Origin of the sequence: Chryseomicrobium excrementi (assembly GCF_002798305.1) — a bacterium.
Lineage (GTDB): Bacteria > Bacillota > Bacilli > Bacillales_A > Planococcaceae > Chryseomicrobium > Chryseomicrobium excrementi.
Window position 1 is genome coordinate 115,344 of sequence record NZ_PCGR01000001.1, and the last position, 115,343, is coordinate 230,686.

A 115,343-nucleotide genomic window follows, 5' to 3' on the forward strand; every position below is an offset into this window, starting at 1 on the left:
AGAATACAAAGGGGCCTTCCCTACATGGCTCGCTCCTGTACAGCTTCAGATCATCCCGGTTTCTAACGAAGTGCATCATGACTATGCGAAGCAGTTAGAAGAGAAGTTCAAATCGAAAGGCTTCCGCGTTCACATCGATGACCGTGAAGAGAAACTAGGATACAAGATCAGAGAAGCGCAGATGCAGAAGATTCCGTACATGCTTGTTCTTGGAGACAAGGAGAAAGAAGCAGGCGAAGTCAACGTCCGTAAATACGGCGAACAAAAATCAGAAAGTATGGCATTTGAAGACTTCTTGGCGCATATCGTAAAAGAAGTGCAATCATCTGTTGACAACTGATTCGTCAGGTGCTATAGTTAGTAAGGTTATTGAATACATGTTTGTGGTATAAGAAGAGGCTGCCCGCTTCTCACCTGTTCGACACTTTGTTGACTGGTTCGCACAAGAACGACTTTCACATGCATTTTGCATGTCGTATAGCGGCGGGCAGACAGAGATGTCTGCCCGCTTTTTATATGGGTACAAGTTGTGAACAGCAACTGCACTTCATACCCGATATTGTATTCGCGATACTATTTGGAGGTGGATTATTATTAGCAAAGACATGTATGTAAACGAAGGCATCCGTGCAAGAGAATTACGTGTAATTGACCAAAATGGTGATCAGCTTGGACTTAAATCACGTAACGAAGCGCTCGAGATCGCTGCTCGCGTTAACTTAGACCTTGTCCTTGTGGCCCCTCAAGCCAAGCCACCTGTTGCTCGTATTATGGATTATGGTAAATTCAAATTCGAACAACAGAAAAAAGATCGCGAGATTCGTAAAAATCAAAAAGTTGTCGTCATGAAAGAGGTTCGCTTGAGCCCATCGATTGACGAACATGATTTCCAAACGAAACTTCGTAATGCCATTAAGTTCCTTGAAAAAGGGGACAAAGTGAAAGCATCGATCCGTTTTAAAGGCCGTGCCATCACGCATAAAGAAATTGGACAACGTGTCCTTGATCGTTTTGCGGAAGCATGTGCTGAGGTTTCTACTGTAGAGCAGAAGCCAAAGATGGATGGACGCAGCATGTTCTTGGTTTTAGCGCCAAAGAACGAGAAATAAGCATTTAGAAATTGTTTAGGAGGAATTCGACATGCCGAAAATGAAAACTCACCGTGGAGCAGCTAAGCGCTTCAAAAAGACGGGTACTGGGAAACTTAAGCACGACCGTGCATATGGTAGCCACTTATTTGGAAACAAATCTACAAAAGCGAAACGTAAACTTCGCAAGCTTAAAGTAGTTTCTTCTGGCGACTACAAGCGCATCCGCACACTATTAACGTACATGAAGTAATTCGACTATAAATGAAATAGCAGGAGGTTGTTTAATATGCCACGTGTAAAAGGTGGAACAGTAACGCGTCAGCGTCGTAAAAAAGTCATTAAATTAGCTAAAGGATACTTCGGTTCAAAACACACACTTTATAAAGTTGCTAACCAAGCAGTTATGAAGTCTGGTATGTACGCATACCGTGACCGTCGTCAAAAGAAACGTGATTTCCGTAAACTATGGATCACACGTATCAACGCGGCAGCACGTTTGAACGGTCTTTCTTACAGCCGTTTAATGTTCGGTCTTAAATTAGCTGGTATCGAAGTTAACCGTAAAATGTTAGCTGACCTAGCTGTAACGGATGCTGCTGCATTCACTCAGTTAGCTGATGCTGCTAAAAAAGCAATGGACAAATAAGATTGTCTTTTGAGAGTCCTTCTCCCCATTTGGGAGGAGGGCTTTTTTGTGTTGATTTAGATGTGGAAGGCGTTTGGTCAGAAATGCTTTGGAAATTGGGCGTGCCCGTGAAGGCGTATTTTGCCTTTGCGGGTGCGAACGATTTGTGAATGTATTTCTAACGCCTGTAACTCGATTAGATATGATGTGGAAAGCGTTTCTTGTGGGTGAGCGGTGGTTCATCTGCATGGGAGGGGGATTTGTTCTGCATCGTCCGTGGTTTCATCTGCATGGGAGGGGATTTGTTCTTCATAGGGGGAGTTTCATGAGCATCAGGGTTCGTTTCATCGGCATAGAGTGGGGATTTGTTGTGCATCAAAGGTCGTTTCTTCTTCATCGCATAGGGATTGTGCCAACTTTGAGCCGAATCGCGCCAACTCCACCAATCCACACCAACTAGACCTACCAACGACACCTCTCTCTCTGCTACACTAAGAAAGGAAAGAAGGAGGGAAATCATGGACTATCTTTGGATCATTGTAGTCGTCATGTCTGCTATCGCGTTCTTCACGATGCGGTATGACAAGAATCAAGCTAGAAAAGGCGGACAACGCGTCCCCGAAAATACATTGTGGTTGCTAGCGTTACTAGGTGGGGGACCAGGAGCTTACGCGGGCATGCAGGCGTTTCGTCATAAGACGAAGCACACGCAGTTCCGAATTGGGTTTCTTGTGCTTGCACTTTTAGATTTATTTCTGCTCGTCTATTTGTCCAATTAAAAAAAGAGCCCGCTTATACGGACTCTTTGTGGCCCTTCAATAGTTGCTCGATAGGGCTCTTCCAGCTGATTGTGGCGTGAGGGTAGCTGAGTCGGATTTCTTTTTCAAGAAACTCAAAATCGTCACGCGTCATACCTTGAAGCTTGTGGATGTCATGGGCCCAAACAAAGATGGAGACGACATCAAACGCATCTTTCGTAGTGCCTAAATACTTTTCTCCCTCAAAGACAGCGCCTTGGTAGGAGATGAGAAAGTTTTTGCGTGCATTTTTGCTGTCATCGTAGAAATAGTACGCTTCTTTTTCGATGGCTTCGTCTAGCTTCCGCTTAGGATCTAGTAAATAGCGCATCAGTTTATACAAGGCATAGGCCAATAAAATTATTAAAATCATTCGGAAAATCATGACACCACTCCCTTATACAGAACCACTTACTACTTTATACGGAACAAAAATCATTTGGTTTCAAACTAATTGAAAAAAGGTGAGAAAAAAATGGAACTTCAAAAATTAGTCGAGATGCAGCGTCAGTTAGACCGTTATATAGAAGAAAAACGGGGAATCCAAGAAGATGTCTTTGACCGAAAAGTCATTGCTTTACTAGTGGAACTTGGCGAGCTGGCCAACGAGACACGCAGCTTTAAGTTCTGGAGCGACAAAGGACCATCCGATAAAGCGACCATCGTCGAAGAATATGTAGACTCGATCCACTTCTTACTGTCCATTGGAATCGAGAAAGGTCTTGATTCGCAGCTTACCACGTGGCCAGTAGGTGGCCGAACAGAAAATTTAAATAGCGCGTTTCTTCAAACGTACGAACACATTTTGAAATTCCAACATCACTCGGACTACTCGAATTATAAAGCAATTTGGGAATCGTATGCGGAGATCGCGAGACTCCTTGGCTTTACTACAGAGGATGTAGTGAACGCATACCACGCCAAAAACGAAATTAATTATACGCGTCAACAGACAGGTTACTAACTTACTGTTTACATTCTATTCAGTCTTTTCGTATAATGGGAATAGATTGTTTAGGAGGTCGAAATAATGACGAAGCTAGATGAAACATTGACAATGTTAAAAGATCTAACCGATGCACGCGGGATTCCCGGGAATGAACGCGAAGCTCGTGACGTGATGGAGAAGTACATAACTCCGTTTGCAGATGAAATTTCATATGACAACTTGGGCAGCTTGATTGCTAAAAAATCAGGTTCTCAAGACGGACCAAAGATCATGGTTGCCGGACACTTGGACGAAGTTGGATTCATGGTTTCTCGTATCGATGATAAAGGTTTTATCTTCTTCCAACCGGTTGGTGGCTGGTGGAACCAAGTCATGCTTGCTCAGCGCGTGACGATTGTGACTCGTAAAAAAGGAGACATCACAGGTGTCATCGGTTCAAAACCGCCGCACATCCTATCTCCAGAAGCTCGCAAAAAACCAGTCGACATCAAAGACATGTTCGTTGATATCGGTGCCTCTTCGAAAGAAGAAGCGATGGAGTGGGGCGTATTACCGGGAGATATGATCGTTCCTTACTTCGAGTTCCATGTCATGAACAATGAAAAACTTCTACTTGCTAAGGCTTGGGATAACCGTATCGGCTGTGCGATTGCAATCGACGTTCTTAAAGGCCTTCAAGGCGAAGAACATCCAAACACTGTGTATGGTGTCGGAACAGTTCAAGAAGAGGTCGGCCTCCGTGGTGCGAAGACGGCTGCTATGAAAGTACAACCAGATATCGCGTTCGCTGTTGATGTCGGTATCGCAGGCGACACACCGGGAGTGACTCCAAAAGAATCGACTTCGAAGATGGGTGAAGGTCCACAAATCGTGTTGTTCGACGCTTCTATGGTCTCCCACAAAGGTCTTCGTGATCTAGTGGTCGACACTGCAGACGAAACGGGTATTCCGTACCAGTTCGAGACGATCGCTGGTGGTGGGACAGATGCAGGTGCTATCCACTTGACGATGAACGGTGTACCAGCTGTAGCGATTGGTGTTGCGACTCGTTATATTCACTCGCATGCAGGAATCTTGCACCGTGATGATTATGAAAATGCTGTAAAACTTATTGTAGAAGTCATCAAAAAGTTAGATGCAGATACAGTAGCAGAACTTAAATATAACTAATAGTACGGAACCCCTGGGGTTGTTGAGATGATCGAGAAGACTCGATTGAGAGACAACCCCAGGGGTTATTTTATTATTTTGCATTGACATTCATCATTTTGTATATTTATAATAATAATTACATGAATATACATTAAGGGGTCGTGATGAGAATGAAGTTGTTAGAATGGGTCAACATCAAGCCAGTGGAAAGTTTGAAAGGGAAAGATCTGCTGACGTTATTTGATTATTCAACAGAAGAAGTAAAAGAATTGCTGGAGCTTGCGAAAAATCTGAAGTTTTTAACAAAGGAAGGGAAGTGTCCACCACTTCTTGCAGGAAAAACACTGGGGATGATTTTTGAAAAGCATTCGACCCGTACTCGTATCTCATTCGAAGTAGGAATGCAGCAACTTGGAGGTTACGGTATGTTTATGCATTCTCGTGATTTGCAGATTGGTCGCGGGGAGTCAGTTTACGATACAGCGCACGTCTTGTCAGGTTATCTAGACGGAATTATGATTCGCGCGAACTCACACCAGATGGTGGAAGAGCTTGCAGAACATGCTCAGATTCCTGTCATTAACGGTTTAACTGATTTGTTCCATCCATGCCAAGCACTAGCGGATATGCTGACACTTCAAGAGGTTCAGGGAGAACTCGCCGGAAAGAAACTGACGTATATCGGAGACGGCAATAATGTAGCGCACTCGTTGGCTATCGCTGCAGCGCATCTCGGAATGCATATTGCTATTGCGACGCCTGTTGGATATGAGCCGGTCGAGTGGATCGCGGAAAAGATCTCGAAGCTTGCAATTACAAACGGCGGTTCACTCCTCATCACGACAGATCCGGTCGAAGCGGTAGAAGGAGCCGATTGTATTTATACAGATGTATGGACTTCGATGGGACAAGAAGAAGAAGCGCAGGCTCGCTTGGAGGCGTTCCAGTCGTTTCAAGTAAATGATGCACTCGTTGCTCATGCGAAAGCGGATTATATGTTCTTACACTGCCTGCCAGCTCACCGTGAAGAAGAAGTCACGGCTAGTGTAATTGATGGGCCAAACTCGTATGTATTCCAGCAGGCGGAAAATCGCTTGCATGCACAAAAAGCAGTACTTGCTTCTTTGTTATAACTTTCTGCAGCGGCAGGCGTCCGCTACGGAAAGATTTTGTTCAGCACTTGCCAGAGGGCAAGCTGAGCTACATAGTGAAATGGCCCGGGAGACGCTGGGCCATTTTTTCATGCTCTTTTTTATGCTCCCTGGGAGCCGATTTAGCTCCTGAACCTGCATCATCTAGAGTTTCGATAAGAAGTTAACTCCATATAATGAAATTTTCCCTGGGAGCATCATTACTCTCTAATTACGAAAAGTTTTCTCGAGCAGTTTGACGGCATCTTGTTTGAGATGTGGTTCAGCTTGTTGCCACCATTTTTCAAAAAACACACCGAGACCTGGCAAGAAATGCTCGTCGCCTTTTTTGATAGCGTCCTCGACCATAGCGTACAAGTCTTCAGAACTAGAACCGGCTACACTCGAACTGATGGATTGGCGAATTTGAAATGACATGTTGATCCCTCCGTTTCCTCCCTAGTATGTTTTCTGACAATCCAAATTATGCAGCAACCTATGGTACACTAAAAAGAAAAAAAGAGGTATCGTATGAAACGTATTGAATCGACTGGCAATGCTCTCGTGAAGCATTGGAAAAAACTGATTACGACTCGCAAAGATCGTGAAAAATCGAAAGAGTTTGTAGTTGAAGGCTATCATTTAGTGGAGGAAGCTTTGAAAGTTCCGGGGATGGTAAAACATATCCTTTTAGGAGACCATGCATCGCTTGAGCACAAGTGGGACACAGACGATGTTGAAGTGATTGAGATCAGCACTGAAGTGGTGAACGAACTAGCCGACACAGAGCACACACAAGGAATATTCGCACATTGCAGCCAACCGAGCTGGAAAGTTGCGCCGGGTGAATGGAGCCGAATCCTCCTCATTGATTCCGTTCAAGACCCAGGGAATGTCGGGACGATGATTCGCACGGCAGATGCTGCTGGAGTGGATGCTGTGATCTTAGGGAAAGGTAGCGCAGACGCATATAACCCGAAGACACTTCGTTCAGCTCAAGGCTCGACGTTCCATTTGCCGGTGATCAAAGCGGATCTCGAGGAATGGATTCCTTCACTTGCGGACGAGGGCTTCTCGATAATGGGAACGGCCCTTGAAAATGCGAGCAACTATAAAGAAGTCGCTATCACTTCAAAAATGGCCTTCATCATGGGGAACGAGGGAAGTGGTGTGCAGCCGAACCTACTTCAACAAGTTGACCAGCGCGTGTCGATTCCGATTTACGGAAAAGCAGAGTCGCTCAATGTGGCCATCGCTACGGCCATCGTCCTGTATCACTTCGCTGAAAAAGCTTGAATTTCAACTAGGGCACTCGTATAATTGAAATGAAAATACAACAGCAATGACCGGGAAAAGTATAAGAAGAGCTGAATGGTTTCAGGGAGAACGTGGCGAGACTGCAACCACTTCCCATTCACTTCTTAGAAGTTCACCCCAGGTAGCTGCCACTTAGACCAGAAATGTAAAGGTGGCCGGTTCCGAGCCGTTATTCGTTTGAGTGATGATGCTTTGAGCATGATAACTAGGGTGGTACCGCGATGATAACTCGTCCCTTTTTTGGGGCGGGTTTTTTGTTTGTCAAAAAAGGAGGAACAAACTGATGGAAGCACAACTTGCTGCATTGAAACAAGAAGTTATTCAAAAGATCACAGATGCGCAATCAGTCAAAGAATTACAGGACGTACGCGTCGCGTATCTTGGGAAAAAAGGACCGATCACGGACCTGCTAAAAGGCATGGGGAAACTTCCAGCTGAAGAGCGTCCGAAGATGGGAGCACTCGTCAATGAGATGCGCCAAGAAGTTACAGCTGTATTAGACGCGCGTTCTGTGGAACTCGAGCAAGCGGCGATTGATGCACAGCTTGCAAATGAGACGATCGATGTCACGTTGCCAGGACGCACAGTCCAAATCGGAAATCACCATCCGTTAACAAAAGTCATCGAGGAAATCGAAGACTTGTTCATCGGCATGGGCTATGAGATTGCAGAAGGGCCAGAAGTCGAGAAAGACTATTACAACTTTGAAGCGCTCAACCTTCCGAAGGGTCACCCAGCTCGCGATATGCAAGACTCGTTCTATATCTCGGAAGAGCTATTGTTACGTACGCACACGTCACCTGTTCAAGCACGCACGATGGAGCAGAAGCAAGGTGAACCGATTCGCATCATCTGTCCTGGTAAAGTGTTCCGTCGTGACAACGATGACGCGACACATTCGCACCAGTTCATGCAGATTGAAGGACTTGTGATTGGTGAAAACATTCGCATGACCGACTTGAAAGGAACGCTTGACCTACTCGGGAAAAAGATGTTCGGTCAAGACCGTGAAATTCGTCTGCGTCCAAGTTTCTTCCCGTTCACAGAGCCTTCTGTTGAGATGGACATATCGTGCTTTAAATGTGGCGGCAGTGGCTGTTCCGTATGTAAAGGAACTGGCTGGATCGAGATTTTAGGTGCTGGAATGGTGCACCCAGATGTTCTGCGCATGGCAGGATACGACCCAGAAAAAGTATCTGGTTTTGCTTTCGGTATCGGAGCAGAGCGGATTGCGATGCTGAAATATGGGGTAGAGGACATTCGCCATTTCTATACAAACGATATGCGGTTCATCAAGCAATTTGAACGCAGTGAAGGGTAAGGAGGAGACAATATGTTAGTATCACTCAATTGGTTAGCAGACTACGTGGATCTGACGGATCAACAGCCTGCAGAACTCGCAGAAAAAATTACGCGCTCAGGAATCGAAGTAGATGCCATCGAAGTGCGTTCACAAGATATGAAGAATGTTGTGATTGGACACGTTGTTTCTAAAGAGAAGCACCCAGAAGCGGATAAATTAAACATTTGCCAAGTGGATGTGGGAACAGGCGAATTATCTCAAATCGTATGTGGCGCTCCGAACGTCGATGCAGGTCAAAACGTCATCGTTGCAGTTCCTGGCGCTCGCTTACCTGGAGGTTTCAAAATCAAGAAAGCGAAACTTCGCGGTCAAGAATCAAACGGCATGATCTGCTCTCTACAAGAGCTTGGAATCGAAGGGAAAGTCGTTCCAAAAGCGTTCGCAGACGGTATCTTTGTATTGCCAGCAGATGCGCCAGTTGGACAGGATGCACTAGAATATTTATCGCTACATGATACGGTCCTTGAACTAGGCTTGACGCCGAATCGAGCGGACGCGATGAGCATGCTAGGAGTCGCGTATGAAGTGGCTGCTATTTTACAACAGTCAGTGAAACTTCCTGAAATCACTTATGCTTCGGCAACAGAAACGGCACAAGACGCGTTAACACTTCGTGTGGATGCGCTGGATGCAAATCCACTTTATATCGCAAAAGTGATTAAAGATATCAAAGTAGGTCCATCCCCACAATGGTTGCAAAACCGTTTGATGGCTGTAGGTGTACGTCCTCATAATAATGTCGTCGACGTCACGAACTATGTGTTAATGGAATACGGTCAACCGCTTCATGCGTTCGACTATGACCGTCTCGCAACAAAAGAAATCGTTGTTCGTATGGCAACTGAAGGCGAAGTCATCACAACGCTTGATGACCAAGAACGGAAGTTAGAGGCTACTGATCTTGTAATCACTAACGGTCAAGAACCAGTAGCAGTTGCCGGTGTTATGGGTGGCGCTAACAGTGAGGTCCATGATGGTACTACGACTGTTGTACTTGAGTCTGCATATTTCACAGGTAGCTTCATCCGTCAGACGTCGAAGCGTCTAGGGCTTCGCTCGGATGCGTCAGCTCGCTTTGAAAAAGGCGTCGATCCAAATCGTGTGGAAGCTGCTGCCGAACGTGCGGCTCAGCTACTAGCAGAACTTGCAGGAGGCACGGTTTTAGCTGGAAGTGTAGTAGTTGATGAACTCGATAAGACACCTAAGAAGGTAGTCGTATCACCTGACTTTATCAACGAACGTCTCGGGATGAAAATTTCATTTGATGAGATGCAACATATCTTGACGCGATTACAGTTCCCGTTCGAAGTAGCGAATGGTTTGTTCTATATCGATGCACCGACGCGTCGTCAAGACATCGTCATTCCAGAAGACATCGTAGAAGAAATTGCACGTATGTATGGCTATGACCGTATCCCGATGACCTTGCCAGAAGGCGCTCATCAAGCAGGAGGGTTAACTCCGTATCAAGCAAAACGTCGTTTAGTGCGTCAAACTCTTGAAGGAGCAGGACTCTATCAGGCGGTAACGTATTCGTTGACTTCTTCGGAACAAGCACAACGATTTGCACTTCACGAAGCACCGGTAACAAAACTCTTGATGCCGATGTCAGAAGAACGCAGCACACTTCGCCAGAGTTTAATTCCTCACTTAGTAGAAGCTGCAAGCTATAATGTTGCGCGCCGTGTAGAAAGTGTCGCTCTTTACGAAGTGGGTTCTGTGTTCTTGGATCAAGGCATGGACGAACTGCCGGTTGAAATCGAGCATGTGGCTGGTGTCGTTACGGGTCTATGGGTAGACAATGCATGGCAAGGCGAGAAGAAACCGGTCGATTTCTTCGTAGTCAAAGGCATTGTGGAAGCCCTAGCAGCGAAGCTTGGAGCAACACTTTCGTACCGTCAAGCGAAACGGGACGGCTTGCACCCAGGACGCACTGCAGATATTTTGTTTGGCGAGATTGTGGTAGGCTTTATCGGTCAATTGCATCCTACTGAACAGAAGCGTCTTGATTTGAAAGAAACGTATGTGTTTGAACTGAATATGCAAGCACTGATTACAGAAGTGCTTCCAACTATCAGTTACACTGCCGTATCTCGTTTCCCGGCAATCACTCGTGATATCGCACTTGTTGTGGACCGCGAAACGCCAGCAGAAACTTTGGAGTCGGTAATCCGAGCTTCAGGTGGCAAGCTAGTTACAGCGATTCGTCTGTTTGACCTGTATCAAGGAGATAAGATGGCTGCAGATAAAAAATCGGTTGCGTTCTCGATTACGTATCAAGATCCAGAGCGTACACTGACTGACGAAGAAGTCGTGGCAGCACATGAAAAAGTAGTAGCAGCGCTTGCTGAACAAGCAGGGGCGGAACTGCGCGGATAATTGGAAAAGACCTAGAGGATTTGTGTCCTCTAGGTCTTTTTTGCATGGGAGGGCTTTAACTGGTGGATCAAGGTCGTTAAAGAGGGAAGCAAGGGCACTAAAGGTTAGCTTCGGGTCTTTAAGACGCCCGTTTGTGTCGCTAATTCTAGTTTTGTGCCCTTAGCAACTCGCTTTGTGCCCTTTGCAACCCGCTTTGTGCCATTTACCCAGCAATACACCAAATTCCTATTGCCCAGACAACTTCAACGCCTTCTGAGTATTCGCAAAATGGGCTTTCGTGATCGTCCGCAGATACTCTGCTCCTCGTTTTCGGATAATGCGCGCAGCTACTTCATCGACTTTGGCGCCAGCCCCTTTTGGGATAGTCACACCAGCCTGTTCAGATAGCTTATCCATTTCTTCTAGAAACGCATTGCGAGCGAGAATGGAAGCAGCTGCAACCGCCACATGAAGGCCTTCTGCTTTCGTCGCAAAGTAGACATCTTCTTCAACGATCTCAGGCTGTTTCGCAAGGTGACGGTAGTATACGGACTTTTCCGCAAACTGATCAATCAAAATAGCATCGGGCTTTGTATCACCAAGCTTTCGCAACACATGTTTCAGAGCCTGGTTGTGCAGGAGAGCTTTGATTTTCCCTTGGGACCATTTTTTATCGGTAGCGTCGTTGTACTTATTCATCGGGAGTACCAAGATGCTGTGTAGAAATGCAGCTTGAATGTCCGGCGCAACCTTGCGGATGAACGTATCGTTCAATTGTTTAGAGTCCTTACAGCCGAGTTCGATGGCCAAATCGATTTTATCGGCAGGGATGAAGCAGGCGGCTACTGTAATTGGACCGAAAAAGTCTCCAGTTCCGGTTTCATCAGAACCGATGACGGATAGACGGTCGAATCCAGCTGGAAGGGGAGCCGATTTTTTCGGAGCATCCCCACTTGCTGAAGCCTGCCACTTTTCTGCTTCTCGAACGGCACCGCTCCCTTGGAACATGACTTTTCCAGATCGGTAGGCACTGATTCGGGTGTCGGATAGTGCTGCGGCGAACACCATTCCAGGAGCTTTTGCTGGGATTTCATAAGAAGAATATGAGGTTTTTAGTCTAGAAAACGCTTCGTTTTCAAGTTGAATGACAATGTTTGACATAACATGGGTTCCTTTCTTTCCAACTCACTTTACTTCATGGTATCATAGAAACTAGGATTTTCTGAGGAGGTCTTGTCTTTGTCAGATCAAACAATTACACGGGTAGCCGTGGATATTTACGGCAATACATACAAAATGGCAGGATATGAATCGGCTGGACATATGCGCCTCGTCGCAACTATGGTAGATGATAAGATGAGAGAGATTCAACGTACCAATCCAAGCCTTGACACTGCCAAGCTTGCTGTCCTGACTGCCGTAAACACGATGCACGACTACTTAAAAGTAAAAGAACAACTCGAACAACTAGAACAGGAATTGAAACAGATAAAGGGCGGTCTAAATGGTTGATATTTTATTACTGATTATTCTTATCGGAGGCATCATTGTAGGAGCAAAGCGTGGACTGATCGTACAACTGATTCATATGGTTGGATTCATTGTCGCTTTGATTGTTGCCTTTAAGTATTACAAATCTCTTGCAGAAAAATTTGTACTGTGGATTCCATTCCCAGCAATCACGACAAATTCTCAATTGTCGTTTGCAGTGGAAGCACTAGATCTTGATCAAACGTTTTACCGAATCATCGCATTTGCATTGTTGTTCTTCATTGTGAAGTTTGCCTTGCAAATTGTTGCGTCTATGTTCGACTTCTTAAAGTTCTTACCAGTTCTTGGACAAGTGAGCAGTATTTTAGGTGCGGTTCTCGGATTCATTGAAATTTATTTCTTATTATTTGTCTTCCTATACGTACTCGCTCTTTTACCAGTCGACTTTTTACAGACGGCAATCGGTGGCTCGGGCATCGCTCACTTTATTTTAGAGAACACCCCATTCTTATCTGAAGCGGTCAAAAACTGGTGGTATATCTACCAGGACAGCCGTGCCTCATAACGAACGCAAAACTTCTCTCGCTAGCTGGGAGAAGTTTTTGTCGCTTTCATACAAAGGAGTGTACAACCGATGGATAAAAAAACAATCATTCGCACGTTAGAACGAATTGCACTATTGATGGAACTACAAGGCGAGAATCCTTTCAAAGTCAGCGCGTTCCGAAAAGCTGCGCAGACACTAGAACTCGACTCTCGAAGCTTGTCTGAGATGGACGACCCAACGAAGTTAAAAGGCATTGGAGCAGCTACAGGTGGTGTCATCACAGATTTATTACAAGATGGGGAATCCACACTACTTTTAGAACTTGAAAAACAAGTGCCTCAAGGTCTTGTGGAAATGCTTCAAATCCCTGGTATGGGTGGGAAAAAGATTGCAAAGCTCTACGCAGAGCTCGGTATTGAAACATTAGAAGGCTTACGAGAAGCGTGTGAGAAAAATGAAGTCCAGGCACTCGCTGGATTTGGTAAAAAGACCGAAGAGAAGATTTTGAAAGAGCTCGATCAATTAGCGAGTCGACCTGAGCGCTACCCGATCTGGAAGTTAGAGCCGATCGTTGAGCATATTGAATCGTTACTGAAGAACCACCAAGATGTCTCGAATGCATCTGTCGCTGGGTCTTATCGTCGCACGAAAGAGACGAGCAAAGACTTAGATTTCGTAATAGCCACGGATCATGTTGAATCAGTTAAAGAGATGCTGAAGAAGTCATTAGACATTGAAGAAATGATTGCGGACGGAGATACAAAAATGTCTGTCGCACTCGCGAAACCAGAGCGTGTCGATGTGGACTTCCGATTCGTCGTAGAGAGTGAATTTGCATCGACTCTTCATCACTTCACAGGATCAAAAGATCATAATATTCGCATGCGGCAACTTGCTAAAGAAAAAGACTGGAAGATCAGCGAGTATGGCGTCGAGAAAGAAGACGGCACGGTGACGACGTATGCATCTGAATCTGAATTCTTTGCGGATTTTGACCTGCCGTTCATCCCGCCTAGTATCCGCGAGAGTGGTCAAGAATTGGACCGTCTCGACGAACTGAAAGACTTGGTTCAACTAGAAAACATCGTCTCGGACTTGCATATGCACACGACTTGGTCAGACGGTGCCCATTCACTAGAAGAAATGATTGAAGGGTGTATCGCAAAAGACTACAAGCTGATGGTCATCACCGATCACTCTCGCTATCTGAGAGTTGCGAACGGTCTCACACCAGAACGACTGCGTGAACAAAATGAAAAAATCAAAGAACTTCAAAAAATCTATCCTGACATCCATATCCTATCGGGTACAGAGATGGACATCTTGCCAGACGGGACACTCGATTTTGACGATGAGTTGCTTGCTGAGCTTGATTTTGTCATTGCATCGATTCATTCAAGCTTCTCGCAACCACAAGAAAAGATTATGGAGCGTCTGTTTGCAGCCGTATCGAACCCGCATGTTGATATGATCGCGCATCCGACAGGGCGTATCGTCGGGGAACGTGATGGCTACGAACCGGATGTGGAACAGCTGCTGCAGTGGGCAAAAGAGTACGACAAGATTGTCGAGCTCAACGCGAATCCATACCGCTTGGACCTAGCCGTTCCGTGGCTTGAAAGAGCACAAGAACTAGGAGTCAAAGTTGCCATCAATACAGATGCGCATCATTTAGACCATCTCCGGTTCATGGATATTGGAGTACGTCATGCCCAAAAAGCGTGGCTAACAAAAGAAACTATCGTAAATACTTGGGAGCCTAAGAAGCTTTTAGACTACCTCTCCCGAAACTAAAGGAGGCGCACTATGATTGCAAAAAAGGCGCTGCATACACTGGAATATCCAAAAGTTATTGATCATGTAAAATCGTTTGCCACGTCTTCAGTTGGTAAAACACTTATAGAAGAACTCGTGCCTTTAACGGATTTTGAACAGATTCAAACATGGACAGAAGAGACGGATGAAGCGCTCGCGATTCTTCGCGTGCGTGGTAATGTGCCTCTTGGCGGTTTGTTCGACGTTCGTCCTCATGCACGCCGTGCTCAAATCGGCGGGATTTTAAGTGCGATGGAGCTGATGGAAATCGCATCTACCATCCGTTCAAGTAAGATTCTTCGCAGATTTATTGAAGACGTCACGGATGCAGAAGATTTTTCTACAAAACATATGAAACAGTACACGGACGGTCTGCCAGTCCTCACGGAACTAGAGCACGAAATTAATGCGTGTATCGATGACAATGGAATGGTACTTGATTCTGCAAGTCAGACGCTTCGTTCCATTCGTCAGCAACTACGAACAGCCGTTCAGCGAATCCGTGAAAAACTGGATAGCTACACACGAGGTCAGAACGCAACAAAGATGTTGTCAGATGCGATTGTTACGATTCGTAACGACCGCTACGTAATTCCTGTCAAAGCGGAATATAGAAGTCATTACGGCGGGATTGTCCACGACCAATCTTCTTCTGGTCAGACGTTGTTCATCGAACCGAATGCAGTCGTCCAGCTGAACAACGATGCACGGGCTCTTCGTGTGAAAGAACAAGAAGAAATCGAACGGATTTTAAAGGAATTATCAATGCAAGTGGAGCTTGTAGCATCAGACTTGTTCCATTTAGTAAAAACGATGGCGACGTTAGATGCCATATTCGCTAAAGCGAAATACGGGACAGCTGAAAAATGTACACGACCAACGATCAATCGAGAGGGACGCATTCGCCTAGTGAAAGCGCGACATCCTTTGATTAAGAAAGAAGAAGCAGTGGCCAATACAATCGAGTTCGGAAATCCGGATACCGCTGTCGTGATCACAGGACCGAATACCGGAGGGAAGACCGTTACTCTAAAGACGGTAGGATTATCCACGTTAATGGCACAGAGTGGAATCCCGATTCCTGCTTTAGACGGTTCGGAGATTGCGGTGTTTGAATCGGTATTTGCGGATATCGGAGATGAACAATCCATTGAGCAGAGCCTCAGTACGTTTTCTTCTCATATGGTCAACATCGTCGATATTCTGAAGAAGTTTGATGAACATTCTTTAGTGCTATTCGATGAATTGGGTGCCGGTACAGATCCACAAGAAGGAGCAGCACTTGCTATCTCGATTCTGGATGAAGTTCATGGGCGAGGCGCACGTGTCATGGCGACCACTCACTATCCGGAACTAAAAGCCTACGGGTACAACCGTCCGGGTGTCATCAATGCCAGCGTAGAATTTGATGTCGAAACTCTCAGTCCGACTTACAAATTGTTGATGGGTGTTCCAGGTCGAAGCAATGCTTTTGAAATTTCAAAACGGCTTGGCTTGCCACAGCACATCATCACACATGCAGAAGGCTTTACCGGAACAGATCGTGGCGAAGTCGATACGATGATTGCTTCATTAGAAGAAAGCCGCAAGAGAGCAGAACAAGATGCGGAAGAAACAAAACGAGTGCTTGAAGAATCTGAAGCATTGAAACAAGAGCTTGCGGAACGCTTGGCTGATTACGAAGCGAAGAAAGAGCAGCTTGCTGAAAAAGCGCGTGAAAAAGCGAAGAAGATTGTGGACGAAGCGCGTCGTGAGTCTGAAACGGTGATTCAAGAACTTCGCCAGCTTCAGAAACAAGCAGCAGCTGGTGTGAAAGAACACGAGATTATTGATGCAAGAAAACGATTAGAAGGCGCGTTGCCGGAGAATCCCGTGCTGAAAAAAGAAAAACAAAAGAAACAAAGAGCTCAGAATCTCCAGGCAGGAGATGAAGTAAAGGTTTTGTCCTTTGGTCAAAAAGGGACATTGCTTGAGAAAGTCTCGAAAGATGAGTGGGCCGTTCAAATCGGTGTCCTAAAAATGAAGCTACCAGAAAGTGATCTGGAATTTGTAAAACCAGACAAGCCGCAACCAACTGTTTCAGTGCATTCGGTTGGAGGCCGTTCAGGAGCAGGAGTCAAACTGGAACTCGATCTTCGAGGCGAACGCTATGAAGATGCCCTCTTGCGAACTGAAAAATATTTGGATGATGCTGTACTAGCAAATTATCCACGAGTGAGTATCATTCATGGAAAAGGTACAGGCGCTCTTCGCCAAGGCATTCAGACGATGCTGAAGAAAGACCGCCGTGTGAAGAGCTACCGATTTGGAGAAGCGGGCGAAGGTGGATACGGAGTGACCATCGTAGAGTTAAAATAAAAGTGAAACCTCTTAGCAAGTCAAACGTACAACAAGAATGTAGAAGCATAGGAAGAGGGGGAGCACGGTGTCACTTTTAGCATTTTGGTCTCATCCGCTCGTTGAGTCAGCGGGGTATTTCAGTGTCGTGATCTTATGTTTGATCATCGCCATGGTGTTGTTTGAAGTTGTCACGAAGTATAAAAACTGGGTGGAAATCAAAAACGGGAACGTCGCCGTCGCATTAGCCACTGGTGGAAAGATTTTTGGTGTGGCCAACATCTTCCGGTTCTCGATTGAAAAACATTCTTCCTTTTTAGAGATGATCGGTTGGGGAACATTCGGATTTGCGCTGCTCATCATAGCGTATTGGTTATTTGAATTTTTAACCCCATCCTTCAATGTCGACAAAGAGATTGAGCAAGACAATCGGTCCGTCGGTTTCATTTCATTTATCTTATCAGTCGGTTTGTCCTTCGTGATCGGGGCAAGTATTTCAAATTAGGAGTGCGCAATGGAAAAATTAGCGAAAGTCCTATTACTAGTAGCTGTTCTATTTATAGTAGTCGGAGTGTATTATGTTTTTATAAGGTAACGGAACAAGGATTGTGAAGAATGACGCTACATCTTCACAGTCCTTGTTATTTTTTTGATGGAAATCGTCTTTTCATGTAGAAATAGATTGAATAGCCATTCATATTTTCATATACTAAAGTTAGGAATATTCACGCTATTCTAATCAAGGGGGTCTTATAATGGCAGAAAAAGTATGGCTAAAGCATTACCCTGAACAAATTCCACATATGTTATCGTATGAGGAAATTCCGATTCAAGAGTTTTTGACCCGGTCTGCAAAGAACTACCCGGACAACGTGGCCATTCATTTCATGGGGAAAGAAATGAAGTACGCCGAGCTTTACGAATCTGCACTGAAGTTTGCGAACTATTTGCAAACGCTAGGAATTCAAAAAGGGGACCGGGTGGCGATCATGCTACCGAACTGCCCTCAAGGAGTGATTGCGTTTTACGGTATCTTGTATGCCGGGGGGATTGTTGTTCAGACAAATCCGCTTTATACCGAACGAGAAGCGCAGTATCAGTTAAAAGATGCAGGAGCCAAAGCAATCATCACATTGGATATTCTTTATCCACGGATTTCTAAAATCATGAAAGAGACGGATTTGGAGAACTTGATTATCACGGGTATCAAGGATTATCTTCCGTTCCCGAAAAACATGGTGTATCCGTTCATTCAAAAGAAACAATATGGTTTCTCTGTGAAGGTAGAACATCGTGGTTCGAATCACTTATTCACAGAAGTGATGAAAGTGGCAAAGCCAGAAAAGCAAGAACTAGCAATCGACTTTGAACATGATTTAGCGATGCTTCAATATACAGGTGGTACAACTGGATTCCCAAAAGGAGTCATGCTGACTCACAAAAATCTTGTCACGAACGTGACGATGTGTAAGACTTGGCTGTATGAGTGTAAAGATGGTCAAGAACGTGTCCTTGGAATTCTTCCATTTTTCCATGTGTACGGAATGACTACAGTATTAGTCCTTTCCGTCATGCAAGCTAACACCATGATCTTACTTCCTAAATTCGATGTTGAAACCGCTCTCAAAACAATTGATAAATTAAAACCAACAATATTCCCAGGAGCTCCGACAATTTATATCGGCATTTTAAACTCACCAAATCTTGGTAAGTATGATCTTTCATCTGTCAATGCGTGTATCAGTGGATCTGCGGCACTGCCAGTGGAGATCCAAGAAAAGTTTGAGCGAGTAACGGGTGGCCGTCTCGTAGAGGGATATGGTCTAACCGAAACATCGCCAGTAACTCATGCAAATTTGGTTTATACGGATAAACGAGTTAAAGGATCTATCGGTATTCCGTGGCCAGATACAGATTCTGCAATCTTCCAAATGGATTCTACAGAGCCGCTACCAGTGGGAGAGGTAGGGGAAATTGCTGTGCGCGGACCACAAGTCATGAAGGGGTATTGGAACCGACCAGAAGAAACAGAAATGGTGATTCGTGATGGTTGGTTCTTAACAGGCGACTTAGGGTATATGGACGAAGACGGGTACTTCTACATTGTGGATCGTAAGAAAGATATGATTATCGCTGGTGGATTCAATATTTATCCGCGTGAAATTGAAGAGGTACTTTATGAACATGAAGCGATTCAAGAATGCGTGGTTGCTGGGATTCCAGATCCATACCGTGGTGAGACGGTAAAAGCGTACATTGTACTCAAAGAGGGCCATAGCGTGACGGAAGAGGAGCTAAATGACTACTGCCGTACCAAACTTGCAGCATTCAAAGTACCTCGCTTCTATGAATTCCGCGAAGAGCTTCCGAAAACAGCGGTAGGTAAAATCTTACGCCGCACGTTGATCGAGGAAGAAAAAGAAAAATTGAAGCAATCACAAACAAGTTGACAGAATAAAAATTAAATACTACTATAAAAATATGAATGAATAGTCATTCATATTTTTATTTTGGGGTTGAGACGATGAAAAAAGAAAAACCTAAATACCGACAAATCATTGATGCGGCCATAATTGTGATTGCCGAGAACGGGTATCATCAATCCCAAGTCTCCAAGATTGCAAAGCAAGCCGGAGTAGCCGATGGCACCATCTATCTGTATTTCAAAAACAAAGAAGACATTTTGATCTCAGTTTTTGATGAAAAGATGGAAATGTTTGCAGATCGATTAAAAGAAATTATCGAAGAGCCGATCACGGCATCTGAAAAACTTTTCAAAATGGTAGAGAATCACTTTACGGTTCTGTCAGCAGATCGCCACTTGGCAACTGTCACGCAGCTCGAGCTACGTCAGTCCAATCTGGCACTGCGTTTACGCATCAACGCAGTTTTGAAAAATTATCTCGTGCTACTCGATACCATTTTAAAAGACGGCATTGCTAATGGAGAATTTGATAAAGATATGGATATTCGCTTAGCGAGACAGATGGTTTTTGGTACAATTGACGAGACGACTACGACTTGGGTGATGAATGAATACAAATATGATTTGGTAGCGCTCTCACCAAAAGTCCATCAGTTGTTGTTTAACGCAATCAAAGCTGAATAGGGGATGTGAACAAATGGAATTTCTTTCATGGGAAACAAAGGATCATGTGGCAACCGTCACATTGAACCGTCCACCGGCCAATGCGCTGTCACGCCAACTGATCTTAGATATCAACTCTTTCTTAGATGAAGTAGAGCATGACGATTCCGTACGCGTCATTGTTTTCAAAGGAGAAGGTCGTTTCTTCTCTGCTGGGGCAGATATCAAAGAATTTACATCAATCACAAGCGGCGAAGAGTTTTCTAAGCTTGCTAAAAATGGACAAGACATTTTTGAACGCGTTGAGACTTTCTCGAAACCAATTATTGCAGCCATTCATGGTGCAGCTTTAGGTGGCGGTCTAGAATTTGCTATGAGTTGTCATATTCGTGTGGTAACTGAGTCAGCAAAACTTGGTCTTCCTGAACTGCAACTTGGTCTAATTCCAGGGTTTGCTGGTACACAACGTCTACCACGTTATGTGGGGGTAGCGAAAGCGGCTGAGATGTTGCTGACAAGCGATCCGATTTCAGGATCAGAGGCTGCACGTCTTGGATTAGCAAATCACGCGGTTGCTGAAGAAGAATTGGAAACTACTGTTCAGCAAATGGCAACTAAGATCGCTAAAAAGAGTCCTGTGGCTATGAAATACGCTTTAGAGGCACTGCAATATACTAAAGATGACTCCTATTACAAAGGCGTAGACGCTGAAGCGCATTCTTTTGGAACCGTTTTCGTGACAGAAGATGCCAAAGAAGGAATTTCTGCCTTCTTAGAAAAACGTCAACCAAATTTTAAAGGAAACTAATTTATTTTGGAGGGAACCCAATGAATATTTATGTTTTAGTTAAACGTACATTCGACACGGAAGAAAAAATCGTCGTTTCTGGCGGACACATTCAGGAAGATGGCGCTGAGTTCATCATCAACCCATACGACGAGTATGCGATTGAAGAAGCGATTCAAGTTCGCGACGCTCACGGCGGAGAAGTAACTGTCATCACTATGGGTGACGAAGAAGCTGAAAAACAATTACGTACAGCGTTAGCTATGGGTGCTGACAAAGCGGTTCTGATCAACACAGAAGATGTGGAAGATTTAGACCAGTTCAGTGCAGCTCATATTCTAGCTGAATACTTAAAAGATAAAGAAGCAGACTTGATCCTAGCTGGTAACGTCGCAATCGACGGCGGTTCAGGTCAAGTGGGTCCACGTGTTGCGGAACTACTAGGCATCAACTATGTAACGACAATCACGAACCTTGAAATCAACGGAGATACAGTAGCTATCAAACGTGACGTAGAAGGGGATACAGAAGAACTTGAAACGAAACTTCCACTTCTAGTTACAGCGCAACAAGGATTGAACGAACCACGCTACCCATCTTTACCAGGAATCATGAAGGCAAAGAAAAAGCCTCTTGAAGAGTTGGAATTAGACGATCTGGATATCGACGAAGACGATGTCGAAGCAAAAACAGAAACGGTTGAAATCTATCTTCCTCCGAAAAAAGAAGCAGGAAAAGTTCTTCAAGGCGATCTTCAAGATCAAGTGAAAGAACTAGTCGGCTTACTTCGCACGGAAGCAAAAGTAATCTAAATCGAACGGAACAACATCGAAGGAGGAACTTAGCATGTCGAAAGTACTTGTATTAGCAGAATCTCGTGAAGGTTCATTACGTAACGTATCATTTGAAGCGATTGCAGCTGGAAAGAAAATTTCTGGTGGGGGCGAAGTAGTTGCTGTCCTATTAGGTGACGCAGCTGGCGAGCAAGCAGCAGAGCTTGGCGCATTCGGTGCAGACCGCGTGGTAACAGTAGAACACCCACACTTAAAACAATACACTTCAGACGGGTATGGCCAAGCATTGATGGCTGTTATCGAGCAAGAAAATCCCGAAGCAATCGTATTCGGACACACAGCACTAGGTAAAGACTTGTCTCCTAAAATCGCTGCTAAACTTCAAGTAGGCTTAGTGTCTGACGTGACGGATATCGAAGGAGAAGGCGACGAAGCCATCTTCATTCGTCCAATCTACTCTGGTAAAGCATTTGAAAAAGTGAAATTAAAAGACGATGTGAAATTCATCACAGTTCGTCCGAACAATATCGCACCACTTGCTAAAGAAGAAGGACGAGCTGCAGAGGTATCTTCACTTTCTGTAGACATTACAAACCTTCGTACGATCATCAAAGAAGTCGTACGTAAATCAACTGACGGCGTCGACCTTTCAGAAGCGAAAGTAGTAGTAGCTGGTGGTCGTGGCGTGAAGAGTGCAGACGGTTTTGCTCCATTAAAAGAACTTGCTGATCTTCTTGGAGGTGCTGTTGGTGCATCACGTGGTGCATGTGACGCTGATTATGTAGATTATTCTTTACAAATTGGCCAAACAGGTAAAGTCGTGACTCCAGACCTTTACATCGCTGCAGGTATCTCAGGAGCTATCCAGCATTTGGCGGGTATGTCCAACTCGAAAGTTATCGTTGCGATCAATAAAGATCCAGAAGCAAACATCTTTAAAGTAGCAGACTACGGTATCGTAGGAGATCTATTCGAAGTCATCCCTATGTTGACTGAAGAATTCCGCGCAGTATTATCTAAGTAATTTCTACTCTCGGCTCCTCTAAAGGAGTCGAGTTTTATTATTAGGTGGTTCGGGTATCATTTGATATAATCGCATATAGATACACAAGAAGGAGGAATTATCGTGGCAGTAACTCACACAACAGACGCAACATTTGCACAAGATATCGGAGAAGGTTTAGTATTAGTAGACTTTTGGGCACCTTGGTGTGGACCATGTAAAATGATCGCTCCAGTACTAGAAGAACTAGATGGCGAACTTTCTGACAAAGTAAAAATCACAAAATTAGATGTGGACGAGAACCAAGCAACGGCTAGCCAGTTCGGTGTTATGTCCATCCCAACTTTGATTCTTTTCAAAGACGGTCAACCGGTTGATAAAGTAATCGGCTACCAACCAAAGGAAAACTTAGCTAACTTAGTGAACAAACACGCATAATTTTTAAAACACCGGAGTCCTTACTGGATTCCGGTTTTTTCTAAAGTAGATCCGAACATTCGTGCGGATTTCGCGTGCGAAAGGAAGGTGAGACGATGAACGAACTAGTTCGACAAAAAAGTGAAATCCTACCTGAACAGCCCGGCTGTTATTTGATGAAAGACGGCAACGGTACCATCATCTATGTAGGAAAGGCAAAGGTATTAAAAAATCGAGTCCGTTCGTACTTCACGGGTACGCATAATGGAAAGACACAGCGTCTCGTCCAGGACATCGAAGACTTTGAATATATCGTCACGTCATCAGACCTTGAAGCTTTAATTCTCGAGCTTCATCTGATCAAAAAACATGACCCCAAATACAATGTCATGTTGAAAGATGACAAGACGTATCCATATATCAAGATTACAGGGGATGCTTATCCTCGAATCATCACAACCAGAACGGTTCGCAAAGACAACGGGAAATACTTTGGTCCGTATCCGAACGTCTACGCAGCGAACGAGACTCGGAAACTTCTCGACCGAATCTATCCTTTCCGGAAATGTGTAAAGATGCCGGACAGGCTCTGTCTCTATTATCATATCGGGCAGTGTCTAGGTCCCTGTGTCAAAGACATCCCACGTTCTGAGTTTCAGTACATGATCGATGAAGTGTCGAAATTTTTAAATGGTGGTCACATCGCTGTTCGGACAGAGCTTGAAAAGAAGATGATGGCGGCTGCTGAGGCGATGGAATACGAGCGCGCCAAAGAATACAGAGATCAGATTGCACATATCGATACTGTTATGGAAAAACAGAAGATGCAGATGAACGATTTCACGAACCGCGATGTCTTCGGATATGCTGTCGATAAAGGCTGGATGTGTGTCCAAGTCTTCTTTATTCGACAAGGAAAATTGATTGAACGTGACGCTTCTATGTTTCCTGTTTACGGGGAACCAGAGGAAGAATTCCTGACGTTTATTGGTCGTTTTTATGAACAGAGCCAACACATTAAACCGAAAGAAGTCATGGTCCCTGGCACTGTTGATGCCGACATTATTCAACAACTTCTAGATATTCGCGTCTTCGTCCCTCAAAAAGGAAAGAAAAAAGAGCTCGTCAATCTAGCAATCAACAATGCCGAAGTGGCTTTGAAAGAAAAGTTCCATTTGGTTGAAAGACAAGATGAACGGACGATCGGCGCAGTGGAACAGTTGGGCGCTCATTTGGGCATCCCTGCACCTCGAAGAATCGAAGCCTTTGACAACTCACATATATATGGTGCCGATCCAGTATCTGCTATGGTCGTATTTGAAGACGGGAAACCTCTCAAAAAAGAGTACCGCAAGTATAAAACGAAAACCGCCGCCAAGCATGATGACTACGGGGCGATGCGAGAAGTCATACGGCGCCGCTATACCCGTGTGCTGCGAGAGCGATTGCCACTTCCTGATTTGATTTTGATTGATGGAGGGAAAGGGCAGATGTCCTCAGCACGGGAAGTGCTCGAAGACGAACTCGGACTCGACATTCCCATTGCAGGACTTGCCAAAGATTTGAAACACCAAACGGCAGAACTTCTTTATGGGGAGCCACCCCTACCGGTACCAATGAAGCGTACTTCACAAGAATTTTATTTACTCCAACGGATTCAAGATGAAGTCCATAGATTTGCTATCACGTTCCACAGACAACAGCGTCAAAAGAACAGCATTCAGTCTGTTCTCGATACCATTCCAGGAGTCGGGCCGAAGCGGAGACAACAGTTGATGAAGCATTTTGGTTCAGTCAAAAATATGCGAGCCGGATCTCTTGTAGACTTTGTAGCAGCTGGTCTACCCGAAGCATTGGCACTTGAAGTGCAAAAAAAACTGAATGAAGATGCCTTGCCAACGTCAGATTAGTGTGCTAAAGTAATCCTAATTTCATATTCACTTTACGTGAAGATAGAGGTGCGAGCGTCAACAGTACGGTTTCGGAGGATGACAGATCCTGTGAAGAAATCGGAAAGGGGCAATCGCCGAAATGAAGGTCTGCTGATCCAGTCCTTCGTTGGTCTTGTGTTGAACAAACCCAAGATTGTCAGAATACACATTCTGGAGGGCTATCTTACATGGACATCACTAGTTGACCGTGTTAGACAAAATGCTTTCCATTCGTGGAAAGCATTTTTTTGTCCCTTCTCAATAGTCGGAGGAGAGAAGAAAATGGCAATTGTTGTAATGAAGTTTGGAGGAACATCTGTTGGATCGGTGGAGCGCATTCGAAATGCTGCTTCCCGCGTAATTCAAGAAGTAGACAATGGACATCAAGTGGTCGTCGTCGTATCTGCAATGGGAAAAACGACGGATCATTTAGTAGAACTAGCAGAAGAGGTCTCTTCATCTCCTTCAAAACGAGAAATGGATATGCTGTTGTCGACTGGAGAGCAAGTGTCTATGTCGTTACTCGCAATGGCTTTAGAAACTAGAGGCTACCCAGCAGTGTCGATGACAGGCTGGCAAGCAGAATTGCAAACCGAGAAAGTGCACCGCAACGCTCGCATCGTTTCGCTTAAAGGCGACAAGATCCGTGCGAAACTTGAAGCTGGTAACATTGTCGTCGCTGCAGGATTCCAAGGAATCACGGAAGACGGAGAAATTACAACACTTGGTCGTGGGGGATCAGACACCACAGCAGTAGCAATCGCAGCAGCAATCGGAGCGATGCGCTGTGATATTTATACGGATGTGGACGGTGTCTACACATCAGACCCACGCTATGTAGAGGGTGCACGTAAACTCCAATCGATTGAATATGATGAGATGTTAGAATTAGCTAACTTAGGAGCAGGGGTTTTACATCCTCGTGCTGTAGAATATGCGAAGAATTACAAAATCCCGTTGACAGTTCGCTCGAGCCTGTCGCAGGAACAAGGAACTGTGATTGAGGAGGAACCAACTATGGAATCGAATTTAATTGTACGCGGTGTCGCATTTGAATCAGATGTCGTAAGACTCACGATCAGCTACGAAAAACCGTTCAACGGGTCACTAGCTAAAATCTTTACCACTCTTGCTGCACACAATATCGATGTCGACATTATCGTCCAGTCCATTGTGGACGGAACAACGCCGACTGTCTCATTCACAATTAAAAAAGAGGCGTTATCAGAAGCGATTCAAGTGTTAGAAGAGCGCAAGCAGGATTTAGGCTTCCAGGTCGCAGATTTTGAGGTGGGCCTTGCGAAAGTGTCTATCGTAGGGTCAGGAATGGTATCGAATCCTGGAGTGGCGGCGCAAATGTTTGATCGTCTTCGACAAGAAGATGTCCCCGTTAAAATGGTCAGTACATCAGAGATCAAGGTATCCGTTGTTGTCCCGCAACAGATGATGATTGCTACAGCGAACGCTCTCCACGACGAGTTCCGACTCTAGGAGCTTGAGGTAGAAGTGTAACTATCGGACAAAAAAGGAAGCAGTTTCTCATGGGAAATGAGAGACTGCTTTTTTTATGGAAACATCAGTTGAGTTGAGAGCCTTGGCGAAGAAGTTCTATATCGTGTCATGCAGATGAAGCAGCTTCTAATGAAGAACAAACATCATCTGATGAAGAAGAAACCAGCCGTCTTGCAGAACAAGTTGCATCCATGCACAACAAATCGATGTTCTTGCACAAGAAATTCTTTCTGATGCACAAGAAACCAGCCGTTATGCAGAAGAACGCTCGCTCACCCACCCACTAGATAACTTCTTAGAGTCCTTAAAACCTTACTAGTAAGAGCGAACGCCTTCCGCATCTAGGTGGAATCGAGTTGCACCTCCTGAAATCCCCGTAAAATGCCAACGCGTCTCATGAAGCCAAGAGCGCTTCACAAGCCACGTCGGCATTTCACAAGATTTCTGGACAGTCGGTTCCACATCTAGGTTAGACAAAATAGTTACAATAGTGTGAACAAATCACACAAAAAATTCACACTTTTGAGCAGATAAATGGGAGCGTTTCCACCTTAGGAGTAAACTTAAGATAGTTGCTATTCTGATTTCGCTGTAAAAACCACCAGCTTGGATGTTACTTCTTCTGCACATTCTGTCAACCGCCCATGCAGCATTTCAAACTGTTCTGCTAGAAAGCCGGCTTCTAGTTTGAAGCAGCGATCGGAACGAGTGTCAGAGCGATGGGCACCTTGAAGGTGGAGGATTAGTTCGCGTTTCGCTTCCTTATGTAACTGGAGTTCACCCCAGCCAGCTTGTTCAAAAAAGGCTTGCAGTTCTTCGACTGACTGACAAGGGAATTTTCGTGCCAAATCTTTACCGGCCCAATAAAGAACTTCTTGTTCATGCTTACCTAATAAGGAAGCAATTAAATGATCACGAATCAATTCGTAACCAAACTGTGGAATTACTTTCTCTTGTGTCTTTTCCATAATGACCACTCGCTTTCCAAAATCAACGATATCAGTATAGCATGTAGATTTCATTTTTGTGCATGTGAAAAAAGACACAATCGCGTTAGAACCCTTGAGGTATCTGATGTTTGAGAAGTATTCTCACTCCTGAAGTGCCTTGACCTACCTATTTTAGGGGAGTACAATAGTTATGTTAAACTACAAGGCCGTTACGAACGTCGATATTTCGTGCATCGTAACAATTATTGAAGGGTCACTTCGCCGTGATCACTCAATCGCAAAATTTGAGGGGGGTAACCACTTTGGCGAAAAACAACGAATTTCTTTGGCGACGACTGCATTCCTTACTAGGAATTATCCCAGTGGGATTGTTCTTAACGCAGCATTTGATCGTCAACCACTTTGCAACAAAGGGAGTAGATGCTTTTAACGAAGCTGCACACTTCATGGAAAGCTTGCCATTCCGTTATGCACTTGAAATCTTTGTAATTTTCTTACCATTAATGTTCCATGCATTTTACGGAATCTACATTGCTTTCACTGCTAAAAACAACACGCAACGCTTCAGCACATTCCGTAACTGGATGTTCGTAGCACAGCGTATCACAGGAATTTTCCTAGTAATCTTCATCGCATGGCACGTCTATGAGACTCGCTGGCAGGTTGCAATCGGAGCTGATAAAGCTGATTTCAACATGATGGCAGATATCTTAGGTAATCCTTGGATGTTCGGTTTCTATGTAGCTGGTGTACTTGCTGCAACGTTCCACTTAGCAAACGGTATCTGGTCATTCCTAGTTAGCTGGGGGATTACACAATCCGCTGCTTCACAACGTGTGGCTACATACGTAACGCTTGGTATTTTCGTAGCATTGTCAGTAGTGGGCATCCGTGCATTACTTGCATTCGTAGTATAAGCCACTACTAAAAATTCGAGGAGTGAGAAAAGCATGGCAAAAAGTAAACTGATCGTTGTCGGTGGAGGCCTTGCAGGTCTTATGGCAACAATGAAAGCTGCCGAAAACGGTACGCCTGTTGATCTATTCTCATTAGTTCCAGTAAAGCGCTCTCATTCAGTGTGTGCGCAAGGCGGAATTAATGGTGCAGTAAATACAAAAGGTGAAGGAGACTCAACTTACAAACACTTTGACGATACAGTGTATGGCGGTGACTTCTTAGCGAACCAAGGTCCTGTAAAAGCTATGGCTGATGCAGCGCCTGGTATCATTCACTTATTTGACCGTATGGGTGTTATGTTCAACCGTACTCCAGAAGGTCTTCTAGATTTCCGCCGTTTCGGTGGGACACTTTATCACCGTACAGCTTTTGCTGGTGCTACAACTGGTCAACAGTTGCTTTATGCACTGGATGAGCAAGTGCGCCGCTACGAAGTAGACGGTCTTGTAACGAAGTACGAAGGCTGGGAATTCCTAGGCATAATCAAAGATGATGAAGGCGTCTGCCGCGGTATCAAAGCACAGAACTTGAACACTGGTGAAATCCAAGCGTTCCGTTCAGATGCTGTAATTATGGCAACAGGTGGTCCTGGTATCATCTTCGGTAAAACAACAAACTCTATCATCAACACAGGATCTGCTGCATCTATCGTTTACCAACAAGGTGCAAAATATGCAAACGGAGAATTCATTCAAATTCACCCAACTGCAATCCCTGGTGATGACAAACTACGTCTGATGTCAGAGTCAGCTCGTGGTGAAGGTGGCCGTGTTTGGACTTACAAAGACGGAAAACCTTGGTACTTCTTAGAAGAGAAATATCCAGATTACGGGAACCTAGTTCCTCGTGACATCGCTACACGTGAAATCTTCGACGTGTGTGTGAACCAGAAGCTTGGAATCAATGGAGAAAACATGGTATACCTTGACCTTTCTCACAAAGATCCACACGAGCTTGACGTAAAACTTGGTGGTATCATCGAGATCTACGAAAAGTTCACTGGAGACGACCCACGTAAAGTACCAATGAAGATCTTCCCAGCAGTTCACTATTCAATGGGCGGACTTTGGGTAGATGACGACCAGATGACAAACATTCCTGGATTGTTTGCAGCTGGTGAATGTGATTACTCTCAGCACGGTGCGAACCGTCTTGGAGCCAACTCACTTCTTTCTGCAGTATACGGAGGAAGCGTTGCTGGACCGAATGCAGTGAAATACATGAAGGGTCTGAAGAAGTCTGCTGCAGATCTTCCAGATGACATCTTTACTCGTGAAGTTCAAAAAGAACAAGAAGAGTGGAACAAAGTATTGAACATGCAAGGTACAGAAAATGCTTATTTGATCCATAAAGAGCTTGGAGAGTGGATGACAGACAACGTAACAGTTGTACGTTACAACGACAAGCTTGAACAAACAGATAAAAAGATTCTTGAATTGATGGATCGTTGGGAGCGCATCAACATGGACGATACACAACAGTGGTCGAACCAAGGAGCTTCTTTCACGCGTCAGTTAAAGAACATGCTATACCTAGCACGCGTTATTACAATCGGAGCGCTTAAGCGTAATGAGAGCCGTGGTGCTCACTACAAACCTGAATTCCCTGAGCGTAATGACGAGGAATTCATGAAAACTACAATCGCAGAGTTCGATGCTGCCACTGGCGCACCGATTATCTCGTACGAGGAAATTGACGTATCGTTGATTCCACCACGTAAACGCGATTATTCTTCTAAAGGAGGGAACTAATCCATGGTGACAGCAACAGAAGCAAAAAAAATTACTGTTGAGATCCAGCGTCAAGACACTCCTGACTCGGAACCCTACTGGGAAGCCTTTGAGGTTAACTACCGTCCAAACATGAACGTAATTTCTGCTCTTATGGAAATTCGTCAAAACCCAGTAAATAAAGATGGAAAAGCAACAAAGCCTGTAACTTGGGATATGAACTGTCTTGAGGAAGTTTGTGGAGCTTGTTCTATGGTCATCAATGGTCGTCCGATGCAATCGTGTTCGGCACTAGTTGACAAATTAGAACAACCAATCAAACTAGCTCCAATGCGTACATTCCCAGTAGTACGTGACTTACAAGTTGATCGTACTCGCATGTTTGACTCATTGAAACGCGTAAAAGCATGGGTTCCAATCGATGGATCATACGATCTTGGTGAAGGACCACGGATGCCAGAGCGTAAGCGTCAATGGGCTTACGAGCTTTCAAAATGTATGACTTGTGGGGTTTGTCTAGAAGCGTGTCCAAACGTTAATGACAAATCAAACTTCATGGGTCCTGCTCCACTTTCACAAGTTCGCCTATTCAACGCTCACCCAACTGGTGCGATGAACAAAGATGAGCGCTTAAACGCAATCATGGGCGAGGGTGGTATCGCAAACTGCGGTAACTCTCAAAACTGTGTTGTGGCATGTCCGAAAGGAATTCCATTAACAACTTCTATTGCGGCTCTTAACCGTGATACGACTGTTCAAATGTTCCGTAACTTCTTCGGTTCTGACTACATGGTTGATAACTAATTAGATGTGAGCCTCGCTACTTTTGGGTAGCGAGGCTTTTTCTGCTAAGTTTAGCTAGTTTCACATGAGAAGCCCTTTTCCTGGGGGAGAACCTCGAAGCCTCCTCGTCGCAGGCTCCTGCGGGGTCTCCGAGAACCTCATGATACCCTAGGAAAAAGGCATCTCAGGTTCAAAAAAAGTGCCTAACAGATTTTAAATTTCAAGAAGCGCAAAAGTGTGCTGTAGATCTTGGGGCTGTTTCCTGAAGAATCAGGTTGATGCCGGATATCACCCGTGTCGCTTCACCCGTGAAGCGATTGGGAAGATTTGGCGCGGCCCTTTTGGAAACAGCCCCAAGTCAGGCATGATTTAAGCGTCAAAAGCATAGGCTTCACGTCGTACCAAAATAATTTAGCTATACCAGTTTGTAAAGATATACGGATAATGATTTGTCTGACAAATTATGCTATACTTCTGAATGAATAGTCATTCACAAAACTAGCTGCAAGGGGTGCGGTATGATGAGAGCAAGCTACATCGGGGACGTAGAAAAGTGGAAGTCGGAATTTCAGTTTTATTCAGAAGTCAGTGTGCGCTTTAGTGAGACGGATATGTACGGCCATCTCAACAATACAGTAAACTTCGCTTACTTCGAATATGCACGGATCGAATTCTTTAAACACATTCAGCTGATGAACGACTGGTTGGATCCAAAGGGCTCAACGATTCCAGTGGTCGCGGATCTACAATGTGATTTCGTCAAACAAGTGTATTTTGATGAACAACTCAAAGTCTATGTAAAGGCCAATTCTGTAGGAACGTCTTCAATGGACGTTCACTATATGATGGTCAATGCGAAAGACGAGATTACCGCAACAGGCAGAGGGACTATCGTTCAGATCCACCGTGTGACAGGGAAACCGGTCGCTTGGTCAGAAGAGACAAAAAAACAGTTACAACACGCGTAAGCAAGCACGCCTTCCCCAAGTCATTCATACAGTATGAATAGACCATGAGGAGGGATTTTTTTGTTTCCATCCAATTATTTCATCTTAACGCAACGTGAGCGTGACGTATTTCTATTGCTAACCAGCGGAATGACAACGAAAGAAGTGGTTGCTGCACTAGAGATTCGAGAGAAGACCGTTCGCAATCATATCACGAATTCGATTCAAAAATTAGGCGAATCGGGTCGAAAAGCTGCGATTGAAGAACTGATTCGGTTGAGGGAAATTCACTAAAGACACAGATACGCTTGTAATTTTCGCAAGAAGACGTCACAATAAGTAGTACAAGGATATGCAAAAGTGAGGGATTTGATGACGAACGAAATCAATGAGCCGGTAACCCATGACGCAGACCGCGTGGCCGTGCTTGAAAAAGAACTACGTTATATCTCAGGCGTAATCAAACAAAAAGGAAGACAAATTCTTAATTCTTATACAATTACTCCACCTCAATTCATTGCGCTTCAGTGGCTGCATGAATCTGGGGACATGACAATCGGAGATCTATCTACTAAAATGTACTTGGCCTTCAGTACAACGACAGACCTTGTCGACCGCATGGAAGCGAATCAACTCGTACAGCGCGTCCGCGATGAATCGGATCGTCGTGTCGTTCGCATCCACTTGCTGGCTGAAGGGGAGCGCATCATTGAAGAAGTAATCAATAAGCGTCGTGAGTATTTGACTGCTGAGCTTGAGAGCTTCACGCAACAAGAAGTCGAACAACTGACAGAACTGCTCCATAAACTCCATAAAGAAATGAAAAAGAACTGAGGAATTACTGTGGATCGTCCGATTGGTATTTTAGATTCAGGTGTCGGGGGCCTTACGGTCGTCAAAGAAATCATGCACCTGTTACCAAATGAACAATTGATATATGTCGGGGATACGGCACGCTGCCCTTATGGACCGCGAAGCCCGCAGGAAGTCCGCAAATTTACGTGGCAGATTTCACTTGCCCTTCAAAAGATGAACGTCAAGATGCTGATCATCGCGTGCAACACGGCAACAGCGGTGGCATTGAATTCATTGAGTCGTCAAATGCCGTTTCCGGTACTAGGCGTCATCTTCCCAGGGGCACGTGCTGCTTCTAAAGCGACTCGCAATCACAAGGTCGTAGTGCTTGGTACATCAGGCACTGTGAAGAGTGGCGCCTATGAATACGCCATCTCTGCTCTGAGCTCATCGAGTCAAGTAGAGGCGCTGGCTTGCCCAACATTTGTTCCTCTTGTTGAGAGTAATGAATACGAAGGGGAGTTTGCGCACAAGATGGTGCAAGAAGCCCTCGCCCCTTTAAAAGGAAAAGACTTTGATACGGTCATCTTAGGGTGCACCCATTACCCGCTACTTCAAGGACATATCGAAGAAGTCGTTGGGGAGCACGTACACGTGGTTTCATCCGCGCAAGAAACTGCAAATGATGTCAAAGACTATTTAGATTTCCACCAACAACACAATACAAAGCCAGGCAGAAAAGAGCCGATCTTCTATGCAACGGGTTCCATCCCGATGTTCAAAGAGATTGCAGAGCGCTGGCTCGCGCTTGAACACGCAGATGTTCGACGCATCCAATTTTGACCCTCCTCAGGATGTCCTGCAGAGGGTCTTTCTACGACAGAAAGGAAGATTTTATGAGACATGATCAACGTACCGCGCAGGCACTGCGTCCTGTAGACATCACTAAAGATTTTATTACACACCCGGAAGGTTCGGTCCTCATCACAATGGGAGGCACTCGTGTCATCTGTAATGCGACTATCGAAGAAAAAGTACCTCCATTCCTGCGTGGGCAAGGAAAGGGATGGATCACGGCAGAATATTCGATGCTTCCTCGTGCAACACATTCTCGTTCTCCTCGTGAAGCAGCAAAAGGCAAGATTTCAGGTCGTACGATGGAAATCCAGCGATTGATCGGCCGTGCATTACGTTCAGTAGTGGATCTAGAAGCCCTTGGGGAGCGTACGATCTGGGTTGACTGTGATGTCATCCAAGCGGACGGAGGCACTCGTACAGCCTCTATAACCGGTGCATTCGTTGCGATGACTCTTGCTATTAGTCGTTTAGTCGAAGAGAAACAGTTGCCTGTATTTCCTGTCCGAGACTTTTTAGCGGCGGTCAGTGTCGGTGTTCTGGAGTCTGGAGCAGTTGCAGACCTTAACTATGAGGAAGATTTTGCAGCTCACGTCGATATGAACCTTGTCATGACAGGCAAAGGGGAATTTGTCGAAATTCAAGGTACAGGTGAAGAAGCGACGTTTTCACGCAAACAACTAAATGAACTACTTGAGCTAGGCGAACATGCCATCAATGAATTGATCTCGATTCAAAAGCAAGTATTAGGTGCGATTGCAGATGAAATCGGGACAGACAATGGAGGACTAGTATAATGAAAGATATTTTGATTGCAACAAAAAATAAGGGGAAAGCCAAAGATTTCGAGTCCATCTTTGGGCCTCTTGGCTATACTGTAAAAACATTAGATGACGTAGCGTCTCATCTAGATGTGGAAGAGACCGGTTCGACTTTTGAAGCAAATGCAATTTTGAAAGCAGAAGCTCTTGCGAATGAGCTGAACACGATTGTGATTGCGGATGACAGTGGTCTGGAAGTGGATGCACTGAACGGGGAGCCTGGTATTTACTCAGCTCGTTATGCAGGAGAAGCGAAAAGTGACGATGCCAACATGGACAAGTTGCTTGCAAACCTAGATGGAGTTCCTGCTGAAGAGCGTACAGCACGCTTCGTTTGTGCGATTGCGTTAGCACAGCCGGGTAAAGAAACTGTCACGTATCGCGGGACGTGTGAAGGTGTGATTGCGAACGAACGTCGTGGAGAGTTTGGCTTCGGTTACGATCCGATTTTCTTTGTACCTGCACAGAACAAGATGATGGCAGAACTGACACCAGAACAGAAGTCGGCTATTTCACACCGCGGTGCAGCGATTCAGAAACTCCGTGCGGACTGGGACGGCTTAAATTAATTTTTGTGAAATACCATTGACTTTGCAAAGTGGTGTATCTATAATGAGAAATGTCTTTCCTGTCTATGGATAGGGGAGTACTTTGACTCTGTAGCTCAGTAGGATAGAGCAACGGCCTTTAATGATAGGAGCCTCTATAGGGAAACAACAACTTATAGAGTGGACGACACTGTATCGGTGAACCCTTCCAGGTCATGCTGATGGCAATACCGAGGAAACTTACGATCACGAAAGTGATCTAAGAAAATCAAAGGATCATAACCTATGATGGTAGATTTTCTGAAGCATAATCTTAGATTATCGTGAGGTTCCGTAGAGACTATACGTGTCGCACCTGAAACGGTGAAGATATAGTCCAGACCACAAACAGTCACTTGGTGGCGAAAGCCATAGTGGTAAGCTAAGCCGTCGGTCGGGGGTTCGAATCCCTCCAGGGTCGTACTAACACTTGTGAGCCTTCTTCTTTCTAGATTACAATAGAGAGAAGAAGGCTCTTTTACTTTGAACCGAATTCCCAACAGGAAGCAGGTGGCCCTATGAAAAAACATCGACCAGAAAAGCGCGGGAACATGATCATCTTTCCTGGCGCCTTGAACACCCAAATCGACAAAGCACTTCGAGCTGCTGACCGGCACGATTTCATGGAAGCAGTCCGGCACTTCGATACTGCCAAAGAGCTCGGAGCTCTTGAACCGGAAGCGGAGCTGATTTATGCCTATTCGCTTTATGAAGTACGTCAGTTCGAGAAAGCACTCGCCATATGCGATACGCTCTTACATGAAGGCTTTGATGAATACGAAGAGCTCATGGACCTGTATGTCACGTTACTTGTCGAGTTGCGTCGATTTGAGGAAGCAGATGCCTTGATCAGTACGCTGATTGAAGAACGTGTCCTATCTCCTGAACGCAAAGAGAAATGGTTGCATCTTCGGGAGCTCAGTGGACGACTCGCAGCGAATTCAGAAACAAAAGAAGTGCCCGAGCCATTAGAAGAGTTGAATCCAGAACTGTATAGCATTCCAGAGTTTTTCGAAAAGCCGCTCGTCATGCAGTATCAACTGTTGTTAGCTGCTTTCGAAGGGGACTGTCAAAAGCTCGAAAGAGAATGGCAAGAAATCGTAGAACACGCATCTGTCCACCCGGTCATACAGACGCTCGCGCTATTGCTACTCATCGCAACAGATAGCCAAGACATCGTCCGTGTTAGAAAGTTCAACTGGGATCAACCGTGGGTGCCGGCTGCACTGGATGAGCCATTTGAAAACGAACGGTTCCAACAGCTCATCACGAAAATCGAGGAACGTCTAGAAAACGAACCGACTGCGTATCTACTCATTCGCGATACGTTCCAGCACCACAGCTACTTACAATATCCGTATGTGTGGAATGGATTTTCAGATGAAGACGTCGTCGAAGGATACACGTTGTATTTCGAGGAGTTGTTGCTTGGTGAAAACAAGCGCTCAGATCATAGGGTGCTGCGCATGATACACAAGATCGATCAGCTCTATGCGCTACTAGAAATACAATAGGTTGAAAGTACCCGTAACTATGGTATAATGTACAAGTTGTCAATACATTAAATAATGTTTAGTCAAAAATGAAACCAATTGTTGGAGGTAGAATATATGTCAACGAAGTGGGAAAAACAAGAAGGAAACGAAGGCGTTTTAACGTTTGAAGTTTCTGCAGAAGAGTTCAAAAAAGCAATCGATGAGGCTTTCAAAAAAGTCGTAAAAAACATTAACGAGCCAGGTTTCCGTAAAGGAAAAATGCCACGCCAAATGTTCAACAAAAAATACGGTGAAGAAGCTCTTTATCAAGATGCAATCGACATCGTACTTCCTGAAGCTTACACCAAAGCACTTGATGAGTCTGGAATCGACCCAGTAGATCGTCCAGAAATCGACATCGAGTCAATCGAAAAAGGCCAACCAGTTGTGTTCACTGCGAAAGTAACAGTGAAGCCTGAAGTAAAACTTGGTGACTACAAAGGTCTTGAAGTGACTCCACTTGAAGAAACAGTTACTGAAGAAGAAATCAACGAACAACTTTCAAACCACCAAGCTCGTCTTGCTGAAATGTCAGTGAAAGAAGACGCTATCGTAGAAGGCGACACTGCAACAATCGATTTCGAAGGATTCGTTGGAGAAGAAGCATTCGAAGGCGGTAAAGGTGAAGATTACGACCTAGAAATCGGTTCTAACACATTCATCCCTGGCTTTGAAGAGCAATTAGTTGGTGCAAAAGCGGGCGACTCTAAAGACGTAGTTGTTACATTCCCAGAAGAGTATCATGCAGCTGAACTTGCTGGTAAAGAAGCTACGTTCAAAGTAACAGTAAAAGAAGTTAAAGGAAAAGTTCTTCCAGAACTAAACGATGACTTCGCTAAAGAAGTAGACGAGTCAGTTGAAAGTCTTGATGCACTTCGCACAAAATTAACTGAGCAAACTACTGAAGAGAAAAAACAAACTGCTGCACAAGCACTTCGTGATGACCTTGTAGAAAAAGCTGCTGCTAACGCAGAAGTAGACATTCCACAAGCAATGATCGATTCTGAAGTAGACCGTATGCTTCAAGAGTTTGGTCAACGTCTATCACAACAAGGTATGAACCTTGACTTGTACTACCAGTTCTCTGGTCAAGACGAAGAAGCACTTCGTGCACAAATGAAAGAAGATGCAGAAAGCCGCGTGCGTGTATCTCTTACATTAGAAGCAATTGCTGCTGCTGAAGGTATTGAAGTAACTGAAGAAGACGTGAACGCAGAGCTAGAAAAAATGACAGCTCAGTTCGGTATGACAGTGGATCAAATCAAAACAGCACTAGGCGGAACAGCTATCCTAGAAAACGATATCCGTTTCCAAAAGACAGTTGAGTTCTTAGTAGACAACGCGAAAGTAACTAAATAAGATCTCTAATACGGAACAAGGTGCAGAGGATTCTGTACCTTGTTCTTTACATAATCATTTCATTTGCTATACATACCATAATCTTGTAAACTAAATCTCTGAATAGGGGTGAGTACAGTGTTCAAATTTAACGACGAAAAAGGGAACCTAAAGTGTTCGTTCTGCGGTAAGCCTCAAGAACAGGTTCGCAAACTTGTAGCTGGCCCTGGAGTATATATTTGTGATGAATGTATCGATCTTTGCTCTGAAATTGTAGAGGAAGAACTAGGAACAGAAGAAGAAGTTGAATACCGTGAAGTTCCAAAGCCTCGAGAAATCCAAGGGATTCTTGATGAATACGTCATCGGTCAAGAGCGTGCTAAAAAAGCATTAGCTGTAGCCGTTTATAATCATTACAAACGCATTAACTCAAACAGCGTCATCGACGAAGTGGAGTTATCAAAATCTAATATCGTCCTTATTGGACCAACAGGAAGCGGGAAAACGCTTCTTGCTCAAACACTAGCTCGCATTCTGAACGTACCGTTTGCCATCGCAGACGCGACGTCTTTAACAGAAGCAGGTTATGTAGGAGAAGACGTAGAAAACATCTTGCTCAAATTGATCCAATCTGCGGATTACGATATTGAACGTGCTGAAAAAGGCATCATCTACATCGATGAGATCGATAAAGTAGCACGTAAATCAGAAAATCCATCTATCACACGTGATGTATCGGGTGAAGGTGTCCAACAAGCCTTACTAAAAATTCTTGAAGGAACTACTGCAAGCGTGCCGCCACAAGGTGGACGTAAGCATCCACATCAAGAATTCTTACAGATCGACACAACGAACATCTTGTTCATCGTCGGTGGTGCGTTTGACGGCATCGAGTCCATCATCAAACGCCGTATGGGTGAGAAAGTCATCGGATTTGGTTCAGATCCAAACAAAAAAGACCCAGAAGCTGCTAGCTTAATGGCGAACCTGATTCCTGAGGACTTATTGAAATTTGGTCTGATTCCGGAATTTATCGGCCGTTTGCCAGTTTTAGCAAGCTTAGAGACGTTAAATGTGGAAGCACTTGTGCAGATTTTAACGGAACCTAAAAATGCTTTGGTGAAACAGTACGAGAAAATGATGGAACTGGACGGCGTCAAGCTAACCTTCGAAAAAGACGCACTTTCTGAGATCGCAAAACTTGCAATCGAACGTAAAACAGGTGCGCGTGGACTTCGCTCCATCATCGAAAACATCATGCTAGACGTCATGTTTGATCTTCCTTCTCGTGAAGACATCGTAGAATGTGTCATCACAAAAGAGACAGTAACAGACAGCCAACCGCCGAAATTACTGAAAGAAGACGGCACGGAGTTCATCAACGACACGAAGACGTCTGCGTAACAGCGACCATCCAGCTGGCTTTCCGTTAGCTCAACTTTGAGCTTACTGGAAGCTGGCTTTTTTATTGTTAGATGTGGAAGGCGTTCGCAAACAAAATCCATAAAACAAAATGCATGTCTCTAGGGATATTTGCCTGCTTTCGAGTATACTAAATGAACAAGCTGGTCAACATAGACCATGAAAGGTGGAAATGTGATGACCTCACAAGAAACTTCACGTTACCCAGTGCTGCCACTGCGCGGGTTACTGGTTTTTCCGACGCTGACGCTACATATCGATGTCGGCCGTAAAAAATCCATGGCCGCTTTACAAGCTGCTATGAAAAAGAATGAACAAATTGTGTTGATCGCACAGCGCGACATGGAAATGGACAACCCGTCACAAGAAGACTTATACGATGTAGGTGTCTTGGTCCATATCCGTCAGCTGATGAAACTTCCGAATGGCACAATGCGCGTTCAAGTCGAAGGTCTCGAGCGAGCTGTCCTCGAATCCTATGAAGTAGGGAAGACCTTTGATGAAGTCGAAGTCTCTACGATTACGGAAGCGAAAACACCAAGTTCCGAACAAGAAGCGTTGATGCGCACGTTAAATGAGAGCTTTTTAAAGTTCAGCAAGCTGTCAAAACAAGTATCGGAAGACTCCGCTCGTGCAGCAGCTGAGATTGCAGAAGCAGGTCGTCTCGCGGATACAGTTGCGACTCACTTGCCACTTCGTATTGCTGCGAAGCAAGAAGTGCTCGAAACGTTTGATGTCACAGAGCGCTTGGTGTATCTAATTCAGAAGCTCGAGAATGAAAAAGAAATTCTGGATCTAGAGAAAAAGATTCAAGTCCGCGTAAAAAAAGCGATGGAACAAACTCAAAAAGAATTCTATCTTCGTGAACAAATGAAAGCTATCCAAACCGAACTTGGGGACAAGGATGGCAAGACTGGAGAAGTGTCCGATCTTCGCAAAAAAATTGAAGAGACCGGCTTCCCAGAAGCTACAAAAAAGAACCTTCTAAAAGAACTTGACCGTTTTGAGCGCATTCCAGCGCAGTCTCCAGAGAGCGGCGTCATCCGCAACTATTTGGACTGGATGACATCGATTCCTTGGACTGCCAAGACAGAAGACCAACTGGACATTCATCGTTCTCAAGAAATTTTAGACCGTGATCATGATGGTCTTGAAAAAGTAAAAGAGCGGATTCTAGAGTACTTGGCTGTTCGCCAGTTGACACAGTCACTTCGCGGGCCAATCCTTTGTTTAGTGGGACCTCCCGGAGTTGGGAAGACGTCTCTTGCAAAATCGATTGCCGAGTCACTCGACCGCAAGTTCGTCCGAGTAGCATTAGGTGGCGTTCGAGATGAATCTGAAATTCGTGGTCACCGTCGCACATACATCGGTGCGATGCCTGGCCGCATCATCCAAGGTATGAAAAAAGCGGGTACTATCAATCCAGTGTTCTTACTAGATGAAATTGATAAGATGTCGAATGATTTCCGCGGAGATCCGTCGTCTGCGATGCTTGAAGTGTTGGATCCTGAACAGAACCATTCATTCAGTGACCACTATATTGAAGAGTCGTATAACTTATCGAATGTATTGTTCATCGCAACGGCAAATGATTTGTCGTCAATTCCAGGTCCACTACGCGACCGGATGGAAGTCATTTCCCTTGCTGGGTACACGGAGATGGAAAAAGTCGATATCGCCGAGCATCATTTACTCCCAAAACAAATGAAGGAGCACGGACTAACGAAATCCAAGCTCGCAATGAAACGAGACGTGTTACTTGATGTTGTCCGTTATTATACGCGTGAAGCAGGAGTGCGTTCACTTGAGCGCACGATTGCTGGGATTTGTCGAAAAGCAGCTCTTCAAATCGTCAAAGGTGAGAAGAAGAAAGTTACGGTCACACCACGCAATCTGGAAGACTACCTAGGCAAACGCAAGTTCCGCCACGGGCAAGCCGAGCAATCCAACCAAGTTGGAACAGCGACTGGCCTTGCCTATACATCCGTTGGAGGCGACACGCTGCAAATCGAAGTCTCGCTTTCTGCTGGTAAAGGCAAACTGCAATTGACAGGAAAACTCGGAGACGTCATGAAAGAGTCGGCCCAGACCGCGCTCTCTTATGTGCGTTCGAATGCAGAAACACTCGGCATCGCATCCGATTTCCATGAAAAATACGATATCCACATCCACGTTCCAGAAGGAGCCGTTCCAAAAGACGGACCGTCCGCTGGAATTACAATCACGACCGCATTAGTGTCGGCGCTCACAGGTCGCCCTGTTAAACGAGAAGTAGGAATGACAGGCGAAGTGACGCTGCGTGGTCGCGTATTGCCGATTGGTGGATTAAAAGAAAAAACATTAAGTGCACATCGTGCCGGCATCGATACGATTATCTTGCCAAAAGACAATGTTCCGGACATGGACGACATTCCGGACAGCATTCGTGAAGAATTGACTTTCCATCCAGTTTCACAGGTGGAGGAAGTATTGGCCATCGCACTGGAGGAGGCAAACTATGCAAATTAATAACGTAGAATTATTGATTAGCGCCGTGCGTCCTGAGCAGTACCCGGAAACGGGACTATCAGAAATCGCACTCGCAGGTCGTTCAAATGTAGGGAAATCCTCTTTCATCAATCGCATGATTGGTCGAAAGAGCATGGCCCGCATCTCATCAAAACCAGGGAAGACGCAAACACTGAACTTCTATAAAATCGAAGAAAAACTTGTGTTCGTCGACGTTCCAGGATACGGCTACGCAAAAGTTTCAAAGACGGAGCGTGCTGCTTGGGGTAAGATGATCGAGACGTACTTCACTTCTCGTGAATCGTTGAAGTCGGTCGTATTGATTGTAGACCTGCGTCACCCACCAACAAACGATGACATTATGATGTACGATTTCTTGAAGCACTATTCCATCCCCTGTATCATCGTCGCGACGAAGTCCGACAAGATTCCAAAAGGGAAATGGGAGAAACACAAGAAAGTCGTGAAAGAGACGCTTGATATGGACCCGGCAGATCCACTCGTTCTGTTTTCATCGGAAACAGGCAAGGGGCATGACGAAGCTTGGGCTGAGATTTACAAAGCAATTGAAAACTAAAATGCTTTAGACCTGCTGAGCAATCAGCAGGTCTTTTTTGTTCGAAAGAGAAAGGGTGCGTTGTTGAATAAACACGGCTTGATGCAGAAGAAATCCAACTTGTTGCAGAAGAATCCTCGCTCGATGTAGAAGAAATCATTGGCATGGAGAAGAAACCTTCGCCGATGAAGAACAAATCCCCTCGCTTGCACAACAAATCCCCCGCCATGTCGAAGAACGCTCGCTCAGCCCCACGCAAAAACTCTCGTTTCGCCTAAGTAATTTAGGGAATAATCTGAATAAACCCCTATCGTTGTAAGCGTGAACGCAATTTGGTACACTATATTTAGAATCATTCTAAACTAGAACGTGAACGGCACGTTTCTTTCATATACTGTTCACAAATGTCGAAGTGCGCTGTCCTAGAGTTATGCTATACTAGGACTAGTGAAATGGAACGTATAAAGGAGATATGACGCAATGAACACACTCGTGGTCGGTGTCAATTACCGAACAGCTCCAGTTGAGATTCGTGAGAAGCTGTCTTTTATTGAGGCGGAACTTCCGAATGCAATGGAAGCGTTGCAACAACAAAAAAGCATATTGGAGAACGTCATTGTCTCGACGTGCAACCGGACGGAAGTGTATGCGACCGTTGATCAGTTGCACACAGGCAAATACTATATCAAACAATTCTTGGCTGCTTGGTTTGACCTCAGCATTGACGAGTTGGGTCGCTACGTCTTTATTAAAGAAGAAGACGATGCGAAGAAGCACTTGTTCAAAGTGTCTGCTGGGATCGACTCGATGGTCCTTGGTGAGACGCAAATCCTTGGTCAAGTGAAGAAGAGTTTCTTATCCGGCCAACAGCACGGGACAACAGGAACCGTATTCAACCAACTGTTCAAACAAGCCGTGACATTTGCGAAGCGTGCGCATGCAGAGACAGCAATCGGTGAAAATGCTGTATCGGTCTCGTACGCAGCTGTAGAACTTGGAAAGAAAATCTTTGGTTCCCTGAAAAACAAGCACATCGTCATCCTTGGAGCAGGGAAGATGGGCGAACTTGCGATTCAGAACCTTCACGGATCTGGTGCTGGCAAAGTGACGGTCATCAATCGTACGTTTGAAAAAGCGGAACTGTTAGCAGCGAAGTTCGATGGCAAAGCAAAGCCACTTGATGAGCTGCAATGTACGCTTCTTGAAGCAGACATCTTGATCAGCTCGACAGGATCTTCGACGTATGTCATCGACTTCGAATTGATGGAGTTTGTGGACAAGTTACGTAAAGGGAAGCCGCTGTTCATGGTCGATATCGCAGTACCTCGTGATTTGGATCCGAAGATTGGCGATCTACCGAACGTGTTCTTGTATGACATCGATGACCTTCAAGGCATCGTGGAAGCGAACTTAGCAGAGCGCAAACGCGCTGCAGCGAAGATTGAAGACATGATTGAAACCGAAGTTGCTACATTTAATGACTGGATTGCAACACTTGGTGTGGTTCCAGTGATTTCAGCACTTCGCAAAAAAGCGAGCTCGATTCAGCAAGAGACGATGGCATCGATTGAAAACAAGATGCCGGAACTTACGGATCGCGAGCGCAAAATCTTAAACAAGCATACAAAATCCATTATCAATCAATTGTTGAAGGAGCCTATCCTTCAGGCAAAAGAACTTTCTACAAGTCCAGAGGCTGCCAAGCAACTTGCCTTGTTCCAACAAATCTTCGGCATTGAAGACGAGGTCCAAGGTGAGGTCCAACTGGCTCAGCAGAAAGCGAAACTGGCAAAGTCCACGGCTTCTGAAGAAGCTCCGGCACTCCGTGGCGAATACTCGTTTTAAGGACTGAAAAAGACGTTTCTCCAATCTATTTGTGGCATAATAGATGATAGAGAAATGTCTTTTTTGTTTGATTTTGAGTAGAGGATGATTTCAATGAATGAGTTATGGATGCTCCGGCTACAGGAAATCATCGTAATCTTGATTGCTGTTAGTCTGGTCTTTTATGTGATCGACTTCTTGAAAAAAAATAGACGAATGAATCGTATCGGTACTGGGTTATTACTTACAGGATGGGGTGTGCAGACGTTACTGCTCCTGTACTTGTTGATAGGTGACAACCGTTTCCCGATTTTATCATTAGAAGAAGGCTTTTATTTTTATGCCTGGTTGTTACTCGCTGTCACTATAGGCTTACAAGTCATCTGGAAGCTGGACATCCCGGCCCTCCTTGTGATGTCCATCGGATTTGTCTTCTTGGTCATCCACACATTTGGAGCGGGACGAGACACTGGGGGAGCGGTATCGGACTCGCTGATCAGTGAGCTGTTGATCATCCACATCACATTCGCGATACTCGCCTATGTTGCGTTTTCTGTATCGTTTGTGTTCTCTGTACTTTACTTGGTACTGCACCGCATGTTGAAGCAGAAGAAGTGGAACTCGCAGTTTGCTCGCTTGCCTTCGTTATCCCAGGCAGAGTCGATGATGACGTACTCGATCATCGCAGGTATTCCTTTATTATTTGTCAGCTTATTGTTAGGCTTGGAATGGGGTTATATCGCCATTGACGGCTTTAACTGGCTCGACTCAAAAATCGTCACGTCGTTCTTACTATTGGTCGTTTATCTGTTTGTCTTTATCATCCGAGAACGACCTCGCGTTGTAGGAACGAATTACGCATGGATTCACGTCTATGCATTTTTAGTAGTACTGATCAATTTCTTCCTCGGAAGCTCGTTTTCCGAATTTCATTTATGGTAAACAGAAAGGTTGAGAGATATGCGCAAAATTATCGTCGGCTCACGCCGCAGCAAACTGGCCCTATGGCAAACGAACTGGTTCATTGACCAGATGAAACAAAGTGGGGCACCGTTCGAATTTGAAATTAAAGAAATCGTCACGAAAGGGGACCGAATCCTAGATGTGACACTTTCTAAAGTCGGCGGAAAAGGGCTATTCGTTAAAGAAATCGAGCAAGCTCTTTACGATAAAGAAATCGACTTCGCCGTTCACAGTATGAAAGACATGCCGTCAGCGATGCCACCAGGGCTTGTCATCGGCTGCATTCCACCGCGTGTGGATGAGCGCGATGCGTTTATCTCAAACGACCATGTGAAACTTGCAGACCTTCCAAAAGGAGCTGTTGTTGGAACGAGTAGCCTTCGCCGCAGTGCGCAGCTGTTGCTTCAACGTCCGGATCTTGAAATCAAATGGATTCGCGGGAACGTGGATACACGTCTTGAGAAGCTTCATGCTGGAGAGTACGATGCCATCATCCTAGCAGCAGCTGGATTGAAACGTCTTGGCTGGAGCGATAACACGGTAACTGAATATCTAGAAGCAGATGTCTGCATTCCGGCAGTAGGACAAGGGGCTCTTGCTATCGAATGCCGTGAAGACGATCAGGAACTGTTAGACGCTCTTGGCAAGTTGACAGACGATACGACATGGAAAGCTGTAGAAGCGGAGCGCGCATTCTTACATGCGATGGACGGAGGATGCCAAGTGCCGATTGCGGGTCACGCAACGGTAGACGGGGACACAATCACTATGACTGGACTCGTTGCAGCACCCGACGCTTCAGTAGTTTACAAAGAGACACAGTCAGGAACGGATGCGGATGCTTTAGGTAAAGCCATCGCAGAGAAGCTGACAAAAGAAGGCGCGTACGACTTGATCCAACGTGTCAAAGAACAGAGCGATGTCTAAGAGAGAACCCTTCATTTTAACATCTCAGCTCCATGACCGGAGCTTTTTACAACGTGTAGAGCAGGCTGGGTTCGAACCCGTTCATGCCCCGCTGATTGGCACGAATGCTCGTAAACTAAGTGTGGCGGACATAGAAAAAATCGAATCGTGCGACTGGCTCGTCTTTACGAGTCAGACGGCTGTACATGCTTATTTCTCGCAAGTTTCGAAACCAACTACTCAGAAAATCGCAGTAGTAGGGTCGAAAACAGAAAAAGCAATTCACAGCTACGGCTACGAGGCATCGTTCATGCCTTCGACGTTTAGTGCGGACGTGTTCGTAAAGGAATGGAATGCGGCACCTCATGCGAACGAGACCGTAGCTTTTCTAAAAGGAAACTTGGCGAAGCCGACAATCGAAGAAGGTCTAGACAGTGATGTGCCGGCCGTATGTATTTACGATACCGTCACGTTTCCTGAACATGTAGAGACGATTACCGATTTGATCCATCGCTATCCGCAAGTAACACTGGTGTTTGCGAGCCCTTCGGCAGTAAATGCTTATGTAGCAGCAGATGGGACCGTACAAACCAATGTGATCTACTGTGCGATTGGACATATTACAAAACGAGCGATGACCGGTCACGGGTTTCCCGTACACGTCATGCCAAGCGTCTATACACTTGACGCGTTGCTCGAACAACGAATTCATTTAGAGGAGTGACTCGGATGCAACCGACTTTCAAACGCCACCGCCGCCTTCGCACATCTGCTGCAATGCGCGCGCTAGTTAAAGAAACGTATCTTCATAAAGAAGACTTGATCTACCCGCTATTTGTAGCGGAAGGAGAGAACCGCAAGACAGAAGTCAGCTCGATGCCAGGTGTGTTCCAATTTTCACTGGACCGCTTAGCAGAAGAACTAGATGAAATCGTAGAACTTGGGATTCAATCCATCATCTTATTTGGTTTACCTGCTGAAAAAGACGAAATGGGTACTGGTGCTTATCACAACCACGGCATCATCCAAGAAGCGACTCGCTTTGTGAAAGAGCTTCATCCACAGCTACTAGTGATTGCAGATACATGTTTATGTGAATACACAAGTCATGGCCACTGTGGTGTTGTCGACGAGTCTGAACGAATCGTCAATGACGAATCGCTGAACTTGCTTGCGAAGACAGCTGTGAGTCAAGCAGAAGCAGGAGCAGATATCATCGCACCTTCAAACATGATGGACGGGTTCGTCGCAGTGATCCGTAAAGCGCTAGACGACGCAGGTTACACAGATATTCCAATCATGTCTTACGCTGTGAAGTACGCTTCTGGCTATTACGGACCGTTCCGTGAAGCAGCAGACGGCGCTCCAAAATTCGGAGACCGCAAGACGTATCAGATGGACTATTCGAACCGATTGGAAGCTCTTCGCGAAGCGCAATCTGACGTCGAAGAAGGCGCAGATTTCTTGATTGTGAAACCAGCTCTAAGTTATCTCGACATCATTCGTGACGTTCGCAATGCGCATGATCTTCCAATCGTTGCCTACAACGTAAGTGGCGAATACGCGATGGTCAAAGCGGCAGCAATCAACGGCTGGGTGGACGAGAAATCAGTCGTAATGGAGACGATGACAAGCATGAAACGCGCGGGTGCCGACTTAATCTTGACGTACCACGCAAAAGACGTAGCAAAATGGCTGGAGGAGAAGTAAATGGCAAAAACCTATACAAAATCTCAGCACGCATTTGAAGAAGCAAAAGACTTGATGCCAGGCGGCGTCAACAGTCCTGTTCGTGCTTTTAAATCGGTCAACATGGATCCGATCTTTATGGAAAAAGGGCACGGCGCGATTGTCACAGACATCGACGGTAACGATTATATCGACTATGTCCTCTCTTGGGGCCCACTGATCTTAGGTCATACAAACGAGAAGGTCGTTTCTGAAATCCAACGTGTGGCAACACTTGGTTCAAGCTTTGGGGCTTCCACTCTTGTCGAGAACGAAATGGCGAAGCTTGTTATCGAGCGTGTTCCATCAATCGAGATGATTCGTATGGTATCGTCTGGTACAGAGGCAACGATGTCTGCACTTCGTCTTGCTCGTGGCTTCACTGGCCGCAACAAGATCTTGAAGTTCGAAGGAAGTTACCACGGTCACGGAGACAGCTTGCTGATCAAAGCTGGTTCTGGTGTGGCGACACTTGGACTTCCAGACTCACCTGGCGTTCCAGAATCTGTTGCGAAAAATACGCTGACGGTTCCATTCAACGACTTAGAGGCAGTGAAAGAAGCATTCCGTCACTTTGGTGACGATATCGCAGCAATTATCACAGAGCCCGTTGCAGGGAACATGGGCGTTGTCCCACCACAGCCTGGTTTCTTAGAAGGTTTACGTGAGATCACAGAACAACACGGAGCGCTCCTGATCTTTGATGAGGTCATGACTGGTTTCCGTGTCGATTATGGCTGTGCACAAGGTTATTACAACGTGAAGCCTGATTTAACTTGTCTTGGTAAAGTGATCGGAGGCGGTCTTCCTGTAGGTGCGTTCGGTGGACGCCGTGACATCATGGAGCAAATTGCACCAGCCGGATCAGTTTACCAAGCGGGCACACTTTCAGGTAACCCACTTGCGATGGCAGCTGGGTATGCAACACTATCCCAACTGACGGAAGACAGCTACAAGTACTTCCAAAAACTTGGCGACCGTCTAGAAGAAGGCTTCCGCAAAGTTGCAACGGAATTTGACATTCCCCACACGGTGAACCGTGCGGGATCAATGATTGGTTTCTTCTTCACAAACGAAGAAGTCACAAACTACGACCAAGCAAAAACATCCGATCTTCAACTGTTTGCAGACGTCTACCGTCTGATGGCTGAGCAAGGCGTCTACTTGCCACCATCTCAGTTTGAAGGACTGTTCTTATCTACAGCGCACACAGAAGAGCATATCGATCAAACGATTGCAGCCTTCCGTGAAGCATTCCGCCAACTGCGCGGATAACTACCAAAGCCTGTTTCCTTCAGAGGAGACAGGCTTTTTCTATAGTTCCCTTTACAAGGACTTCGTATGGAGTTCCCCGGACTTCAAAGAGCTTTCCTCGGACCACAGCAAGATCTTCGCTGAAAACACGTAATAGGGATACAGATAGCTTTGCAGTAAAACCTCGGTTTTCGTAACCATTCAGGCAAAAAATAAGGGTTGTAGCGTTTCTTCATGGAAATCACCTCCTCTCATAGCGGCTTGACGACAGAGGAACGATTGCTTACAATAAGAACACATACAAGAAATGCAAAGAACGGGAAGAGTAGACACTCCTCTGATCTATAGAGAGAAGGCCATCTGGTGAAAGGTCTTCGGTCACGAGAGTTGAAGGTAGCCCGGGAGCAGCTGTTATGAAGGAAGAGTAGTAGCAGCCGGTGAAGAGCCGTTAGTGAATGAAGTGCATGCTTATTTTGGCATGAATTAAAGGTGGTACCGCGATCATACCCTCGTCCTTTTTTCTAAGGACGGGGGTTTTTGTATGCACCGCCGCTTCCATTCACAAAATCAAAAGGAGTGACGACCATGACAAAAGAAATCGAAATGCCAACGAAGTATGATCCGCAATCGATCGAAAAAGGCCGCTACGAGTGGTGGTTAGAAGGAAAGTATTTTGAAGCGCATCCAGAAAGCGACAAAGAGCCCTACACAATCGTTATCCCCCCACCGAACGTAACAGGAAAACTACACCTCGGTCACGCGTGGGACACGACTTTGCAAGACATCATCATTCGCATGAAGCGTATGCAAGGATACGACGCGCTATGGTTACCAGGAATGGACCATGCAGGGATTGCAACACAAGCAAAAGTTGAAGAAAAGCTTCGTTCGGAAGGCAAGACACGCTACGACCTAGGCCGTGAAGCATTTCTAGAAGAAACATGGAAATGGAAAGACGAGTATGCGGGGCATATCCGTTCGCAGTGGGCGAAGCTTGGATTAGGTCTAGACTACTCACGTGAACGTTTCACACTAGATGAAGGTCTTTCTCAAGCAGTACGCGAAGTATTCGTGAAGCTTTATGAGAAAGACTTGATCTACCGAGGCGAGTACATCATCAACTGGGATCCAGCGACGAAAACTGCTCTATCAGATATCGAAGTTATCCATAAAGAAATCGAAGGCGCTTTCTACCACATGCATTACCCATTGACAGACGGTACCGGCTCCATCGACGTAGCAACAACTCGTCCTGAAACAATGCTTGGAGATACGGCTGTAGCGGTTCACCCAGAAGACGAGCGCTACAAGCACTTGATTGGTAAGACCGTAACACTACCTATCGTAGGTCGCGAGATTCCAATCGTTGCAGACGATTACGTAGATATGGAGTTTGGTAGTGGTGCCGTGAAAATCACACCAGCACACGATCCGAACGACTTCGAAATCGGCAATCGCCACAACCTGGAGCGCGTCCTAGTAATGAACGAAGACGGTTCGATGAATGGCAATGCTGGCAAGTACGAAGGGATGGACCGTTTCGAGTGTCGCAAGCAGATTGTAAAAGACCTCCAAGAGATGGATGTTCTGTTCAACATCGAGACGCATGTTCACTCTGTGGGTCACTCAGAGCGCAGCGGTGCAGTAGTAGAACCGTATCTATCGACTCAATGGTTCGTTCGCATGAAGCCACTAGCGGAACAAGCGATGGCGATTCAAGACACGGAAAATAAAGTGAACTTTGTTCCGGACCGTTTCGAGAACACGTATATGCGCTGGATGGAAAACTTGCATGACTGGTGTATTTCTCGTCAGTTATGGTGGGGACATCGCATTCCGGCTTGGTACCATAAAGAGACGGGCGAAGTGTTCGTAGGACACGATGCTCCAGAAGATATCGACAACTGGCGTCAAGAAGAAGACGTGCTCGATACATGGTTCTCTTCTGCACTGTGGCCGTTCTCGACGATGGGGTGGCCAGACGCTGACAACGAAGAGTACAAAAAATACTATCCGACGAACACGCTTGTTACAGGGTATGACATCATTGCGTTCTGGGTGTCTCGCATGATCTTCCAAGGTGTTGAGTTCACAGGACAGCGTCCATTCGAAGACGTATTGATTCACGGTCTCGTTCGAGATGCAGAAGGCCGCAAGATGTCGAAATCTCTTGGTAATGGTGTGGACCCAATGGATGTCATCTCTGAATACGGAGCCGACTCGTTGCGTTACTTCCTATCGACGGGTTCTTCACCAGGACAAGACCTTCGCTATTCGACTGAAAAAGTAGAAGCGGTGTGGAACTTCGCCAACAAGATTTGGAATGCCTCTCGTTTTGCGCTCATGAACATGGACGGCATGAAGTACGAAGAGATTGATTTGACTGGAGAAAAATCTGTAGCAGACGCGTGGATCCTGACTCGCTTGAACGAAACGATTGAAACGGTAACTCGTCTTTCAGATCGTTACGAGTTCGGGGAAGTTGGCCGTGCCCTTTACAACTTCATTTGGGATGACCTGTGTGACTGGTACATCGAGATGGCGAAGCTTCCATTGTACGGGGAAGATGAAGCAGCGAAGCACATGACGCGTTCGGTTCTTGCGTATGTTCTGGATAACACGATGCGCTTGTTGCATCCGTTCATGCCGTTTATCACAGAAGAGATCTGGCAGAACCTGCCGCACCAAGGCGAGTCTATCGTGACAGCAGCTTGGCCGACAGTTCGTGAAGACTTGCACTTCCCGGAGCAAGCAGAAGAAATGAAGCTGTTATCGGAGATCATCCGATCTGTTCGTACTATTCGTGCGGAAGTACAAACGCCTATGAGCAAGAAAGTGCCGCTCATCTTATCTGCCAAAGACGACAAAGCACTGAAGACATTAGAATCGAACGCCGCTTACATCGAGAAGTTCTGTAACCCAGAAACACTAGAAATCGGTCTTCGTATCGATGCTCCTGAAAAAGCGATGTCTGCAGTTGTGACGGGAGCGGAATTGTTCTTACCACTTCAAGGCTTGATCGACATCGACGCTGAGCTTGCGCGACTAGAGAAAGAGCTTGCGAAATGGGAGAAAGAAGTGAAGCTCGTTCAAGGCAAGTTGTCTAATGAGCGCTTCGTTTCTAAAGCTCCAGAAGCAGTAGTTGCAGAAGAACGTGCAAAAGAAGCTGATTACTTAGAAAAACGCGATACAGTCATCAAACGTTTAGACGAATTAAAGAATTTGTAACATTCAAAAGAGAGGGCATTTGCCTTCTCTTTTTGATATACTGAATCTGTAGTTTCGCAAGTCGAAGAATTCATTCCATTTAGAGGAGAATACCCATGTACACTAACCTACAAGAATGCTTAGATTTCGTATTTTCAATTCGCACAAGTGTTTACAAACGCACACCATTAGAAATGATTGAAGACATTTTAGCAGATCTAGGCAATCCTCATCATAATTTTAAATCGATTCACTTTGCTGGCTCGAACGGTAAAGGTTCTACATTAAATGCAGTCGATTCTATCTTGAAAGATGCGAACCTGTCAGTCGGTGTGTTCACTTCCCCTCATATTCACCGCGTCAATGAGCGCATTCGAATCAACGATATCCAGATTCCAGATGACGAGTTACTCGAATACTTGAACAAAGTGCTTGAGATCGTAGAGACGAAATACGACGGCAAATACCCGACGTTCTTTGGTATCATCACAATCGTTGCGTACATATACTTCGCAAAACAACAAGTGGACGTTGCTTTGATTGAGACGGGAATCGGAGGACTCCGTGATTCGACGAACGTCATCACACCACTTGTTTCCGTCATCACGACAGTCTCGTATGACCACATGGACGTTTTAGGCGAGACGATCCAAGAAATCGCTTCTGAAAAAGCTGGTATTATCAAAACAGGTGTTCCTGTTGTTTCAAGCGTCAAAAACTCAGAGGCGCAGCAAGTCATCCGGGACACAGCAAAAGAAAAGAACGCACCACTTCAACAGTTAGAAGACGATGTGAAAGTCTCAAATGTGCGTTTAGAGAACGGTTACCAAGTATTTGACTTGGAGATTGGAGAAGAACGCTTAGAAGGTATCGAGCTGTCTATGTTTGGCATTCACCAAGCGGAAAACGCGGGTCTTGCAGTCACAGCAGTTCGCACGTTAAAATCAACGTTCGACATTTCAGACGAAGCGATTTACTCAGGCCTCAAGAAAGCGAAATGGGCTGGGCGATTCGAGAAGTTCGGTGAACACATCGTGATCGACGGCGCACATAACCCAGAAGGCATGACGATGCTCCTTCAGACATTGACTGCTGTGTACCCGGAATACAACTATCATTTCTTATACGCAGCTCTTGAAGAAAAAGACAACGCATCGAGCGTTTCCATGGTCGATCAGGTCGCTTCGACGATCACGTTCACAAGTTTCCATCACGCAGGAGCGACACCAAAAGATAAGCTGCTCGACTATTCGTCACATGTAGAGAAATCTGCAGTGGATGACTGGAAAGCAGTTATCGAGACGTTTAAGACGACTCATCAAGCAAATGATGTCCTCGTCATCACGGGTTCTCTCTACTTTATGAGTGAAGTCCGCGAATTTTTACTACAGACTACAAAGTAAGGAGACATGGCTATGCAGATTCCAGGTTTTGCTTCTTATAAAGAGCGTCACGGGATCACCAGCCGCTCGGTCATTGAACCGGGTCTCGAACGCATGGAAAGGGTGCTCGATAAACTCGGGCACCCTGAGCGTTTTTCTAAGGTGGTTCATGTTGCAGGTACAAATGGTAAAGGCTCGACTATTGCTTTTATGAAAGCATTGTGCGAAGCCCATTCGATTTCATACGGAGCGTTCCAATCGCCAGCGATAGTCGATGTCCATGACCAGATTGTCGTCGACGGACAAGCCATTACTTCTGAAGAATTAGATGCGGTCATGACGAAAATTGCACAGGTGCCAGAAGCGAAAGAACTCACAGATTTTGAACTGCTGACAATCTGTGCTTTTGTACATTTTCAGCATAAAGCTCCGGAAGTGTGGATCATCGAGACGGGGATGGGGGGACGTTTTGATAGCACAAACGTCATCCCAAAAAGTGTTGCGGTCATCACCAGTCTGTCACTCGATCACACGAACTTTTTAGGGACGACTCTCGATTCAATTGGCTATCACAAAGCAGGTATCATTAAATCTCATTCTAATGTATTCGTTCCAAGCACCATTTATTTGCCTCCTATTGAGCAGCAAGTAAACGAAGTCCAGGCAACGCTGCATAGTTTAGAACCATTTGGTTCACAGGTGAAGTTGTCCTTGCTAGGTGAGCATCAACGAATGAACGCAACCTTAGCAGTGCACGCTCTTGAATCTCTGTTCGATTTGGATCCAAAGAAAGTAGAGCTTGGACTAAAACAAGCCTATATTCCGTTTCGAATGGAGAAGATTGCAGACAATGTCTATATGGATGGAGCTCATAATGGAGCCAGTGCAAGAAGTCTTGTTGAGACGATTCGAACAGAATTCCCTGGACAACCAATTCATATCGTACTCGGGATTTTAAAAGATAAAGATTTTGAGGGCGTATTGCGGCTATTTGAGGAGATTGCGGACTGCATGACATTTGTCGAATTTTCACACGAACGTGCTCTTGAGCCGATTAGACTAGTCGAACTTTGCCATATAAATGAGTTTTCTGTTACTGATGTTCAGAATCTAGATATAAATACACTGAAAAATGAAAAATTCAAGACTTTTGTAACGGGTTCTCTTTATTTCTTAAGTGAATGGCGATTCAAAAACAGGATTTAATACCTTATCGTTTTTGCTTTAAGGAGTGCTATAATTTGATTTGTCAGACAACTGTAAATTCAAGACGGGAGGGCCAAAGTGGATTTCAGCAAGCGTACCAAACAAACTATTGTACTGCTTTATATCTTTACCGGACTTCCACTGATGGCAGTCCTGTTCTTTTTGTTTCCAAGTCAACCAATTGATCTTAGCATTGTCGCCTTGATGCTGATCTTGGCCGTAGCTACCACAGCCATCCCATTCCATATTGGGAACACAACGATTTTCCTCTCGCAATGGGTGACCGTTGCAGCCTTTTTAGAATACGGAGCTGGTATTGAGATGCTTCTCGTTCAAATCTCTATCTTGCCCATGGTTTTCCGTGTTCGCTTCTTATCAGATTTAAAGTACAGAATCCTATACAGCTCTTGGATGTTTGTACTCGTCTCGCTCCTATCCGCCGCAGCGGCTCACGCTGTAGGATACACACTTGGCAGCGAAGATATCACGATGATTATTTTAGGCGCCAGTGTATTTATAGTTGTCAGTTTAGTCTCTAACCATATTATTCTGTATGCCCGTGACGCCATCTTAGGTATAAATGAACGCTTTTTCTCACGAGACGCGGCTTGGGATTATACAGGCGGACTTATAACATTACCTTTTGCGATCTCTCTTTATATTCTTCAAAATGAAATTGGGTGGATCGCTTTTTGTTTACTGGGTATTCCGTTTTTACTGATCACGTATGTGATGCGTATGTACAACACGGCTGAGCGAGCGAACATCGCACTCGCAAAAGCCAGCGCATTTGGTCACGAGATGGCGGACCGTCTAAGCTCAAATCAAATTATCAATATGTTCATGCGACGCGTATCCGAACTATTTCCGTTAGATGCCATTTATATTATCGATAATATTAAAGGTAAGTACGTCGTCCTTCGAGCCATTGAAGACAAAGAGGAAGTGACGATTAAAGTAGATTCTGATTCCATACAGGAGTCCTTCATTCATAGTTACTTCGTCCGATCAGAAAAGCAGTGCTTCGGTAAAGCATCCGAATGGATGAATGAAGCGCCAGACTTCTTAGGGAAAGATATGAACAGTCTCTTGATTGTCCCCATCTCTCGAAACAAAAAGACAGAAGGGATGGTCGTCCTTTCTGCCCGAAAAAAATATGCGTTTGAAAAATTCCAGATGGATATCGTACACTTGCTTTCTACATATTTTGCTGTGTCACTAGAAAAAGCACGATACGTACATGCAGCAGTAGAAAAGAGTGAAACTTGTGCATTGACTGGACTTTACAATTATCGATACTTGGATAAGAAATTGGAGATGGAACAGCAGAGACTGGATTCTAATCCACATTTGATGCTTTCACTACTGATGCTAGACATTGACCATTTCAAAAAAATCAATGATCGCTATGGTCACCATGCAGGAAATATCGTCTTAAAAGATTTCGCGCAGCTTGTGAAGAAACACGTCCCAGAAGACGGAACTCTTGCTCGCTATGGGGGAGAAGAGTTTGTGATGTTACTGCCCCAGCTCTCAAAACAAGAAGCAGCTGAGCTAGGGGAGAAGATTCGTGAAGAAGTCCAGTTGACGCCATTCTTGATTGATTCAGACTTAACGAAAAATCGCCAAGACGAAATCATCTACATTACCGTTTCCATCGGAGTCTCAACGGCTCCAGAAGATACAGACGAAACCATCACGATGTTACGTAACGCGGACCGAGCTCTATACATTGGTGCGAAGCAGGCGGGGCGAAATAAAGTGGCGGAATATATGAAATAGAAAAAACGCGACCCTGGTTTGGTCGCGTTTTTTTAATATTTTACTTCTACTAGTGGATCTACTGTATTCTCAGTAATTGGGGTTGTCAACTTGCATTCTTTAATAAAATTTGCTTCATTCAAATATTTATATCTCCCGCTAGTTGATTCATTTGTTGCTTTTATAATAACAAAGCTAGTACTATCAATTTCTAAATTGTTTTTAGTGATTGAAAGGTTGTTTGGGTTTGGTGAGGAAATACATAACTTTGATTTGTTCACTAACGGCATACTTTTTTTATTCTGTTTGTCATTATTACCAATTTCAATTAAGGCATCAGAGACAATAATTGTTGAACCTGATATTTCAGCTTTCGATTCAGAATTTGATGTTATTGTAAGTTTTGCGGCTTCAAAATATATGTTAGTAAAAACGATGTGTTTATCAAAAATTACAGATCCCTCAGAAAAATAGTAAGTGTTGTTTAAACCATCTCCTTTAAATTGTTGGCCAACTGTAGTTGTTGGGGATTTAAAGTAAGTAATTTTATCCGTAAAGCTTAAATTGGCATGATTTCCTGTATTGGGCTCATTAACTGTATAAAATTTAGTGGGATATTTCTCGAGCAACTCTTTAAAGCTAGAAGTTACTAAACTTTGGCTTACAGCATTACTATTTGTAATTTTATCAACTTCAAATTTTGCGGTGATTCGTTTTGATTTTCCTTTATCATAACCATCGATTAAAAAAGTAAATGTATAGAGATCGTTAGTTTCAGATTTTGAAATATCAGTAAGTGTGTATTTAGAAATAATTGTTTGTCCATCTTTTTTCAATGGAAGTGTTTGACCCTCGAGAGATTCAATTTTTGTTACAAGAGTAGAATTAATGGTTTGAAGTTCTTGAGCGGTTAAAGTTTTATTAGATTTCCCATTTTTTTTGTTGATTGCTTGTTCTTTTTGAATTAAATATTCATTTGAAATAGAGCTCTCAGCAAATTCAACACCCATCTCAGCAAGGGAAGTTGCCACTATTGTGGTATCTGTCGAACTGATTTGTTTTGTTTGATTCATAGAGGCAACTGTAAACGTGGCTGTGACAAGAAACAACAATACGACAATAACTAACGTTAGTAGCAACGTATAGCCTTCTTGTCTAAAATATCTTTTCATAAAAGTGCCTCCGTTCATGGAATAATATACCTTTATTATAACAAGTGATTAGGTATAAAGGTATAATCAATGTATAGTACTTTAAGATTAAATGTTGTATATGAAATCTTTAGTAAAAAGACCTAAAAAAGCTAAACACAAGTTTCAGCTAATCAGTAGTTAATCTAGATAAAGTTGTAGAAAGTAGAAAGCTATTAGATTTTCCTTCCTTATAGCTAGAACTCAGAACTAAATTCACTGGAAGGGTTATGCGATTGTTCTGTGGTGTGCCTGAAGAAATACTAGAAACAGTGGTCCCAGAATAGATATTGTTAGAAAGAGTGGGCTTTGTACTATAGAGTTGATACGTAATTCCGGATCTGGTAAAACTCTGTGCTAGTTTCCCATCAGTGGGATTCGCTGTATCTTTTACATAGATATCTAGTTGTTTGCCAGAATTGCTTAATTTAATATGTTGTATCGTATCTTGAGTATGAATCGATTGCATAGAAGCTAGAATAACGTTTGCTTCTTGTTGGAGTGTCTGTTCAGTAACAGCATAACTATTGTAATCAATGGTTTGGAAAAATATCCTCCAGATTAATATTGTAAGAAAACCCACAATAACTATGGCTGCTAAAAGTTCCACTAAAGTTACACCACGCTGATCTAAATTCTTCATGGTAAATAGTCACCTCTAGTCACATAACCATAAGTAGTTGCTCTAACATTCTGACCTTCAAACACTTGTATAGTAGTTTTATATAAATTTAAACCTGTAGTATCAGTAGGTTTTGCTTTTTCTTCTACATCATCTATAACTATCAGAATACTATATCCCGGGTAGCTTGGGCTCGTACTGTTAGTTTCAATTTTATAGAAGTAATCTCCTACAGGAGCAGGATCACCTGCAACAGCTATTTTGAATTGATTTTTTGGAATATAGCTACCGGTAGAATTGTTTTTAACATTTACCAAAACATCCTTGGCCACAGCTACAGCATCCAAACTCTCCTGATTCACGTCATTTGTTCGAAACATATTTGGAAAAATGCTCAAGGATATAGAAAGAACTACTGCAAGAAGTACGACCGAAGCCAAAACCTCTACTAAGGTAAAGCCTCTCGAATTCAGAAAATTTCTAATCACCTATTGCACCTCCAGAGTGTTCGCTTTATACTTTCATCATAACAGAGCGTTCAAAAGAATGAAACTAAGGAAATATTTGTCGAATATATTTCAAAATTAAGGTAAAAAGTTGTATTCACAGTTACAACTATTACGATACAATAGTGATGAAGAAGTTGTATATATGATGTTAGGCCTATATAAAAGTATGAAATTTCTAAGCGAGAGGGGTGGGTCGATTTGCCAAAATATTTACCATACATACTATCTATTGCACTACTACTAGTTATTTTTTCATCACCAATTGTCTTAGCTGATGAACATTCGCATACTCTCGGAGGAAAGACAGTGCCTAGCTTAGATGAATCGGAATTAACTCCATGGATTTCGAATGAAATTACGGCTTGGACAGAGCAAGCTGTTGCAGGACTACAAAATTCAGCTCCAAATCTGCAAGTGACTGCAGAAGACTTCCAATTTGATGTTAATCAATCGGTTGAGCAATTTCTCGATAAGGCAGATGTTCCATGGTACGCATTTTGGAAAAGAAACCAAGAGGTGCACCAACCATTAGTAGTCACGCTGAGTAATCGCCTCGTTGCTGCAATCGATGCAGATACAGCCTATGATATGAATTCCTCTATTGAAGAATTAAAGTTAAAAGCGAGTGTTCTGAGCACAGAGCCTATTGAATTAGTAGGTAGCTCAGTGACGACAGCAGATATGGAACGTGTTGGTTTTGTGAACGTCCAAACAGGATTACCAGCAGCGGAACTGAATACTGTCGTTGAACTATTGAATCAAAAATCTCTTCCTTCACAAGAGATTTTTTCATTAAATGAAACTTTAGAACAGGGAGCAACACCTATCTCTGAACAAACTGCGAATTTTGTCGCTTCCATGTTGTATATTACAGTACTTCAAACTGAATTCGATCTTGTTGAGCGTCATTCTCAAGGAGTGGTTCCGAGCTATACAACACTTGGTCTTGAAGCTATGGTTAGCGCAAAGTTAAATCGGGACTTAAAGTTCAAGAATACGTTTGACACACCGGTAATCATTCAGGCTTCGAATTCAGCTGGTACTTTCTTAATAGAGTTCTTAACTCTAAACCCGGATTCTACCACTAGTTATGAAGTGGGGTCTCGAGAAGAAATTGAACCGAAACGAATCGAACGATTGGTTGCAGATTTGGCGTATGGACGTGAACGCCAAGTAGAGACTGGACGCAGTGGATGGCGAGTAGTAACTTATCGAACTATCACATCGGATTCGGGTTCATTTGAAACACAAGAAATCGTAGCACGAGATTATTATCCTCCTGTAAATGAAGTCTTCGAGGTCAGCGCGAAAGAACCACCAACGCCACCTGCGACTGGTGGAACGACCGACGGAACAACTGGTGGCACTTCAGGTGGAACAACTGGCGGAACTGGCACCGACAATGGTTCGGATTCTGGTACAGGCTCAGGAACTGGGACTGGCTCTGGAACTGGAAGCGGTTCAGGCACCGGTGACGGATCCGGAACAGGAAATGGTTCTGGCGACGGTTCCAGTAACGGGACCGGAGACGACACCGATTCTGATGAACAGGATGATTACGACAAAGGCGGAAATAAAATCAATTAAAGAAAGGGGAGTGGCGTCATGAGATTGAATACAAAAAAACGTATTGGAGATATGTTGGTTGAAGCGGGAATGATTTCTCAAGAACAGCTAGAGTTCGGCCTTGCAAATAAGGCGCCTGCTGAAAAATTAGGGGATTACTTCATTCGTGAAAACCTGATCACAGAGCAGCAGTTGAACGAAATGCTTGAAATGCAGCTTGGAATTCCGAATATCAACTTGACACAGTATCCAATTGATCCGGAATTGACGACACTCGTCCCTAAAGATATTGCGAAGCGTCTTCTTGTTCTTCCTATTAAACGAGAACGCAACAAACTTCTTCTTGCAATGGCCGATCCAATGGATTACTTTGCAATCGAAGAAGTGCGTATGGCAACAGGGCTTCAAGTTGAACCTGCTATTGCTGCAAAATACGATTTGCTGCGTATGCTCACCAAGTTTTACGACCTAAAAGAGACAATGGATATGTCGTTGCAAGACATTATCCCGGACAACATGGATGATGAAACACAGATTACCGATCTTGATTCTCCAATCGTAAATCTCGTAAACCAATTGATCAGTAACGCAGTAACACAACGTGCATCGGATATTCATTTTGATCCACAAGAGACTGATTTCCGTGTTCGATACCGCATTGACGGGGTGCTTCACTTAGAACGTGCATTACCTAAATACATTCAGAATGTAATCTTGGCGCGTATCAAGATTCTTGCAAACTTAAATATTACGGAACACCGAATTCCACAAGATGGCCGTATCAAACAAAATATCAATATGAAGCCAGTCGATATTCGTGTTTCTACTCTACCTACTATTTATGGTGAAAAAGTCGTAATGCGGGTACTTGATTTGACGAATGCTATCAACGATATTTCGAAACTTGGTTTTAGTGATAGTAACTTAAAAGCCTTTAAGAAAATGTTGAAACGACCAAATGGAATTGTGCTCATCACAGGACCTACGGGTTCTGGTAAATCATCAACTCTATATGCTGGTCTGAACCGGTTAAATGAAGATGAAGTGAACATCATCACAGTAGAAGATCCGGTAGAGTACCAATTAGAAGGTATTAATCAAATTCAAGTTAAAGAAGAAGTTGGACTGACGTTTGCGGCTGGTCTGCGTTCCATTCTTCGTCAAGATCCAGACATCGTGATGATTGGGGAGATTCGAGATCTCGAGACAGCACAGATCGCAGTTCGAGCCTCACTTACAGGTCACTTAGTTTTAAGTACACTGCACACGAACTCTGCAGTTGAATCTGTTTCTCGTCTCAGAGACATGGGAATTGAACAATTCTTGATTGCTTCTTCGTTGGTAGGGGTTATATCTCAGCGTCTTGTACGCCGAGTTTGTCGTGATTGTGCAGTGAAGGAAGTAGCGACTAGTCGCGAAAAAGAACTATTTGCCGAGAATGGTGTCGAGATCCACGAAATTTCACGTGGTGTTGGCTGTCCAGCGTGTAACAACACTGGATATAGAGGACGTCTGGCCGTTCATGAAGTGTTAGAAGTCGATGATGAAGTTCGTTCAATGATTATCGATGGACGTACGCAACGAGATATTATGCGGTATATGAAACAAGCTAACATGAAGTCGTTATTACAAGATGGTTTAGAGAAAGTGGCTCAAGGAGTGACGACTACAGAAGAAGTCTTCCGCGTTGCTACACTTGATTAAGGAGGTGGAACCACTGGCATATTCAATTTTAGACTTATTAGATCGCAGCTATGAAGAGAAAATCTCCGATTTGCATATTACAGTGGGTGTCCCACCGATGTTTCGAAAACACGGGAAGTTGATTCCAGGTGGAGATGTTGAATTAACGGAGGAGATGACCAAACAAATGGTCAATGAGATTCTACCAGCTGACAAGCAGCAAGAGTTCATGGAAAAGGGCGAGACGGACTTTGGATTTGCGCTCGGAGACAAATGTCGTTTCCGTATCAATGCCTACCACCAGCAGAAACGAATGGCATTAGCTGCTCGTCAAATTTCAAACTCCATTCCAACTTTACAGCAGCTCAACATGCCAAAGGTATTATATGAATTAGCGGAACGTCCTCAAGGATTAATATTGGTAACTGGACCTACAGGGTCAGGGAAATCGACGACTCTAGCTGCGATGATTGATCATATCAACCGCACGATGTCGCGCCATATTTTGACACTTGAAGATCCAATCGAATATGTACATCCTCACAATCAATCTATTGTGAATCAACGAGAGATTGGAGCGGACTCGCATTCATTTGCGAATGCATTACGAGCAGCGCTTCGTCAAGATCCTGACGTTATTCTAGTAGGAGAAATGCGAGATTTGGAGACGATTTCTACAGCCATAACAGCTGCTGAAACGGGTCACTTGGTTATGGGAACATTGCATACAAGCTCAGCTCCCACAACTATTGACCGGATCATTGACGTATTCCCACCGTACCAACAGGGCCAGATTCGAATCCAACTTGGGAACGTCTTACAAGGGATTGTCTCACAACGATTATTCGTCAACGCAACCGGAAATGGCAGGGTCGCAGCTACAGAAATTTTAGTTTCGACACCTGCAATCTCGAACTTGATCCGAAATGAAAAAGTTCACCAAATCCAAAACGTCATGCAGACGAGCCGAGCACTTGGAATGCACACTTTAGAAGCCAACATCCAAGAACTCATCACAAAAGGTTCCATCAAGTACGAAGATGCCAAGCCATACTTGCCGGCAGGTGATTACTAATGGTTGTATATCGATATAACGGGCGATCCATAGAAGGTGCTATCAAAAAAGGAACGATTGACGCTTCCACAAAAGCACAAGCCATTCAAAAACTTCGCGATATGAAAATCAACCCCCGTGAAGTTGAAGAATCGAAGTCTCTTCTGCACAAAGAGCTGTCAATTGGCCAGAAAGTAAAGAACCAAGATTTCGTTATCTACACACGTCAGTTTGCCACCTTGATTCGGGCCGGAGTATCCATCGTAGAGTCTACGCGGATTTTGGCGGATCAGACGAGGTCAAAGTCTTTAAAAAAAGCATTAAACAATGTGGAAGAAGATGTTCGTACTGGACTAACGTTTTCAGATTCCGCGGCCAAATATCCAAATGTGTTTCCTGCAGTATTTGTAAATATGATTCGTGCAGGTGAGGCAACAGGGAATTTAGATACTTCACTGGATCGATTGGCAATGTCCTTGGAAAAGCAATTTGCGATTAAGAAAAAAGTACAATCTACATTAACTTATCCTGTGATTCTATTAATTTTAACCTTTGGTGTTGCTGGATTTTTAATGCTTACGATTGTTCCGCAATTTGTGACTATGTTTAATGATATGGGTGCAGAACTCCCTGCTATCACTAAATTCGTCATGTCATTAAGTGAATTTTTGCAATCAAGTTGGTTTATTATCTTACCAGTAATTTTTATTGGTGTTGGTTTATTTATGTGGCTATACAAAAATAATGAGAAATTTCATTTTGGAGTGACCTATGCAATCATGAGGATGCCGGTTTTTGGACAGTTAGTCCAAAAATCCTCGATTGCCAGAGTGACTAGAACTTTATCATCATTGTTTAGTTCTTCAGTGCCAATACTACAAGCTTTAACAATTGTAGAAAAAGTATCTGGGAATCCGGTGGTAGGTAAAGTTTTATTGGAAGCTAAGCGTAGCTTAGAAAAAGGTAGCACTCTAACTGCTCCTTTACAGGCTAGCTGGATATTTCCACCTCTTGTTACGCAAATGACTTTGATTGGAGAACAAACGGGATCTCTTGATTACATGTTAGAAAAAGTAGCAGTATTCTATGAGGATGAAGTGGATAGAACAGTAGATACATTAAAATCCCTGATAGAACCTTTAATGATTCTATTTTTGGCTTTTGTTGTAGGAGGTATTGTGATGGCTATAATGATTCCTATGTTTAGTCTTTACGAACAAATGTAATTATAGAAATAATTTCATTTTAAGGAGGTGAGAACAAATATGAATGAAAATAAGTACTTAGAAAATAAAAATGATGCGATGGGAGAGAACTCATTTATGAAAAAACTACTTAAAAAACGTTTGAATCAAAAAGGTTTGACACTAATTGAACTTTTAGCTGTAATTGTTATTCTCGCTATCGTTGCTGCTATTGCAATTCCAGCAATCGGTAATGTAATTGAAAATTCTAGATATGATGCAGTAAAAGCTGATGCTGCTAATGTAATGAATGCAGCTAATTTATATTTCACGCAAAACTCAGGTGCTACAACAGTTGATGTTGCTACATTAAAAAGCAATGGTTTCTTGCAGTCTGAAGGAAAAGTTACTGCAGGTACTGTAACAAAAGCAACTACAGGGAATACTCTAGAAACTGCTGCTTTACCGTTTAGTGGAACAAAAACAATAGAATTTAATGCCGCAACTATGGCGGGTATTAACCATACAAATATTAAAGGTTCTGAAGTTGTTACTGGAGTTACAGTTTCAGGTGGGACTGCAACACTCAATACAGGTTCTTAATACCAACCTTATTTGAGGCCGGAGCAATCCGGCCTGACATAAGCTTGGCATTACCAAGCAAGTAGATAGAGAACGGCAGAGAGGGGTCATGGGATGTTTCGAAAACGCGGAAGTCGGCAAGTGGTGTCGATGGATCTTCACGAAACGGTGTTGCGAGCGTTGGTGCGCCCGCGTGAGGATGGGGCGGACTGGACGCTGTATGAAGCAGCAGTTCCTGCTGGGTATGTAGAAGAAGATGTAATCAAAGACGAGATGGGCTTCATTTCGTGGATGAAAGAACAAGTAAATGCTTGGGGACTGAAACGAGAAGAAGTCCGTTATTTTGTACCGGACAGCTCGGTCATGATGAAAGCATTCGACCATCCGGATGATGTTACGACGGAAGGTCTAAAAGGGTATGTTCAAATGGAACTGGGGCGCTCGATTCAACTGCCTTTTGAAAATCCTCTACTCGATGTCTATGATCCAGTTGAAGGCGACCAAAAAGCGACACTTTTTGCTGCTCCTGCAGAAGAAGTGATGCGCTTTGCGAATATCTTAGACGATGCTGGAGTAGATCCAACCGTAGCGGATATTCGAGCTTTATCGTCTATTCGTTATTTTACGAAACGCAATTATTTTAAAAAGGAAAAAGCCTATCTTTTAGTAGAGTGGTTGATGACAGGCGCTGTCGTTACGATTTACCGAGATGGGTTAGTAGAGTTCCTTCGTTACCAACCATTCGAACGAGAAATTGGCACCTATAAAGCTTCAGAAGATGGAGACGATATTCGCTTTGCGTTGAGCGGAGACGAGAACGACTATCGCAATCAGTTGGTCGATCAAGTGACAGAGCTTGAGAGAATGATGACGTTCTACCGGTTCTCCATTCATAAAGGCGATATCGCAGTAGACGAAATCATTTCATTTGGAGAGTCTCCTCAGCTTGACTATATCGACGAAGTGCTTCGTGACAATCCGTCGTTCCCGCAGATTACGACCATTCGTGATGAAGACGTAGCGAAGTTTTATAATGGCTTTGGAACAAGTGATGTTTCATTACTAGGTCTGGCTTTAAAGGGGGATGTAAATGAATCCGGAAATTAATTTACTGCCCGTCTTTGAGAAGCGAAAGCCAGAAAGTTACCTTGGACTTATTCTATTTATTATCGTTCTTGGAGCCTTAATCGTGTTTCTCGCCATCTATCTGATGGGAATCAAGCAAGACGCAGCCGACTTGGCAGCAGAAGAGCAGAACTTGATCGCGCAGCGTGCTGCTCTGCAAGATGAAGTGGCAACCGGAGAACCTGCACCAGAGATCACGTATGCGGATGCGGTTTTATTCGTCGAAACGAACTCATACCCTGTGTCTCCACTATACGAAGAAATTCAAAACTTAGCCGATGCGAATACATATGTCCGAAACTATGCATTCAGTCCAGAAGCTATTACTCTCGCAGTTGATTTCGAAACGAAATCACAAGTTGCACTTTTTGTAGAAAATTTGATGAAGAGCAACTACTTCGAAAACGTTCAAGTAGACAGCATCGTTGAGTTTGAGCCACTTAGTACTACTGAAGAAACTGAAGGAGTAGTAGAAGAAGAGGAAGTCGCGCCACGGTATACAGCCTCCATTCGTATCAAACCACTTCCTGAGTATGTTGCACAGGGGGTGACGCAGCCATGATGGATTCAATTCGTGAAAACAAACGGGCAGCGTTCTTACTTTTAGGTGCACTTATCGCACTAATTCTTGCAGGGGTTTACTACTTATATATCATTCCTTTACAAGCTGAAAACGAGGCAAAGCGCAATGCCAATGCCTTAATTCAAGCTGAAATTGTTGCACTTCAAGAGCAAGCAGGTGATGGTGAAGAAGAAGTTCCCCTTCAAGACGACCCATACGAACTAATGAAAAAAGTACCGAACCAACTTGAGCTCGACAAGATCATTCGTACAATCGAAGAAATTGAATTGATCACACAGACGAAGGTAGGGAGTGTGACATTCAACGGCTACGAGTCTGAAGGTGTGACTGGATTCGTCGAAGAAGAAGAGGAAGAAGTCGTCAACGAGGAACCGGAAGAGCAAGCCGAAGACCCAGCAACTGATGAAGAAACACCAGAGCCTGGTGACTCGTCAACAGAAGCTCGTGAAGAAGCCGCTACTGAAGAGACTCCGATGTCGACAATCTCGGTTGCAGACCTGCCGCTTGAGCTTCGCATGATCACGATGACAGTCGATGTCACAGCCGAGACAGAAGAGCAGTTGGTTGCTATAATGAAAGAAATTGAAAATTTAGAACGTGTGTATCGCATAGATTCTCTTGATACAGGATTACCTGGAGAAGAGCAGATTGCTACAGAGGCAGAGGAACAAATCAGTGCATCTCTAACGATTACCACTTTCTATTATCTCCAATAAAATTGAAAGGGTGGTTGCGATGGAAGTCGGACAGATAGCAGTGTATGTGCTTGTCTACCTTCTTCCAGCAGCCACTCTTTTTATGTTGTCTGTCTTAGCACTTCTCTCCAACCCGTCGAACCGTGACAATCAAGTAGTAGCGGCAATTCCTTTTTTATATTCAGCGTTGTTTTTTGTAGAGTTTATTCGCCACTTGTTGCCGATCTCTGCAAGCCCAGTGATGGTGACTTTTATTTTTGGCAATATTGGTCTGTTGATGCTTGGCGCATCTCTGCATCTCTACCTCCAAATTAGCCGTGTCTATCTTCATAAAAAAATCTGGTTGTATCCCTTCAGTTTATACATCCTTCCAATAATCTTAATATTCGTCAACTTGTTTAGTGGAGGAAATGTCACAAATAGTGATTTTTTCACGCAACAAGGATTATGGATAGTTCCTGAGTATAACGCAAAGTATTATGGAACAATGGCTGGTTCTATTATCCTGATTCTTGTTTCCGTATGGATTATGAATCTTGGAATCCGTTTAGAATCTGATAGAGGAAGAGTGAACTTACTATTATTTATTCGGAACGGCTCAATTGTCACATTACTTTCCATGCTCATACTAGGGTTGGTGAGCTTCGGTAGTTTTTTACCACCCCATTCCTATATTTTGATTGGGCTCATCTTCAGTGTGTATTTAACGATTGCTATTTATAAATTCAATTTGATTCCCTCACTTGCAGAAAGGTATAAAACGATTTTTTCCTTAAATCCAAACGCGCTAGTGATTGTCAATGAAAGATGGGAACTCATCGAATTCAATGATGCAGCGAAGAAGCAAATCAAAAGATTTGGACTGAAAGGGTCGAACTTAAAAGACATGCTGAGTCAAATCCATATTGCCGATCAATTTGTTGCGTTCATTGATGAATTGCAGAAGTCACCACTGCACCATCAGACAACGATATCGTTCGAGGCAAACGCTCAACTAATCCATCTTCGAATTGACGGGGCTGTTATGAAAATCGATGCGAACACGCATTATGCTATCATTTTCCGAGACATGACATTGGAAATCGAGAACACCAAGCTAGTCAACAAACTAGCTTATCAAGACTCGTTGACAGGTATAGCGAATCGGACCTATTTTGTTTCTGAGCTTGAAAAATCGATTGTTCTTGAACAACCGGTCGGTGTGATGCTACTTGATTTAAATCGGTTCAAAGAGATCAATGACAAGTTTGGTCACTTTAGCGGTGACGAAGTGTTACGTGCTATTGCTGATTTGCTTGTTGAGTCATTTCCTGTGCCTCATATCGCCGCACGTCTCGGTGGTGACGAGTTTGTCGTGCTGCTTCGAGACATCACGAGGCAGTCTCAGCTTGAAGAAAATATCTCGTTCATCCGCAGAAAAGGAAAAAATTTTACTCTGACTCTAGGAGAAAATGCGGTGCCTGTCGAATATAGTGTAGGTGGCGCGTTTTATCAGACTGGAGATACGCTCGATGAGTTGTTGATGCGAGCAGATGAGCAAATGTATAAAGAGAAATATAAAGATCGTCCCCATGAAAGGAATTCATTCAATTGACTGTTGTTGTAGCTGCATTTTTCTTTGTGTATGGTTTAGTGTTTGGTAGTTTTTATAATGTGGTGGGGCTCAGGGTTCCAAAAGGCGAATCCATAGCTCACCCACCTTCTCATTGTCCGACCTGTGACCGCAGGTTGACGATTCTCGATTTAGTACCCGTATTTTCCTACGTTTTTTTAAGAGGTAAATGCAGAGGGTGCGGGACGAAGATTAGTCCAATCTATCCTATGATGGAATTGATTACAGGTGTGTTGTTTGCGGTCGCATACTTGCATTTTGGCTGGTCGTGGGAGTTGGCAGTAGCTTTACTATTTTATTCTTTGCTAGTTGTTCTGACAGTTTCAGACCTTGCCTATATGTTAATCCCAGACAAGTTCTTATTATTCTTTGGGATTCCTCTTATATTACTGCGAATGGTGGCGCCACTTGAGCCATGGTGGGATAGTTATTTAGGAGCGGCTATTGGCTTTGTATTTTTGCTTCTGATTGCAATTATTTCAAGAGGAGGTATGGGTGGAGGGGATATCAAACTTTTCTTAGTGATTGGAATCGTGCTCGGAACTGTCCATTCATTAGTCGTTCTAGGACTTGCTTCTGTGATTGGTTTAATCTTCGGATTGATTTCGTTACGACTCACGAAGAGCGGTCGCAAGACGCCGATTCCTTTTGGTCCCTCCATTGCCATTGCAGCCGTCATCGTCCATTTATACGGCACCGAGCTGATTGATTGGTACTGGAACTTATTTTAATTGATCTACACCTACTGTTTCTCTAAAGAGAAATGCAGTAGGTGTTTTTTGTCTGGAGTTGTTTCAATACCCATTCATCGTTCGACTTCGTTTTTAGCTAGGTTGGGGTAGTGTCTTTTATAAAGGAGGCGAACGGTATGATTCGATCTATACAAAAAGATATGGGCGTCTATATGATTGCCATCGCGCAAGGGGCGCTCATTGGCGTTGTCGGATTCTTGTTGATGGGGTACTTAATCACCTATCTAGACAAAACGGCCCTAGTAACTGAAGTGTCGACGGTTCCTGTTATCGCGCAAGAACAAACTAACGCAACGGCTACTGAAGAAAAGGAGAAGGCTTACACTTATTGCACGATGCAATATGGAGTCTTTTCGACTGACGTAGCAGCGAAGAACCATTTGAAACAACTCGAGTTGGCTACTGCGCAACTGGTAACTCTCAACAGTTATTTATTCACTTGGGACGGTCTCACCGCGGCACCGGAAGGTCTAGAGAAGAAGCCGGATACCCAACCGTTCACAAAAGAGGTGATCGTGAAAGCGAAAGGATGTCCTGCAACCATTGAATTGCTTGCAGAAAACTTAGCTAAGCTCGATGATCAAAATTTTATTTTGAGCGAAGCAAAGGCCAGAAAATTTAAAAGTGAGGAAATTTAAAAGTTGCAAAAAGTGCTAAATGCTATCAAAGAACATCCTTCCAAAGCCTTATTCACACTGAATTCCACAAGTCCTGTATCGCTATCGAACTAAATTAACTGACGCCGTAACAATGCCATTATCGCAATTGTCACCAAGTTTTCAGCAATTTTGAAGCGCGCTACACTATATGGCAAAGGGGGAAACCAATGACCAAACTACTAGCAGACTCATTTGAAATGATTCGAGATGTGCATCACGAAGACCGACCACGCGAGAGACTCATCCAGCAAGGGGCGCAGAGCCTCTCCAACCAAGAACTCCTCGCCATCTTGCTTCGCACCGGAACACGAGATCACTCGGTGCTGTCCGTGTCGAACGAGATACTCAAATACTTCGAACGTATCCATTATTTGAAGAATGCCACGATTGAAGAACTGAAACAGATCAAAGGAGTGGGAACCGTTAAAGCTGTACAATTACTCGCTGCTGTGGAGTTTGGAAGACGCCTTGCGACTCAAGACGTCCAGGACAAGGTGACGGTCCGGTCTCCAAAAGACGCAGCCGATTACATCAAGCACGACTTGCATCACTTGATGCAAGAACATTTCATCATTTTATTTTTAAATGTAAAAAATCAAATCATTCATAAGCAAACCATTTTTATCGGAGGACTTAGTGCCTCGATCGTGCATCCGAGGGAGGTGTTCCGAGAGGCGATAAAAAAATCCTGTGCTTCTATTATCGCCGTGCACAATCACCCAAGTGGAAATCCAACTCCTAGTCCTGAAGACATCGCTGTGACGAAGCGACTACGGGATGCTGGCCAAATAATGGGTATCGAGTTGCTCGACCATCTCATTATCGGGGACCATCAGTTCATCAGTTTGAAAGAAAAGGGGTACATGTGAGACTGTATTATTTTACTTCTATCGTCTATAATGAACTTTATGACGTCACTTGGAGTGACAGCGATAGAAAGGAAGTTGGAACGTGTTTGGATTTGGAGCAAAAGATATCGGGATCGATTTAGGGACCGCTAATACACTTGTATTTATGAAGGGGAAAGGCATCGTCTTGCGTGAGCCTTCCGTTGTAGCTAAAAATACGCAAACAAATGAAATCGTAGCTGTCGGGAACGACGCACGTAATATGATTGGCCGTACACCGGGGTCTATCGTAGCAATTCGTCCGATGAAAGACGGCGTTATTGCAGACTATGACACTACGTGGAAAATGATTGAATACTACATGAAAAACGGCTTGAAAGCTGCTGGAAGTTCATGGAGTAAACCAAATGTCATGATCTGTGTGCCTTATGGTATTACATCTGTTGAACAACGTGCCGTCATCGATGCAGCGAAACAAGCAGGTGCTCGTGACGCTGTGACGATTGAAGAACCATTTGCAGCAGCGATTGGTGCGAGTTTACCGGTTTGGGAACCAACAGGCTCTATGGTCGTCGATATTGGTGGAGGAACTACAGAAGTAGCCGTGATTTCACTTGGCGGTATCGTAACAAGCGAATCAGTACGAGTTGCAGGGGATGCGATGGATTCAGCTATCACTAGCTACATTCGCAAAACTTACAATCTGACGATCGGTGAACGTACGGCAGAAGCTATCAAAATGGAAATCGGTTCAGCTCTAGTTATTGGTGAAGAAGATAAGATGGAGATTCGTGGACGTGACTTAGTAACAGGTCTACCGAAGACGATTGAAATCTCTTCTAAAGAAATCGCAGATGCTCTTCGCGAGTCGATTACTACAATCATTGATGGTGTGAAGCGTACACTTGAAAAAACGCCTCCAGAATTGTCTGCGGACATCATGGAACGTGGGATTATGTTGACAGGCGGTGGCGCGTTACTGAAAAACTTGGACAAAGTGATCAGTGACGAGACGAACATGCCGGTCTTCATTGCAGAAGAGCCACTGGATTGTGTTGCTGTCGGAACAGGGATGGCCCTCGATCACATGAATGAAATTCGCAAACAACAACCACGCCGATAAGGAGACGTTGACATGCCATCATTATTTTCTGCTAAACGCTTAATCTTATTATTGGTGGGCATGATCGTTCTTGTTGTGTTAATCAGTTTTACACTCCGCGGCCGCGACAACGCGAATCCTGCGGAGTCATTGATAAAGGATGTCGTTGGTTTTGGTCAATCTTTGGTTGCCAAACCAACGCATTTTGTCGTTGAACGTTATAAAAATGTCGAAGATTTTCTCCATACATATGAAGAAAATGAGCGTTTGAAGGCACGCATCCAAGACTACGCTGCTGTGCAAGCCGAAGTTCAACAGCTCCAGCAAGAGAATGCAGAGCTCAAAGAACTGACGGAAGTACAGGAGGACTTGAGCGATTATGAGCCGATTCGTGCTACAGTCATTGCACGAAACCCAGAGCAATGGGATGAAAAGATTATTTTAGACCGTGGAAAACTACACGGTGTATCCGCCAACATGGCTGTTATGACGGCACAAGGATTAATCGGAAAAGTAACGCTAGTTACGAACCGCACAGCTACTGTTGAGCTCGTCACGACACAAAATCCGAACAACCGTATTTCGGCATTTGTTGCAGAAGACGAGACGATTTTCGGTTTGATCGAAGGCTATGACGAAGAGCGCCGCGAATTGATCCTGCGTCGCCTTGATACGAATGCAAAGATTGAAAAAGGGCAAAAAATCACGACATCAGGTCTAGGAGGCATCTTCCCGAAAGGTCTTTATATCGGAGAAGTGACGGAAGTGACTTCTGACGATCATGGTCTGACAAAACTTGCTTATGTAAAACCAGCTGATGATTTCCTGACTCTTAACCAAGTGATGATTGCGGCACGTACTGTGCCAATGGTCTCGGGTGAGGACGGCACAGCTGAAGGAGAACAAGCTGCGGAAGGAGAGGACAGTGAATGATTCGAGTTCTTGTCGTCTTCGTCGCGGTTTTTCTCTTTTATATGGAGCCTGTCTTTGGACTCCTTTCACCCGTTAGTATAGGGCAAGAGTTCTATATTTTAGTTCCTCGTTTTTTACTAATCTACTTGGTATTCGTGGCGATTTACTACAATCGAAAGCGGGCCATCTTGTTCGGTGTGATTTTTGGTCTCTTGTATGATGTGTTTTTCATTGATATTATTGGATTGTATACCTTTATTTATCCGATCCTGATTTTCACTAGTGTGTGGGTGATGCGCTACATTCATTTGAATGTGTTGACACTCTCGCTTTTGATTTTACTTTTATTAGCAGGATTGGAGTCGTTGCTGTTCGTGTTCAATACGATTATCGGCACGACGACATTAGTCTTTGATGAGTTTTTACAGCTACGTCTGATTCCAACCATGATCGCAAACTTTGTGTTTGTCGCCGTCATGGGCTGGTTCTTCAAGTGGCTGCTCGTCCAGCGGTACGAACAAAAATATCACGTTAACACATGATAGATGGGGTGAAGTGTTTGTCGAAACAACAAGGAATCACCATCCGAGGCACAAAAGATGGACTCGTCATGCGCTTCGATGACCAAATGGGCTATCAGGAGCTGCTCATTGAACTGAATGCAAAACTCAATGAGGGAGCATTCGATGGCCAAGCCGAGATGACCGTCCAATTAGGCCACCGGTATTTAACAAATGAACAGAAAAAAGATCTGATTCAGCTGATTGAGAAGAATCAGAAGATCCGCATCACTAAAGTACAAAGTGAAGTCATCACCGTCGAAGAATGCAACCAGCGTTTGATTGAGAAGCAGTCCGAGACGTATGTCGGCATCGTTCGTTCCGGTCAAATTGTCCGAGCACAAGGAGATCTCGTCGTCATTGGAGACATCAATCCGAATGGTCGCGTCATCGCAGGGGGCAACATTTACGTGTTGGGCCGTCTCAAGGGGATTGCTCACGCGGGTGCGAATGGCAATCGCAATGCGGTGATTGCAGCGAGCTGGTTGGAAGCGACACATCTTCAAATTGATGACGTCCTCGAGACGATGACGGACGAACTTACAGTACTTTCTGAACATCCTGAAATGGAATGCGCGTATTTACATACAACAGGGAGGTTGGTCATCGACCGACTCCAAGAATTAAGACGGATTCGTCCGGACATCTCGACGTTTAAAGGAGGAAGCTAATGTGGGACAAGCAATCGTAATTACTTCAGGTAAAGGGGGCGTGGGCAAGACCACGTCTACAGCCAACCTGGGAACTGCATTGGCTTTACAAGGCAAAAAAGTTTGTCTGGTGGATACTGACATCGGTCTCCGCAATTTAGATGTAGTCCTCGGACTTGAAAACCGCATCATCTATGATTTAGTAGACGTAGTGGAAGGGCGTTGCAAAGTGCATCAAGCCCTTGTGAAAGACAAGCGCTTCGATGACAAATTGTTCTTGTTGCCGGCTGCTCAAACTGCTGACAAGCATGCCGTGTCACCGGAACAAATGAAAGAACTAATTACTGAGCTTAAGCAAGACTATGATTATATCTTGATAGACTGCCCTGCGGGTATCGAGCAAGGCTACAAGAACGCTGTTGCAGGTGCGGATCAAGCTATCGTTGTCACGACTCCAGAGATTTCTGCAGTGCGTGACGCGGACCGTATCATTGGACTCCTTGAGCAAGAACCAAATCTAGAACCGCCTAAATTGATCATCAACCGAATCCGTCAGCACTTGATGGATAAAGGCGAAGCATTAGATGTCAATGAAATCACCACACACTTATCGATTGATCTTCTTGGAATCGTTGCAGATGACGAGCGTGTCATCAGTTCCTCAAACAAAGGGGAGCCAATCGTTATGGATCCGACGACCAAGGCAGCTCAAGGCTACCGCAATATCGCCCGTCGTATCTTAGGTGAATCTGTGCCTTTGATGTCCATGACCGATTCTAAAGGCGGCGTATTCTCGAAGCTGAAATCGATTTTTACAAAATAAGTTAGAATGCCAGGAGCTACTAAGCTCTTGGCGTTTTTTTGTGAAGTTTAGTTGGGTGTGAGAAGTTCCCAGGGGTTATTTCGTTAAAGAGTTAACTTGGATTATGCGAATAAGCTTTTTTGGAGGTGGCACGATTCGGTCCTATGGTGGCACGATTTGGCTTAGACTTGGCACGATTTTTTGATGGTGGCACATTTCTCAGAGGTTGCCGCGATTCGCCTAAATCCTGTCGCGAACCTCCTAAGTCCAACACCCCAAAGTAACTCTAAACCTCTTAATTTAGGTATAGTCTCTCACACATAGAGCATACAGTTTGGAGGCCGAAACGAATGGACCGGGTATATTCAGTGGACCAAAGCAAAGCAACTCTTCGTCTACAGTGGAGGGCCGCTTGCAACTGTTGAATTGATCGCGCTGATTTTAGCCATGCCGCTTCCTATCCCTCATCAAATTCTACAAATCCAGTGGTGGATCTTACTCGTAAACTTACTGCCATCCCACCACTAGACGGAGGGAACATGGTACACATCCTGTTTTCAAAAACCCGCTTTCAATCAATTGCGAACAGACTCTTCTACGCTGCGCTCATCGTAACGTCGCTCTTCGCTGCCAATCAGTTTTTTCTTGAAGCGAATGCATTTCCGATAGTTGTTGTAGGTGTACTTCTTTATGAAAACTATCTCCGTATAAAGTCTTGACGCTCGCGTCTCGTTTGTGGTATTCTATTTGATGTTAGTCTTTGTAGCACCTGTGGCTGCAACCGCACTGAGAAGGTTCAAGTATTCCGTTTGGAATCACCTGATGGCAGGCGAGTCTAAGTATATGAGGAGGTGCAGGAATATGTACGCAATTATTGAAACTGGTGGTAAACAAATCAAAGTTGAGGCTGGTCAAGAGATCTACATCGAGAAATTGAATGTAGAAGCTGATGAGACTGTAACATTTGATAAAGTTTTATTCGTTGGTGGTGACGATGTGAAAGTTGGGGCTCCATTCGTGGAAGGCGCAACTGTAACAGCGAAAGCCGTGAAGAATGGTAAGGCTAAGAAAATTACTGTCTTCAAATACAAAGCGAAGAAAAACTACCGTAAAAAGCAAGGTCACCGTCAACCGTACACGAAATTAGTTGTTGACGCAATCAACCTATAATCATGATTCGTGTTGTTTTCAACCGAGATGAGGCAGGGATGATTCAGTCATTTTCGATGTCCGGGCATGCTGAGTTTGATGAACATGGCAAAGATCTAGTCTGTGCAGGAGCTTCTGCTGTTGCATTCGGCGCAGTCAATTCTCTCTTTGAGAATGGCAAGATTGAACCTATCATTGATCAAGGCAAAGATGGAGGCTACTTAGCCGTCGAGATTCCTCACTTAGAGGATGAGATGACAAGGTTCCGAGTCCAAGTGATTCTAGAAACACTTCGTACATCGCTCGAAACGATAGAAAACGATTATAAGCAGTATATAAAAATATCCTATAACTAAACAGGTGGTGAGACACATGTTAAGATTAGATCTTCAGTTTTTCGCATCGAAAAAGGGAGTAGGTTCGACTAAGAACGGTCGTGACTCTCAATCTAAACGCCTTGGCGCTAAACGCGCTGATGGTCAATTCGTATCTGGTGGTTCAATCCTTTACCGTCAACGCGGTACAAAGATTCACCCAGGTGAAAACGTAGGCCGTGGTGGTGACGATACACTTTTCGCTAAAGTTGATGGAGTTGTTCGTTTCGAGCGCTTCGGACGCGACAAGAAAAAAGTGAGCGTATACCCAACAGCTCAAGAAGCATAAGCTTATCGGTTAAAAGGACTGCACTTGCAGTCCTTTTTCTTTTGAACACTGTACGCATACAGTGGAATTATTCCACCTCACAAGGGTATAATTAAGACACATTCGCTGTGGAGTTGAGAGAAATGAGAGACACCATTGAAATCAATGATCTATTGCGCACTATCAATCATGATGCGCTGAATCGGCTGCAGGTGATGCAGATGAATCTAGATTTAGGTCGCACGGAAGAAGTGCGTCGTCTAATCGAAGAATATTCGTTGCGTTGCCAACACTTTTTTAGGCTGAACAATGTAGGGTTCAAGAAGACCAACAACTGGTTGGAAACGATTCATATGCATCATCCGGAGCTGAAAGCCACGTATGAAGTGGTCGGGAACCGCAAAGCAACGGTGGAACAAGACGAAGAAATGGTCCTGATGTTCCAAGCGTTCACCGCTCAGATGAAAGAGCGGTTTATCGGGTACCAGGATCAATTGATGCACGTGGTGTTTTCTATGGATACCCCTCTTCATATTTCCATTCAGTATGTCGGCAATTGGTCGGACTTGAAAGGAATCTCTTGTGGACAGGATACCGAGTTTACAACGGAAGTACAGGAATATACAAAAACCTCTCTGAAGCTAGAAGTAGTGGAGCGAAGAGAACAGGAGTGAGAACATGTTTGTCGATCACGTGAAGATTTACTTAAAAGGCGGTGACGGCGGAGATGGCATGGTTGCCTTCCGTCGTGAAAAGTATGTACCAAATGGAGGACCAGCTGGTGGAGACGGCGGTCGCGGCGGGAACGTCGTATTTGAAGTAGACGAAGGTCTTCGTACGTTAATGGATTTCCGTTTCAAGCGTCACTTTAAAGCGGACCGTGGAGAACACGGTGCGACTAAAGGCATGCACGGTCGCGGAGCACAAGACATGGTTGTTAAAGTGCCACCGGGTACCGTCGTTATCAACGAAGAGACAGGAGACATCCTTGCAGATCTAGTTGAGCACGGTCAACAAAAGACAATCGCTAAAGGTGGACGTGGAGGCCGCGGAAACATCCGTTTCGCCACACCACAAAACCCTGCACCAGAGCTGTCTGAAAAAGGCGAGCCTGGCCAAGAGTTAAACGTTATTTTAGAACTGAAAGTATTAGCAGATGTGGGTCTAGTCGGGTTCCCGAGTGTAGGAAAATCCACATTATTATCGGTTGTCTCAGCAGCGAAGCCAAAAATCGGTGCCTACCACTTCACAACCATCGTACCAAACCTTGGAATGGTCGATATGGAAGACAACCGAAGCTTTGTTATGGCCGATCTACCAGGTCTGATTGAAGGTGCATCTGAAGGTGTCGGACTTGGTCACCAGTTCTTAAAGCATATCGAGCGTACGCGTGTTATTGTGCATGTGATTGATATGTCGGGAATGGAAGGGCGCGACCCGTATGAAGATTACGTCACGATCAACGAAGAGTTGAAGAACTACAATCTTCGCTTGACAGAACGCAAACAAATTATTGTCGCGAACAAGATGGATATGCCAGATGCAGAAGAAAATCTGCAGGCATTTAAAGAAAAAGTCGGAGCGGATGTTGAAATCTTCCCGATTTCAGCTGTGTCTCGCCAAGGCCTACAGCCTCTGCTGTATGCAATCGCGACAGCTCTTGAAACGGCACCAGAATATCCACTTCATGAAGTAGTGGAAGAAGCATCGGATAAATCCGTTCTTTATAAACACGAGGCGTCTAAAGACGATTTCGTGATTACTCGTGATGATGACGGTGCATTCGTGTTGTCTGGCGGTACGGTAGAGCGCGTCTTCAAGATGACGGACTTCTCTCGTGAGGAATCGATTCGTCGCTTTGCACGTCAGTTACGTGGAATGGGAATTGATGATGCACTTCGTGAGCGCGGTGCGAAAGACGGCGACACCGTTCGTCTTCTAGAATTTGAATTCGAATTTATTGAATAGTAGTCAGTAGGAAAGGCGGAGCGAACGTGAAGGATGTAACCAACCAGCATTTTTATTTGGTGCGTGAAGACGTACTGACAGAAGCAATGCAGAAGACGCTTGAAGCAAAAGCGCTTCTCCAAAATGGCAAGGTGAATTCAATTTGGGACGCTGTGAAGGAAGTCGATCTTTCTCGCAGTGCCTTCTATAAATACCGGGACGCCGTCTTTCCGTTCCACTCCATCGTGCAAGAGCGCATCTTAACAGTGTTCTTGCAGTTGGAGGACCGTGAGGGAACACTTGCCCGGTTGTTGCAGCTCGTTGCAGAAAGTCAGTGCAATGTGCTGACGATTCACCAGACGATCCCGATCCAAGGGCGCGCAAGTGTCACTTTATCCTTAGATGTCACAGCGATGAGCAAAGACATCAACGAGTTTTTAACAGAAATGAAGCGTCTTGACTTCGTGGAGACTGCGGATGTCATCAGTTCGGGGGCATTCTAATGACGAAGATTGCGTATCTCGGACCGGAAGCGTCGTTCACTCATTTAGCTGCGAAATCTCTGTTTCCTTCTGAATCTTTAGTGCCAATGAGGACGATTCCGGAGTGCATTGAAGCAGTTTCGCAAGTGAAAGTCGATGTGGCGGTAGTCCCTGTCGAAAATGCTCTTGAAGGAACCGTGCCACTTACGATTGATTATTTGTTCCACGAAGCAGATGTCTACATACAAGCGGAAGTGCTCGCTCCTATTGCCCAACATCTTATGGTCCACCCGGATCATGTTGCGCGCTGGGACCAAGTGGAGAGGATTTATTCGCATCCACATGCACTGGCACAGTGTCACAAATATTTATCATACCGATTACCCCAAGTTCCCACTGAACAGTACTCATCTACTGCTGCAGCGGCAAAGCTGTGTGCAGAGAATCCTGAGATGGCGATTGCAGCGATTGCGAACGAGACGGCTGCTCATGAGTACGGGCTTGTGATTGTGGAACGTGATATTCACGATTTCCACTTCAATCACACACGTTTTCTTGTGCTCGGATCTGAAAAGAATCAGTTGACGTTCAAAGGGCATCAGCCACAGATTAAGACGACATGGATGTTGAAGTTGCCTCAAGATGACCGTCCAGGTCTTTTGCATCAAGTATTGTCTGTATTTGCGTGGCGCCGATTGAACTTGAGTAAAATCGAATCCCGTCCATTAAAAACAGGTCTTGGCCATTATTTCTTTATCGTGGACATTCTCGAACAAGAGGACCATGTCATGATGCGCGGGGCAGAAGAGGAACTGACATTTCTTGGCTGCACGGTGAAAAGTCTAGGTTCGTACACGACGTACGAGACAGAGAGTGATTGAGTCGAAACCCTTCTTCGGAAGGGTTTTTTTGTTGTTTTGGAGGGAACGGCACAAAGCGCGATGGAAAGGGCACAAAAAATTTCCGGAAGTCACAAAGTGAACTCCAAAGGGCACAAATTAAGCACCTAAAGTCACAAAACCCTTTCTAGTCAAACATAAAAATATTATGGAAACAATTAAATAGACAGAAAAAATCCAGCCAACAAAGGCTGGACTTTATGTTCAATTTTCAATCAAATACCCTTTTCGACGAAGCGCTTCTTTCGCCGCATCAATTTTATCTTGCGAATCTGAAGTCAACCAGTGGAGGTGGGTTCCATCTGTCATTTGAAGGAGCAGCGTCGCATTGCTCTGTTGCAACTTTTCCATAAAGTCGTTGATCTCATTGCGATTCGAGACCATCACGCGTGCTGAGATTTCTCCGTAGACGGGATGCTCAACGGTCACATCTTCTACAGAAACCCCACAATCGATGATGGTGTTCAATTCATCCATAGTGTTCTCTGGTAGGTGATGGCACACTACACGCTCACGCACTACGTTTTCAGATGTTTCGCTAAACAAGATGTAGCCTTGGCTCGTCGCAATAATAGGGTGACCTGCCACTTTCAACAAATTGATGTCGTTGACGATGACTTGACGACTGACCTGTGCTTGTTCAGCAAGATCTGCTCCTTTAACTGCTAGTTGTTGTTGCTGCAATGTTTCAAGAATCCATTGGCGCCGTTCTTCTCCTTTTTTTCGCATCGTGCTCATCCCTCGCATCTTCTAAGTTGCTCCTAGTGTACCATGCCATTTGCGATTTTTCATGTCACAATTTCAAAACCGTTGCATTGGATGTAGAGAAATGAAAAGCGAGGCATGTGGTGCAAGTTCACACAATCTAAAAAGGCGATACGTTGTGGAAAATCGCCAAAATGTATGGCGTTGATTTTGAAGAGTTGAAAGCGGCCAATCTGCAGCTCCTCATCGTTGAGCACCCCGATTTTCTCAGAGTTTTGGAAGAGCAGCCCGCGGGACTCAGGTACCCGAATGAACTGTTTCGTGAGTGGCTCGCTTTTCTTCAAAAACCACATCCTAAAAAACAAGAACGTTTGTTGGCATTTAGCGCAAAAGCGATAGAAAATCACCGCAAACTATGGTATGATGGGTACTATGAAACGCTCGTGACGGCCGCTACTGTTTAGCGGCCTTCTTTGTTGAGTGAAGGCGAAATGGGGAACTTAGATGTACGATTACATAAAAGGCGAGATTGCCCGCATTACACCTGAATACATCGTGATCGACCGGGACGGACTTGGATTTCAAATCTTGACACCGAATCCGTTTCGTTTTCAGGTAGGACAACAGGAACTTGTTTATACCTATTTGCAAGTTCGTGAAGACTTGCAACAATTGATTGGGTTCAAAACGTTATCAGAACGTGAACTGTTTCGAAAGCTCATCCAAGTGACTGGGATTGGACCTAAAGGAGCGCTTGCTATTCTTGCCAGTGGTCAACCAGAGCAAGTCATCGGAGCCATCGAACGAGAAGACGATGCTTTCTTAGTAAAGTTTCCGGGAGTTGGGAAGAAGACGGCTCGCCAGATCATTCTCGACTTGAAAGGCAAGCTTCATGACCTAGCCGATGTGGAATATACAGACGGCTTGTTTGAACTCGAAGACGATGCACAGCCCGCAGTAAATCAGTCGCTCGATGAAGCTCTCCAAGCACTTCAAGCACTCGGGTATTCTGAACGTGAACTGAAAAAAATTGCTTCGAAATTAGAAGAGTTTGAGAACGAGACGACAGATGTCATTATGAAAAAAGCATTGCAACTACTTTTTGGCAGTTAGGAGGAGACGACCGTGACGGACCGAGTGATAACAAGTGACGCTACCCAGTTTGATGAGCCGTTTGAAGAGACCTTGCGCCCCGACACGCTCGGCTCGTACATCGGCCAAGCACAGATCAAAGAAAACTTGAGTATCTTCATTCAAGCAGCAAAGCTGCGTGAAGAAAGCCTAGACCATGTCCTTCTCTATGGACCACCAGGACTCGGAAAGACCACCCTTGCCAATGTCATCGCAAATGAAATGGGTGTCCAGATCCGCATGACGAGTGGACCTGCAATTGAACGCCCTGGAGATCTAGCTGCGATTGTTAGTGCACTAGAACCTGGAGATGTGTTGTTCATTGATGAGATTCACCGCTTGAACCGTGCGATTGAAGAAGTGTTGTATCCGGCAATGGAAGATTTTTGCCTCGATATCGTCGTAGGTAAAGGACCGACTGCCAAATCGATTCGTCTCGACTTACCTCCATTTACATTAGTTGGGGCCACAACGCGTGCAGGATCGCTCTCTGCGCCACTTAGAGACCGTTTTGGGGTCTTATCGAGACTAGAATATTACGACGAGCTGGCACTTACAGAAATCGTCAGACGCAGCAGCCGTCTGTTTGGCGCTGAAATTGAAGACCGTGCAGCTGTCGAGATTGCTCGACGTTCACGAGGGACACCTCGTATTGCCAATCGCTTGTTGAAACGAGTTCGTGATTACGCTCAAGTTCGAGGCGATGGGCGTATCACGGAAGCTCTCGCAATTGAAGCTCTAGAATTGTTGCAAGTGGACCGTCGAGGTCTCGATCACATCGACCACAAACTCGTGCGTGCCATGGCAGAACGCTTCCGTGGAGGTCCTGTAGGCCTTGATACGCTTGCCGCGAGTGTTGGAGAAGAATCTGCTACACTAGAAGAAGTGTATGAGCCGTATTTGTTGCAGATCGGCTTCATCCAGCGGACTCCAAGAGGCCGGATTTTAACGCCACTTGCGTATGACCATCTTGGAATACCCGTACCAGAATGATAGCAAAGGAAGTTGACTATGAAAGTAGAAGATTTTGATTTTCATTTGCCAGAGGAACTGATTGCTCAGACACCTCTTGCAGACCGCACGAGCAGTAAGCTACTTGTTGCAGATTATCCAAATAATGAGTTGCATCATACAACATTTCAACATATCCTCGACGAATTGCGTGCAGGAGACTGCTTGATTTTAAACGATACGAAAGTGATGCCTGCCCGACTTATGGGAGTCAAAGAAGAAACGGGCGCTTCTGTTGAAGTGCTTCTTCTGACACAACTTGCAGACGATGAGTGGGAAACACTTGTCAAACCTGCGAAACGCGTGAAAATCGGTACGGTCATCTCGTTCGGAGATGGCTTGCTGACAGCGACGTGTACAGCAATCAAAGATCACGGGGGCCGTGTGTTCAAGATGAACTATGACGGCGTCTTCTTTGAAGTGCTGGATCAGCTTGGTGAGATGCCACTCCCTCCGTATATCCATGAGAAACTAGAAGACCGTGATCGCTACCAGACCGTATACGCGAAAGAGCAAGGCTCTGCAGCGGCGCCTACAGCGGGTCTTCATTTCACTTCGGAATTATTAGAAGCGGTGGAGAAAAAAGGTGTGAAGATTGGCTATGTCACATTACACGTAGGTCTTGGAACATTCCGACCAGTCAGTGTGGATACGATCGAAAGCCACGAAATGCACGCTGAGTTCTACCGCATGCCTCAAGTGACAGCAGATCTAATTAACGAAACGAAAGCAACTGGAGGCCGTGTCGTAGCAGTTGGAACTACTTCAACTCGCACGCTCGAATCTGTTGCAAAGAAGTTTGACGGAGAAGTGAAAGAAGACAGTGACTGGACATCAATTTTCATCTATCCAGGCTTTGAGTTCAAAGTCATCGATGCGATGATCACGAACTTCCACTTACCAAAATCCACGCTCGTCATGCTCGTCAGTGCATTGACGTCTCGTGACTTTATACTAAACGCTTATCAAGAAGCGATTGACCAGCGCTACCGTTTCTTCAGTTTTGGAGATGCGATGCTGATCAAAGGAAAGGATTTCAAATGACAGCGATTCGCTATGAACTATTGAAAAAAGACAAACAGACAGGGGCACGCCTCGGAATCGTCCACACACCGCACGGTTCGTTTGAGACTCCGACATTCATGCCAGTAGGAACACAAGCTACTGTAAAAACGATGTCTCCCGAAGAAATCAAAGGAATGGATGCTGGAATCATCTTGAGTAACACATATCACTTGTGGTTACGCCCTGGTCACGAGATTATCCGTGAAGCAGGCGGCTTGCATAAATTCATGAACTGGGACCGCGCCATCTTAACAGATTCAGGCGGTTTCCAAGTGTTCAGCTTGAGTGACATGCGTAAAATCGAAGAAGAAGGCGTTCATTTCCGCAATCATTTGAACGGGGACAAACTGTTCTTGAGCCCGGAAAAATCGATGGAAGTCCAAAACGCGTTAGGATCAGATATTATGATGGCATTCGATGAGTGTCCACCATACCCAGCTTCGCACGAATACATGAAAGCATCTGTTGAGCGTACATCTCGCTGGGCTGAGCGTTGTATGACGGCACACACAAACACAGACAAGCAAGGCTTGTTTGGAATCATCCAAGGAGGAGAGTACGAAGACCTTCGTCGTCAATCGGCTCAAGATATCATCTCACTCGACTTCCCAGGATATGCAATTGGTGGTTTGTCTGTAGGGGAACCAAAAGACGTCATGAACCGCGTTTTGGAGTTCACAACTCCACTTATGCCAGATAACAAACCGCGTTATTTGATGGGTGTGGGTTCTCCTGACTCCTTGATTGACGGAGCTATCCGTGGCGTCGATATGTTTGACTGTGTACTGCCCACTCGCATTGCACGTAATGGTACGATGTTCACGAAAAAGGGCCGGTTAGTGATCAAAGGCGCGAAGTTTGCACGTGACTTTGGACCTGTAGACGAGACGTGTGATTGTTATACGTGCAAAAACTATTCTCGCGCTTATTTGCGTCATTTATTCAAAGCGGATGAGACATTTGGCCTTCGTTTAGCGTCGACACACAATCTTCATTTCTTGATGAACCTTATGAAAGAAGTGCGTCAAGCCATTCGTGAAGACCGATTACTCGACTTCAAAGAAGAATTCTTCGAAGAGTACGGCTACAACAAACCAAATGCAAAAAACTTTTAATTCGAGTATAATAATCGAGATACATAGAAAGGGGGCAATTTCTAGATGGAAACATTAGTAGGCTTATTACCTATTATCGCGATGTTTGGTGTGATGTGGTTCTTCATCATCCGACCAGCACAGAAACGTCAAAAAGCGACAGCAACGATGCAAAACAGCTTAAAGCGTGGAGACCACGTAATCACGGTTGGTGGGTTACACGGGACGATTGACGCGCTTGACGATACAACTGTATTTATTACAGTAGCAGACGGTACACGTCTTCAGTTTGAGAAAGTGGCAATCGGCCGCGTAGTAGAATAAGGTACTATAGAGAACCCTATGAGCACCCTTTTGCTCATGGGGTTTTTGTATGGTTTTTATTTGCTTCCCTTGGAATTATGAAACGCTTGTCTATCAGAGATTCTTGAAACGATTAGGGTATCATGAAGTTTGTCCCTGGGAACAAAATACCAACTGGAAGACCGAGTTGAATGGCGGCTAGGAAAAAAATAAAGGCAGGGTAAACGGTCATATAGATTCCTACTGCTTCTTCGCTAGCGATGCGTACAAACTGCATACGGAAAACGAAGCCAAGAATCTTGGTGATGAGGTAGACTGCCATCAAGATAAGAGATCCTTTTCGAGAAGACAATTGACACATCCTTCATAAATCGATACGATTTTACCTACTACCACAACGTATGAGCGGACAGATAAATTATGCACAGGAGGAGACCGAATGGATAAAGGGGAGCAAGCCTTGTACGACAAAGTCGAGATGGTTCTCGACAGCAAAGTCAGTGAGTTTGAACTGTACCATTTCACTACCATTACCAAACAAGATCTCTGGGAATTTGCCAAAGTGAAGTTCTGGAAGAAGAAACGATTGGATGAACTGCCACTGCATCAAATTGTAGCCGATCTCTATGCGATTTCACCATCCACCTACATGTCTGTGACGCAAATCCAGCAGTTTAAAAGTGAAAACTGGTTCTCAGAATTAAAGAAAGAAGATTTAGAACAATTGCTCAATCCTCGCTGAATCGGGTCTATGGGCATTTGACACACTACACGACGTGATTCATAATAATCATGTTGTGTTTTTTTCGGTTTCAGACCGGTGTCTGTGATTCCCCTCGCTTAGGGGAAAAGAAGGGAGAATGAAAATGAAATCCAGAGGAAGAATAGTAGCTTTCTTGCTACTCCTCGTCATCTTTGCAGGTACCATTGGCAGTACTGCAAATGGCATACTGAAAGATATTAAACTAGGACTGGACCTTCAAGGGGGATTTGAGGTTCTCTATCAGTTAGAATCCCTTGATGGTGAGACGGGTAAGATCAGTCAAGAGACCGTAGCCGATACGGCAGAAGCACTGAATAACCGGATTAACGTTCTCGGTGTCAGTGAACCGGTCATCCAAGAAGAAGAAAACAATCGGATCCGTGTCCAATTGCCAGGTGTTGAAGATCAGAATGCAGCACGTGAATTGCTGTCTACTGAAGCTAACTTAGAGTTTCGCGACGTCAATGACGAATTGATGCTTGACGGTACGGACCTTGTAGAAGGTGGCGCTCAGCCATCGTTCGATGCAAACGGACAACCGATTGTAACATTGAAATTAAAAGATCCAGACAAGTTTGCGCAAGTGACAGAAGAATTAGCTTCTCGTCCGATTGGTCAAAATTTGTTGGTCATCTGGTTAGACTTTGAAGAAGGTGTCGACAGCTACCAAGCTGAAATGGCAAAGCCGGATCCTAAATTTGTTTCCGCTCCACAAGTAACGAGCCGAATTGCATCGAGTGATGTGCAAATCGACGGTGTGTTTACGACCGATGAGACAAAAAACTTAGCAGGTATCTTGAATGCAGGTGCACTTCCTGTAAAACTTACTGAGATCTACTCGACTTCTGTCGGAGCTCAGTTTGGGGAACAAGCACTGGATTCAACAGTTCTTGCGGCTATTATCGGGATTGCATTGATTTTCGTGTTCATGCTGTTCTACTACCGTCTACCAGGATTTGTAGCTATGATTACCTTATCAGTTTATGTCTATTTGATTTTATTAGTATTTGAACTGATTAACGGCGTTTTAACGCTCCCTGGTATTGCAGCAATCATGCTCGGTGTCGGGATGGCCGTCGATGCGAACATTATCACTTATGAGCGAATCAAAGAAGAACTGCGAGTCGGGAAATCGGTTGCGCAATCGTTCAAAATGGGTGCTAAACAATCCTTTAGTGCGATTTTAGATGCCAACGTCACAACGCTTCTAGCTGCAGCAGTTCTGTTCTATTTTGGAACAAGCTCAGTAAAAGGGTTTGCAACGATGTTGATCATCAGTATTTTAGCAAGCTTTATCACAGCGGTTTGGGGATCTCGTTTACTACTTGGTCTTCTTGTCGACAGTGGATGGCTTGATAACAAAAAGACATGGTTTGGTATTTCGAAAAAATCGATTCACCCAATTGAGAACGAAGTCGATACACTCGACCTTCCAACGAAATTTGATCGAATTGATTTTGTAGGGAAACGCAAACTGTTTTATTCACTTTCAGCAGTTTTACTTGCAACAGGAATTGCGATGCTAGCAATTTTCCAATTAAATCTTGGTATTGACTTCTCTAGTGGAACACGCGTTGAAATCTTAGCGGATCAGACGCTGACAACTGATGAAGTCCGTCAAGAAATCGAAGCGGCGGGTCATCCGTCTGACGATATCGTCATCTCAGGTGATGAGAGCAACATTGCGGTGATTCGCTACAACGAAGATTTCACTCAAGAGCAGATCAATCAGTTGAAAACGGACTTGACGGACATCTACGGCATCGAACCGGGTGTGAGTGCCGTCTCTCCAACCGTAGGGAAAGAGCTTGCTCGCAATGCGATTTATGCTCTGGCAATTGCTATGTTGGGCATCATCATTTATGCATCCATTCGATTTGAATGGCGCATGGGTTTAACTGCTATCATCTCTCTACTTCACGATGCGTTCTTCATGGTAGCGGTGTTCAGTATTTTGCGACTTGAAGTGGATATCACATTCATCGCAGCTGTTCTGACGATTGTGGGTTACTCTATCAATGACACAATCGTGACGTTTGACAGGATCCGTGAGAACATGGCACGTATAGGTAGCATTGAGACAGAAGAACAACTTGCTGAAGTGGTGAACAAATCACTTCGACAAACACTTGGTCGATCTGTGAACACAGTGCTCACGGTTGTCTTTGTAGTGGTAGCTCTGATCTTCTTCGGTGCTGTTTCAATCCAGAACTTCTCGATTGCGTTATTGATCGGTTTGATTGCAGGAACGTATTCATCAGTCTTTATCGCAGCGCAGCTGTGGTATGACATGAAGCGTAAGCAATTGACGAAAAAAGGTGCTATCGATGTAGCTCAAGAAAAGAAACAATGGGGTTCTGACGAGCCTGTTGTGTAAGACGTTTCAATCATTCTCTAATCGGGGTATAGGTCTTCTATACCTCGATTTTTTTATTGGGGTAAAGCGATACATAGGAGGATGAATCTATGAAAGCACAATGGGCAATTTTGATCGGTCTTGTTTTAGCTATCATCATCGCTATCTTTGCTGTAGTAAATGTAGACCCTGTTCCCGTAAACTACTTGTTTGGTGAAGCCCAGTGGCCACTGATCCTAGTCATTTTAGGTTCTGCATTACTTGGGGCCTTAGTGAGCGGGATGCTAGCCATGGTGCGAAGCTTTACATTGAGTCGTAAAGTTAAGGCACTAGAAGCAGAAAAATCAAAACGTGATGCGGAACTACATGCTGCTCAAAATGAGTTGACCGTCTACAAAGAACGTGAGATGAAAGCGCAGCCGCAATACGAAGAAGAAGTCAATCGTACACATTAAAATCGTGAACCTGTCCAAATGGGCAGGTTTTTTTGTATAATGGAAGTCTGTGAGGAAGTGACTAGAATGATTCAATCAAAGAAAAAATGGAAAATGCATTCGATCCCCCAAGACCAAGCGGAAGCATTCGCTGCCGAGCTCGGTGTGGAATTGCTAGTAGCAAAGCTGCTGTTAGCAAGAGGGCTTGATACAAAAGAAAAAGCAGATGAATTTTTACATACAGACGCAACTGCAATCCATGATCCGTTCCTCTTTCAGGATATGGAAGGGGCTGTCGCTCGAATCAAAAAGGCAATTGAGACAAATGAAAAAATTCTCGTATACGGGGATTATGATGCAGACGGTATCACAAGTGTCACAGTTTTGATGGAGACTTTGACTTCGATGGGTGCAGATGTATCTTTCCGCATCCCCAATCGTTTTGAAGATGGATATGGTCCCAGTGAACGACTGTTCCGACTTGCACATGAAGACGGTGTTCGATTGATAATTACAGTCGACAATGGGATCTCTGGAGTCAGTCAAATCGCAGTGGCTAAAGAGCTTGGAATGGACGTCATCTTGACAGATCACCACGAGGCGGGAGAGGTGATTCCCGATGCAGACTATATTATTCATCCGCATTTAGAAGAAAACTACCCATTCTCAGATTTAGCAGGAGTCGGTGTGGCATTCAAGTTGGCGCATGCCCTTTTGGGTCGAGTTCCTGAGGAACTGATGTACTTGGTTGCCATCGGAACGATTGCGGATATCGTATCACTAAGAGGCGAGAACCGGTACTATGTAAAACGCGGACTTGAATTGATGCGCACACGTCCTACCGAAGCCATTCGAGCACTTGCGAGCGTCTCGAGTGTCGAAATTGGAGACATTAACGAAGAAACTGTTGGATTTGCGTTCGGCCCCCGTATCAACGCAGTCGGCCGCCTAGGAGCTGCTGACCCTGGAGTGCATTTGTTCCGGAGCGCAAGTAAAGAAGAAGCGTCTCTCTATGCGAAGTTTTTAAATGATAAAAATAAAGAGAGACAAACGATTGTCAAAGCCATCAGTGATGAAGCGATTGCTCAAGTCGAGGCGGGTCCTCTTCCAAGTGTTATTATCGTGGCACAAGAAGACTGGAATCCTGGTATTTTAGGGATTGTGGCTTCCCGTTTGGTAGAGAAGTATACACGCCCAACGATTGTGCTTGGTGTTGACTTAGAAAAAGGAATTGCAAAAGGCTCTGCAAGAAGTATTGAAGGCTTCCACCTCTATCAAGAGATTGCAAAGAACCGTGACCTCGTACCTCATTTTGGCGGCCACCCGATGGCAGCAGGGATGACCATACCACTCGACAATCTAGACGAGTTCATTGAGCGAATGACCATGCAAGGTGACGAGATTTTGACGAAAGAGCACTTCACACCCATCGTTACTGTCGATGTTCCTGTGCAGCTTTCAGAAATCACAGTACAGGCCATTGAAAAAGCAGCGAAGCTTGGACCTTATGGAATGGGATTTGCCAAACCCGTCTATAGCATTCAAATTGCTGAGGTAACTACATTCCGTAAAATTGGCGCCAATCAAAATCATGCCAAGCTGGAAGTGACTCAAGACGGGCACACTTTAGACGTCATTGGCTTCCATCAAGGCGAATTAGTCGATCAACTCGCTCCGATGACCTCTTTGTCATTAGTAGGGGACTTGCAGATTAATGAATGGAACGGGCGAAAAAAGCCTCAGATGCTTTTAGAAGACGCCGCATCAAGTGACTGGCAGCTCTTTGACGTCCGGGGCATTCGCCAGCTCTATCGCTGGCTCAATCAAGTTCCTGAGGGCGACGCTCATTTTATAGCGTTCCATGACCAAACGATTCAGACCTTTCAGAGTCAATTGCCTGTAGCGATCACGAAACCACATGATTTTGAACCGCAACACAGTTCAGTCGTGCTTCTCGACATGCCAGAAGAAGAGAGTGAATTAGACGCAATCATGGAGAAAGCATCATGGAGCCGGATTTTTGCACATTTCTTTACCCCATCGCAAGCATTCTTTGACGGGTTGCCGAGTCGCGATCAGTTCAAATGGTATTACTCGTTTTTGAAAAGTCGTGAGCGTTTTGCATTGAAAGAGCAAGGTGCGCAACTCGCACGTCACAAAGGCTGGAGCGAACAAACAATTAATTTTATGTCAAAGGTGTTTTTTGAATTAGATTTTGTTAGAATAGACAATGGACATTTGGTGGTCAATACGGAAAGTCAGAAGCGCGACTTGACCGAAGCCCCAAGCTATCAGCAACAACAGAAGCGAATGGAGCTTGAACAGGTCCTCCTGTACGCACCTTATCGTGAACTGAAGCAGTGGTTTGACGCCAAGCGCCAACACCGGTCCTGAGGAGGAACAATTGTGGATTTAAAACAGTACGTAACAATCGTTGAAGATTGGCCAAAAGAAGGAATTCGATTTAAAGACATTACAACAATCATGGATAATGGTCCTGCCTATAAATATGCAGTAGATGAAATCGTAAAGTATGCAAAAGAAGTCGGCGCTGAAGTCATCGTCGGGCCAGAAGCACGTGGATTTATCATCGGATGCCCAGTGGCTTATGCTCTAGAAGTGGGATTTGCACCAGTTCGTAAACCAGGAAAGCTTCCACGTGAAGTGATTACTGCGGATTACGGTCTAGAGTACGGGAAAGATACATTGACGATGCATAAAGATGCTATCAAGCCAGGTCAAAAAGTATTGATCGTAGATGATCTTTTAGCAACTGGCGGAACAGTAGAAGCGACGGTGAACTTGATTCAACAATTGGGCGGAGAAGTAGTGGGTGCTGCTTTCATGATCGAATTGACGTATTTAGATGGTCGCGACAAGTTAAAAGGTATCGATATTCGCACGCTAATCAGCTATTAATTTTACGACGCAGCAGAGGACATCTCTGACTGCGTTTTTTTATTTGATATCCGAATCATGACGACTTAGTCAATTATTCGAATTCAGAGGCCAGCAGCCCTTTACAATGGAGCTAATAGTTTACTACAATAGAGATTATAACTTTCGAAACGAAATCAACAGAAACAGGTGAGTGGGTATGGCAAAAGAACAAGTGAGGACAGCCGAAGAAGTCTTTGCAATCACAGCAACATATATGAATGAAACCAACGTTCGGTTTGTTGAAAAAGCGTATAAGCTGGCAGAACATGCCCACCGCAATCAATTCCGAAATTCAGGTGAACCTTATATCATTCATCCAATACAAGTAGCTGGTATTCTTGCAGACCTGCAGATGGACCCGGAAACCGTAGCGGCTGGATTTCTTCACGATGTCATCGAAGATACAGAATACACGCGCGAAGATCTCGTAAATGAATTCAGTGAAGAAGTCGCGATGTTAGTTGAAGGTGTAACCAAGCTCGGAAAGATCAAATACATGTCTAAAGAAGAACAACAGGCAGAGAACCACCGCAAAATGTTCATTGCTATGGCTCAAGACATTCGTATCATCTTGATCAAACTGGCAGACCGTCTTCACAACATGCGCACGCTCAAACACTTACCTGAAGAAAAGCAGCGCCGGATTGCTAATGAGACTCTTGAAATCTTTGCGCCACTAGCGCACCGGCTTGGGATTTCTACAGTGAAATGGGAACTAGAAGATACGTCACTTCGCTATCTCAACCCGCAGCAGTACTACCGAATCGTTAATTTCATGAAAAAGAAACGAACGGAGCGGGAAGCCTACCTGAACCACGTTATGAAAGACATTAATAGCCAGCTTGATGAAGTAGGTATTCAAGCGGATATTTCAGGGCGCCCAAAACACATTTACAGCATCTACCGCAAAATGGTCATTCAGCAGAAGCAGTTCAACGAGATCTATGACTTGCTTGCTATGCGCATAATCGTGGATAGCATTAAAGACTGTTATGCGGTGCTTGGAATCATCCATACGTTATGGAAGCCTATGCCAGGCCGTTTTAAAGATTATATTGCGATGCCGAAGCAAAACTTGTATCAGTCTATCCACACCACAGTTATCGGACCGAACGGAGATCCCCTTGAAGTGCAAATTCGCACTCAGGAAATGCACAACATTGCGGAGTACGGGGTAGCAGCGCACTGGGCCTATAAAGAAGGACGTAAAGTCGAGACGTCTCGTGAATCTGTTGATACAAAACTGTCGTGGTTCCGAGAAATTTTGGAGTTCCAAAATGAATCGTCGAATGCAGAAGAATTTATGGAGTCACTAAAGTTCGATTTGTTTTCTGATATGGTCTATGTATTTACGCCAAAAGGAGACGTTATCGAACTGCCCGCAGGTTCTGTACCCATCGATTTTGCTTACCGGGTCCACTCTGAAGTGGGGAACAAGACAATCGGAGCGAAAGTAAATGGAAAAATGGTTCCATTAGACACGAGTTTGAAGACGGGAGATATCATTGAAGTCTTAACCTCCAAACAATCATTTGGACCAAGCCGTGACTGGTTGAAAATTGCCCAGTCGTCCCAAGCGAAAAACAAGATCAAGCAATTTTTTAAAAAGCAGCAGCGCGATGAGAATATCGAAAAAGGCAAAGAAGCTATCGATAAAGAGATACGTGCACAAGATTTCGATCCGAAGGTTGTGCTAACTTCTGAAAACTTGAAACGTGTCTGTGAAAAGTACGCGTTTACAAGTGAAGAAGATTTGTTTTCTGCTGTAGGCTTTGGTGGGATCACCGCACAGCAAGTGGTGAACCGTCTAGCTGAAAAGATGCGTAAAGAGCGTGATCACGAAGAAACACTTGAGAAAATTTCTAAAAACATGGCTTCACCTCCTGTGAAGAAATCGACGGAGTCCGGTGTTGTCGTCAAAGGAATCGACAATTTGTTGATTCGTTTATCTCGTTGTTGCAGTCCCGTTCCTGGTGATGAAATAGTCGGGTTCATCACAAAGGGCCGTGGAGTGTCTGTTCACCGTGCGGATTGTCCTAACGTGCAAGGTGCGGACAGTAACCAACGCTTGATTGATGTGGAGTGGGAACAAGATACATCTGCGAAGAAAGAGTACGCAGTAGATATTGAAGTGGCTGCGTTTGATCGAACAGGTCTTCTCAACGAAGTTTTGATGGCTGTTACCGATTCTAAGACGACGATTGCAGCAGTAACAGGCAAGTCGGAAAAAGATATAGCAACCATCAACTTAACAATTAAAATTACAAATATCTCGCATTTACACAGAGTAGTGGACCGAATCAAACAACTTCCTAATGTTTACTCCGTGCAGCGAATTATCAACTAAGAGGTGACTTATGCGAGTTGTTTTACAGCGAGCAAAACAAGCTAGTGTGACCGTGGCTGGAGAGACAGTTGGAGCCATTTCACATGGCTATGTGCTGCTAGTCGGAGTGACTCATGAAGATAGTGAAGCGCAAGCAGATTGGCTAGCAGATAAGATTGCTGGAATGCGTCTTTTCGAAGACGATGAAGGGAAAATGAATCGCGGTCTGCAAGATGTTGGCGGTTCGATTTTGTCCGTTTCTCAGTTTACTCTGTACGCTGATGCAAAGAAAGGGCGTCGTCCTTCGTTTGTCGAGGCTGCGAGACCTGAGCAAGCAGAGCCTTTATGGGAGTATTTCAACGAACGTTTAAGGTATCACGGATTGACTGTGGAGACGGGACGTTTCGGTGCTATGATGGACGTACAACTGATTAATGACGGTCCAGTTACGATTATTTTAGAAAAATAACTCCAGGAGAGCTGTGTGCTCTACTGGAGTTTTTTTTTTGTGAGATTTCGGGTTGAGGGCTCGTTCATGAACATGGGACTCCAGTTGTTGTGCATGGCAGAAGGATTTCATCTCCAAAGCGAGCGATTTGTTCTGCAAGGATGAATTTTCTTCTACATCTCATTGTATTTCAACTACATGGTAAGGGACTTTCTTCTGCATGAAACGGACTTTCTTCGACATCACTCTAACAGTACTTGAGGAACTAAAAAAACTCACTCCCAAAAGGGAGTGAGCCAATCAATCTTCTAATTCACTATCGAAAAAAGAAATTAATCCTTCGTAGATGGCATGTGCAGCCGTTTCACGGAACTGCGCGGTTGAGACAGAGCGTTCTTCAGTTGCATTGCTCAAATAGCCAAGTTCTAGCAACACTGCATGCTGTTGGTTTTCACGCAACACTAGGTAATTGCCTTCTCGCACACCACGGTCTTTTAAAGATAACCGGTCTTGCAGAGCGTTATGAATGTGATCGGCTAAAGGCTTTTGAAAGCTATGTTGATAATATGTTGTGAAGCCATTTACTGACGAATCATCTACTGAATCGTAATGAATACTGACAAAGGCATCTGCAGCATGTTGATGACTCACAGAAACTCGCTTACGGAGTGCAATATAGGCATCAGATTCACGAGTGAGAATAACGTCTGCTCCAGCTGCTTCAAGCTTGGCTGCCAGTAACTCAGCGGTAGGCAGGGTTAAGCCTTTCTCAGCTGTCCCGTAATAACCAGTCGTTCCGTGGTCGTTACCACCATGACCTGGATCAAGTACTATGGTGAGACCAGTGAGTGTACCTGGTTTTCTCGTCACTTCTTCTTTCTCTTCTTCAACTATTGCAGCAGCATCGGTGGTAACAACCCAATTGGCTACGAACATCGTCTCACCGTCTAGTTCGATTTGGTACCAGTCATTTTCTGTACCAACTACTTGTAACTGTTTTCCGGCATTCACTCGAGCTTTGACTTCACTCGAGGTAGAAGGTAGTGCCCGCAAGTTGGTTCCATTGTACAAAATCGTCACGACCGATGGCGCTGAGGCTGTGTCGTCTTCACTACTGGTTGATTCAGTTGAGCTAGACGGGGCGGATGCTTGGAAACTTCCATAAAATTTGTATACCCAACCAGTGGACCCATCTTCCAGTCGAATCTCCACCCACGTGTCGTCTTGAGAGATTACTTGAAATACATCATTCCGATAGATGAGTGAAATTCGTTTGGAATCAAGAGATGGTTTTTTCCGAACATTCAATGCATCCACTTCTACTCGAAACGCATTTTTCGTTGGTTGGTCCACCGTATCCTTAGCGTTTGTAAGTTGTACATACTCTTTATGTATCCAAGCACTTGATCCGTTGTAGTCAATTTCCAGCCAGTCGCCTTTGACGGATTTAACGGAGACGGATGTGCCTTCAGCAAGCTGTCCAATTTTTGAAGAGCTCGTCGAAGCATCGGCTCGAACATTCAATGTCTTCACTTGGACGATAGCTGCTTGGTTCTCAACTGTGGATGTGGATCCTGTAGTCAACCAGCTTGCCACCCATCCTTGTTGGCCGTTGTAGTCAATCTGATACCAATCATTCTCTTTTGATAAGATATCCAACTCGTCTCCAGCTTTTACGGAGCCAATCACCTCATACGTCAAACCAGGGCCTGAACGGACCTTTAAAGAAGGGGTATTGACGACGGCGCTTTCTGCAAAAGCTGTGAGAGGTGCGACGAGAAGAAAGAGTATCAGTACGAAATAGCCATATGTACGAAAATTCTGCATAAATCGACCTCCTTATACATATAGTACAGAGTGTGGCATCAAATATCTAGGTTCATTTTAAAATAACCATTGACTTTCGATAAATACGTCATTAAGATAAAGTATATTACAAGCATACATTGCCGAAGACCGAGAAAGTAGCAGGTACAAAGGGACTGACAAGAGAGGAAAAGACGTGGCTGAAATCTTTTCTACAGACCGTACAGGTGAACAACACTCGAGAGGCGCTTTGTCGAACCCGTTCAGGGTGTAGGTGAAGACGGTACTGGCCGTTACCCAGTTAATGAAGAGGACCGATTTCGGTCAATCAGGGTGGAACCGCGGAAGCTTACAAGCTCTCGTCCCTTGCGTCGTGCACGCAGGGAGACGGGGGCTTTTTTATGTTTTTGGCCGTTCTCCTCATCTAAAGTAATCGAGTTGCGAACGCCAGAAATCCCCGCAAAAATCGTTCGCATCCATAGAGGCAAAGAGCGCCTCTACGGACCCGCCCAATTTTTACAAAATTTCTGGAGCGGCGTTCTCCACATCTACTAATTAGGAGGTTATTTCATGATCAAAGTACCAAGAGGCACACAAGATATTTTGCCGGAACAGTCATTTAAATGGCAAGCAGTCGAAGCCATTATTCGCGATACTTGTAATGTGTATCAATATAAAGAGATTCGCACACCAATTTTTGAACACACGGAATTGTTCACACGCTCTGTTGGAGATACAACAGATATCGTACAAAAAGAGATGTACACATTTCAAGACCGAGGCAACCGCTCGCTCACACTTCGCCCTGAAGGAACAGCATCTACTGTGCGCGCATACGTCGAACACAAACTGTTTGGGCAGCCCGATCAGCCAGTAAAACTCTATTACATGGGACCGATGTTCCGCTATGAACGCCAGCAGGCAGGTCGCTACCGTCAATTCGTCCAATTTGGTATTGAAGCGATTGGTAGTGCGGATGCGGCAGTAGATGCAGAAGTTATTGCACTAGCAATGGACGTTTATAAAAAAGCAGGTTTAAAAGATATAAAACTTGTACTTAATTCATTAGGTGATACGGAAAGTCGCACAGCTCACAAAGAAGCGCTTGTTGCACACTTTGCACCTCGTATCGACGAGTTTTGCGGAGATTGCCAGCAACGCCTTGAGAAAAATCCACTTCGTATTCTAGATTGTAAAAAGGATCGTGACCACGAGTTGATGGCTACTGCTCCACAACTGACGGATTATTTGAATGCCGAGTCTGCTGCGTATTTTGAAAAAGTAAAAGCGTATCTTGAGGCACTAGACATCTCGTATGAGTTGGATCCGAATCTTGTACGCGGACTTGATTATTACAACCACACAGCATTTGAGATCATGTCGACAGCTAGTGGCTTTGGCGCCATTACAACACTTGCAGGAGGCGGCCGTTATAACGGTCTTGTTGAAGAACTTGGCGGGCCCTCGTCACCTGGTATCGGCTTTGCGATGAGCATTGAGCGTCTTTTACTAGCTTTAGAAGCGGAACAAGTAGAAATCGAAGATAAGTCAGCAAGTGATGCTTACGTGATTGCACTAGGTGATGCACCAAAACTGGAAGCGATGAAGATTGTAAAGTCCTTGCGAGATGCGGGAATCAGTGCGGAGATGGATTATGCAGATCGTAAATTAAAAGCGCAAATGAAATCAGCAGACCGTAAGAAATCTCAATTTGTCTTTATTTTAGGAGAAGACGAACTGGCTTCTCGAAGCGTGCAAATCAAAGAGCTCGCAACAGGAGACCAGCAAATGGTAGCGATTGAAGAAGCCATCTCATATCTACAACAAAAGATCAACACCAAGGAGGCAACACAATGAAACGCACACATACATGTGGCACCATTACAAAAGAAGAAATTTCACAGCAAGTAGAACTGATCGGTTGGGTACAAAAACGCCGTGACCTAGGGGGACTGATTTTCGTTGACATGCGCGACCGCACAGGAATCGTGCAAGTCGTATTCAACCCAGATTTCTCACAAGAAGCGATTCAGAAAGCGGACAAACTTCGCAGTGAGTTTCTGATTTCTGTAAAAGGAACGGTCGTAGCTCGTGATGAGAAGCAAGTGAATACCTCTATGAAAACAGGTGAAATCGAAGTTCAAGTGAATGAACTTACAGTGATCAACGAATCAAAGACGCCTCCATTTGCAATCGAAAATCAAACAGATGTAAATGAAGATCTTCGTCTGAAACACCGCTACTTAGATCTTCGCCGTCCGGTTATGTACGATACGTTCAAAATGCGTTCAGATATTACAAAAACAGTACGTAACTTCTTAGCAGATGAAGGATTCTTAGAAGTTGAAACACCTATTTTGACAAAATCGACTCCAGAAGGCGCACGTGACTATCTAGTTCCAAGTCGAGTACACGAAGGCGAGTTCTATGCATTGCCACAATCCCCACAACTGTTCAAACAAATGTTGATGGTGTCTGGATTTGAGCGTTATTTCCAAATTGCCCGTTGTTTCCGAGATGAAGATTTACGTGCTGACCGTCAGCCGGAATTCACTCAAATCGATATGGAGATGAGCTTCATGTCCATGGACGAAATCATTGAACTGAATGAGCGTCTGATGAAGCAAGTGATGAAAGATGTAAAAGGAATCGACGTGCAAACGCCGTTCCCTCGCATGGATTATCAAGAAGCGATGGCGCGTTTCGGTTCAGATAAGCCAGATGTTCGTTTTGGGCTTGAACTGCAAGACCTTCAAACGATTGCTGAGACTTCAGATTTCGGCGTCTTTAAAAACGCAGTAGCAAACGGTGGCCAAGTAAAAGGAATCGCTGTGAAAGGTGCTGCAGCAGATTACTCTCGTAAAGATATCGATGCGCTTGGTGAATTTGCAGGTCGTTACGGTGCGAAGGGTCTTGCTTGGTTAAAAGTTGAAGAAGATGGCGTGAAAGGACCTATCGCTAAATTCTTCCCTGAACAAAAAGGGGAGGAGCTGATTGCAGCAATGCAAGCGGAGCCAGGAGACTTGCTACTCTTTGTAGCAGATCAACCAGCAGTGGTGGCGGACGCTCTTGGAGCTCTTCGTATGAAATTCGGAAAAGAGCGCAATCTGATCGATGAATCTAAATTTGCTTTCCTGTGGGTCGTAAACTGGCCATTATTTGAATACGATGGAGAACTAGGTCGCTATTTTGCTGCGCACCATCCGTTCACTCGTCCTGCTGATGAAGATGCAGCGCTATTAGACACGGACCCTGCAAATGTTCGGGCTCAAGCCTATGACTTAGTGTTAAACGGCTTCGAACTTGGTGGTGGGTCACTTCGAATCTACGAGCGCGAGATGCAGGAAAAAATGTTCCGCACGCTTGGCTTCAGCGATGAAGAAGCGAAAGAACAGTTTGGTTTCTTGCTTGAAGCATTTGAATACGGGACGCCTCCTCATGGTGGTGTAGCATTTGGTCTTGACCGCTTAGTGATGCTTTTAGCAGGTCGTACAAATCTTCGTGACACGATTGCATTCCCCAAAACGGCAAGTGCAAGCTGTGTCCTTACAGATGCACCAAGCCCGGTTGCTGAAAACCAGTTGAAGGATCTTCATGTAGCGGTCCTTTCACAGAATAATCAGTAAACAGTTGTTGTTAACTGTTGCAAGCGGTAAAATTCTGTGCTACTATAACGGTAATACGAATCCTGATGTGTTCGTGACTTGTTAATCGATTTTGACCGAACATTTTATCGTCGGGAGTCCGACTTTCACAATAAAGAGCATGCCATCTCGGTGGACGCTTCGGCGTTGTGAAGAGGACACCCACCTGCTGAGTGCGGGTTCAAAACGATAGCTTTACAGAGACGGCACGCTTGGGATTCGTCTTCTTATTGAATGCTACCCCTTCAGTATCTTGCTGAAGGGTTTTTTAACGGAGTAAATCCGACTAATCAACTAACCTTTGGAGTGAATTACATGTTGCATCAATTTTCAAGAAATGAATTAGCTATTGGAAGAGAAGGCTTGGATCTTCTGAAGAACACAACCGTTGCTATTTTAGGAATCGGTGGAGTCGGATCGTTTGCTGCTGAAGCTTGTGCTCGAAGTGGAGTGGGGCGCATTATTTTGGTGGACAAAGATAACGTAGATATCACAAACATCAACCGCCAGCTTGTTGCCTATCTTTCTACTGTAGGGAAGAGTAAATCTGCCATCATGAAAGACCGGATTGCGGATATCAATCCAGACTGTGAAGTCATCGATATGCATATGTTTTACACGGAAGAAACGTACGAGCAGTTCTTTGACCTTGGTATCGATTATGTGATTGATGCATCAGACACTATCATTTACAAAGTGCATCTGATGAAAGAATGTTTGAAGCGTAATATTAAGATCATCTCGAGTATGGGTGCTGCAAACAAAATGGACCCAACTCGTTTCCGTATTGCGGACATCTCGAAGACACATACGGATCCGATTGCGAAGGTCATCCGTACGAAGCTTCGTAAAGAAGGAATTAAAAAAGGGATTCCAGTTATTTTCTCAGATGAGAGTCCGATTGTAGTGCGTGAGGATGTAGTGAAGACAGTAGGGAAGCCAGAAGCAGAGATACGTAAGGCGAAGATGCCTCCGAGCTCGAATGCATTTGTTCCTTCGGCTGCGGGGTTGATTGCAGCGAGCTGGGTAATTCGTGATATTTTAGAGCCGGTTGAAATTCAGACCGTTATGGATGTTAAATCGAAGAAGTAACAAAAAAGGTGTTCGCAACTGCGAGCACCTATTTTAATACAAAATCATTTCTTCTTTTTAAAGGATTCGAGCTTGTGATAGATAGAAGCAAGGCGTTTCTCTTCTCCAGCTTCTACAGGCTCGTAAAAGTGCGTGCCAACTAGCTTGTCTGGCAAATACGTCTGATCGACCCAGCCACCAAACGACCCCACCTTAGTGTCGTGTGGATACTGATAGCCAACATGACCTAAGGCTTTAGCGCCTCCATAGTGCGCGTCTCGCAAGTGAAGAGGAATGTCCCCGGTTTTTCCAGCATGAATTCCAGCAATTGCCGCATCGAGTGCTTTATAAGCCGAATTGGATTTCTCAGATAAACACATTAATACCACGGCATTTGCAAGCGGGATGCGAGCTTCTGGTAATCCTAGACGTTCGGCTGCTTGGATGGCAGCTAACACTTGACCTCCAACAGCAGGGTTAGCTAGACCGATATCTTCGTACGCGATCACAAGTAATCTTCGAGATAGTGCCACTAAGTCTCCGCTTTCCAGTAAATGAGCTGTGTAGTAGAGAGCTGCATCGGTGTCGCTACCTCGAATCGATTTTTGAAGTGCGGATAGCAGGTTATAGAAATGACTGCCTTTTTTATCTCCGAATACCCCAATACGTGAAGCGAGCTGTTCTACAAGAGAATCCTCAATCAGAATCTTTCCATCTTCTTCATCAGAAGCTTCGACAATGGATTCAAGTAAAGTTAATGCTTTCCTAGCGTCTCCATTTGATGCCTCAGCTATCTGAGTGATTTGAGATTCTGTGATGACAATGTCCATCTTGCCAAGGCCCTTGTTTTCGTCTTCAAGTGCTCGACGTAAAAGCTTCTCCATGTCAGGTTGCTCAATGCGCTTCAGTTGCTTAATTTCTCCGCAGCGTGACCGAATAGCAGGATTGACATCATGGTATGGATTCTCCGTAGTCGCTCCAATCAAAACAATGGACCCGTTCTCCACATGGGGAAGCAAGGTGTCTTGCTGTAGTTTATTGAAGCGATGGATCTCATCTAAAAATAATAATACTTTTCCGGTTAAACGAGATTCTTTGACGACATCTTCAATATCTTTTTTTCCCGAGGTCGTGGCATTTAGTGCAATAAAGGGAAGATTTGAAGATCCCGCGATGGCATAAGCAAGTGACGTCTTCCCGATACCTGGTTCACCGTAAAGTAACATAGACGGGACGTGTCCGTTGCGTATCATTTGGTATAAACCGGTTGTAGGGCCTATAATATCTTGTTGACCCACAATCTCTTCAAGCTTCTGAGGTCGCATGCGAAATGCGAGGGGTTCTCCTGATGCCATGCAGACACCTCCTATTACGAACATTTGTACTTCTTAGTGTACCAAAGATGACAGGTCATTTCATCGAAAATCCCTTGCTAGGTATGCTATACTTGTAGCGGAAAAGTTAACTAATGAACGGACGGTGTCAGGAGATGAAAATCTCAACTAAAGGCCGCTATGGCCTCACAATTATGATTGCATTAGCTAAAAATGAAGGAGAGCGACCGCTGTCACTTCGCCAAATTGCTGCAGACCACGACTTATCGGAAGCGTACCTAGAGCAAATCGTTTCACCACTTCGCAACACGGGCTTAGTGAAAAGTGTTCGTGGGGCTTACGGTGGCTATAAACTCGCCAAACCATCAGAGGAAATCACAGCTGGTGATGTGATTCGTGTTTTAGAAGGACCAATTCAACCGGTCGAAGGCATTGAGGACGAAGCTCCCGCACAACGCGAACTTTGGATTCGTATTCGTGATGCCGTGAAAAATGTATTAGATACAACGACTATTCGCGACCTGGCCGATCATTCAGACGATCCGTTCACGTCGGACGCATACATGTTTTATATTTAGGAGAGGTTCTTATGAACAGAATTTATTTAGATCATGCTGCCACGTCACCTGTACACCCTGATGTCATTGCAGCACTCACAGAAAGTTATACGACCTGTTTCGGGAATGCATCGAGCATCCATGAGACAGGGAGATCGGCGCGCAAGCAGCTCGATCAAGCTCGGGAACGACTAGCAGCCACCATTCAAGCGCATCCGAATGAAATCATTTTGACAAGTGGTGGCACGGAAGCAGATAACTTAGCTGTTCTAGGTGCGGCGTATGCGAATCGCCATCTAGGAACTCACATCATTACCACTTCGATTGAACATCATGCTGTGTTGCATGCTGCCATGCAGCTCGAGAAAGAAGGGTTTGAAGTGACGTACCTTCCTGTGACAGAAGAAGGACTAATCACAGTTGAAACACTTAAGAATGCTTTGCGTGAAGATACGATTTTAGTTTCCATCATGTTTGGAAATAACGAAGTCGGAACGATTCAAAACATTCAAGAGCTTGCAGGGGTAGTCAAGGACCATCAAACCGTCTTTCATACAGATGCTGTTCAAGCGTATGGAACGCTTGAAATTAACGTGAATGAACTGGGAGTCGACTTGCTCAGCACGAGTGCCCATAAAATCAATGGCCCTAAAGGAATCGGATTCCTTTACCAACGAGCTGGAACGAAGCTTCGTCCGCTAGCTCATGGTGGCCAACAAGAACGCAAACGCCGAGCGGGCACTGAAGCAATTCCATTAGCAGTTGCATTCGCGAAAGCTGCAGATATTAAACAACAGAGTCTGAGAAAACACCATTTAACTATGCTCAGTTTAAAGCAACATTTTCTTGATGAATTGACACGACTAGGCGTCACATTCGAAGAGAATGCAAAATCAGCTGAGCAATTGCCGCATATTTGCAATCTCTTTTTCCCACAGACAGACATTGAGACATTATTAATTCAACTAGACCTTGCAGGAATTGATGCATCCAGTGGTTCAGCTTGTACAGCAGGGGCAGTGGATCCATCCCATGTCCTCGTGGCAATGTTTGGAGAACAGGCTCCTCAGCTTCGTTCATCCGTAAGATTTAGTTTTGGCTATACAACGACTAAAGAGCAGCTCACAGAAGCTGCAGAAAAAATTGCAGGCGTCCTCGCAACACCTGCATCGATATGGAAGTGACTAATATGACAGAAACAAAAGGCAAGCGCGTCGTCATCGGGATGTCCGGTGGCGTGGATTCGTCCGTCGCGGCCTATTTATTAAAAGAACAAGGATACGATGTCATCGGGATCTTTATGAAAAACTGGGACGACACGGATGAAAATGGTGTGTGTACAGCTACGGAAGACTACGACGATGTCATCAAAGTGTGTAATCAAATTGGGATTCCGTATTATGCAGTAAACTTTGAAAAACAGTACTGGGATAAAGTATTTACGTACTTCTTGGATGAATATAAAGCTGGGCGCACGCCAAACCCAGATGTTATGTGTAATAAAGAAATTAAATTCAAAGCGTTTTTAGAGCATGCACTCGCTCTTGGTGCTGACTTTTTGGCAACAGGGCACTACGCACGTGTAGAAGAACGCGATGGGCAGTTCCGCATGCTTCGCGGAAAAGATGCGAATAAAGACCAAACGTATTTCTTGAATCAATTGAATCAAGATCAATTGAAGCACGTATTGTTCCCAATCGGTGATATCGAGAAAAAACGGGTTCGTGAAATTGCATTGGAGCAAGGTCTTGCGACAGCGACGAAAAAAGATTCAACAGGAATCTGCTTTATTGGGGAACGTGACTTCAAAACGTTCTTGAGCGGGTATCTCCCAGCGCAACCGGGGAACATGGAGACGATGGACGGCCAAGTGGTCGGCAAGCACGACGGATTGATGTATTACACAATCGGTCAGCGCCACGGACTTGGAATCGGTGGAGCAGGAGACCCATGGTTCGTTGTCGGAAAAGATTTAAAGCGCAACGTGTTGTTTGTTGGTCAAAATGCACAGAACGAAGCATTGTATTCGACAAGCTTGATTGCAGACAACGTCTCGTTCACAACGACAGAAGAAAAACCGGCAGAATTCCACTGCACGGCAAAATTCCGTTACCGTCAACAAGATACAGGTGTAACGGTACGACTTCTTGCAGACGACAAAGTAGAAGTGCTGTTTGACGAACCAGTCCGCTCTATCACACCTGGGCAAGCGGTTGTGTTCTACCAAGGCGACGAATGTTTAGGTGGCGGTACAATCGATCACGTCTTCCGTGACAATAAAAAATTAGACTACGTGGGGTAATCAGCAATGAATTGGAATGAAACTGGCATCCACGCGATGCACACTGGAGACTACGAAGAAGCAGCGAAAGCATTCACGCAAGCTATCGAAGAGAACCCGGAAGAAGCTGTAGGGTACATCAACTTTGGCAACTTGCTAGCTATTATGAATGATGCGGAACGTGCAGAGCGCTTCTTTCAAAAGGCCTTGTCTTTAGACGAGACAGCTGCAACTGCTTATTATGGTCTTGCCAACTTGTACTACAACTCGGAACGTTTCGAAGAAGCGGCGAAGCTCTATGAGCGTGCGATTCGCAACAATCTAGAAGGTGCTGACGGACATTACATGCTGTCAAAGTCTCTACAAATGACGGATGAACTGAAGCTCGCACTTCCTTACGCACAACGCGCGAATGAGCTTTCACCGGAAGATGACGAAATCACACTTCATTATGCGATTTTGCTAGCATCTAACGAGCTATTCGATCAAGCCAAGCCTTTGCTTGAGGACTTGATTGAACGCGAGCCTGAGCACGCAGACGCGCATTATAACTTAGGAGTCCTGTATGCGTTGACACAAGAAGATGCAGCGCCTGCGCTTCTTCACTTAGACAAAGCGCTAGAAATCGAACCAAACTATGACCAAGCACGTTATATGGCAGATATGATCAGATTACGAAACTAATACCGGAGGCGATCGGATGACGGAACGAAATGAAGACAAATTGTTTATTTCGGGTCGGCCGATTGTCTCCATTTTTCATAATGAAGATAATCTGTACTCGATTCTTAAAGTGAAGATCAAATCGACGAATACGAATTACACCGATAAAGAAGGCATCATCGTCGGGTACTTCCCAAAGCTCTCAACAGATGAAAGTTACACGTTTTATGGACAGCTTAAGAACCACCCTCGCTACGGACAGCAGTTTACTGTGGATACATTTGTGCGAGACAAGCCGGATTCTGTGCGTGGAGTCGTTCACTACCTATCTTCTGACTTATTCCCTGGGATCGGGCCAAAGACTGCTCAGACAATCGTAAAGAAACTCGGGGAGAATGCCCTACAGCAAATCCTCGACAATCCGGACGTGTTGAAATCCGTTCCGCGTCTGACAAAAGACAAACAACAGACGATCATCCAAGGTCTGCAAGAGAACCATGGGATGGAACGGATCATGGTACAACTGAACGAATGGGGATTCGGTCCTCAGCTGTCGATGAAGATCTATCAGATCTACCGCGAACAGACTTTAGAGAAGCTTAACGACAATCCCTACCGTTTGATTGAAGATGTCGAAGGTGTCGGGTTTGGTCGTGCCGATGAACTTGGTGCTCAACTCGGAATCGAAGGCGTCCACACAGATCGTCTAAAAGCCGGAATCTTGTATCTACTTAATCAAGCCTCTCTTTCAGAAGGACATATTTTTGTTCCTACTGAACAATTGCTTGAAGATGTGAAAAGACTGCTCGAAAAATCTCAGGCTGCTGAAATCAACTATGAATCTCTAGCTCAAGCTGTTATCGAACTCGGAGAAGAGAGCAAGATCGTGGTAGAGCAGAACCGTATCTACATGCCGTCTCTCTATTTCTCAGAAGTCGGTATTGCAACTAAGACGGAGCGGCTGTTACAAACAAAGTTCAAAGGATTCAAAAAGAAACTCATCAATGAATCCCTAACTTCTATTGAAGCCGACTTTGGAGTGACGTATGCACCGACGCAAAGGAAAGCGATTGAGATGGCGCTGAACAACCAGATCTCAATTTTGACCGGGGGACCAGGAACGGGAAAAACGACCGTAGTTCGTGCCATTGTTGAACTGTATGCCGATTTGAATGGTCTGTCACTAGATCCAAAAGAATGGGCAAAAGAGGGCAAGCCGTTTCCGATAGCTCTAGCAGCTCCAACAGGCCGAGCGGCGAAGCGACTTAGTGAATCTACCGGACTTCCTGCCATGACTATTCACCGTCTGCTAGGCTTCACGGGACAAGATACTGAAGACATTGAAGGGCGCCCGGTGGAAGCAAGCTTGATCATCATCGATGAGACGTCTATGCTTGATTGTTGGCTCGCGCATCAATTGCTAAAGGCCGTACCTGAAACTTCGCAAGTAGTTTTAGTTGGCGACCAAGATCAACTGCCACCCGTAGGTCCAGGACAAGTACTGAAAGACTTACTCGCAAGTAGGCGAATCCCAGTAGTGGAGCTTCAGGATATCTACAGACAAGCTGAAGGCTCATCCATCATTGAACTCGCACATGCAATGAAATCGGGTAAGACGACTCATGACTTGCTATCAAAAACAAAAGATCGCTCGTTTATCCCAGCTTCAGCTGACCAGATTCCAAAAGTCGTGGAACAAGTCGTATCTAGTGCACTTGCAAAAGGCTTTACAATTCGAGATTTACAAGTGCTTGCCCCAATGTACAGAGGACCTGCGGGCATCGATGCCCTCAATAAAATGATTCAAGAGATGGTCAACGCCAATCCAGATGGCTCTCGAAAAGAGATGGTATTTGGGGACGCAGTGTACCGTATCGGCGATAAAGTATTACAGCTAGTGAATCAGCCAGAATCGAACGTCTTTAACGGAGATATGGGAGAAGTCATCAGTATCTTTAAAGCGTCTGAGAACGTGGAGAAGAAAGAATTAATGATTGTATCGTTTGATGGCATCGAAGTCACTTATGAAAAATCCGATCTCAGCCAGTTGACACTTGCGTACTGCTGCTCGGTCCACAAATCGCAGGGCAGTGAGTTCTCTATGGTCATCTTGCCCGTCACCAAAGGCTATATGAAGATGCTGCGACGCAATTTACTGTATACCGCAATCACGCGTGCTAAAAACTATTTAATTCTTTGTGGAGATCCACAAGCATTTCAACTAGGGATTGAACGTAACGATGACAACTTACGTTTCACCACACTGATTGAGCGCTTGACGCCGGATGCGCAACCAATTGAAGTCGATTTGGATTCACAAGACAGAGACTACGTGTTAAATGAAGAGACGGTCCTGTCCATTCATCCAATGATTGGAATGGAAGGTGTCACACCAGAGCAATTTCTTACACAAGAGATTGACAGTTGACAGCTACTTTCGGTATGATAAGTGGCAGAAAAGATAAATCGATGACGAAAAGAGTACATAGTGTACCGGTCTAGAAAGAAGCCCCTCGGCTGCAAGGGTTTCCGAACGTCCACTATGGAAAGCTACTTCCGAGTGCAGGCTAAAACCTGCCGTACCCGCCACGTTACGGCATATTGAGATGCAGAGAATGTTCTCTGCAACTTAGGGTGGTACCGCGAATGCAAAGCTTTCGTCCCTTTGGGGATGAGGGCTTTTTCTTTTTTCGTCTGGAAAATAAAGGAGGACACAAAGATGAAAGCTTTAACTGGTAACGATATTCGCCGTTTGTATTTGGAATTTTTTATTGAAAAAGGACACCAAGTCGAGCCGAGCGCTCCACTAGTTCCAATCAATGACCCGTCACTTCTATGGATCAACTCAGGTGTCGCAACACTCAAAAAATATTTTGATGGTCGTGTTGTCCCTGAGAACCCACGTATTACGAATGCACAAAAATCGATTCGTACAAACGACATCGAGAACGTAGGAAAAACGGCGCGTCACCATACGTTCTTCGAGATGCTTGGAAACTTTTCGATTGGGGATTACTTCAAGAAGGAAGCCATTCATTATGCGTGGGAATTCTTGACAGACAAGCGCTGGATGGGCTTCAACCCTGAACTATTATCCGTAACGGTACACCCAGAAGATGAAGAGGCGTATGCAATTTGGAGAGACGAAGTAGGAGTGCCTGAGTCACGCATCATCCGTCTGGAAGGGAACTTCTGGGATATCGGAGAAGGCCCAAGTGGACCGAACTCGGAAATCTTCTACGATCGTGGCGAAAAGTACGGCAATGATCCACAAGATCCTGAGCTGTACCCAGGTGGAGAAAATGAGCGTTATCTAGAAATCTGGAACTTGGTGTTCTCTCAGTTCAACCACAATCCAGACCATACGTATACACCACTTCCAAAACAAAACATTGATACAGGAATGGGTCTTGAGCGTATTACTTCTGTAGTACAAGACGTGCCGACAAACTTTGATACAGACTTGTTCATGCCAATCATCAAGCAAACGGAAGAAATCAGTGGCAAGACATACGGCGAGTCAAAAGAGCAAGACGTCGCATTCAAAGTCATTGCTGACCACATCCGTACCGTAGCCTTTGCTATTGGAGATGGTGCACTTCCTTCAAATGAAGGCCGTGGTTATGTACTTCGTCGTCTACTTCGCCGTGCGGTCCGTTTTGCGAAACAGTTAGGCATCGAAAAGCCCTTCCTATTTGAACTTGTACCAGTTGTTGGCGAATTGATGGAAGTCTTCTATCCAGAGGTCAAACAAAAAGAAGCGTTCATCAAACGCGTCATCAAGACAGAAGAAGAGCGTTTCCATGAGACACTTGCAGATGGTTTATCTATCTTGTCTCGTGCAGTAGAAGAGCAGAAAACTTTGGGCTCTTCAGTCGTTCCCGGAACAACCGTCTTCACTCTTTATGACACATATGGTTTCCCGGTAGAGTTGACAGAAGAGTATGCAGAAGAGGCTGGAATGACCATCGACCGTGAAGGCTTCGATCTAGAGATGGACGGTCAACGTACACGAGCTCGTGCAGCGCGTCAAAACGTCGATTCGATGCAGGTTCAATCGGAAGTGTTCGCGTCCATTCAAGATGACAGTGAGTTCATCGGCTATGACCATTTAAAGACACTTGGCAAAGTTTCGACTATTGTTTTAGGTGCTGAGAAAGTAGATTCAGCAACTGAAGGAGACGAAGTAAAGCTTGTGCTTGATCGTACTCCTTTCTATGCAGAGAGCGGTGGTCAGATTGCGGATATCGGAACCATTTCAAACGACCATTTCCTAGGTCGCGTGAAAGATGTTCAGAAAGCTCCGAACGGTCAAAACTTGCACTCGGTCGTCATTGAATCTGGTGAACTGAAAGTCGGTATGGAAGTAACGGCTCAAGTGGACGCAGAGCTTCGTTCGAAGACAATCAAAAACCACTCAGCGACACACTTGTTGCATCAAGCATTAAAAGATATTTTAGGAACGCATGTCAACCAAGCAGGTTCTTATGTAGGTCCAGACCGCTTACGTTTTGACTTCTCACACTTTGGTCAAGCAACGAAAGAAGAGCTTGAGCAAGTAGAGCGTATCGTCAACGAGAAGATCTGGGAATCAACTCCTGTTGTCACAGGATTCCATTCTATTGACGAAGCCAAACAACGAGGAGCTATGGCGCTGTTCGGTGAAAAATACGGAGATATCGTACGCGTTGTAGAGATGGGCGACTATTCATTAGAGCTTTGTGGAGGCTGTCACGTCTCAACAACTGCTGAAATTGGCGTCTTTAAAATCGTCTCTGAAGGCGGAATCGGTGCAGGGACTCGCCGTATTGAAGCGGTCACAGGTCAAGCTGCTTATGAGTTAATGAAAGAAGAAGAAGCACGTCTTGCAGAAGCAGCTGCTCTTATCAAATCGCAGCCTCGTGAGATCGTTTCGAAAGTAGAAGCTCTACTTGCAGAAGTGAAACAGCTTCAAAAAGAGAACACGTCTCTATCTGCGAAGCTATCTAGCAACCAAGCAGGTGAATTGTTAGCTGCTGTCCGTGATGTGAACGGGGTGACTGTATTGACTGCCAAGGTCGATGCAAAAGACAACAACCAACTACGTCAACTTGTAGATGATTTGAAACAAAAATTAGGTTCTGGGGTTGTAGTTTTGGGTGCCGTTGCAGGAGAGAAAGTGATAATCGCAGCTGGAGTTACAAAAGATCTTGCTGGAGACCGTGCGCATGCTGGAAACTTAGCGAAGCATGTAGCGGAACAGTGCGGAGGTAAAGGCGGCGGTCGCCCAGACTTTGCTATGGCTGGCGCGAAAGACGGTTCTAAGCTTGAAGAGGCACTGAAATCCATTGACGAACTAGTGAAATAAGTTCCTTCTTTTTCCGTCATGGGGTATACTAGAACTACAGTTCCATGAGGTGGATAGGAAGGGTGTTGGTAACTATGGATTCCTTTGACAAAACGATGAAATTTAACGTTCAAGATGAAACAATGGAAGAGGAAGTTAAGCATGTGGTGACGCATGTACACGACGCGCTGGAAGAGAAAGGGTACAATGCTGTCAATCAGATTGTAGGCTATCTGCTTTCAGGAGATCCTGCTTATATTCCGCGCCATCAAGACGCCCGCAACGTCATTCGTAAACTAGAGCGTGATGAAATTTTAGAAGAATTGGTTCGGTTCTATATCCGACACACACAAGAGGGCAAAGATGCGTAAAATGGGTTTAGATGTTGGGACACGGACGGTGGGTGTTGCAATCAGTGACGCCCTCGGGTGGACCGCACAAGGGATCGAGACAATCAAAATTCACGAAGAAAACGAAGAGTTCGGTATGGAACGTCTAGGCGAGCTGATTCGTGAGTATACTGTGACGGAAGTTGTCATCGGCTATCCAAAAAATATGAACAACTCAATCGGGCCGCGTGCAGAAGCAAGTGAACGCTTCGCACAATTAGTCAAAGATACATTTGATGTACCGGTCGTCCTCTGGGATGAGCGATTGACAACCATGGCTGCAGACCGCATGTTAATTGATGCAGATGTAAGCCGCAAAAAGCGCAAGCAAGTCATTGATAAAATGGCGGCTGTCATGATCCTTCAAGGGTATCTTGATAGTAAAAACAGATGAGGTGAAGTGAAATGGAACACGGACAAGAACATATCACAATCGTAGATGAAAACGGCAACGAGCAACTTTGCAACGTCCTTCTGACATTTGAATCAGACGAGTTCGGCAAATCTTACGTATTGTACTACCCAGTAGGGGCAGACGCAGAAGACGAGAATGAAGAGATTGAAATCCATGCATCTTCATTCGTACCTTCAGAAGATGGTACGGACGGAGAACTTCTTCCAATTGAAACAGAAGAAGAGTGGGACATGATCGAAGAAACTCTTGGCGCGTTCATGGACGAGCAAGAAGACGACGAATACGGAATTCAAGAACAATAATTCCAACTTATTTAAAACAACAAATGTGAAAAGTGTTTAGGGGTGACTCCAGCGGGATTAAAAGCGGAAGCTGAGACCTTGGCTCAGCCCGTGCCCGCGGAACGCTTCCCCTATACACGATAAATCATATAATAAGGGGGTTTCTCAATTACGAGAAGCTCCCTTATTTTTAATTTGTGCCAGCTTTTTTACATATCTGGACGTCCCTGCGACTTTTCTAGTATACTATTTGAAGATAAAGGGGGAAGCCCAATTGGCAAAAGGTTCTAAAAAAGAGATTATGTTCGAACGCATGAAAGAAAAGAAAAAAGAAGTCAAGATTGTCCGCCGTATCGTTTTAGCCATTGTTCTTATTATCCTAGTCATAGTCGGTATCGGAGGCTACTCTGCATATAATTACGTTACGGATGGTTTAAAACCTTACGACGCAGACAACAACGATCCAATCGCTGTTTCCATACCAATCGGTTCTGGTATCGATACGATTTCGCAAACTCTCGAAGACAATAACATCATACGGGATGCTCGAATCTTCAAATACTATGTGAAGTTTCAAAATGAAGGCGAATTTCAAGCGGGAGATTATACGTTGACTCAGTCCATGACTTTGGATGAGCTGATTGAAAGTTTAAAGACGGGACGTATTTATCGTGAACCAGTGTTTACCATGAATATTCCCGAAGGTTTGACACTTGATCAGATTGCAGATGTTATTGAAGCGAAGACAAACCATTCTGCTGAAGATTTCTTTGCACTTGTGACAAGTGAAGAGTTTGTAGAATTAGCAAGACAACAATTCCCTGACTTGATCACTGATGAAGTGTTTGGTGAAAACGTTCGTTACGCACTGGAAGGGTATTTGTATCCTGCAACGTATCCATTCTATGAGGAAAACCCCTCAATGGAAACCATTGCATTTGCCATGCTACAAGGAACACAAGATAACGTGCAACCGTATCGTGAAATTTTGGCAGAGCGCGAGAAATCGGTTCACTGGTTGTTAACTTTTGCTTCACTTTTAGAAGAAGAAGCGACTGCGCAAACAGACCGTAAGACGATTGCCAGTGTCTTCAATAATCGCTTAGAAATCGATATGCCCCTTCAGACGGATCCAACTGTTTTGTATGCACTTGGAGAGCATAAAGACCGGGTCTTATATGAAGATTTAGAAGTACAAGATCCTTACAATACTTACGTAAACAAAGGATTGCCACCTGGTCCAATCGCTGGTCCTGGTAAAGCTTCACTTGAAGCAGCAATGGATCCATCTACTTCGGAATACCTGTATTTCTTAGCAGATCCATCTGGTACGAACCATTTTGCTGAAACTTATGAAGAACATATGGCAAACATACAAGAATATTTGCGTTAAGCTGAAACTATCCACTTTCTCTAGTGGATAGTTTTTGTTCATCATGATATGATAACAATTGAATTTTTTGAACGACTTCCCAACGGAAAGAGGGAGACCACATGACAACAGATGACCTTCAACAGCTGTTCAGCTCCCATCGAACAGCGTTTTTTCATGATATGGAACGCTTCGCAGAAGAGCAGCATGTACCGATAATGAGACCTGAAGGAATCGACGCATTTCTACAGCTTTTGCGTGTCCAACAAGCCCGAACCATTTTGGAAGTTGGGTCCGCTATAGGGTATTCCGCTCTCCGCATGGCCTCGTTGCATCCAGATGTTCATGTTTCGACAATCGAACGAGACAACATACGCTTTGAGACGGCGTGCAGCTATATTCAAGCTAGCGATTACGCATCTCAGGTGCAAATCTTTCATGCTGACGCATTGGACTTTAATGTTGAGTCACTACCTTTTGAGCAGTATGATGCCTTGTTTATTGATGCTGCTAAAGGCCAATACCAACTATTCTTTGACCGCTACGCGCCACTAGTAAAACCAGGTGGTGTCATATACAGCGATAACATTTTCTTAAACGGTTTGACTCAAATTCCGATGGATCAAGTGCCTCGCCGTAAGCGAACGATGGTACGCAAATTGCATGCATTTACACAACAACTACAGCAAAATGAACAGTACGACAGCTATTTCTTCCCATTGGGAGACGGGTTGCTCGTAAGTACGAAGAGGTGACAGTGATGACGGAAATTCTAGTAACCCCTACAACTATTGATCATGCTAAAGCTCTATTTGAAGCGGGTGCGGATGCTGTTGTAGTCGGAGAACAACAATTCGGTTTGCGACTCGCAGGGGAATTCTCATTAGAGTCAATTGCACAAGTGAAAGAGCTTGCTACAACAGTAAATAAAAAAGTCTATGTAGCCGTAAACGCTTTATTTCATAATGATCGAGTAAATGCACTTGAAGCTTATATGAGACAGTTAGAGGTTTTACAAGTGGATGGCATTTATTTTGGTGACCCGGCCGTGTTGATGACACACAGAGAGATCTCGAGCACAATCCCTCTGTTCTGGAACAGTGAGCAAACAGCTACGAACTATTTTACGGCGAACTATTGGGGCGAGCGCGGCGCATCACGTGCTTATCTCGCAAGAGAACTCAGTATGGACGAGATCCTTGAAATCAAAGAAAATGCGGATGTGGAAGTAGAGATTCAAGTACACGGCATGAGCTGCATGTTCCAGTCGAAGCGACCTTTACTCGGCCATTACTTCTTA

112 protein-coding genes, 1 other RNA gene, 1 riboswitch and 4 other annotated features (2 of these 118 cut by a window edge) are annotated in these 115,343 nt (G+C 44.7%); of the genes, 101 read left to right on the forward strand and 12 right to left on the reverse strand.

Annotated features, from left to right (window positions below):
* From thrS to rplT, 4 genes are all read left to right on the forward strand, one after another.
* Window positions 1-340: the 3' portion of a threonine--tRNA ligase gene (thrS, locus tag CQS04_RS00595; protein WP_100352291.1), read on the forward strand. Its footprint begins 1,604 nt before the window's first position; only the last 340 of its 1,944 coding nucleotides appear in the window; its start codon lies beyond the left edge, outside the window; its stop codon occupies window positions 338-340.
* Window positions 341-605: 265 nt separating this feature from the next.
* Window positions 606-1,109 carry a translation initiation factor IF-3 gene (infC, locus tag CQS04_RS00600; protein WP_106408211.1) on the forward strand — a complete coding sequence of 168 codons (504 nt, stop codon included), beginning with the start codon at window positions 606-608 and terminating at the stop codon, window positions 1,107-1,109.
* 31 nt (window positions 1,110-1,140) lie between these two features.
* Window positions 1,141-1,341, forward strand: a complete 201-nt coding sequence (gene rpmI / locus CQS04_RS00605) for a 50S ribosomal protein L35 (protein ID WP_094944135.1) — start codon at window positions 1,141-1,143, stop codon at window positions 1,339-1,341.
* A gap of 36 nt (window positions 1,342-1,377) precedes the next feature.
* Window positions 1,378-1,737 (forward strand): 50S ribosomal protein L20, encoded by a 360-nt coding sequence (gene rplT / locus CQS04_RS00610; protein ID WP_100352292.1) that lies wholly within the window; start codon window positions 1,378-1,380, stop codon window positions 1,735-1,737.
* A 175-nt stretch (window positions 1,738-1,912) separates the two neighbouring features.
* Here the strand turns inward: rplT and CQS04_RS00615 are convergent, their stop codons facing one another.
* Entirely contained in the window at window positions 1,913-2,167 is a 255-nt protein-coding gene (locus CQS04_RS00615) for a hypothetical protein (RefSeq protein WP_165775421.1), read from the reverse strand.
* Window positions 2,168-2,234: 67 nt separating this feature from the next.
* Here CQS04_RS00615 and CQS04_RS00620 point away from each other — a divergent pair, with 67 nt between their 5' ends.
* Window positions 2,235-2,495, forward strand: coding sequence for a DUF1294 domain-containing protein (locus CQS04_RS00620; RefSeq protein ID WP_094944138.1), 261 nt, complete (start codon window positions 2,235-2,237; stop codon window positions 2,493-2,495).
* 13 nt (window positions 2,496-2,508) lie between these two features.
* Here CQS04_RS00620 and CQS04_RS00625 read toward each other — a convergent pair whose 3' ends face one another.
* A complete protein-coding gene (locus tag CQS04_RS00625; RefSeq protein WP_100352294.1) occupies window positions 2,509-2,898 on the reverse strand; it encodes a sigma-w pathway protein ysdB in 390 nt (129 codons plus the stop codon).
* A gap of 90 nt (window positions 2,899-2,988) precedes the next feature.
* Here CQS04_RS00625 and CQS04_RS00630 point away from each other — a divergent pair, with 90 nt between their 5' ends.
* The 3 genes from CQS04_RS00630 (at window position 2,989) to argF (ending at window position 5,747) form a co-directional block, all read left to right on the forward strand.
* Window positions 2,989-3,477: a dUTP diphosphatase gene (locus CQS04_RS00630; RefSeq protein ID WP_100352295.1), complete on the forward strand. Its 489-nt coding sequence runs from the start codon at window positions 2,989-2,991 to the stop codon at window positions 3,475-3,477.
* A gap of 66 nt (window positions 3,478-3,543) precedes the next feature.
* Window positions 3,544-4,632 (forward strand): M42 family metallopeptidase, encoded by a 1,089-nt coding sequence (locus tag CQS04_RS00635; RefSeq protein ID WP_100352296.1) that lies wholly within the window; start codon window positions 3,544-3,546, stop codon window positions 4,630-4,632.
* A gap of 152 nt (window positions 4,633-4,784) precedes the next feature.
* Window positions 4,785-5,747: an ornithine carbamoyltransferase gene (gene argF / locus CQS04_RS00640; RefSeq protein WP_100352297.1), complete on the forward strand. Its 963-nt coding sequence runs from the start codon at window positions 4,785-4,787 to the stop codon at window positions 5,745-5,747.
* A 225-nt stretch (window positions 5,748-5,972) separates the two neighbouring features.
* Here argF and sspI read toward each other — a convergent pair whose 3' ends face one another.
* On the reverse strand, window positions 5,973-6,182 hold the full coding sequence (gene sspI, locus CQS04_RS00645) for a small acid-soluble spore protein SspI (RefSeq protein WP_100352298.1): 210 nt from the start codon (window positions 6,180-6,182) through the stop codon (window positions 5,973-5,975).
* A 93-nt stretch (window positions 6,183-6,275) separates the two neighbouring features.
* On the opposite strand from sspI, the gene CQS04_RS00650 reads away from it, so the two are divergent.
* From CQS04_RS00650 to pheT, 3 genes are all read left to right on the forward strand, one after another.
* The gene (locus tag CQS04_RS00650) at window positions 6,276-7,040 is read left to right on the forward strand and encodes a TrmH family RNA methyltransferase (RefSeq protein ID WP_100352299.1); all 765 of its coding nucleotides are present in this window, start codon (window positions 6,276-6,278) and stop codon (window positions 7,038-7,040) included.
* A gap of 37 nt (window positions 7,041-7,077) precedes the next feature.
* Window positions 7,078-7,301, forward strand: a binding site (T-box leader).
* 43 nt (window positions 7,302-7,344) lie between these two features.
* Entirely contained in the window at window positions 7,345-8,382 is a 1,038-nt protein-coding gene (gene pheS / locus CQS04_RS00655) for a phenylalanine--tRNA ligase subunit alpha (RefSeq protein ID WP_100352300.1), read from the forward strand.
* A 12-nt stretch (window positions 8,383-8,394) separates the two neighbouring features.
* Window positions 8,395-10,803: a phenylalanine--tRNA ligase subunit beta gene (gene pheT / locus CQS04_RS00660; RefSeq protein ID WP_100352301.1), complete on the forward strand. Its 2,409-nt coding sequence runs from the start codon at window positions 8,395-8,397 to the stop codon at window positions 10,801-10,803.
* Between the two features lie 225 nt (window positions 10,804-11,028).
* Here the strand turns inward: pheT and rnhC are convergent, their stop codons facing one another.
* On the reverse strand, window positions 11,029-11,943 hold the full coding sequence (rnhC, locus tag CQS04_RS00665; RefSeq protein ID WP_100352302.1) for a ribonuclease HIII: 915 nt from the start codon (window positions 11,941-11,943) through the stop codon (window positions 11,029-11,031).
* A 78-nt stretch (window positions 11,944-12,021) separates the two neighbouring features.
* Between rnhC and zapA the strand changes: the two genes are divergently transcribed.
* From zapA to CQS04_RS00730, 13 genes are all read left to right on the forward strand, one after another.
* Entirely contained in the window at window positions 12,022-12,294 is a 273-nt protein-coding gene (zapA, locus tag CQS04_RS00670; RefSeq protein ID WP_100352303.1) for a cell division protein ZapA, read from the forward strand.
* Window positions 12,287-12,838, forward strand: a complete 552-nt coding sequence (locus CQS04_RS00675; protein ID WP_100352304.1) for a CvpA family protein — start codon at window positions 12,287-12,289, stop codon at window positions 12,836-12,838. Before zapA ends, CQS04_RS00675 begins: the two co-directional genes overlap by 8 nt.
* Window positions 12,839-12,907: 69 nt before the next feature.
* Window positions 12,908-14,614: a DNA polymerase/3'-5' exonuclease PolX gene (gene polX / locus CQS04_RS00680; RefSeq protein ID WP_100352305.1), complete on the forward strand. Its 1,707-nt coding sequence runs from the start codon at window positions 12,908-12,910 to the stop codon at window positions 14,612-14,614.
* 12 nt (window positions 14,615-14,626) lie between these two features.
* On the forward strand, window positions 14,627-16,993 hold the full coding sequence (locus CQS04_RS00685; protein ID WP_100352306.1) for an endonuclease MutS2: 2,367 nt from the start codon (window positions 14,627-14,629) through the stop codon (window positions 16,991-16,993).
* A 67-nt stretch (window positions 16,994-17,060) separates the two neighbouring features.
* Window positions 17,061-17,477 (forward strand): DUF350 domain-containing protein, encoded by a 417-nt coding sequence (locus CQS04_RS00690; protein WP_100352307.1) that lies wholly within the window; start codon window positions 17,061-17,063, stop codon window positions 17,475-17,477.
* Window positions 17,478-17,727: 250 nt separating this feature from the next.
* On the forward strand, window positions 17,728-19,422 hold the full coding sequence (locus tag CQS04_RS00695) for a long-chain-fatty-acid--CoA ligase (RefSeq protein ID WP_100352308.1): 1,695 nt from the start codon (window positions 17,728-17,730) through the stop codon (window positions 19,420-19,422).
* A gap of 74 nt (window positions 19,423-19,496) precedes the next feature.
* Window positions 19,497-20,081 carry a fatty acid metabolism transcriptional regulator FadR gene (locus tag CQS04_RS00700; protein WP_100352309.1) on the forward strand — a complete coding sequence of 195 codons (585 nt, stop codon included), beginning with the start codon at window positions 19,497-19,499 and terminating at the stop codon, window positions 20,079-20,081.
* Window positions 20,082-20,094: 13 nt separating this feature from the next.
* A complete protein-coding gene (locus tag CQS04_RS00705) occupies window positions 20,095-20,868 on the forward strand; it encodes an enoyl-CoA hydratase (RefSeq protein ID WP_100352310.1) in 774 nt (257 codons plus the stop codon).
* A gap of 20 nt (window positions 20,869-20,888) precedes the next feature.
* Complete coding sequence (locus CQS04_RS00710) at window positions 20,889-21,659, forward strand: electron transfer flavoprotein subunit beta/FixA family protein (protein ID WP_100352311.1); 771 nt, start codon at window positions 20,889-20,891, stop codon at window positions 21,657-21,659.
* 34 nt (window positions 21,660-21,693) lie between these two features.
* Complete coding sequence (locus CQS04_RS00715; RefSeq protein WP_100352312.1) at window positions 21,694-22,665, forward strand: electron transfer flavoprotein subunit alpha/FixB family protein; 972 nt, start codon at window positions 21,694-21,696, stop codon at window positions 22,663-22,665.
* A 102-nt stretch (window positions 22,666-22,767) separates the two neighbouring features.
* Window positions 22,768-23,082: a thioredoxin gene (trxA, locus tag CQS04_RS00720; protein ID WP_094944170.1), complete on the forward strand. Its 315-nt coding sequence runs from the start codon at window positions 22,768-22,770 to the stop codon at window positions 23,080-23,082.
* 95 nt (window positions 23,083-23,177) lie between these two features.
* On the forward strand, window positions 23,178-24,971 hold the full coding sequence (gene uvrC, locus CQS04_RS00725; RefSeq protein WP_100352313.1) for an excinuclease ABC subunit UvrC: 1,794 nt from the start codon (window positions 23,178-23,180) through the stop codon (window positions 24,969-24,971).
* A gap of 35 nt (window positions 24,972-25,006) precedes the next feature.
* A riboswitch (Lysine riboswitch) is annotated at window positions 25,007-25,182 on the forward strand.
* Between the two features lie 92 nt (window positions 25,183-25,274).
* Window positions 25,275-26,483: an aspartate kinase gene (locus CQS04_RS00730; RefSeq protein WP_100352314.1), complete on the forward strand. Its 1,209-nt coding sequence runs from the start codon at window positions 25,275-25,277 to the stop codon at window positions 26,481-26,483.
* Between the two features lie 596 nt (window positions 26,484-27,079).
* Here CQS04_RS00730 and CQS04_RS00735 read toward each other — a convergent pair.
* The gene (locus CQS04_RS00735) at window positions 27,080-27,472 is read right to left on the reverse strand and encodes a YslB family protein (RefSeq protein WP_100352315.1); all 393 of its coding nucleotides are present in this window, start codon (window positions 27,470-27,472) and stop codon (window positions 27,080-27,082) included.
* Window positions 27,473-27,756: 284 nt separating this feature from the next.
* Here CQS04_RS00735 and CQS04_RS00740 point away from each other — a divergent pair, with 284 nt between their 5' ends.
* The 24 genes from CQS04_RS00740 to CQS04_RS00855 all read left to right on the forward strand — a co-directional run bounded on the left by CQS04_RS00740 (window position 27,757) and on the right by CQS04_RS00855 (window position 56,540).
* Window positions 27,757-28,371, forward strand: a complete 615-nt coding sequence (locus tag CQS04_RS00740; protein WP_100352316.1) for a succinate dehydrogenase cytochrome b558 subunit — start codon at window positions 27,757-27,759, stop codon at window positions 28,369-28,371.
* A 33-nt stretch (window positions 28,372-28,404) separates the two neighbouring features.
* Window positions 28,405-30,162, forward strand: coding sequence for a succinate dehydrogenase flavoprotein subunit (gene sdhA / locus CQS04_RS00745; protein ID WP_100352317.1), 1,758 nt, complete (start codon window positions 28,405-28,407; stop codon window positions 30,160-30,162).
* A 3-nt stretch (window positions 30,163-30,165) separates the two neighbouring features.
* On the forward strand, window positions 30,166-30,945 hold the full coding sequence (gene sdhB, locus CQS04_RS00750) for a succinate dehydrogenase iron-sulfur subunit (RefSeq protein WP_100352318.1): 780 nt from the start codon (window positions 30,166-30,168) through the stop codon (window positions 30,943-30,945).
* Between the two features lie 500 nt (window positions 30,946-31,445).
* Window positions 31,446-31,892, forward strand: a complete 447-nt coding sequence (locus CQS04_RS00755; protein ID WP_174688373.1) for an acyl-CoA thioesterase — start codon at window positions 31,446-31,448, stop codon at window positions 31,890-31,892.
* A 60-nt stretch (window positions 31,893-31,952) separates the two neighbouring features.
* Window positions 31,953-32,165 carry a LuxR C-terminal-related transcriptional regulator gene (locus CQS04_RS00760; RefSeq protein ID WP_245858718.1) on the forward strand — a complete coding sequence of 71 codons (213 nt, stop codon included), beginning with the start codon at window positions 31,953-31,955 and terminating at the stop codon, window positions 32,163-32,165.
* A 78-nt stretch (window positions 32,166-32,243) separates the two neighbouring features.
* A complete protein-coding gene (locus CQS04_RS00765) occupies window positions 32,244-32,705 on the forward strand; it encodes a MarR family winged helix-turn-helix transcriptional regulator (protein WP_100352321.1) in 462 nt (153 codons plus the stop codon).
* Between the two features lie 9 nt (window positions 32,706-32,714).
* Complete coding sequence (gene racE / locus CQS04_RS00770; protein ID WP_094941322.1) at window positions 32,715-33,509, forward strand: glutamate racemase; 795 nt, start codon at window positions 32,715-32,717, stop codon at window positions 33,507-33,509.
* Between the two features lie 53 nt (window positions 33,510-33,562).
* Complete coding sequence (gene rph / locus CQS04_RS00775; RefSeq protein ID WP_100352322.1) at window positions 33,563-34,318, forward strand: ribonuclease PH; 756 nt, start codon at window positions 33,563-33,565, stop codon at window positions 34,316-34,318.
* A complete protein-coding gene (locus CQS04_RS00780; protein WP_100352323.1) occupies window positions 34,318-34,911 on the forward strand; it encodes an XTP/dITP diphosphatase in 594 nt (197 codons plus the stop codon). The genes rph and CQS04_RS00780 overlap by 1 nt, the downstream gene beginning before the upstream one ends.
* Window positions 34,912-35,447: 536 nt before the next feature.
* Complete coding sequence (locus CQS04_RS00785; protein WP_100352324.1) at window positions 35,448-36,443, forward strand: tetratricopeptide repeat protein; 996 nt, start codon at window positions 35,448-35,450, stop codon at window positions 36,441-36,443.
* A 96-nt stretch (window positions 36,444-36,539) separates the two neighbouring features.
* Complete coding sequence (gene tig / locus CQS04_RS00790; protein ID WP_100352325.1) at window positions 36,540-37,823, forward strand: trigger factor; 1,284 nt, start codon at window positions 36,540-36,542, stop codon at window positions 37,821-37,823.
* Window positions 37,824-37,940: 117 nt separating this feature from the next.
* A complete protein-coding gene (gene clpX, locus CQS04_RS00795; protein WP_100352326.1) occupies window positions 37,941-39,206 on the forward strand; it encodes an ATP-dependent protease ATP-binding subunit ClpX in 1,266 nt (421 codons plus the stop codon).
* 195 nt (window positions 39,207-39,401) lie between these two features.
* Window positions 39,402-41,732, forward strand: a complete 2,331-nt coding sequence (gene lon, locus CQS04_RS00800; RefSeq protein ID WP_174688374.1) for an endopeptidase La — start codon at window positions 39,402-39,404, stop codon at window positions 41,730-41,732.
* A complete protein-coding gene (gene yihA / locus CQS04_RS00805) occupies window positions 41,722-42,309 on the forward strand; it encodes a ribosome biogenesis GTP-binding protein YihA/YsxC (protein ID WP_100352328.1) in 588 nt (195 codons plus the stop codon). The genes lon and yihA overlap by 11 nt, the downstream gene beginning before the upstream one ends.
* A 459-nt stretch (window positions 42,310-42,768) precedes the next feature.
* Entirely contained in the window at window positions 42,769-44,133 is a 1,365-nt protein-coding gene (gene hemA / locus CQS04_RS00810; protein ID WP_100352329.1) for a glutamyl-tRNA reductase, read from the forward strand.
* A gap of 93 nt (window positions 44,134-44,226) precedes the next feature.
* Complete coding sequence (ccsA, locus tag CQS04_RS00815; RefSeq protein ID WP_100352330.1) at window positions 44,227-45,054, forward strand: cytochrome c biogenesis protein CcsA; 828 nt, start codon at window positions 44,227-44,229, stop codon at window positions 45,052-45,054.
* 18 nt (window positions 45,055-45,072) lie between these two features.
* Window positions 45,073-46,002, forward strand: a complete 930-nt coding sequence (hemC, locus tag CQS04_RS00820) for a hydroxymethylbilane synthase (RefSeq protein ID WP_100352331.1) — start codon at window positions 45,073-45,075, stop codon at window positions 46,000-46,002.
* Entirely contained in the window at window positions 45,977-46,705 is a 729-nt protein-coding gene (locus tag CQS04_RS00825) for a uroporphyrinogen-III synthase (RefSeq protein WP_165775422.1), read from the forward strand. Before hemC ends, CQS04_RS00825 begins: the two co-directional genes overlap by 26 nt.
* A gap of 5 nt (window positions 46,706-46,710) precedes the next feature.
* Window positions 46,711-47,691 carry a porphobilinogen synthase gene (gene hemB / locus CQS04_RS00830; protein WP_100352333.1) on the forward strand — a complete coding sequence of 327 codons (981 nt, stop codon included), beginning with the start codon at window positions 46,711-46,713 and terminating at the stop codon, window positions 47,689-47,691.
* On the forward strand, window positions 47,692-48,984 hold the full coding sequence (gene hemL / locus CQS04_RS00835) for a glutamate-1-semialdehyde 2,1-aminomutase (protein ID WP_100352334.1): 1,293 nt from the start codon (window positions 47,692-47,694) through the stop codon (window positions 48,982-48,984).
* Window positions 48,985-49,266: 282 nt separating this feature from the next.
* Window positions 49,267-49,483 (forward strand) — a binding site (T-box leader).
* Window positions 49,484-49,548: 65 nt separating this feature from the next.
* Complete coding sequence (locus tag CQS04_RS00840; protein ID WP_100352335.1) at window positions 49,549-52,191, forward strand: valine--tRNA ligase; 2,643 nt, start codon at window positions 49,549-49,551, stop codon at window positions 52,189-52,191.
* A 95-nt stretch (window positions 52,192-52,286) separates the two neighbouring features.
* Window positions 52,287-53,573, forward strand: a complete 1,287-nt coding sequence (locus CQS04_RS00845) for a bifunctional folylpolyglutamate synthase/dihydrofolate synthase (protein ID WP_100352336.1) — start codon at window positions 52,287-52,289, stop codon at window positions 53,571-53,573.
* A gap of 12 nt (window positions 53,574-53,585) precedes the next feature.
* Window positions 53,586-54,758 carry a bifunctional folylpolyglutamate synthase/dihydrofolate synthase gene (locus tag CQS04_RS00850; protein WP_165775423.1) on the forward strand — a complete coding sequence of 391 codons (1,173 nt, stop codon included), beginning with the start codon at window positions 53,586-53,588 and terminating at the stop codon, window positions 54,756-54,758.
* Window positions 54,759-54,836: 78 nt separating this feature from the next.
* Window positions 54,837-56,540, forward strand: coding sequence for a sensor domain-containing diguanylate cyclase (locus CQS04_RS00855; protein WP_100352338.1), 1,704 nt, complete (start codon window positions 54,837-54,839; stop codon window positions 56,538-56,540).
* A 32-nt stretch (window positions 56,541-56,572) separates the two neighbouring features.
* On the opposite strand, the gene CQS04_RS00860 is transcribed toward CQS04_RS00855, so the two are convergent.
* From CQS04_RS00860 to CQS04_RS00870, 3 genes are all read right to left on the reverse strand, one after another.
* Complete coding sequence (locus CQS04_RS00860; protein ID WP_100352339.1) at window positions 56,573-57,691, reverse strand: hypothetical protein; 1,119 nt, start codon at window positions 57,689-57,691, stop codon at window positions 56,573-56,575.
* 148 nt (window positions 57,692-57,839) lie between these two features.
* Window positions 57,840-58,352: a PulJ/GspJ family protein gene (locus CQS04_RS00865; protein ID WP_100352340.1), complete on the reverse strand. Its 513-nt coding sequence runs from the start codon at window positions 58,350-58,352 to the stop codon at window positions 57,840-57,842.
* Window positions 58,349-58,819 carry a PulJ/GspJ family protein gene (locus CQS04_RS00870; protein ID WP_100352341.1) on the reverse strand — a complete coding sequence of 157 codons (471 nt, stop codon included), beginning with the start codon at window positions 58,817-58,819 and terminating at the stop codon, window positions 58,349-58,351. The genes CQS04_RS00865 and CQS04_RS00870 overlap by 4 nt, the downstream gene beginning before the upstream one ends.
* 219 nt (window positions 58,820-59,038) lie before the next feature.
* Between CQS04_RS00870 and CQS04_RS00875 the strand changes: the two genes are divergently transcribed.
* From CQS04_RS00875 to pheA, 24 genes are all read left to right on the forward strand, one after another.
* The gene (locus CQS04_RS00875) at window positions 59,039-60,427 is read left to right on the forward strand and encodes a VanW family protein (RefSeq protein WP_100352342.1); all 1,389 of its coding nucleotides are present in this window, start codon (window positions 59,039-59,041) and stop codon (window positions 60,425-60,427) included.
* A gap of 18 nt (window positions 60,428-60,445) precedes the next feature.
* Complete coding sequence (locus tag CQS04_RS00880; protein WP_100352343.1) at window positions 60,446-62,110, forward strand: GspE/PulE family protein; 1,665 nt, start codon at window positions 60,446-60,448, stop codon at window positions 62,108-62,110.
* 13 nt (window positions 62,111-62,123) lie between these two features.
* Window positions 62,124-63,164, forward strand: coding sequence for a type IV pilus twitching motility protein PilT (locus CQS04_RS00885; protein ID WP_100352973.1), 1,041 nt, complete (start codon window positions 62,124-62,126; stop codon window positions 63,162-63,164).
* Window positions 63,164-64,369: a type II secretion system F family protein gene (locus CQS04_RS00890; RefSeq protein WP_100352344.1), complete on the forward strand. Its 1,206-nt coding sequence runs from the start codon at window positions 63,164-63,166 to the stop codon at window positions 64,367-64,369. The genes CQS04_RS00885 and CQS04_RS00890 overlap by 1 nt, the downstream gene beginning before the upstream one ends.
* Before the next feature lie 39 nt (window positions 64,370-64,408).
* The gene (locus CQS04_RS00895; protein ID WP_342745753.1) at window positions 64,409-64,930 is read left to right on the forward strand and encodes a prepilin-type N-terminal cleavage/methylation domain-containing protein; all 522 of its coding nucleotides are present in this window, start codon (window positions 64,409-64,411) and stop codon (window positions 64,928-64,930) included.
* A gap of 93 nt (window positions 64,931-65,023) precedes the next feature.
* Entirely contained in the window at window positions 65,024-66,016 is a 993-nt protein-coding gene (pilM, locus tag CQS04_RS00900; protein ID WP_100352345.1) for a type IV pilus biogenesis protein PilM, read from the forward strand.
* On the forward strand, window positions 66,000-66,596 hold the full coding sequence (locus CQS04_RS00905) for a PilN domain-containing protein (protein ID WP_100352346.1): 597 nt from the start codon (window positions 66,000-66,002) through the stop codon (window positions 66,594-66,596). Before pilM ends, CQS04_RS00905 begins: the two co-directional genes overlap by 17 nt.
* Window positions 66,593-67,333 carry a hypothetical protein gene (locus CQS04_RS00910; protein WP_100352347.1) on the forward strand — a complete coding sequence of 247 codons (741 nt, stop codon included), beginning with the start codon at window positions 66,593-66,595 and terminating at the stop codon, window positions 67,331-67,333. The genes CQS04_RS00905 and CQS04_RS00910 overlap by 4 nt, the downstream gene beginning before the upstream one ends.
* Window positions 67,334-67,352: 19 nt before the next feature.
* Window positions 67,353-68,906 (forward strand): GGDEF domain-containing protein, encoded by a 1,554-nt coding sequence (locus tag CQS04_RS00915; protein ID WP_100352348.1) that lies wholly within the window; start codon window positions 67,353-67,355, stop codon window positions 68,904-68,906.
* Window positions 68,903-69,655: a prepilin peptidase gene (locus tag CQS04_RS00920; protein WP_100352349.1), complete on the forward strand. Its 753-nt coding sequence runs from the start codon at window positions 68,903-68,905 to the stop codon at window positions 69,653-69,655. The genes CQS04_RS00915 and CQS04_RS00920 overlap by 4 nt, the downstream gene beginning before the upstream one ends.
* Before the next feature lie 137 nt (window positions 69,656-69,792).
* A complete protein-coding gene (locus CQS04_RS00925; RefSeq protein ID WP_100352350.1) occupies window positions 69,793-70,314 on the forward strand; it encodes a hypothetical protein in 522 nt (173 codons plus the stop codon).
* Between the two features lie 188 nt (window positions 70,315-70,502).
* Entirely contained in the window at window positions 70,503-71,204 is a 702-nt protein-coding gene (radC, locus tag CQS04_RS00930; RefSeq protein WP_279327664.1) for a RadC family protein, read from the forward strand.
* An 82-nt stretch (window positions 71,205-71,286) separates the two neighbouring features.
* Window positions 71,287-72,306: a rod shape-determining protein gene (locus CQS04_RS00935; protein WP_100352351.1), complete on the forward strand. Its 1,020-nt coding sequence runs from the start codon at window positions 71,287-71,289 to the stop codon at window positions 72,304-72,306.
* A gap of 12 nt (window positions 72,307-72,318) precedes the next feature.
* A complete protein-coding gene (gene mreC, locus CQS04_RS00940) occupies window positions 72,319-73,218 on the forward strand; it encodes a rod shape-determining protein MreC (protein ID WP_100352352.1) in 900 nt (299 codons plus the stop codon).
* Window positions 73,215-73,739: a rod shape-determining protein MreD gene (gene mreD, locus CQS04_RS00945; RefSeq protein WP_100352353.1), complete on the forward strand. Its 525-nt coding sequence runs from the start codon at window positions 73,215-73,217 to the stop codon at window positions 73,737-73,739. Before mreC ends, mreD begins: the two co-directional genes overlap by 4 nt.
* Before the next feature lie 17 nt (window positions 73,740-73,756).
* Entirely contained in the window at window positions 73,757-74,428 is a 672-nt protein-coding gene (minC, locus tag CQS04_RS00950; protein WP_100352354.1) for a septum site-determining protein MinC, read from the forward strand.
* 1 nt (window position 74,429) lies between these two features.
* Window positions 74,430-75,230 carry a septum site-determining protein MinD gene (gene minD, locus CQS04_RS00955; protein ID WP_100352355.1) on the forward strand — a complete coding sequence of 267 codons (801 nt, stop codon included), beginning with the start codon at window positions 74,430-74,432 and terminating at the stop codon, window positions 75,228-75,230.
* Window positions 75,231-75,978: 748 nt separating this feature from the next.
* Window positions 75,979-76,056: a sequence feature (ribosomal protein L21 leader region), on the forward strand.
* 14 nt (window positions 76,057-76,070) lie between these two features.
* Window positions 76,071-76,379, forward strand: a complete 309-nt coding sequence (gene rplU, locus CQS04_RS00965) for a 50S ribosomal protein L21 (protein WP_100352357.1) — start codon at window positions 76,071-76,073, stop codon at window positions 76,377-76,379.
* A 2-nt stretch (window positions 76,380-76,381) separates the two neighbouring features.
* Complete coding sequence (locus tag CQS04_RS00970; protein WP_100352358.1) at window positions 76,382-76,714, forward strand: ribosomal-processing cysteine protease Prp; 333 nt, start codon at window positions 76,382-76,384, stop codon at window positions 76,712-76,714.
* Window positions 76,715-76,730: 16 nt separating this feature from the next.
* A complete protein-coding gene (gene rpmA / locus CQS04_RS00975) occupies window positions 76,731-77,021 on the forward strand; it encodes a 50S ribosomal protein L27 (RefSeq protein WP_094944214.1) in 291 nt (96 codons plus the stop codon).
* A 122-nt stretch (window positions 77,022-77,143) separates the two neighbouring features.
* Window positions 77,144-77,674 carry a Spo0B domain-containing protein gene (locus CQS04_RS00980; RefSeq protein WP_100352359.1) on the forward strand — a complete coding sequence of 177 codons (531 nt, stop codon included), beginning with the start codon at window positions 77,144-77,146 and terminating at the stop codon, window positions 77,672-77,674.
* 4 nt (window positions 77,675-77,678) lie between these two features.
* Window positions 77,679-78,968, forward strand: coding sequence for a GTPase ObgE (obgE, locus tag CQS04_RS00985; RefSeq protein WP_100352360.1), 1,290 nt, complete (start codon window positions 77,679-77,681; stop codon window positions 78,966-78,968).
* Window positions 78,969-78,994: 26 nt separating this feature from the next.
* Complete coding sequence (locus CQS04_RS00990) at window positions 78,995-79,450, forward strand: ACT domain-containing protein (protein WP_094944219.1); 456 nt, start codon at window positions 78,995-78,997, stop codon at window positions 79,448-79,450.
* Window positions 79,450-80,310 carry a prephenate dehydratase gene (gene pheA, locus CQS04_RS00995; RefSeq protein ID WP_100352361.1) on the forward strand — a complete coding sequence of 287 codons (861 nt, stop codon included), beginning with the start codon at window positions 79,450-79,452 and terminating at the stop codon, window positions 80,308-80,310. Before CQS04_RS00990 ends, pheA begins: the two co-directional genes overlap by 1 nt.
* Before the next feature lie 222 nt (window positions 80,311-80,532).
* Here the strand turns inward: pheA and CQS04_RS01000 are convergent, their stop codons facing one another.
* Complete coding sequence (locus CQS04_RS01000; RefSeq protein ID WP_342745754.1) at window positions 80,533-81,057, reverse strand: transcription repressor NadR; 525 nt, start codon at window positions 81,055-81,057, stop codon at window positions 80,533-80,535.
* Between the two features lie 152 nt (window positions 81,058-81,209).
* Between CQS04_RS01000 and CQS04_RS14035 the strand changes: the two genes are divergently transcribed.
* Genes CQS04_RS14035 through yajC form a run of 6 tightly spaced genes read left to right on the forward strand, consistent with a single transcriptional unit; the run spans window position 81,210 to window position 85,658 of the window.
* Window positions 81,210-81,497, forward strand: a complete 288-nt coding sequence (locus tag CQS04_RS14035) for a LysM peptidoglycan-binding domain-containing protein (RefSeq protein WP_425430235.1) — start codon at window positions 81,210-81,212, stop codon at window positions 81,495-81,497.
* A gap of 40 nt (window positions 81,498-81,537) precedes the next feature.
* Window positions 81,538-82,146: a Holliday junction branch migration protein RuvA gene (gene ruvA / locus CQS04_RS01010; protein ID WP_100352362.1), complete on the forward strand. Its 609-nt coding sequence runs from the start codon at window positions 81,538-81,540 to the stop codon at window positions 82,144-82,146.
* A 12-nt stretch (window positions 82,147-82,158) separates the two neighbouring features.
* A complete protein-coding gene (gene ruvB / locus CQS04_RS01015) occupies window positions 82,159-83,157 on the forward strand; it encodes a Holliday junction branch migration DNA helicase RuvB (RefSeq protein ID WP_100352363.1) in 999 nt (332 codons plus the stop codon).
* Window positions 83,158-83,175: 18 nt separating this feature from the next.
* Entirely contained in the window at window positions 83,176-84,219 is a 1,044-nt protein-coding gene (queA, locus tag CQS04_RS01020; RefSeq protein WP_100352364.1) for a tRNA preQ1(34) S-adenosylmethionine ribosyltransferase-isomerase QueA, read from the forward strand.
* Window positions 84,216-85,355, forward strand: coding sequence for a tRNA guanosine(34) transglycosylase Tgt (gene tgt / locus CQS04_RS01025; protein ID WP_100352365.1), 1,140 nt, complete (start codon window positions 84,216-84,218; stop codon window positions 85,353-85,355). Before queA ends, tgt begins: the two co-directional genes overlap by 4 nt.
* Before the next feature lie 45 nt (window positions 85,356-85,400).
* A complete protein-coding gene (gene yajC, locus CQS04_RS01030) occupies window positions 85,401-85,658 on the forward strand; it encodes a preprotein translocase subunit YajC (protein ID WP_100352366.1) in 258 nt (85 codons plus the stop codon).
* A gap of 112 nt (window positions 85,659-85,770) precedes the next feature.
* Here the strand turns inward: yajC and CQS04_RS01035 are convergent, their stop codons facing one another.
* Window positions 85,771-85,998, reverse strand: coding sequence for an oligosaccharide flippase family protein (locus CQS04_RS01035; protein ID WP_100352367.1), 228 nt, complete (start codon window positions 85,996-85,998; stop codon window positions 85,771-85,773).
* Window positions 85,999-86,076: 78 nt separating this feature from the next.
* Here CQS04_RS01035 and CQS04_RS01040 point away from each other — a divergent pair, with 78 nt between their 5' ends.
* The 7 genes from CQS04_RS01040 (at window position 86,077) to dtd (ending at window position 94,925) form a co-directional block, all read left to right on the forward strand.
* The gene (locus tag CQS04_RS01040; protein ID WP_100352368.1) at window positions 86,077-86,379 is read left to right on the forward strand and encodes a post-transcriptional regulator; all 303 of its coding nucleotides are present in this window, start codon (window positions 86,077-86,079) and stop codon (window positions 86,377-86,379) included.
* Between the two features lie 124 nt (window positions 86,380-86,503).
* Window positions 86,504-88,777 (forward strand): protein translocase subunit SecDF, encoded by a 2,274-nt coding sequence (gene secDF, locus CQS04_RS01045; RefSeq protein ID WP_100352369.1) that lies wholly within the window; start codon window positions 86,504-86,506, stop codon window positions 88,775-88,777.
* A gap of 89 nt (window positions 88,778-88,866) precedes the next feature.
* Complete coding sequence (locus tag CQS04_RS01050) at window positions 88,867-89,211, forward strand: LapA family protein (protein ID WP_100352370.1); 345 nt, start codon at window positions 88,867-88,869, stop codon at window positions 89,209-89,211.
* A gap of 66 nt (window positions 89,212-89,277) precedes the next feature.
* The gene (gene recJ / locus CQS04_RS01055; protein WP_100352371.1) at window positions 89,278-91,584 is read left to right on the forward strand and encodes a single-stranded-DNA-specific exonuclease RecJ; all 2,307 of its coding nucleotides are present in this window, start codon (window positions 89,278-89,280) and stop codon (window positions 91,582-91,584) included.
* A 12-nt stretch (window positions 91,585-91,596) separates the two neighbouring features.
* Window positions 91,597-92,109: an adenine phosphoribosyltransferase gene (locus tag CQS04_RS01060; protein WP_094944238.1), complete on the forward strand. Its 513-nt coding sequence runs from the start codon at window positions 91,597-91,599 to the stop codon at window positions 92,107-92,109.
* A 178-nt stretch (window positions 92,110-92,287) separates the two neighbouring features.
* The gene (locus tag CQS04_RS01065; RefSeq protein WP_100352372.1) at window positions 92,288-94,477 is read left to right on the forward strand and encodes a RelA/SpoT family protein; all 2,190 of its coding nucleotides are present in this window, start codon (window positions 92,288-92,290) and stop codon (window positions 94,475-94,477) included.
* A 10-nt stretch (window positions 94,478-94,487) separates the two neighbouring features.
* Entirely contained in the window at window positions 94,488-94,925 is a 438-nt protein-coding gene (gene dtd / locus CQS04_RS01070; protein WP_100352373.1) for a D-aminoacyl-tRNA deacylase, read from the forward strand.
* A gap of 279 nt (window positions 94,926-95,204) precedes the next feature.
* Here the strand turns inward: dtd and CQS04_RS01075 are convergent, their stop codons facing one another.
* Window positions 95,205-96,731, reverse strand: a complete 1,527-nt coding sequence (locus CQS04_RS01075) for an N-acetylmuramoyl-L-alanine amidase family protein (RefSeq protein ID WP_100352374.1) — start codon at window positions 96,729-96,731, stop codon at window positions 95,205-95,207.
* 116 nt (window positions 96,732-96,847) lie between these two features.
* Window positions 96,848-97,080 (forward strand) — a binding site (T-box leader).
* 200 nt (window positions 97,081-97,280) lie between these two features.
* Between CQS04_RS01075 and hisS the strand changes: the two genes are divergently transcribed.
* The 4 genes from hisS (at window position 97,281) to CQS04_RS01095 (ending at window position 101,446) form a co-directional block, all read left to right on the forward strand.
* Window positions 97,281-98,567: a histidine--tRNA ligase gene (gene hisS, locus CQS04_RS01080; RefSeq protein ID WP_100352375.1), complete on the forward strand. Its 1,287-nt coding sequence runs from the start codon at window positions 97,281-97,283 to the stop codon at window positions 98,565-98,567.
* Entirely contained in the window at window positions 98,564-100,336 is a 1,773-nt protein-coding gene (gene aspS / locus CQS04_RS01085) for an aspartate--tRNA ligase (protein ID WP_100352376.1), read from the forward strand. The genes hisS and aspS overlap by 4 nt, the downstream gene beginning before the upstream one ends.
* A 56-nt stretch (window positions 100,337-100,392) precedes the next feature.
* A non-coding RNA gene (ssrS, locus tag CQS04_RS01090) (6S RNA) lies at window positions 100,393-100,577 on the forward strand.
* A 92-nt stretch (window positions 100,578-100,669) separates the two neighbouring features.
* Window positions 100,670-101,446: a tRNA threonylcarbamoyladenosine dehydratase gene (locus tag CQS04_RS01095; protein WP_100352377.1), complete on the forward strand. Its 777-nt coding sequence runs from the start codon at window positions 100,670-100,672 to the stop codon at window positions 101,444-101,446.
* A gap of 44 nt (window positions 101,447-101,490) precedes the next feature.
* On the opposite strand, the gene CQS04_RS01100 is transcribed toward CQS04_RS01095, so the two are convergent.
* On the reverse strand, window positions 101,491-102,780 hold the full coding sequence (locus CQS04_RS01100; RefSeq protein ID WP_100352378.1) for a replication-associated recombination protein A: 1,290 nt from the start codon (window positions 102,778-102,780) through the stop codon (window positions 101,491-101,493).
* A 134-nt stretch (window positions 102,781-102,914) separates the two neighbouring features.
* On the opposite strand from CQS04_RS01100, the gene cymR reads away from it, so the two are divergent.
* The 12 genes from cymR to CQS04_RS01160 all read left to right on the forward strand — a co-directional run.
* Window positions 102,915-103,337 carry a cysteine metabolism transcriptional regulator CymR gene (gene cymR / locus CQS04_RS01105; protein WP_094944251.1) on the forward strand — a complete coding sequence of 141 codons (423 nt, stop codon included), beginning with the start codon at window positions 102,915-102,917 and terminating at the stop codon, window positions 103,335-103,337.
* Window positions 103,338-103,348: 11 nt separating this feature from the next.
* Entirely contained in the window at window positions 103,349-104,500 is a 1,152-nt protein-coding gene (locus CQS04_RS01110; protein ID WP_100352379.1) for a cysteine desulfurase family protein, read from the forward strand.
* Window positions 104,501-104,505: 5 nt separating this feature from the next.
* Complete coding sequence (gene mnmA / locus CQS04_RS01115; RefSeq protein WP_100352380.1) at window positions 104,506-105,618, forward strand: tRNA 2-thiouridine(34) synthase MnmA; 1,113 nt, start codon at window positions 104,506-104,508, stop codon at window positions 105,616-105,618.
* A gap of 6 nt (window positions 105,619-105,624) precedes the next feature.
* Window positions 105,625-106,281: a tetratricopeptide repeat protein gene (locus CQS04_RS01120; RefSeq protein ID WP_100352381.1), complete on the forward strand. Its 657-nt coding sequence runs from the start codon at window positions 105,625-105,627 to the stop codon at window positions 106,279-106,281.
* A gap of 16 nt (window positions 106,282-106,297) precedes the next feature.
* On the forward strand, window positions 106,298-108,688 hold the full coding sequence (gene recD2, locus CQS04_RS01125) for an SF1B family DNA helicase RecD2 (RefSeq protein WP_100352382.1): 2,391 nt from the start codon (window positions 106,298-106,300) through the stop codon (window positions 108,686-108,688).
* Between the two features lie 291 nt (window positions 108,689-108,979).
* The gene (gene alaS, locus CQS04_RS01130; protein WP_100352383.1) at window positions 108,980-111,607 is read left to right on the forward strand and encodes an alanine--tRNA ligase; all 2,628 of its coding nucleotides are present in this window, start codon (window positions 108,980-108,982) and stop codon (window positions 111,605-111,607) included.
* A gap of 74 nt (window positions 111,608-111,681) precedes the next feature.
* Window positions 111,682-111,957: an IreB family regulatory phosphoprotein gene (locus tag CQS04_RS01135; RefSeq protein ID WP_094944260.1), complete on the forward strand. Its 276-nt coding sequence runs from the start codon at window positions 111,682-111,684 to the stop codon at window positions 111,955-111,957.
* A complete protein-coding gene (ruvX, locus tag CQS04_RS01140) occupies window positions 111,950-112,369 on the forward strand; it encodes a Holliday junction resolvase RuvX (protein ID WP_100352384.1) in 420 nt (139 codons plus the stop codon). Before CQS04_RS01135 ends, ruvX begins: the two co-directional genes overlap by 8 nt.
* Window positions 112,370-112,380: 11 nt before the next feature.
* The gene (locus CQS04_RS01145) at window positions 112,381-112,692 is read left to right on the forward strand and encodes a DUF1292 domain-containing protein (RefSeq protein WP_100352385.1); all 312 of its coding nucleotides are present in this window, start codon (window positions 112,381-112,383) and stop codon (window positions 112,690-112,692) included.
* A 253-nt stretch (window positions 112,693-112,945) separates the two neighbouring features.
* A complete protein-coding gene (gene mltG, locus CQS04_RS01150; protein WP_100352386.1) occupies window positions 112,946-114,064 on the forward strand; it encodes an endolytic transglycosylase MltG in 1,119 nt (372 codons plus the stop codon).
* A gap of 101 nt (window positions 114,065-114,165) precedes the next feature.
* A complete protein-coding gene (locus CQS04_RS01155) occupies window positions 114,166-114,798 on the forward strand; it encodes an O-methyltransferase (protein ID WP_100352387.1) in 633 nt (210 codons plus the stop codon).
* Between the two features lie 5 nt (window positions 114,799-114,803).
* Window positions 114,804-115,343: the 5' portion of a peptidase U32 family protein gene (locus CQS04_RS01160; RefSeq protein ID WP_100352388.1), read on the forward strand. 384 nt of this gene lie beyond the right edge of the window; 540 of the gene's 924 nt are visible here — the first part of the coding sequence; the start codon lies at window positions 114,804-114,806; its stop codon lies off the right edge, out of view.

What these genes read in the sequence shown, in the direction of transcription:
- CQS04_RS01100 (WP_100352378.1), bottom strand. Translation starts at nt 102,780, where the DNA reads ATGGCATCAGGAGAACCCCTCGCATTTCGCATGCGACCTCAGAAGCTT.
- aspS (WP_100352376.1), top strand. Translation starts at nt 98,564, where the DNA reads ATGAAACGCACACATACATGTGGCACCATTACAAAAGAAGAAATTTCA.
- CQS04_RS01110 (WP_100352379.1), top strand. Translation starts at nt 103,349, where the DNA reads ATGAACAGAATTTATTTAGATCATGCTGCCACGTCACCTGTACACCCT.
- CQS04_RS01000 (WP_342745754.1), bottom strand. Translation starts at nt 81,057, where the DNA reads ATGCGAAAAAAAGGAGAAGAACGGCGCCAATGGATTCTTGAAACATTG.
- CQS04_RS00890 (WP_100352344.1), top strand. Translation starts at nt 63,164, where the DNA reads ATGGTTGTATATCGATATAACGGGCGATCCATAGAAGGTGCTATCAAA.
- recJ (WP_100352371.1), top strand. Translation starts at nt 89,278, where the DNA reads ATGATTCAATCAAAGAAAAAATGGAAAATGCATTCGATCCCCCAAGAC.
- rph (WP_100352322.1), top strand. Translation starts at nt 33,563, where the DNA reads ATGAGACATGATCAACGTACCGCGCAGGCACTGCGTCCTGTAGACATC.
- CQS04_RS00695 (WP_100352308.1), top strand. Translation starts at nt 17,728, where the DNA reads ATGGCAGAAAAAGTATGGCTAAAGCATTACCCTGAACAAATTCCACAT.
- CQS04_RS01065 (WP_100352372.1), top strand. Translation starts at nt 92,288, where the DNA reads ATGGCAAAAGAACAAGTGAGGACAGCCGAAGAAGTCTTTGCAATCACA.
- CQS04_RS01145 (WP_100352385.1), top strand. Translation starts at nt 112,381, where the DNA reads ATGGAACACGGACAAGAACATATCACAATCGTAGATGAAAACGGCAAC.
- CQS04_RS00765 (WP_100352321.1), top strand. Translation starts at nt 32,244, where the DNA reads ATGACGAACGAAATCAATGAGCCGGTAACCCATGACGCAGACCGCGTG.
- hemB (WP_100352333.1), top strand. Translation starts at nt 46,711, where the DNA reads ATGCAACCGACTTTCAAACGCCACCGCCGCCTTCGCACATCTGCTGCA.
- CQS04_RS01035 (WP_100352367.1), bottom strand. Translation starts at nt 85,998, where the DNA reads ATGTGTCAATTGTCTTCTCGAAAAGGATCTCTTATCTTGATGGCAGTC.
- rplT (WP_100352292.1), top strand. Translation starts at nt 1,378, where the DNA reads ATGCCACGTGTAAAAGGTGGAACAGTAACGCGTCAGCGTCGTAAAAAA.
- CQS04_RS01095 (WP_100352377.1), top strand. Translation starts at nt 100,670, where the DNA reads ATGTTGCATCAATTTTCAAGAAATGAATTAGCTATTGGAAGAGAAGGC.
- CQS04_RS00755 (WP_174688373.1), top strand. Translation starts at nt 31,446, where the DNA reads ATGAGAGCAAGCTACATCGGGGACGTAGAAAAGTGGAAGTCGGAATTT.
- CQS04_RS00880 (WP_100352343.1), top strand. Translation starts at nt 60,446, where the DNA reads ATGAGATTGAATACAAAAAAACGTATTGGAGATATGTTGGTTGAAGCG.
- cymR (WP_094944251.1), top strand. Translation starts at nt 102,915, where the DNA reads ATGAAAATCTCAACTAAAGGCCGCTATGGCCTCACAATTATGATTGCA.
- mnmA (WP_100352380.1), top strand. Translation starts at nt 104,506, where the DNA reads ATGACAGAAACAAAAGGCAAGCGCGTCGTCATCGGGATGTCCGGTGGC.
- CQS04_RS00700 (WP_100352309.1), top strand. Translation starts at nt 19,497, where the DNA reads ATGAAAAAAGAAAAACCTAAATACCGACAAATCATTGATGCGGCCATA.
- lon (WP_174688374.1), top strand. Translation starts at nt 39,402, where the DNA reads ATGACCTCACAAGAAACTTCACGTTACCCAGTGCTGCCACTGCGCGGG.
- CQS04_RS01050 (WP_100352370.1), top strand. Translation starts at nt 88,867, where the DNA reads ATGAAAGCACAATGGGCAATTTTGATCGGTCTTGTTTTAGCTATCATC.
- CQS04_RS00780 (WP_100352323.1), top strand. Translation starts at nt 34,318, where the DNA reads ATGAAAGATATTTTGATTGCAACAAAAAATAAGGGGAAAGCCAAAGAT.
- CQS04_RS00865 (WP_100352340.1), bottom strand. Translation starts at nt 58,352, where the DNA reads ATGAAGAATTTAGATCAGCGTGGTGTAACTTTAGTGGAACTTTTAGCA.
- uvrC (WP_100352313.1), top strand. Translation starts at nt 23,178, where the DNA reads ATGAACGAACTAGTTCGACAAAAAAGTGAAATCCTACCTGAACAGCCC.
- pheA (WP_100352361.1), top strand. Translation starts at nt 79,450, where the DNA reads ATGACGAAGATTGCGTATCTCGGACCGGAAGCGTCGTTCACTCATTTA.
- CQS04_RS01155 (WP_100352387.1), top strand. Translation starts at nt 114,166, where the DNA reads ATGACAACAGATGACCTTCAACAGCTGTTCAGCTCCCATCGAACAGCG.
- sspI (WP_100352298.1), bottom strand. Translation starts at nt 6,182, where the DNA reads ATGTCATTTCAAATTCGCCAATCCATCAGTTCGAGTGTAGCCGGTTCT.
- CQS04_RS00675 (WP_100352304.1), top strand. Translation starts at nt 12,287, where the DNA reads ATGGTTGATATTTTATTACTGATTATTCTTATCGGAGGCATCATTGTA.
- infC (WP_106408211.1), top strand. Translation starts at nt 606, where the DNA reads ATGTATGTAAACGAAGGCATCCGTGCAAGAGAATTACGTGTAATTGAC.
- mreD (WP_100352353.1), top strand. Translation starts at nt 73,215, where the DNA reads ATGATTCGAGTTCTTGTCGTCTTCGTCGCGGTTTTTCTCTTTTATATG.
- CQS04_RS00625 (WP_100352294.1), bottom strand. Translation starts at nt 2,898, where the DNA reads ATGATTTTCCGAATGATTTTAATAATTTTATTGGCCTATGCCTTGTAT.
- alaS (WP_100352383.1), top strand. Translation starts at nt 108,980, where the DNA reads ATGAAAGCTTTAACTGGTAACGATATTCGCCGTTTGTATTTGGAATTT.
- hemC (WP_100352331.1), top strand. Translation starts at nt 45,073, where the DNA reads ATGCGCAAAATTATCGTCGGCTCACGCCGCAGCAAACTGGCCCTATGG.
- pheS (WP_100352300.1), top strand. Translation starts at nt 7,345, where the DNA reads ATGGAAGCACAACTTGCTGCATTGAAACAAGAAGTTATTCAAAAGATC.
- rpmI (WP_094944135.1), top strand. Translation starts at nt 1,141, where the DNA reads ATGCCGAAAATGAAAACTCACCGTGGAGCAGCTAAGCGCTTCAAAAAG.
- CQS04_RS00710 (WP_100352311.1), top strand. Translation starts at nt 20,889, where the DNA reads ATGAATATTTATGTTTTAGTTAAACGTACATTCGACACGGAAGAAAAA.
- sdhB (WP_100352318.1), top strand. Translation starts at nt 30,166, where the DNA reads ATGGTGACAGCAACAGAAGCAAAAAAAATTACTGTTGAGATCCAGCGT.
- argF (WP_100352297.1), top strand. Translation starts at nt 4,785, where the DNA reads ATGAAGTTGTTAGAATGGGTCAACATCAAGCCAGTGGAAAGTTTGAAA.
- CQS04_RS00635 (WP_100352296.1), top strand. Translation starts at nt 3,544, where the DNA reads ATGACGAAGCTAGATGAAACATTGACAATGTTAAAAGATCTAACCGAT.
- ruvA (WP_100352362.1), top strand. Translation starts at nt 81,538, where the DNA reads ATGTACGATTACATAAAAGGCGAGATTGCCCGCATTACACCTGAATAC.
- CQS04_RS00785 (WP_100352324.1), top strand. Translation starts at nt 35,448, where the DNA reads ATGAAAAAACATCGACCAGAAAAGCGCGGGAACATGATCATCTTTCCT.
- obgE (WP_100352360.1), top strand. Translation starts at nt 77,679, where the DNA reads ATGTTTGTCGATCACGTGAAGATTTACTTAAAAGGCGGTGACGGCGGA.
- pilM (WP_100352345.1), top strand. Translation starts at nt 65,024, where the DNA reads ATGTTTCGAAAACGCGGAAGTCGGCAAGTGGTGTCGATGGATCTTCAC.
- dtd (WP_100352373.1), top strand. Translation starts at nt 94,488, where the DNA reads ATGCGAGTTGTTTTACAGCGAGCAAAACAAGCTAGTGTGACCGTGGCT.
- CQS04_RS00715 (WP_100352312.1), top strand. Translation starts at nt 21,694, where the DNA reads ATGTCGAAAGTACTTGTATTAGCAGAATCTCGTGAAGGTTCATTACGT.
- CQS04_RS01075 (WP_100352374.1), bottom strand. Translation starts at nt 96,731, where the DNA reads ATGCAGAATTTTCGTACATATGGCTATTTCGTACTGATACTCTTTCTT.
- CQS04_RS00970 (WP_100352358.1), top strand. Translation starts at nt 76,382, where the DNA reads ATGATTCGTGTTGTTTTCAACCGAGATGAGGCAGGGATGATTCAGTCA.
- CQS04_RS01120 (WP_100352381.1), top strand. Translation starts at nt 105,625, where the DNA reads ATGAATTGGAATGAAACTGGCATCCACGCGATGCACACTGGAGACTAC.
- hemA (WP_100352329.1), top strand. Translation starts at nt 42,769, where the DNA reads ATGAACACACTCGTGGTCGGTGTCAATTACCGAACAGCTCCAGTTGAG.
- CQS04_RS00925 (WP_100352350.1), top strand. Translation starts at nt 69,793, where the DNA reads ATGATTCGATCTATACAAAAAGATATGGGCGTCTATATGATTGCCATC.
- CQS04_RS00630 (WP_100352295.1), top strand. Translation starts at nt 2,989, where the DNA reads ATGGAACTTCAAAAATTAGTCGAGATGCAGCGTCAGTTAGACCGTTAT.
- yajC (WP_100352366.1), top strand. Translation starts at nt 85,401, where the DNA reads ATGGAAACATTAGTAGGCTTATTACCTATTATCGCGATGTTTGGTGTG.
- CQS04_RS00840 (WP_100352335.1), top strand. Translation starts at nt 49,549, where the DNA reads ATGACAAAAGAAATCGAAATGCCAACGAAGTATGATCCGCAATCGATC.
- CQS04_RS00850 (WP_165775423.1), top strand. Translation starts at nt 53,586, where the DNA reads ATGCAGATTCCAGGTTTTGCTTCTTATAAAGAGCGTCACGGGATCACC.
- CQS04_RS00650 (WP_100352299.1), top strand. Translation starts at nt 6,276, where the DNA reads ATGAAACGTATTGAATCGACTGGCAATGCTCTCGTGAAGCATTGGAAA.
- radC (WP_279327664.1), top strand. Translation starts at nt 70,503, where the DNA reads ATGACCAAACTACTAGCAGACTCATTTGAAATGATTCGAGATGTGCAT.
- CQS04_RS00620 (WP_094944138.1), top strand. Translation starts at nt 2,235, where the DNA reads ATGGACTATCTTTGGATCATTGTAGTCGTCATGTCTGCTATCGCGTTC.
- polX (WP_100352305.1), top strand. Translation starts at nt 12,908, where the DNA reads ATGGATAAAAAAACAATCATTCGCACGTTAGAACGAATTGCACTATTG.
- tig (WP_100352325.1), top strand. Translation starts at nt 36,540, where the DNA reads ATGTCAACGAAGTGGGAAAAACAAGAAGGAAACGAAGGCGTTTTAACG.
- CQS04_RS00705 (WP_100352310.1), top strand. Translation starts at nt 20,095, where the DNA reads ATGGAATTTCTTTCATGGGAAACAAAGGATCATGTGGCAACCGTCACA.
- hisS (WP_100352375.1), top strand. Translation starts at nt 97,281, where the DNA reads ATGATCAAAGTACCAAGAGGCACACAAGATATTTTGCCGGAACAGTCA.
- CQS04_RS00845 (WP_100352336.1), top strand. Translation starts at nt 52,287, where the DNA reads ATGTACACTAACCTACAAGAATGCTTAGATTTCGTATTTTCAATTCGC.
- hemL (WP_100352334.1), top strand. Translation starts at nt 47,692, where the DNA reads ATGGCAAAAACCTATACAAAATCTCAGCACGCATTTGAAGAAGCAAAA.
- ruvX (WP_100352384.1), top strand. Translation starts at nt 111,950, where the DNA reads ATGCGTAAAATGGGTTTAGATGTTGGGACACGGACGGTGGGTGTTGCA.
- CQS04_RS00915 (WP_100352348.1), top strand. Translation starts at nt 67,353, where the DNA reads ATGGAAGTCGGACAGATAGCAGTGTATGTGCTTGTCTACCTTCTTCCA.
- CQS04_RS00980 (WP_100352359.1), top strand. Translation starts at nt 77,144, where the DNA reads ATGAGAGACACCATTGAAATCAATGATCTATTGCGCACTATCAATCAT.
- rpmA (WP_094944214.1), top strand. Translation starts at nt 76,731, where the DNA reads ATGTTAAGATTAGATCTTCAGTTTTTCGCATCGAAAAAGGGAGTAGGT.
- yihA (WP_100352328.1), top strand. Translation starts at nt 41,722, where the DNA reads ATGCAAATTAATAACGTAGAATTATTGATTAGCGCCGTGCGTCCTGAG.
- queA (WP_100352364.1), top strand. Translation starts at nt 83,176, where the DNA reads ATGAAAGTAGAAGATTTTGATTTTCATTTGCCAGAGGAACTGATTGCT.
- CQS04_RS01040 (WP_100352368.1), top strand. Translation starts at nt 86,077, where the DNA reads ATGGATAAAGGGGAGCAAGCCTTGTACGACAAAGTCGAGATGGTTCTC.
- mreC (WP_100352352.1), top strand. Translation starts at nt 72,319, where the DNA reads ATGCCATCATTATTTTCTGCTAAACGCTTAATCTTATTATTGGTGGGC.
- secDF (WP_100352369.1), top strand. Translation starts at nt 86,504, where the DNA reads ATGAAATCCAGAGGAAGAATAGTAGCTTTCTTGCTACTCCTCGTCATC.
- CQS04_RS00730 (WP_100352314.1), top strand. Translation starts at nt 25,275, where the DNA reads ATGGCAATTGTTGTAATGAAGTTTGGAGGAACATCTGTTGGATCGGTG.
- rnhC (WP_100352302.1), bottom strand. Translation starts at nt 11,943, where the DNA reads ATGTCAAACATTGTCATTCAACTTGAAAACGAAGCGTTTTCTAGACTA.
- ccsA (WP_100352330.1), top strand. Translation starts at nt 44,227, where the DNA reads ATGAATGAGTTATGGATGCTCCGGCTACAGGAAATCATCGTAATCTTG.
- CQS04_RS00860 (WP_100352339.1), bottom strand. Translation starts at nt 57,691, where the DNA reads ATGAAAAGATATTTTAGACAAGAAGGCTATACGTTGCTACTAACGTTA.
- CQS04_RS00910 (WP_100352347.1), top strand. Translation starts at nt 66,593, where the DNA reads ATGATGGATTCAATTCGTGAAAACAAACGGGCAGCGTTCTTACTTTTA.
- tgt (WP_100352365.1), top strand. Translation starts at nt 84,216, where the DNA reads ATGACAGCGATTCGCTATGAACTATTGAAAAAAGACAAACAGACAGGG.
- CQS04_RS00685 (WP_100352306.1), top strand. Translation starts at nt 14,627, where the DNA reads ATGATTGCAAAAAAGGCGCTGCATACACTGGAATATCCAAAAGTTATT.
- CQS04_RS00735 (WP_100352315.1), bottom strand. Translation starts at nt 27,472, where the DNA reads ATGGAAAAGACACAAGAGAAAGTAATTCCACAGTTTGGTTACGAATTG.
- CQS04_RS01135 (WP_094944260.1), top strand. Translation starts at nt 111,682, where the DNA reads ATGGATTCCTTTGACAAAACGATGAAATTTAACGTTCAAGATGAAACA.
- CQS04_RS00895 (WP_342745753.1), top strand. Translation starts at nt 64,409, where the DNA reads ATGAATGAAAATAAGTACTTAGAAAATAAAAATGATGCGATGGGAGAG.
- rplU (WP_100352357.1), top strand. Translation starts at nt 76,071, where the DNA reads ATGTACGCAATTATTGAAACTGGTGGTAAACAAATCAAAGTTGAGGCT.
- CQS04_RS00905 (WP_100352346.1), top strand. Translation starts at nt 66,000, where the DNA reads ATGAATCCGGAAATTAATTTACTGCCCGTCTTTGAGAAGCGAAAGCCA.
- recD2 (WP_100352382.1), top strand. Translation starts at nt 106,298, where the DNA reads ATGACGGAACGAAATGAAGACAAATTGTTTATTTCGGGTCGGCCGATT.
- sdhA (WP_100352317.1), top strand. Translation starts at nt 28,405, where the DNA reads ATGGCAAAAAGTAAACTGATCGTTGTCGGTGGAGGCCTTGCAGGTCTT.
- pheT (WP_100352301.1), top strand. Translation starts at nt 8,395, where the DNA reads ATGTTAGTATCACTCAATTGGTTAGCAGACTACGTGGATCTGACGGAT.